This is a genomic window from Streptomyces sp. NBC_00005 (assembly GCF_045160215.1).
Classification (GTDB): Bacteria; Actinomycetota; Actinomycetes; order Streptomycetales; family Streptomycetaceae; genus Streptomyces.
Genome location: NZ_CP108316.1, coordinates 7354302 through 7467298 on the forward strand (window position 1 = coordinate 7354302; position 112997 = coordinate 7467298).

General features: G+C 70.7%; 110 protein-coding genes and 1 pseudogene (2 of these 111 cut by a window edge). 49 read left to right on the forward strand and 62 right to left on the reverse strand.

Translation table 11 applies throughout. The features are described 5' to 3' along the window. The 6 genes from OG303_RS33665 to OG303_RS33690 all read left to right on the forward strand — a co-directional run. Positions 1-12 carry the final stretch of a ferredoxin reductase gene (locus OG303_RS33665; RefSeq protein WP_405873165.1) on the forward strand. The gene continues 1197 nt to the left of window position 1, outside the view, so the window shows 12 of its 1209 coding nt (coding positions 1198-1209); its start codon lies beyond the left edge, outside the window; its stop codon occupies positions 10-12. Between the two features lie 19 nt (positions 13-31). Next, the gene (locus tag OG303_RS33670; protein ID WP_405873167.1) at positions 32-1132 is read left to right on the forward strand and encodes a fatty acid desaturase family protein; all 1101 of its coding nucleotides are present in this window, start codon (positions 32-34) and stop codon (positions 1130-1132) included. 276 nt (positions 1133-1408) lie between these two features. Beyond that, the gene (locus OG303_RS33675) at positions 1409-2014 is read left to right on the forward strand and encodes a DUF5994 family protein (RefSeq protein ID WP_405873168.1); all 606 of its coding nucleotides are present in this window, start codon (positions 1409-1411) and stop codon (positions 2012-2014) included. A 676-nt stretch (positions 2015-2690) separates the two neighbouring features. After that, on the forward strand, positions 2691-3317 hold the full coding sequence (locus tag OG303_RS33680; RefSeq protein ID WP_405873169.1) for a restriction endonuclease: 627 nt from the start codon (positions 2691-2693) through the stop codon (positions 3315-3317). 228 nt (positions 3318-3545) lie between these two features. Beyond that, positions 3546-3941 carry a DUF5994 family protein gene (locus OG303_RS33685; protein ID WP_405873170.1) on the forward strand — a complete coding sequence of 132 codons (396 nt, stop codon included), beginning with the start codon at positions 3546-3548 and terminating at the stop codon, positions 3939-3941. Positions 3942-4228: 287 nt separating this feature from the next. After that, positions 4229-4729, forward strand: a complete 501-nt coding sequence (locus tag OG303_RS33690) for a DUF5994 family protein (protein ID WP_405873171.1) — start codon at positions 4229-4231, stop codon at positions 4727-4729. A 181-nt stretch (positions 4730-4910) separates the two neighbouring features. On the opposite strand, the gene OG303_RS33695 is transcribed toward OG303_RS33690, so the two are convergent. Next, positions 4911-5189: a hypothetical protein gene (locus OG303_RS33695; protein ID WP_405873172.1), complete on the reverse strand. Its 279-nt coding sequence runs from the start codon at positions 5187-5189 to the stop codon at positions 4911-4913. Positions 5190-5570: 381 nt separating this feature from the next. Here OG303_RS33695 and OG303_RS33700 point away from each other — a divergent pair, with 381 nt between their 5' ends. Further along, the gene (locus OG303_RS33700) at positions 5571-5786 is read left to right on the forward strand and encodes a hypothetical protein (RefSeq protein WP_405873174.1); all 216 of its coding nucleotides are present in this window, start codon (positions 5571-5573) and stop codon (positions 5784-5786) included. Between the two features lie 219 nt (positions 5787-6005). Here OG303_RS33700 and OG303_RS33705 read toward each other — a convergent pair whose 3' ends face one another. Then, entirely contained in the window at positions 6006-6230 is a 225-nt protein-coding gene (locus OG303_RS33705; protein ID WP_405873175.1) for a hypothetical protein, read from the reverse strand. 7 nt (positions 6231-6237) lie between these two features. Here OG303_RS33705 and OG303_RS33710 point away from each other — a divergent pair, with 7 nt between their 5' ends. Both OG303_RS33710 and OG303_RS33715 read left to right on the forward strand, forming a co-directional pair. Further along, the gene (locus OG303_RS33710) at positions 6238-6540 is read left to right on the forward strand and encodes an SDR family NAD(P)-dependent oxidoreductase (RefSeq protein WP_405873176.1); all 303 of its coding nucleotides are present in this window, start codon (positions 6238-6240) and stop codon (positions 6538-6540) included. Continuing rightward, the gene (locus OG303_RS33715) at positions 6516-6728 is read left to right on the forward strand and encodes a hypothetical protein (protein ID WP_405873177.1); all 213 of its coding nucleotides are present in this window, start codon (positions 6516-6518) and stop codon (positions 6726-6728) included. The genes OG303_RS33710 and OG303_RS33715 overlap by 25 nt, the downstream gene beginning before the upstream one ends. Positions 6729-6930: 202 nt before the next feature. Here OG303_RS33715 and OG303_RS33720 read toward each other — a convergent pair whose 3' ends face one another. Next, positions 6931-7053 carry a hypothetical protein gene (locus OG303_RS33720; protein ID WP_405873179.1) on the reverse strand — a complete coding sequence of 41 codons (123 nt, stop codon included), beginning with the start codon at positions 7051-7053 and terminating at the stop codon, positions 6931-6933. 88 nt (positions 7054-7141) lie between these two features. Further along, entirely contained in the window at positions 7142-8458 is a 1317-nt protein-coding gene (locus OG303_RS33725) for a serine hydrolase domain-containing protein (RefSeq protein WP_405873180.1), read from the reverse strand. Between the two features lie 343 nt (positions 8459-8801). On the opposite strand from OG303_RS33725, the gene OG303_RS33730 reads away from it, so the two are divergent. Both OG303_RS33730 and OG303_RS33735 read left to right on the forward strand, forming a co-directional pair. Beyond that, positions 8802-10046: a sensor histidine kinase gene (locus OG303_RS33730; protein ID WP_405873181.1), complete on the forward strand. Its 1245-nt coding sequence runs from the start codon at positions 8802-8804 to the stop codon at positions 10044-10046. Further along, a complete protein-coding gene (locus tag OG303_RS33735) occupies positions 10031-10675 on the forward strand; it encodes a response regulator (protein ID WP_405873182.1) in 645 nt (214 codons plus the stop codon). Before OG303_RS33730 ends, OG303_RS33735 begins: the two co-directional genes overlap by 16 nt. 41 nt (positions 10676-10716) lie before the next feature. On the opposite strand, the gene OG303_RS33740 is transcribed toward OG303_RS33735, so the two are convergent. The 6 genes from OG303_RS33740 to OG303_RS33765 form a co-directional block, all read right to left on the reverse strand. Then, the gene (locus OG303_RS33740) at positions 10717-11205 is read right to left on the reverse strand and encodes a hypothetical protein (RefSeq protein ID WP_405873184.1); all 489 of its coding nucleotides are present in this window, start codon (positions 11203-11205) and stop codon (positions 10717-10719) included. Positions 11206-11238: 33 nt separating this feature from the next. Next, positions 11239-12642, reverse strand: a complete 1404-nt coding sequence (locus OG303_RS33745) for an NAD(P)/FAD-dependent oxidoreductase (RefSeq protein ID WP_405873185.1) — start codon at positions 12640-12642, stop codon at positions 11239-11241. Then, positions 12635-13825 (reverse strand): MAB_1171c family putative transporter, encoded by a 1191-nt coding sequence (locus OG303_RS33750; RefSeq protein ID WP_405873187.1) that lies wholly within the window; start codon positions 13823-13825, stop codon positions 12635-12637. Before OG303_RS33750 ends, OG303_RS33745 begins: the two co-directional genes overlap by 8 nt. Next, a complete protein-coding gene (locus OG303_RS33755; protein ID WP_405873189.1) occupies positions 13825-14433 on the reverse strand; it encodes a toxin in 609 nt (202 codons plus the stop codon). The genes OG303_RS33750 and OG303_RS33755 overlap by 1 nt, the downstream gene beginning before the upstream one ends. Next, on the reverse strand, positions 14430-15119 hold the full coding sequence (locus OG303_RS33760; protein WP_405873190.1) for a hypothetical protein: 690 nt from the start codon (positions 15117-15119) through the stop codon (positions 14430-14432). The genes OG303_RS33755 and OG303_RS33760 overlap by 4 nt, the downstream gene beginning before the upstream one ends. Positions 15120-15523: 404 nt before the next feature. Beyond that, the gene (locus OG303_RS33765) at positions 15524-16348 is read right to left on the reverse strand and encodes an ANTAR domain-containing protein (protein WP_405873191.1); all 825 of its coding nucleotides are present in this window, start codon (positions 16346-16348) and stop codon (positions 15524-15526) included. 351 nt (positions 16349-16699) lie between these two features. Here OG303_RS33765 and OG303_RS33770 point away from each other — a divergent pair, with 351 nt between their 5' ends. After that, a complete protein-coding gene (locus OG303_RS33770; RefSeq protein ID WP_405873193.1) occupies positions 16700-17647 on the forward strand; it encodes an anti-sigma factor RsbA family regulatory protein in 948 nt (315 codons plus the stop codon). 63 nt (positions 17648-17710) lie between these two features. On the opposite strand, the gene OG303_RS33775 is transcribed toward OG303_RS33770, so the two are convergent. The 5 genes from OG303_RS33775 to OG303_RS33795 form a co-directional block, all read right to left on the reverse strand. Beyond that, positions 17711-18799 carry a rod shape-determining protein gene (locus OG303_RS33775; protein WP_405873195.1) on the reverse strand — a complete coding sequence of 363 codons (1089 nt, stop codon included), beginning with the start codon at positions 18797-18799 and terminating at the stop codon, positions 17711-17713. 211 nt (positions 18800-19010) lie between these two features. Beyond that, positions 19011-20432: a carboxyl transferase domain-containing protein gene (locus OG303_RS33780; protein WP_405873196.1), complete on the reverse strand. Its 1422-nt coding sequence runs from the start codon at positions 20430-20432 to the stop codon at positions 19011-19013. Continuing rightward, entirely contained in the window at positions 20425-21870 is a 1446-nt protein-coding gene (locus OG303_RS33785; RefSeq protein ID WP_405873197.1) for an acyl-CoA synthetase, read from the reverse strand. The genes OG303_RS33780 and OG303_RS33785 overlap by 8 nt, the downstream gene beginning before the upstream one ends. A 64-nt stretch (positions 21871-21934) precedes the next feature. Further along, a complete protein-coding gene (locus tag OG303_RS33790; protein WP_405873198.1) occupies positions 21935-22576 on the reverse strand; it encodes an O-methyltransferase in 642 nt (213 codons plus the stop codon). Positions 22577-22609: 33 nt separating this feature from the next. Continuing rightward, on the reverse strand, positions 22610-23698 hold the full coding sequence (locus tag OG303_RS33795) for a MerR family transcriptional regulator (protein ID WP_405877620.1): 1089 nt from the start codon (positions 23696-23698) through the stop codon (positions 22610-22612). A gap of 240 nt (positions 23699-23938) precedes the next feature. On the opposite strand from OG303_RS33795, the gene OG303_RS33800 reads away from it, so the two are divergent. Beyond that, positions 23939-24808, forward strand: a complete 870-nt coding sequence (locus OG303_RS33800; RefSeq protein ID WP_405873199.1) for a RimK family alpha-L-glutamate ligase — start codon at positions 23939-23941, stop codon at positions 24806-24808. On the opposite strand, the gene OG303_RS33805 is transcribed toward OG303_RS33800, so the two are convergent. After that, a complete protein-coding gene (locus tag OG303_RS33805) occupies positions 24777-25445 on the reverse strand; it encodes a TetR family transcriptional regulator (protein WP_405873200.1) in 669 nt (222 codons plus the stop codon). The genes OG303_RS33800 and OG303_RS33805 overlap by 32 nt on opposite strands. A 189-nt stretch (positions 25446-25634) precedes the next feature. Between OG303_RS33805 and OG303_RS33810 the strand changes: the two genes are divergently transcribed. Beyond that, a complete protein-coding gene (locus OG303_RS33810; RefSeq protein ID WP_405873201.1) occupies positions 25635-27104 on the forward strand; it encodes an FAD-dependent monooxygenase in 1470 nt (489 codons plus the stop codon). Here the strand turns inward: OG303_RS33810 and OG303_RS33815 are convergent. The 10 genes from OG303_RS33815 to OG303_RS33860 all read right to left on the reverse strand — a co-directional run bounded on the left by OG303_RS33815 (position 27094) and on the right by OG303_RS33860 (position 39404). Then, on the reverse strand, positions 27094-27684 hold the full coding sequence (locus tag OG303_RS33815) for a hypothetical protein (protein ID WP_405873202.1): 591 nt from the start codon (positions 27682-27684) through the stop codon (positions 27094-27096). The genes OG303_RS33810 and OG303_RS33815 overlap by 11 nt on opposite strands. Continuing rightward, the gene (locus tag OG303_RS33820; RefSeq protein ID WP_405873203.1) at positions 27659-28489 is read right to left on the reverse strand and encodes an FkbM family methyltransferase; all 831 of its coding nucleotides are present in this window, start codon (positions 28487-28489) and stop codon (positions 27659-27661) included. The genes OG303_RS33815 and OG303_RS33820 overlap by 26 nt, the downstream gene beginning before the upstream one ends. Then, positions 28486-28719, reverse strand: coding sequence for a Trm112 family protein (locus tag OG303_RS33825; protein ID WP_405873205.1), 234 nt, complete (start codon positions 28717-28719; stop codon positions 28486-28488). Before OG303_RS33825 ends, OG303_RS33820 begins: the two co-directional genes overlap by 4 nt. After that, entirely contained in the window at positions 28716-29657 is a 942-nt protein-coding gene (locus OG303_RS33830) for a hypothetical protein (RefSeq protein WP_405877622.1), read from the reverse strand. The genes OG303_RS33825 and OG303_RS33830 overlap by 4 nt, the downstream gene beginning before the upstream one ends. A 23-nt stretch (positions 29658-29680) precedes the next feature. Beyond that, complete coding sequence (locus tag OG303_RS33835; RefSeq protein ID WP_405873206.1) at positions 29681-30415, reverse strand: methyltransferase domain-containing protein; 735 nt, start codon at positions 30413-30415, stop codon at positions 29681-29683. After that, the gene (locus OG303_RS33840) at positions 30412-31797 is read right to left on the reverse strand and encodes a condensation protein (protein WP_405873207.1); all 1386 of its coding nucleotides are present in this window, start codon (positions 31795-31797) and stop codon (positions 30412-30414) included. Before OG303_RS33840 ends, OG303_RS33835 begins: the two co-directional genes overlap by 4 nt. 5 nt (positions 31798-31802) lie before the next feature. After that, positions 31803-36221 (reverse strand): alpha-(1->3)-arabinofuranosyltransferase, encoded by a 4419-nt coding sequence (locus OG303_RS33845; RefSeq protein WP_405873208.1) that lies wholly within the window; start codon positions 36219-36221, stop codon positions 31803-31805. Continuing rightward, positions 36218-36943, reverse strand: coding sequence for a class I SAM-dependent methyltransferase (locus OG303_RS33850; RefSeq protein ID WP_405873209.1), 726 nt, complete (start codon positions 36941-36943; stop codon positions 36218-36220). Before OG303_RS33850 ends, OG303_RS33845 begins: the two co-directional genes overlap by 4 nt. A 106-nt stretch (positions 36944-37049) precedes the next feature. Next, positions 37050-38231: a glycosyltransferase family 4 protein gene (locus OG303_RS33855; protein WP_405873211.1), complete on the reverse strand. Its 1182-nt coding sequence runs from the start codon at positions 38229-38231 to the stop codon at positions 37050-37052. A 189-nt stretch (positions 38232-38420) separates the two neighbouring features. Continuing rightward, on the reverse strand, positions 38421-39404 hold the full coding sequence (locus OG303_RS33860) for a DUF3068 domain-containing protein (protein ID WP_405873212.1): 984 nt from the start codon (positions 39402-39404) through the stop codon (positions 38421-38423). A gap of 163 nt (positions 39405-39567) precedes the next feature. Here OG303_RS33860 and OG303_RS33865 point away from each other — a divergent pair, with 163 nt between their 5' ends. Next, positions 39568-39720 (forward strand): hypothetical protein, encoded by a 153-nt coding sequence (locus tag OG303_RS33865; protein WP_174267325.1) that lies wholly within the window; start codon positions 39568-39570, stop codon positions 39718-39720. Between the two features lie 3 nt (positions 39721-39723). Continuing rightward, on the forward strand, positions 39724-40971 hold the full coding sequence (locus tag OG303_RS33870; protein ID WP_405873213.1) for a PucR family transcriptional regulator: 1248 nt from the start codon (positions 39724-39726) through the stop codon (positions 40969-40971). Here OG303_RS33870 and OG303_RS33875 read toward each other — a convergent pair. Both OG303_RS33875 and OG303_RS33880 read right to left on the reverse strand, forming a co-directional pair. Continuing rightward, on the reverse strand, positions 40959-41810 hold the full coding sequence (locus tag OG303_RS33875) for a hypothetical protein (protein ID WP_405873215.1): 852 nt from the start codon (positions 41808-41810) through the stop codon (positions 40959-40961). The genes OG303_RS33870 and OG303_RS33875 overlap by 13 nt on opposite strands. Positions 41811-41885: 75 nt before the next feature. Continuing rightward, a complete protein-coding gene (locus OG303_RS33880; protein WP_405873217.1) occupies positions 41886-42923 on the reverse strand; it encodes an NAD-dependent epimerase/dehydratase family protein in 1038 nt (345 codons plus the stop codon). A gap of 517 nt (positions 42924-43440) precedes the next feature. Here OG303_RS33880 and OG303_RS33885 point away from each other — a divergent pair. After that, a complete protein-coding gene (locus OG303_RS33885) occupies positions 43441-44214 on the forward strand; it encodes an IclR family transcriptional regulator (RefSeq protein ID WP_405873218.1) in 774 nt (257 codons plus the stop codon). Continuing rightward, positions 44211-45062 (forward strand): SMP-30/gluconolactonase/LRE family protein, encoded by an 852-nt coding sequence (locus tag OG303_RS33890; protein WP_405873219.1) that lies wholly within the window; start codon positions 44211-44213, stop codon positions 45060-45062. Before OG303_RS33885 ends, OG303_RS33890 begins: the two co-directional genes overlap by 4 nt. Before the next feature lie 45 nt (positions 45063-45107). On the opposite strand, the gene OG303_RS33895 is transcribed toward OG303_RS33890, so the two are convergent. Both OG303_RS33895 and OG303_RS33900 read right to left on the reverse strand, forming a co-directional pair. Further along, positions 45108-46358, reverse strand: a complete 1251-nt coding sequence (locus OG303_RS33895; RefSeq protein WP_405873220.1) for a DUF6545 domain-containing protein — start codon at positions 46356-46358, stop codon at positions 45108-45110. Beyond that, on the reverse strand, positions 46355-47068 hold the full coding sequence (locus OG303_RS33900) for a toxin-antitoxin system, toxin component family protein (protein ID WP_405873222.1): 714 nt from the start codon (positions 47066-47068) through the stop codon (positions 46355-46357). The genes OG303_RS33895 and OG303_RS33900 overlap by 4 nt, the downstream gene beginning before the upstream one ends. Before the next feature lie 210 nt (positions 47069-47278). Between OG303_RS33900 and OG303_RS33905 the strand changes: the two genes are divergently transcribed. From OG303_RS33905 to OG303_RS33920, 4 genes and pseudogenes are all read left to right on the forward strand, one after another. Further along, on the forward strand, positions 47279-48637 hold the full coding sequence (locus tag OG303_RS33905) for an extracellular solute-binding protein (RefSeq protein ID WP_405873223.1): 1359 nt from the start codon (positions 47279-47281) through the stop codon (positions 48635-48637). Then, on the forward strand, positions 48634-49572 hold the full coding sequence (locus OG303_RS33910; protein ID WP_405873225.1) for a carbohydrate ABC transporter permease: 939 nt from the start codon (positions 48634-48636) through the stop codon (positions 49570-49572). The genes OG303_RS33905 and OG303_RS33910 overlap by 4 nt, the downstream gene beginning before the upstream one ends. After that, positions 49569-50439: pseudogene (locus OG303_RS33915) on the forward strand (carbohydrate ABC transporter permease). Before OG303_RS33910 ends, OG303_RS33915 begins: the two are co-directional and overlap by 4 nt. A gap of 115 nt (positions 50440-50554) precedes the next feature. Next, positions 50555-52066: an alpha-N-arabinofuranosidase gene (locus OG303_RS33920; RefSeq protein WP_405873226.1), complete on the forward strand. Its 1512-nt coding sequence runs from the start codon at positions 50555-50557 to the stop codon at positions 52064-52066. 6 nt (positions 52067-52072) lie between these two features. On the opposite strand, the gene OG303_RS33925 is transcribed toward OG303_RS33920, so the two are convergent. After that, positions 52073-53173 carry a hypothetical protein gene (locus tag OG303_RS33925; RefSeq protein WP_405873227.1) on the reverse strand — a complete coding sequence of 367 codons (1101 nt, stop codon included), beginning with the start codon at positions 53171-53173 and terminating at the stop codon, positions 52073-52075. Positions 53174-53289: 116 nt separating this feature from the next. After that, positions 53290-56232, reverse strand: coding sequence for a glycoside hydrolase family 35 protein (locus tag OG303_RS33930; RefSeq protein WP_405873228.1), 2943 nt, complete (start codon positions 56230-56232; stop codon positions 53290-53292). A gap of 79 nt (positions 56233-56311) precedes the next feature. On the opposite strand from OG303_RS33930, the gene OG303_RS33935 reads away from it, so the two are divergent. From OG303_RS33935 to OG303_RS33955, 5 genes are all read left to right on the forward strand, one after another. Continuing rightward, a complete protein-coding gene (locus OG303_RS33935) occupies positions 56312-56770 on the forward strand; it encodes an RrF2 family transcriptional regulator (RefSeq protein ID WP_405873229.1) in 459 nt (152 codons plus the stop codon). 281 nt (positions 56771-57051) lie between these two features. After that, positions 57052-57519, forward strand: coding sequence for a hypothetical protein (locus tag OG303_RS33940; protein ID WP_405873230.1), 468 nt, complete (start codon positions 57052-57054; stop codon positions 57517-57519). Beyond that, positions 57519-58100, forward strand: coding sequence for a TlpA family protein disulfide reductase (locus OG303_RS33945; protein ID WP_405873231.1), 582 nt, complete (start codon positions 57519-57521; stop codon positions 58098-58100). The genes OG303_RS33940 and OG303_RS33945 overlap by 1 nt, the downstream gene beginning before the upstream one ends. A gap of 214 nt (positions 58101-58314) precedes the next feature. Then, the gene (locus OG303_RS33950) at positions 58315-58809 is read left to right on the forward strand and encodes a hypothetical protein (RefSeq protein WP_405873232.1); all 495 of its coding nucleotides are present in this window, start codon (positions 58315-58317) and stop codon (positions 58807-58809) included. After that, positions 58788-59000 carry a hypothetical protein gene (locus OG303_RS33955; protein ID WP_405873234.1) on the forward strand — a complete coding sequence of 71 codons (213 nt, stop codon included), beginning with the start codon at positions 58788-58790 and terminating at the stop codon, positions 58998-59000. The genes OG303_RS33950 and OG303_RS33955 overlap by 22 nt, the downstream gene beginning before the upstream one ends. Positions 59001-59066: 66 nt before the next feature. Here the strand turns inward: OG303_RS33955 and OG303_RS33960 are convergent, their stop codons facing one another. Continuing rightward, a complete protein-coding gene (locus tag OG303_RS33960; RefSeq protein WP_405873235.1) occupies positions 59067-59909 on the reverse strand; it encodes an intradiol ring-cleavage dioxygenase in 843 nt (280 codons plus the stop codon). A gap of 291 nt (positions 59910-60200) precedes the next feature. Between OG303_RS33960 and OG303_RS33965 the strand changes: the two genes are divergently transcribed. Then, a complete protein-coding gene (locus tag OG303_RS33965; RefSeq protein ID WP_405873236.1) occupies positions 60201-60851 on the forward strand; it encodes a DUF4360 domain-containing protein in 651 nt (216 codons plus the stop codon). A gap of 51 nt (positions 60852-60902) precedes the next feature. On the opposite strand, the gene OG303_RS33970 is transcribed toward OG303_RS33965, so the two are convergent. Further along, positions 60903-61667 carry an intradiol ring-cleavage dioxygenase gene (locus OG303_RS33970; RefSeq protein ID WP_405873238.1) on the reverse strand — a complete coding sequence of 255 codons (765 nt, stop codon included), beginning with the start codon at positions 61665-61667 and terminating at the stop codon, positions 60903-60905. 188 nt (positions 61668-61855) lie between these two features. Between OG303_RS33970 and OG303_RS33975 the strand changes: the two genes are divergently transcribed. The 3 genes from OG303_RS33975 (at position 61856) to OG303_RS33985 (ending at position 64463) form a co-directional block, all read left to right on the forward strand. Next, positions 61856-62242 (forward strand): peptidase inhibitor family I36 protein, encoded by a 387-nt coding sequence (locus OG303_RS33975; RefSeq protein WP_405873239.1) that lies wholly within the window; start codon positions 61856-61858, stop codon positions 62240-62242. Between the two features lie 141 nt (positions 62243-62383). Further along, positions 62384-63361, forward strand: a complete 978-nt coding sequence (locus OG303_RS33980) for a winged helix-turn-helix domain-containing protein (RefSeq protein WP_405873241.1) — start codon at positions 62384-62386, stop codon at positions 63359-63361. An 88-nt stretch (positions 63362-63449) separates the two neighbouring features. Next, the gene (locus tag OG303_RS33985) at positions 63450-64463 is read left to right on the forward strand and encodes an arabinan endo-1,5-alpha-L-arabinosidase (protein ID WP_405877624.1); all 1014 of its coding nucleotides are present in this window, start codon (positions 63450-63452) and stop codon (positions 64461-64463) included. A gap of 4 nt (positions 64464-64467) precedes the next feature. Here OG303_RS33985 and OG303_RS33990 read toward each other — a convergent pair whose 3' ends face one another. The 8 genes from OG303_RS33990 to OG303_RS34025 form a co-directional block, all read right to left on the reverse strand. Beyond that, positions 64468-66084 carry a pyridoxal phosphate-dependent aminotransferase gene (locus tag OG303_RS33990; RefSeq protein WP_405873243.1) on the reverse strand — a complete coding sequence of 539 codons (1617 nt, stop codon included), beginning with the start codon at positions 66082-66084 and terminating at the stop codon, positions 64468-64470. A 206-nt stretch (positions 66085-66290) separates the two neighbouring features. Continuing rightward, entirely contained in the window at positions 66291-67445 is a 1155-nt protein-coding gene (locus OG303_RS33995) for an aldose epimerase family protein (protein WP_405873244.1), read from the reverse strand. A gap of 134 nt (positions 67446-67579) precedes the next feature. After that, positions 67580-68827 (reverse strand): multiple monosaccharide ABC transporter permease, encoded by a 1248-nt coding sequence (gene mmsB / locus OG303_RS34000; protein WP_405873245.1) that lies wholly within the window; start codon positions 68825-68827, stop codon positions 67580-67582. Further along, entirely contained in the window at positions 68824-70374 is a 1551-nt protein-coding gene (gene mmsA, locus OG303_RS34005; RefSeq protein ID WP_405873246.1) for a multiple monosaccharide ABC transporter ATP-binding protein, read from the reverse strand. Before mmsA ends, mmsB begins: the two co-directional genes overlap by 4 nt. 56 nt (positions 70375-70430) lie before the next feature. Beyond that, positions 70431-71537 (reverse strand): multiple monosaccharide ABC transporter substrate-binding protein, encoded by a 1107-nt coding sequence (chvE, locus tag OG303_RS34010; protein WP_405873247.1) that lies wholly within the window; start codon positions 71535-71537, stop codon positions 70431-70433. Between the two features lie 124 nt (positions 71538-71661). Next, positions 71662-72633, reverse strand: coding sequence for a hypothetical protein (locus OG303_RS34015; RefSeq protein ID WP_405873248.1), 972 nt, complete (start codon positions 72631-72633; stop codon positions 71662-71664). A 111-nt stretch (positions 72634-72744) separates the two neighbouring features. Beyond that, positions 72745-73749 (reverse strand): zinc-binding dehydrogenase, encoded by a 1005-nt coding sequence (locus tag OG303_RS34020; RefSeq protein ID WP_405873249.1) that lies wholly within the window; start codon positions 73747-73749, stop codon positions 72745-72747. After that, positions 73746-74906: a mandelate racemase/muconate lactonizing enzyme family protein gene (locus OG303_RS34025; RefSeq protein WP_405873250.1), complete on the reverse strand. Its 1161-nt coding sequence runs from the start codon at positions 74904-74906 to the stop codon at positions 73746-73748. The genes OG303_RS34020 and OG303_RS34025 overlap by 4 nt, the downstream gene beginning before the upstream one ends. 289 nt (positions 74907-75195) lie before the next feature. Here OG303_RS34025 and OG303_RS34030 point away from each other — a divergent pair, with 289 nt between their 5' ends. After that, positions 75196-76002: a hypothetical protein gene (locus tag OG303_RS34030; RefSeq protein WP_405873251.1), complete on the forward strand. Its 807-nt coding sequence runs from the start codon at positions 75196-75198 to the stop codon at positions 76000-76002. A gap of 118 nt (positions 76003-76120) precedes the next feature. Here the strand turns inward: OG303_RS34030 and OG303_RS34035 are convergent, their stop codons facing one another. Further along, complete coding sequence (locus OG303_RS34035; protein WP_405873253.1) at positions 76121-76558, reverse strand: MarR family winged helix-turn-helix transcriptional regulator; 438 nt, start codon at positions 76556-76558, stop codon at positions 76121-76123. Between the two features lie 100 nt (positions 76559-76658). On the opposite strand from OG303_RS34035, the gene OG303_RS34040 reads away from it, so the two are divergent. Both OG303_RS34040 and OG303_RS34045 read left to right on the forward strand, forming a co-directional pair. Further along, positions 76659-77657, forward strand: a complete 999-nt coding sequence (locus OG303_RS34040; RefSeq protein WP_405873254.1) for an NADP-dependent oxidoreductase — start codon at positions 76659-76661, stop codon at positions 77655-77657. Between the two features lie 97 nt (positions 77658-77754). Next, complete coding sequence (locus OG303_RS34045) at positions 77755-78174, forward strand: organic hydroperoxide resistance protein (protein WP_405873255.1); 420 nt, start codon at positions 77755-77757, stop codon at positions 78172-78174. A gap of 91 nt (positions 78175-78265) precedes the next feature. On the opposite strand, the gene OG303_RS34050 is transcribed toward OG303_RS34045, so the two are convergent. Continuing rightward, positions 78266-79417, reverse strand: a complete 1152-nt coding sequence (locus OG303_RS34050) for a serine hydrolase domain-containing protein (RefSeq protein WP_405873256.1) — start codon at positions 79415-79417, stop codon at positions 78266-78268. 15 nt (positions 79418-79432) lie between these two features. Then, on the reverse strand, positions 79433-81982 hold the full coding sequence (locus OG303_RS34055) for a M14 family zinc carboxypeptidase (RefSeq protein ID WP_405873257.1): 2550 nt from the start codon (positions 81980-81982) through the stop codon (positions 79433-79435). A 243-nt stretch (positions 81983-82225) separates the two neighbouring features. On the opposite strand from OG303_RS34055, the gene OG303_RS34060 reads away from it, so the two are divergent. Together OG303_RS34060 and OG303_RS34065 are read left to right on the forward strand one after the other, a co-directional pair. Next, the gene (locus OG303_RS34060; protein WP_405873258.1) at positions 82226-83089 is read left to right on the forward strand and encodes a hypothetical protein; all 864 of its coding nucleotides are present in this window, start codon (positions 82226-82228) and stop codon (positions 83087-83089) included. Positions 83090-83214: 125 nt separating this feature from the next. Beyond that, entirely contained in the window at positions 83215-84018 is an 804-nt protein-coding gene (locus OG303_RS34065; protein WP_405873259.1) for an EI24 domain-containing protein, read from the forward strand. Here OG303_RS34065 and OG303_RS34070 read toward each other — a convergent pair. The 3 genes from OG303_RS34070 to OG303_RS34080 all read right to left on the reverse strand — a co-directional run bounded on the left by OG303_RS34070 (position 84008) and on the right by OG303_RS34080 (position 86620). Beyond that, complete coding sequence (locus OG303_RS34070; RefSeq protein ID WP_405873261.1) at positions 84008-85273, reverse strand: pyroglutamyl peptidase; 1266 nt, start codon at positions 85271-85273, stop codon at positions 84008-84010. The two genes, OG303_RS34065 and OG303_RS34070, sit on opposite strands and share 11 nt — an antisense overlap. A 95-nt stretch (positions 85274-85368) precedes the next feature. Further along, entirely contained in the window at positions 85369-85635 is a 267-nt protein-coding gene (locus tag OG303_RS34075; protein WP_405873262.1) for a hypothetical protein, read from the reverse strand. A 49-nt stretch (positions 85636-85684) separates the two neighbouring features. Further along, on the reverse strand, positions 85685-86620 hold the full coding sequence (locus OG303_RS34080; protein ID WP_405873264.1) for a LysR family transcriptional regulator: 936 nt from the start codon (positions 86618-86620) through the stop codon (positions 85685-85687). A 49-nt stretch (positions 86621-86669) separates the two neighbouring features. On the opposite strand from OG303_RS34080, the gene OG303_RS34085 reads away from it, so the two are divergent. Further along, the gene (locus tag OG303_RS34085; protein ID WP_405873265.1) at positions 86670-87059 is read left to right on the forward strand and encodes a RidA family protein; all 390 of its coding nucleotides are present in this window, start codon (positions 86670-86672) and stop codon (positions 87057-87059) included. An 11-nt stretch (positions 87060-87070) separates the two neighbouring features. Next, a complete protein-coding gene (locus OG303_RS34090) occupies positions 87071-87409 on the forward strand; it encodes a YrdB family protein (protein WP_405873266.1) in 339 nt (112 codons plus the stop codon). Between the two features lie 9 nt (positions 87410-87418). Here OG303_RS34090 and OG303_RS34095 read toward each other — a convergent pair whose 3' ends face one another. Next, positions 87419-87997 (reverse strand): TetR/AcrR family transcriptional regulator, encoded by a 579-nt coding sequence (locus OG303_RS34095; RefSeq protein ID WP_405873267.1) that lies wholly within the window; start codon positions 87995-87997, stop codon positions 87419-87421. Between the two features lie 104 nt (positions 87998-88101). Here OG303_RS34095 and OG303_RS34100 point away from each other — a divergent pair, with 104 nt between their 5' ends. Further along, complete coding sequence (locus OG303_RS34100; RefSeq protein ID WP_405873268.1) at positions 88102-90546, forward strand: beta-glucosidase; 2445 nt, start codon at positions 88102-88104, stop codon at positions 90544-90546. A gap of 76 nt (positions 90547-90622) precedes the next feature. On the opposite strand, the gene OG303_RS34105 is transcribed toward OG303_RS34100, so the two are convergent. Further along, positions 90623-91603: an aldose epimerase family protein gene (locus OG303_RS34105; protein WP_405873269.1), complete on the reverse strand. Its 981-nt coding sequence runs from the start codon at positions 91601-91603 to the stop codon at positions 90623-90625. Positions 91604-91631: 28 nt separating this feature from the next. Continuing rightward, positions 91632-92519, reverse strand: a complete 888-nt coding sequence (locus OG303_RS34110) for an SGNH/GDSL hydrolase family protein (RefSeq protein ID WP_405873270.1) — start codon at positions 92517-92519, stop codon at positions 91632-91634. Positions 92520-92786: 267 nt separating this feature from the next. Between OG303_RS34110 and OG303_RS34115 the strand changes: the two genes are divergently transcribed. After that, positions 92787-93281: a DUF3145 domain-containing protein gene (locus tag OG303_RS34115; protein WP_360823197.1), complete on the forward strand. Its 495-nt coding sequence runs from the start codon at positions 92787-92789 to the stop codon at positions 93279-93281. Positions 93282-93366: 85 nt separating this feature from the next. Here the strand turns inward: OG303_RS34115 and fabF are convergent, their stop codons facing one another. The 5 genes from fabF to OG303_RS34140 form a co-directional block, all read right to left on the reverse strand. Further along, positions 93367-94638, reverse strand: a complete 1272-nt coding sequence (fabF, locus tag OG303_RS34120) for a beta-ketoacyl-ACP synthase II (protein WP_405873272.1) — start codon at positions 94636-94638, stop codon at positions 93367-93369. Positions 94639-94717: 79 nt separating this feature from the next. Continuing rightward, positions 94718-94966, reverse strand: a complete 249-nt coding sequence (locus OG303_RS34125) for an acyl carrier protein (RefSeq protein WP_067431911.1) — start codon at positions 94964-94966, stop codon at positions 94718-94720. Between the two features lie 103 nt (positions 94967-95069). Beyond that, positions 95070-96065: a ketoacyl-ACP synthase III gene (locus tag OG303_RS34130; protein WP_405873274.1), complete on the reverse strand. Its 996-nt coding sequence runs from the start codon at positions 96063-96065 to the stop codon at positions 95070-95072. A 23-nt stretch (positions 96066-96088) separates the two neighbouring features. Continuing rightward, positions 96089-97006: an ACP S-malonyltransferase gene (locus tag OG303_RS34135; RefSeq protein WP_405873275.1), complete on the reverse strand. Its 918-nt coding sequence runs from the start codon at positions 97004-97006 to the stop codon at positions 96089-96091. 89 nt (positions 97007-97095) lie between these two features. Further along, positions 97096-98301 (reverse strand): PucR family transcriptional regulator, encoded by a 1206-nt coding sequence (locus OG303_RS34140; RefSeq protein ID WP_405873277.1) that lies wholly within the window; start codon positions 98299-98301, stop codon positions 97096-97098. A gap of 95 nt (positions 98302-98396) precedes the next feature. Here OG303_RS34140 and OG303_RS34145 point away from each other — a divergent pair, with 95 nt between their 5' ends. After that, positions 98397-99062 carry a pirin family protein gene (locus tag OG303_RS34145; RefSeq protein ID WP_405877626.1) on the forward strand — a complete coding sequence of 222 codons (666 nt, stop codon included), beginning with the start codon at positions 98397-98399 and terminating at the stop codon, positions 99060-99062. 1 nt (position 99063) lies between these two features. Here OG303_RS34145 and OG303_RS34150 read toward each other — a convergent pair whose 3' ends face one another. Next, on the reverse strand, positions 99064-99879 hold the full coding sequence (locus OG303_RS34150) for a serine hydrolase domain-containing protein (protein WP_405873279.1): 816 nt from the start codon (positions 99877-99879) through the stop codon (positions 99064-99066). Positions 99880-99994: 115 nt separating this feature from the next. Between OG303_RS34150 and OG303_RS34155 the strand changes: the two genes are divergently transcribed. Both OG303_RS34155 and OG303_RS34160 read left to right on the forward strand, forming a co-directional pair. After that, positions 99995-100465, forward strand: a complete 471-nt coding sequence (locus OG303_RS34155; protein ID WP_405873280.1) for a MerR family transcriptional regulator — start codon at positions 99995-99997, stop codon at positions 100463-100465. Then, positions 100462-101478: an aldo/keto reductase gene (locus tag OG303_RS34160; RefSeq protein WP_405873281.1), complete on the forward strand. Its 1017-nt coding sequence runs from the start codon at positions 100462-100464 to the stop codon at positions 101476-101478. The genes OG303_RS34155 and OG303_RS34160 overlap by 4 nt, the downstream gene beginning before the upstream one ends. Before the next feature lies 1 nt (position 101479). Here the strand turns inward: OG303_RS34160 and OG303_RS34165 are convergent, their stop codons facing one another. From OG303_RS34165 to OG303_RS34175, 3 genes are all read right to left on the reverse strand, one after another. Next, on the reverse strand, positions 101480-102346 hold the full coding sequence (locus OG303_RS34165; protein WP_405873282.1) for a DUF4429 domain-containing protein: 867 nt from the start codon (positions 102344-102346) through the stop codon (positions 101480-101482). A 57-nt stretch (positions 102347-102403) separates the two neighbouring features. Further along, positions 102404-103621 carry an alpha/beta hydrolase gene (locus OG303_RS34170; RefSeq protein ID WP_405873283.1) on the reverse strand — a complete coding sequence of 406 codons (1218 nt, stop codon included), beginning with the start codon at positions 103619-103621 and terminating at the stop codon, positions 102404-102406. Positions 103622-103713: 92 nt separating this feature from the next. Then, positions 103714-104340 (reverse strand): TetR family transcriptional regulator, encoded by a 627-nt coding sequence (locus OG303_RS34175; protein WP_405873284.1) that lies wholly within the window; start codon positions 104338-104340, stop codon positions 103714-103716. Between the two features lie 66 nt (positions 104341-104406). Between OG303_RS34175 and OG303_RS34180 the strand changes: the two genes are divergently transcribed. Together OG303_RS34180 and OG303_RS34185 are read left to right on the forward strand one after the other, a co-directional pair. Further along, a complete protein-coding gene (locus OG303_RS34180; RefSeq protein ID WP_405873285.1) occupies positions 104407-106026 on the forward strand; it encodes an MFS transporter in 1620 nt (539 codons plus the stop codon). Positions 106027-106294: 268 nt separating this feature from the next. After that, positions 106295-106603 carry a small hydrophobic protein gene (locus tag OG303_RS34185; protein WP_405877628.1) on the forward strand — a complete coding sequence of 103 codons (309 nt, stop codon included), beginning with the start codon at positions 106295-106297 and terminating at the stop codon, positions 106601-106603. A 55-nt stretch (positions 106604-106658) separates the two neighbouring features. On the opposite strand, the gene OG303_RS34190 is transcribed toward OG303_RS34185, so the two are convergent. Both OG303_RS34190 and aceE read right to left on the reverse strand, forming a co-directional pair. Next, entirely contained in the window at positions 106659-107396 is a 738-nt protein-coding gene (locus OG303_RS34190) for a potassium channel family protein (RefSeq protein ID WP_405873287.1), read from the reverse strand. A 90-nt stretch (positions 107397-107486) separates the two neighbouring features. Beyond that, a complete protein-coding gene (aceE, locus tag OG303_RS34195) occupies positions 107487-110234 on the reverse strand; it encodes a pyruvate dehydrogenase (acetyl-transferring), homodimeric type (RefSeq protein WP_405873288.1) in 2748 nt (915 codons plus the stop codon). A 354-nt stretch (positions 110235-110588) separates the two neighbouring features. On the opposite strand from aceE, the gene OG303_RS34200 reads away from it, so the two are divergent. From OG303_RS34200 to OG303_RS34215, 4 genes are all read left to right on the forward strand, one after another. Beyond that, positions 110589-111020: a DUF3052 domain-containing protein gene (locus OG303_RS34200; RefSeq protein WP_405873289.1), complete on the forward strand. Its 432-nt coding sequence runs from the start codon at positions 110589-110591 to the stop codon at positions 111018-111020. A 182-nt stretch (positions 111021-111202) separates the two neighbouring features. Next, on the forward strand, positions 111203-111661 hold the full coding sequence (locus tag OG303_RS34205) for a peroxiredoxin (protein ID WP_405873290.1): 459 nt from the start codon (positions 111203-111205) through the stop codon (positions 111659-111661). Positions 111662-111792: 131 nt separating this feature from the next. After that, positions 111793-112368 carry a TerD family protein gene (locus OG303_RS34210; protein WP_405873291.1) on the forward strand — a complete coding sequence of 192 codons (576 nt, stop codon included), beginning with the start codon at positions 111793-111795 and terminating at the stop codon, positions 112366-112368. 117 nt (positions 112369-112485) lie between these two features. Further along, on the forward strand, positions 112486-112997 hold the 5' portion of the coding sequence (locus tag OG303_RS34215) for a TerD family protein (protein WP_405873292.1). 64 nt of this gene lie beyond the right edge of the window; 512 of the gene's 576 nt are visible here — the first part of the coding sequence; its start codon is at positions 112486-112488; its stop codon lies off the right edge, out of view.

Consider the following 112997-nt stretch of genomic DNA (forward strand, 5'->3'; position numbering starts at 1 on the left):
CTCGCTCTCTAGGCCCCTCAAGGAGCCTGCGATGTCCACAACTGCCGTACTCAGCAACGCGACCGGGGAACCGACAGAGGAATTGGGCGAGGAGCTCGACCGGATCCGCGCCGAGATCGTCGCGGCGCGCGGCGCGGAGGACGCCCGCTACATCCATGCGGTGATCGCTGCCCAGCGCGGCCTGGAGACCGGCGGCCGCGCCGCCCTCGCCGTATCCCTCTTTCCGCCCGCCTGGCTCGCGGGCACCGCGATGCTGACCACCGCCAAGATCCTGGAGAACATGGAGCTGGGCCACAACATCCTGCACGGCCAGTGGGACTGGATGGGCGACCCGGCGATCCACTCCACCACCTGGGAGTGGGACTTCCTCACCCCCGCAGACGCCTGGAAGCACACCCACAACCACCTGCACCACACGTACACCAACGTCGTCGGCCTCGACCGGGACCTCGGCTACACGATCCTGCGCATGAGCCCGGACCAGCCCTGGCATCCGGTCCACCTCCTCCAGCCGCTGTACACCGCCCTGCTCGCCCCCGTCTTCGAGTGGGGCATCGCCCTCTACGACCTGGAGGCGGACGCCGTGCCGTCCGGCCGCAAGAGCGTGCGTGCCCTCCTCGGCGACCTGGCCGGCCTGGCCCGCAAGGCCGTGCGCCAGGCGGCCAAGGACTACATCCTCTTTCCCCTGCTCGCCGGCCCGTCCGCGCTGCCGTGCCTGGCCGGCAACGTCACCGCGAACGGGCTTCGCAACATCTGGGCGCACACCGTGATCTTCTGCGGCCACTTCCCCGGCGACGTCCAGACCTTCTCGTACGAGGAGGAACAGCTGGAGGGCGAGACGCGCGGTCAGTGGTACCTGCGCCAGATCCAGGGCTCGGCGAACATCGAGGGCAGTCCCCTCCTCCACCTGCTCACCGGCAATCTGAGCCACCAGATCGAGCACCACGTCTTCCCCGACCTGCCCAGCAACCGGTACGCCGAACTCGCGCCACGGGTGCGTGAGATCTGCGCCCGGCACGGGATCACGTACGTGAGCGGGCCGCTGTGGCGCCAGTACGCGTCCATGTGGGGCCGCGTCCTGAGTCACTCGGTGCCGGATGCCTCCCGGCGCCGCCGGGTTCGGGCCGGATGACGGGCGCGGGCACAGAGACGGAGAGGTACGGGCCGCACCAGCCGCAGTAGCATGGAACGTGGGTTGGCTCACTCTCACGTGCAGCCGCCCGGAAGGGCGACTCCGGCGTGGTTGCGCCGGAGTCGTTGATCGCCCTTGTAGCCGTCGGTCGGGCCCTGGCCGGGAGTACTCTGGAAGTACCGAGAACACTTCGTACATGGGCGTTCCCGCTCGTGTCGCTCTCGGCGATTCACAACGCCGGGCCGGTGCGGGCCGGCCCGGGGCAGGGTCCGCGTCATGACCGCAACCATGATCCACAAGCCTGCGGTCGAAGACCGAACCCCCTCTTCCTCTTCGCCGCTTCTGCGGCTCCAGTTGGCGCCGACCGGCAGTGCCCCTGCCTTGATCGACGGCGCATGGTGGCCACGCTCCCGCGATCTGACGGCTGAACTTCCGGCGCTCGTCGCGGTTCTGGACCCACTGTGGGGGCGGATCACACGCGTCACCGTGAATCCCACGTTCTGGCCGGTCGTCCCCCGCAGAGTCCCCGTCCACGGGCACGTGGTGAAGGTCGGCTGGTTCAGGGCCGAGCAGGACCCGCACAAACTGCTTCTGCTCTCCTACACGGTCGGCCGCTGGGACCTCCTGGTGATCCCGCCCGAGACCAGTGCCGTCACAGCCGCCCGGCTGATGACCACCGCCACGGATCCCTCGTGGAGTCTCACCGCGAGCGGCCTCATCCAGGAGGCGGAGTTCTTCCGGACCGCGGCCGAGGCCGACTGGGACTCGGCCCGGGAGCGAGTCTGGGACTCCGAGGGCGGGCAGGACGTCCGTCGTACGGCCTCTCACGGCCCCGCAGCGGTCGGCCTCGACCGCGTGCCGATGCCGGCGGCAGGAAGATGACCGGCACGGAGGCCTTCACGACCGTCACAGGTGAGGAGCGGACTGCGAACACACGGTCACGCGCGCTTCTCGGCCTACTTCGGGTATCTCCTTGCGGGCGGGGTTCTCGGCTGCTCCCGATCAACGCAACTGCATCAACAGCATCTCGCTGAGGCTGACGTCCGACGAGAGCTGCGGCGGAACGCAATCTGACGCACCGCCTGAATCCGCTCGGACTCGCTCCCCCCGGCCAGTGCCACCCGATGGGAACGCGTGTGCCCTGGGGGCACGCGACGGGCGGAGTGCGAGTGTTAGGCGCGGCCGAAAAGGGCGCCCGCTCTCAGCGGGCCAGGGCATCTGACCTAGTGTCAATAATGTCCGCGTCGACGCCTGTTGTCCGGTCGGAGCGGCCGCGCAGGAGCGCCGAGGAGGACACGGTGCCTTGGACCGATCCGTACGTGAGGAACGACGGAACACAAGTCCGGGGGGCCGGTCGCCGCGCCCCGGTGATCCCAGGCCTCCGCAGCGGACGGGTCACTCTCGGCATGGAGGGCGGGCGTACGGCTCCGGTTCCGGGCGTCTGCGGCCGTGTCGCTGTCGACGGGGGTCAGTGGTGAGCCGCCGGCCGCCGGTGCGGCGGACTCGTAAGCCCGCGAAGCGCGCCCCGACCCTGACGAAGCCCAGAGGGCCCCAGCCGTTGACGCTGACCATAGCGGCCGCCGCGGGTGTCGGGTTCTGCGGCGCCGTGGGGCAGGGGCTGCTGGGCAACTGGTGGTTGCTCGCCGTGCTCGCCGCCGTCGTGGCGGGGGCCGGTGGTCTCTGGCTCACGCAGTGGGCGGTGAGCGCCCGCTGGCAGCGGGTGCACGTGCGGAGGCTGCGCTACGGGCTCCCTCAGCTCGACGGGCTCCACCACGAGGACTTCGAGTTCGCGGTACGGGACCTGATGCGCCGTGACGGCTGTGCGGATGCCCTACAGGTGGGCGGGGCCGGGGACAACGGCGCGGATGTGACGGCGACCGATCCGCTGGGCAGGCGCTGGGTGATCCAGTGCAAGCACCGGCAGGACGGGGTTTCGGGGTCGCCGGTGGGTACCCCGGATCTGCATGTGCTCAATGGCACCGGTCGGCAGCTGCACGGCGGGGACGTGGTGGTCCTGGTGACGAACGGACGCTTCACCGCGGGGTGTGTGCCGCTCGCGAAGTCCCAGAAGCTGCATCTGGTCGACCGCGGAACGCTGGGGAGGTGGGCGGGAGGTTCACGGCCGCTCTGGGAGCTGCTTCAGCGGCTGCCCCCGCCGGGGAGACGGTCGGCGTTGTCGCCCTGAACGGACGTGGTGTCCATGCCGAGTTGTCGTTGCTTGGTGCGGCTGTTGTGCTCGACGAGGATCGGTACGCAGGCCGGCGTAGGTGGCCGTCAGCAGAGTCCGTACGGTCGGCCGAGGAGTATCCTGGTGTTACCGAGGGTATTTCGCGCACCGGCCTTCACGCCCGTGTCGTTTTCGGCGATTGATCACACCGGGCCGGTCGGGCCGGCCCGGAGCAGGGTTCGCATCATGACCGCGACCGTTTCGTACACACCGAGGCTCGAAGACCGGCCCTCCTTTCCTTCTCTCCGCGCGTCGCAGGCACTCACCGGTTCGACACCGGATCTGCTGGATGGCGCCTGGTGGTCCCGCGCCTGTTATCCGGGCGTGGAACTTCCCTCATTGACCGCCCTGCTCGATCCGCAGACGGTTCCCGTCACGGCCGCCTGGCTGATGGCCGCCGTGAGCGACCCGCTGCGCACGTCGGCCACGGGCCGGCTGATGGACGAGGCGGCGCGCCTGCGCACCGTGTCCGGGATCGACCGCGGTCCGATCTCACCGCCACGGATTCCGGCAGTCACCGCTCCGGTACTCGGCATCCCGGCCGCCGCTCTTCCGACCCCGGATCCGGCACAGGGGATGTGAGGGCCATGGAGACCTTTGTGACGGTGGCGGTGCTCCTGGCGATGGTCGCTGTGGGTGTGCTCCTGATCCATCTGCTCAACAACCAGCACGACGAGCGCATCGCCGCTTTCCACTACGGCCGCTCCTGGTCGGCTGTCCATGGGCCGGCGCCGTCGGCCCCGCGGAAGCTTCGCGGTCGTGCCGGAACGAGTGGCGCCGTCGATCGCCACGACCACCGCGACGGGGGACGCGGACGGCTCCGGCCACGGCGTCGGACCCGGATCCGGACGGCGGGGAGGTGAGTTGCCGTGTTCCCCGCCGCACCCCCCGTCAGGCTTCTGGCGGACACCAGCAGTGAGCCGGTGCTTCCCGGCACCGCGGTCCTGCGGATGGAGACGACAGCCAAGCGCACGGGGACGTTCGACGGAGCGTGGTGGCCGCGGACCCGCGACCTCAAGAGCGAGCTGTCGGGGCTCCTCACCGCGCTGACGGCTCGTCTGGGCCCGATCGCCCGCGTGGGCCTCGACGCGAGCGATTGGGACGGGTCCCCTGGCCATCTGTTCGTCGACGGGCACATGGTCCGCATCGACTGGTCCGCCGTGGGCGACAACACCATGATCGTCACCCGTGGCGACCAGGACCACTTCCTGTTCCTGGTGATCCCGCCGGGGACCGCTGTCGGCCCCGCGCACGCCGCGATGGTCTTGGCCGTACAGGACGACAACGCCGTCTCGGCCGAGCGGATTCTGGCCGCCACCGGTATCACCCGGTCCGACCGGAGCGACTTACCGCAGAGTTCCCCCGGCTGAGCCGGGCCGATGCAGCAGGGCCTCGACGGCAGCGCGTTCCCCCACGTGGCCTCGGCCCGCCGTTCCCACCACTCCTGTCGGATCACGGTTGTGCGTTGGATGGCATGCGCCTCTTGGCGATCGCGACGTCCGGCCCGGCTGGAGCCGTCCCGGAGCCCGTGGCTGGCGGTCCACTTCACCGTCACCTGTGGTGGTCGTGGTCCCGACGGTCCTCGCGCCGCCAGCGCGCCCGGTTCTGGCGGCTGTAGCGGCGGTCCCAGCGTTCGCGACGGTCCCGGCGCTCCCGGTAGTCCCGGTAATCCCCGAGGTCGGAACCGCCGCTGCGGCTCCCGCCTCCGCCACGATCACGGCCGTAGCGGGTGGCGCCGTAGACCAGCACCGCCGCGGCCGCCCACCAGACGGGCTGCAGGAAGCCGAAGCCGAACAGGACCGCGATGAGGATGAGGAGCAGGACGAACACGACGGGCCTCCCCGGGAGCGGGACACAGCTTCGATACCGGGGACTGGGGCCTCACCCCACAGCGTAGTCCTGCCCAAAGGTTGCGGATACGGGTGGCGTCAGCGCGTCCTGCCTGGCCGGCATGGATGGCTGCTTGCCACCTGTCGGGGTACCGCTGCGAGGGCTAGCGTGCGCCATGCCGCCCCTGCCCCCGGCAGCGTCGCACCGCCAGCGCGCTCCCCAGGGGGCGCACCCCGCGCATCGGTGTCGGAACCCGCCGCGTCACGAGCGAGGCCGTTCCCGCACGCCCCGTCATCACGCTACTGGTGCACCCGATGCGCCCCGAGCGGGCACCGAGCTGCTGCCCGCCGCGTCGCACGCGTCCCACAACAGGCGGTACACATGTACGCGCTGATCATTCCTGCGTTGACCCCCTTCGTCCTGCTCGCCACCGTGCTGGCCCTGTCCTGGTGGGAGGACCACATCCTGCCGACACTGCCGGCCGGACCGGTCGAAGCCCTCGCCGAGGCTCCGTTCACCCCGGCGGTCCCGGCGCAGTTCCCACAACCGCCCAATGTCGACGCTGCGTTGACAGGGGGGATGCCGGGCGTTGACTGACAACACGGCGTAGGGCCATGCCAGGGCTACGTCCACCGCCGCGGCGGCCGCACAGGCGTCACGACCGGTCGGCCGGCTCCGACTCAGCGATCCGTACGGCCTCCACGACGAACGCCACGGGCAGTCGCTTGTCGTCCTGGCGGGCGAGAAAGCGCCGAGGGATCGACGAAGCCTGTCCAGTCGCCGCCGGCGGTGAACCGGGCTCCCTTTCCTGAGCCGTTACGCGCCTGTCGTTGAGCCGGGGCGGACGATCATCAGGACCACCACGATCAGCCAGGCGAGGGCGAACAGGCCGGTGATCATCGACAGGCGGGGCAGCCGGGCGATCAGGGACTCCGTGGCGGTCGGCGTCCGTTCGGGTTTGTCGAGCCGGATGAGCACGTCGTCCTGGGTGCCGAGCACCGCGATGCCCAGCAGGACGGCGGCCACCGCTGTCAGAGCCATGGAGGCGATGAGCCAGGCGCTGCCGGTACTGCGCCGCCGGCGCTCCGGCCACGTGATCAACATCAGTTCCATCGTGGGCTTCGCCACCGCGCCGGGCTGGGGCATCTACGCCTCCACGAAGTTCGCCGTCGAGGGCTTCACCGAGACCCTCCACACCGAACTGGCCCCCCTCGGCATCCACGTGACGCTCGTGGAACCCGGCTTCTTCCGCACCGACTTCCTCGACCCACCAGCCTCCACACCGGCCCCGACACCATCGACGACTACGCGCCCACCGCCGGTGAGATGCGTGCGGCCGCCGCGAGCCTGAACCACACCCAGCCCGGCGACCCCGTCAAGGCCGCGCGCGCCATCGTGGAGATCGCCGCCGCCCCCGAGCCGCCCCTGCGCCTCCCGCTCGGAGCCGACACCCTGCAAGCCTTCGACGCCAAACTGGGCACCTTCCGCAAGGAGTTGGACGCCTGGCGGCACGTCGCCCTCGCCACCGATCACGACTAGGACAACACCCCTGCATCCGCCGCCTTCGCCCCACGGTCCGAAGCCACTCGGGACCTTCGGCCGCGCTTCGATCACCCATGACCGGAAGGACGTTCCCGTGACCGCACAACAACCGTCCGCGGCAGCACGCCATTACCGGCAGGGCGACCTGCGCGGGAAGATCGACGAAGCGCTCGACCGCCTCACCCGGGGCATACGGCGCTCACCACGGTGGGGCGGTCGAGGCCCCCACGACGAACTGGGTGGTCGGCTCCGAGCGGTGGCACACCAGGGGCTGTCCGGCGGCGAGGCGGAGCGTGCTCGCAGCGCGGTAGGACCCCTGCATGATCACCAGGCTGTGGGAATCGGCCAGTAGGTCCGACGTACGCACCTGGGCGGCGCGGCTGTGTCGACCCTGGCGTGGTGGTGAGGGCTCAGGAGTCGGTCGGCGCCGGCGTGGGTGTGGTGGGGATCGGCTTGTCGAGCATCGTGCAGATCGCGGCGTTCAGGAGGGCCTGGTTGGTGGCGGCGGTCTTGGGGTTCGCGATGCCGAAGATGGTCGTGGTGAAGACCGAGACGGTGCGTCGGCCGGTGTTGTCGGTGTAGTCCCAGCTGGAGTAGCCGGGGACCTGGCCGTCGTGGCCCCAGACGGTGCCACAGGGGGTGACCTTCTTCTCCAGGCCGAGGCCGTAGCGGTTCGGGTTGCCGCTCTCCTCCGCGACCGTGGTCTTCATTTCCTTGAGCTGGGCGGGCGGCAGGAGCTTGCCGGACATCAGCGCGGTGTCGAACCGGGCCCAGTCCTGCGCGGTGGAGACCATGCCCCCGGCGGCCCATTCCGTGCTGAGGTTGATCCGGGTGGTGTCGACGTAGCCGGCGGGCCGGGCGGGGCCGACGAACGCCGTCCCGGCGGGCGTGCCGGCGGGAAGCACAGGGGCCAGGTGGGCGGCGTCGGGTTCGTAGCCGTGGGCGAGATCGGGGCTCTTCGTCACGTCACCGGAGTCGGTGACCAGGTAGGTGTTCTTCAGGTGCAGCGGCTTGGCGATCCGCTTCTGGATCAGGTCGCTCAGGCTGTGTCCGGTGGCCTTCTCGGCGACCAGGCCGAGCGCTACGTAGTTGGTGTTGCTGTAGGAGTAGCCGGTACCGGGCACGAACAGCGGGTCGTGCCGGACGGCCGCGGCGATCAGGTCCTCGGGGGTCCACTGCCTGGGGTCCTGACCGGTGAACGCCTTCAGGACGTCGGGGTCGTAGGTGTAGTTGGACAGGCCGCTGGTGTGGTCGAGCAGCATCCGCAGGGTGATCGCGGACCCGTTCGGGATGAGGCCGGGCAGCCATTTCTCCACCGGGTCGGTCAGCCGGAGCCGGTGTTCGGCGACCAGTTGGAGAACCACGGTGGCGACCATCGTCTTGGTGTTGGAACCCATCCGGAACTCGTCGCTCGCGGCGAGCGTGTGGTCGGCCCTGGTCCAGGGCGCCTGCCGGGTGATCGCGATCGCCGGCCCGTTGCCCTTGTCGATACGTACGACGACGCCGGGGGCTCCGGCGGCCACGTTCTGCTGGGCGAGCCTTGCCAGTTGGGCTTCCTGGGTTGTTACCGCGCTGGGTCGTCCGGTCGGGGTGTGGGCGGTGCCCTGCGCCGCGGCGGACGTCTCGCAGGCCGTGAGCGAAGCCGTGAGTGCCGTGGCCAGGGCCAGGGTCAGGTATGCCCGCCGAGCGGGGCGCGGGTTGGGCGGGTAGGGCGTGTTCCGGGGCATGAGGTGTCCTCCTGGACAGGGGGATGGGTCGATCGAATCCGCGTGGGGCTTGTGCCGCGCCACGCCTTCCGACCGCTCCAGCCTCCCGGCCACGGGGACGGAGAACACGGGTGCTGGGCCCCCGCGATGGTGGAGGTAACCCCAGTGCGCGGACGTCGGCCCGCCGGTCATCATCAACTTCTGGCCCGAGGCACGACGATGGAGCGTGATGACCTACTCCGGCGAGCGTCATTCCCCCCGTGGCACACCGCAGTCGGGGGAACGTCCCGCTACCGGTGTTGCCCCGCGACCTGGGCTCGCCCCGCGCGTCGGTCTCGCCCTGCGTTCCGGTCTCGCCCCGCGGATGACCCTGCTGGGCTGGTCCCTGGTGCTGCTGCTCGGCGCGGTCCTGGGTTTCGGTCTGCTCACACTCTGGATCACCTCGGTGGCGGTCGTAGCGCTCGGGGTCGGCGTACCACTGACCCTGCTGTCGACCGTCCTGGTGCGCTGGTTCGCCGATCTGCACCGCCAGTGGGCCGCCGACCGGCTCGGTGAACCGGTGGAACGTCCCTACTTGCCGACGCCCGACGGCAGTTGGCCGGTACGGCTGTGGGCGATCCTGCGTGACCCGGCGACCTGGCGGGACTGGGCCTGGCTGGTGGTCAACTCGATCACCGGATGGTTCACCTACGGGCTGTCGTTCCTGCTCTTCCTCGCCGGCGTCTTCTACCTGAGCTATCCGTTGCTGTACGCGCTGACCCCTGCCGAGGTGTTCCGTACGCCGCTGGGCAACGGCTTTCGTCTGCACAGCGTCCAGGAGTCGTTCGCGCTGGTTCCGCTCGGCCCGGTGTTCTTCCTGCTCTGGTACGCCACCGCCGCGCGGCTGGCGAACCTCGACGCCCTGGTGATCCGCTCCCTGCTGGCGCCGACCGCGCAGGCCCAACTGCGGGCCCGTGTCGCGCACTTGGCCGCATCGAGGGCCGATACCGTCGACATCCAGGCGGGCGAACTGCGCCGTATCGAACGGGACCTGCACGACGGCGCGCAGGCCCGACTGGTGTCGCTGGGCATGAGTCTGGGTCTGGCCGAACAGCTCCTGCACGACGATCCGCAGGCCGTCCAGGAACTGTTGGCCGAGGCCCGCGCATCGACCGCCGGCGCCCTGGCCGAACTGCGCGACCTGGTACGCGGCATCCATCCGCCGGTGCTCGCGGACCGGGGCCTGGACGGCGCCCTGCAGGCCCTGGCCCTGGCCAACCCGATACCGACGACGGTGGTCACCCGCCTGCCCGGACGGCTGCCCGCGCCGGTCGAGTCCGCGGCTTACTTCGCCGTCGCCGAGGCCCTGACGAACGCCATCAAGCACGCGCAGGCCCAACACATCCGGATCACCGTGGAGTTCACGCCCCATCCGGACAGGAGGGCGGGGCTGCTGACGATGCGGGTGTGGGACGACGGTCGCGGCGGCGCCAGCCCCGACGCTGGAACCGGCACCGGCCTGCGGGGCATCGCGCGCCGGCTGGCGGCCTTCGACGGCACCCTGACCGCCGACAGTCCGCCCGGCGGACCCACCGAGATAAGGATGTCGCTGCCGTGCGCATCGTCATAGCCGAAGACCTCGCCCTGCTCCGGGAGGGCCTGATCAGGATCTTCCGCGCCAACGGCTTCGAGGTCGTCGACGCCGTCGACAACGGCCCTTCCCTGATCAGGGCGTTGACCACCCACCGGCCCGACGTCGCGGTGGTCGACGTACGGCTGCCTCCGACCTTCACCGACGAGGGCCTGCGCGCCGTGATCGACGTACGCAAGCGGATCCCCGGCCTGCCCGTCGTGGTGCTCTCGCAGTACGTCGAGCAGCTGTACGCCAGGGAGTTGATGTCGGACCGCGCCGGGGCGGTGGGCTACCTGTTGAAGGACCGGGTGATGGACGTCGGCCAGTTCGTCGCCAACATCCGGCAGGTCGCCGCCGGCAGCACGGTCATGGATCCCGACGTGGTCAGGGCCCTCCTCACACACCGCTCGGCGGACCCGCTCCTGCTGGAGCTGACCCCGCGTGAGCACGAGGTGCTCTCGCTGATGGCGCAGGGCCGCTCCAACGCCGCCATCGCCGGCCGGATGTTCGTCAGCGAGAAGACCGTCAGCAAGCACAGCTACAGCATCTTCACCAAGCTCGGACTCGAACCGTCCGAGGACGACAACCGCCGGATCCTCGCCGTACTCGCCTACCTGGAAGGCTGATTCGCCACCGAACGACTCAAGTCGGCGCGGAGGCAGGGGAGTCAGCCCGCCTCCGCGCGGAGTCCGTCGCGCAGGCGGCGTAGGTCGTCGGCGTGGCGGCCCAGGCCGTTGACGCGCAGGCGGGCGGCCTCGGTGCGGGGCTCCCGGTGGACCGTGAAGGCCAGGTTCAGGGACTCGCGCAGCATCCAGAGGTCGTAGGCCAGCAACCGTGCCGCGTGGGCCTGCGCCCGTACCAGGTCCGGTTCGGTGAGTTCGAGGTCCTGCAGTCGCGTGCGCAGACGGTGCAGGGTGATGCTCTGCCGGCCGCACGCGCGTGCCGTCTGGCGGGAGACGGGCCCCGGTTCGCCGCAGGCGGCCACCGCCGCGTCGGCCGGGGTCTGCGCGGCGACCGCCTCGTCCAGGACGGCCACCAGTGCGCGCAGCTGGGCCGGGCGCGACGGGCGGGCCGGGGCGGGGCGGTGGTGGAGGCGCGCGAGGCTCCGTACGGCACGGTGCCACCGGACGGTGCCCGGGGGTGTGCGTATCCGCATGGCTCCAGTGTGCGCCTCGGCGGTCCGCGGACGTCAGTGCGGAGCGGCGGTTTTCCGTTCCGCCTCGGTCAGGGGCGGGGCCTGCAGGTGCGGCTTCCTCGGGCCGAACAGCATCGGGATCAGCATGTCGGGCGAGAAGAGGCGGGTCGCGGGCTTCTCGAGGCTCATGACGTCGAGGAGGGCGCCGAGGGCGCGCGGGTTGCGGGCTCCGGTGGCGACGGCGTGGTCGACGAAGCGGGCGAGGAAGCGTTGCAGGGCGGTCGGGGGCGTGGCCGTGGCGCCGGGGTAGAACGCGTCCTGGCCCACGGCCAGGTCCCAGGCGGTGGCGACCGGGCGGGCTGCGGCGCGCTGGACGCGGCGGGCGGTGCCGGGCGCGGTGAGGGAGGCGGAGCTCAGGACGGTGCGCAGGGCGAGGGCGCACTGGGCGGCGACGGTGAGTCCGTGGCCGTAGACCGGGTTGTAACCGGCGATCGCGTCGCCGAGGACCGTGAAGCCGTCGGGCCAGGGCCGCATCTTCTCGAAGTAGCGGCGCCGGTTGGCGGTGCTGCGGGTGGTGGCGACGGCGCCGAGCGGCTCGGCGTCCTTGATCAGTTCGCCGATGACCGGGTCGCCGAGGGCGAGGGCGAAGTCCGCGAAGGCTTCGGGGTCGGCGCCGGGTTCGCCGCCACGGGTGCCGGACAGGGTGACGACCCAGCGGTCGCCCTCGACGGGCAGGATGATGCCGCCCCGGCCGGGCGCCTTCGCGGCGTTCGCCTGGACGTTGACGATCGGGAAGTCGCCGGCGGCGGATGTGCCCGGGGCCCGGTAGAGACGGGTGGCGTAGGCGACGCCGGCGTTCACCTCGCGTTCGGTGACCTGCGGCAGGCCGAGGTCCGTGAGCCAGCGGGGTGCGTGGGAGCCGCGGCCGGAGGCGTCGACCACGAGATCGGCGGACAGGGTGAGTTCCTCGTCGCCGGTGCGGACGCGGACGCCCGTCACGCGGGCGGCGTCGCCCTCCAGGCCCAGGGCGGTGGTGTTCTGACGGAGCGTCATGCGGTCGTCGGCGAGGACGCGGGCGCGTATCACCGCGTCGAGCAGGTCGCGGGAGCACACCAGGTTGCGGTGGTGGGTGGCCGTGAAACGGCGGAACCAGATCTCGTTGGGGGCCCGGGAGACCATGTCGCCCATGATGTGCACCAGCCGGGCGCCCTTCGCGACGAGCTCCTCGACGAGGCCGGGCAGCAGCTCGTCGAAGGCCCCGACGCCACCGCTCCACACCAGGTGCGCGTGCCGGGCCTGGGGAACGCCGCGGCGGGGCTCGGGCCCCTCGGGCAGCGCGTCCCGCTCGACGACCGTGACGTCGGCGAACTCGGCGAGCACGGCCGCGGCGAACAGGCCGGCGATGCTGCCGCCGATGACGACGGCGGAGGGCCGGCGGGCGGTGAGTCTGTCAGGCATGGGTGATCGTGCTTTCTGTGCTGGTCAGCCGTCGGCGGAGGGCGCCGACGGTGCGAGGGCGCCGCAGCGCCCGGGAGACGGACTCGATGTCGCCGGTCACCTGGGCGCCGGCCTGCGCGGACCCGGCGCCGGCCGCGGGCGGGGCTCCGGCGCGCCGGGCGTCGAGCGCGGCGAGGACCGCGACGGCGCCGGCCACCCCTCGCGCCCTCGCCTCGTCGTCGGCGGGCAGTGCGGCCTCGTAGGCCCGTTGGTACAGGACGTGGTCGACGTACGGGTTGAGCAGGCGCAGGGCGTCGTGGATGCGCTGGCGGCGCTGCATCAGGCGCAGGTCCAGCGGGGCCCAGAAGCCGAGGCGGGCCGGTGCGGCCGACGCTCCGAGGACGTGCACCGCCCGCCACAGCGGCCGGAGCCGCCGGTGTTCGCGCTGGTCGCGGACCCACCTCTGCAGAAACGGTCCCACCTGCGGCACCAGGAACCCGAGCGCCACCAGGGCCGCTTCCATGAGCGCGAAGGGCGGGGCCGCGGTGGTGCTGAGGGCATCCCAGTCGGTGCCCGACCAGCGGGCGCCGACCGCCGTCAGTTTCGCCGCGTCGAAGAGCAGGCCGGACGCGAAGCCGAGCTGAAGGAGGACGACCCCCGATTTCAGCCAGCGGTTCTCGACCTCCGGGAACCACTTCCACAGCATGGAGGCGGCGACCAGGCACGACACCATGTGCGCGGTCAGATAGAGCAGGATGTGCTCGCGCATCCACGGCGTGTCGGCGTAGTAGGTGTCCAGGTCGTAGATCCGCGGCTCGGGCGCGTCGGCCAGCAGGAACGTCCCCCACAGAGCGACGACCACGCCCGCGTACGCCCAGTAGATGCGGCGCATCCTGCGGCGGCGGCGCTCGGACGGCTCCTCGCGCCACCGGATGATCATCGTCAGGCCGGTGGCGCAGAACGCGGTCAGGAACGAATAGGCCCAGGGCGAGGCGATGTTGGGCACGCCCGTCAGATCGTTGAGCCGCTCGATGTTGACGGGTGTGATGACGACGAGGACGGCCGTGGCCCAGGTCAGCAGCAGGGTCGTCGCCCGTACGTCGGGATCGCGCCAGGCACGCACGAACGTCGGGAGCTTCACGACGAGCGCCGTCGCCAGCAGTGCGGTGGGCACGGCGTACGGGATGTGGAAGCGAGGGTCCATCAGAGGATGCGACCGCCGCGGTTGCTCAGCGACAGGTTGATACGGCCCTCCACCGTGGCCGGTGTGACCGGGCCCTGCGCGTACCGCCCGGTCATCCAGGTGCGCACCTCGCGGCCGAAGAGCAGGCCGAACGTCTCCGCGTCCACCTCGTGATCGTCGGCCGAGGCGGACCGCGCCGCCACCGTACGGCACAGCCCGCGGGGGACCTCCTCGGAGGCGAGGACCTGCTGTGCGGCCAGCCGCAGCGCCTCGGGCGTCTGGCCGCCGGTGAGGGCGCGTGCGGCCGCCGGGCCGACGGCGTGGCCGTCGCAGGAGCCCTGCTCCTCGTGCCACAACTCGTGGCCCAGGATGACCAGTTGGGCCTCGGCGACCGTGCCCTCCTCCACCACGATGATGGATCGGTCCCCGCAGTCCAGGCGCATGCCCGACACGGGGATCTCCGGCGGGAACGCCCGGAACACCAGCTGGACCGGCCGCCCGGCGCGGACACTCATGGCCCGGCAGAACCCCTCCATCACGGCCCTCGGTTCCGCCGGCCGTGAGATCGACTTCGACGCCTCCTTGCCCAGGGCGGCCAGCAGGGACTTCATCGCCTTGGTGGTGGTCATCGGATGGTGTCCTTCTCCCGGGATTCACGGGATTCACGGGATGAGCGGGATGTGCCGAATTCGCGGGAGACCCCGGCCTGTTGGGCTTCCTGCGGTATCGCCGATCTGATGACCCCTTCCAGGAGCCGGTCCAGCTGCTCCGGTGTCATCGCGCCGTGCCGCCGCAGGTCGGCGGCCTGTACGCCGTAACGGTCCATCAAGGCCCGTACGGGATCCGGCTGTTCGGCCCGGCCCTCCAACTTCCGCAGGACGGGCAGCAGTACGCGGTCCAGAGCTTCGGCGGCCGGTGCCGTGAAGAACGCCTCTCCTCCCTCGACGCCGAAGAACTCCACCAGGCCGTGCAGGAATTCGACGCTGGGCACCTTCTTGCCGGCGCACACCTGACGCGCCCAGTACTCGGAGACGCCCAGACGTCGGTGGATGTCGGCGGCGAGATCCGACATACGGCCGCCCGTACGCGCCAGATGGGCGTCCGCCAGGGTGCTGAGGCGGGTGCAGACACGGTCGTTGACCTTGTCGGCCGGAGCGGTGCCGCCCTTCAGCAGGGTGCGCACGGTGCTCTCGGGCAGGGCCGTCCCGGCCGCCAGTTCGCGCGGGTCGAGCAGGTCCGACCGGGCCAGGCCCTGTTCTTCGGCGAGCGCGGCGAGGCGCCGAAGAGTCTCGGGGAGATGCGTGGGTGGCTCCACCAGGTGCTCCCTGAGCCGGAGATCGACGACTGTGGTGCGGTGCGCCTCGCAGCCTAGGGGTACTCCCCGGTCTCTCAACGATCGTTTATCGGCCAAAAAACGATCGTTGAGTTGGACAGGCGCCCAGGGGGCATCCTCCTCCCGGGGGAGTAGAGGACCCGGGTCTGCTCCTGCTGCGGAGGCAGTGCATGTGCCTCCGTGGGCACGATGTGCCGGGATGCCGCACGGACCAGCTGGTTCATGTCAGCCAGTAGGTCCCGAGGCCCGAGGAGGGCGTCATGAACCGCCAGATCCGCGTCCGCGTCAACCGCCGGCCCTCCGCGCCCCGCGACACCACGATCGACCGCAGGACACCTTCGGGACGGATCCTGCCGTATTGATGTACGGATCGTGCCGTACCGATGTCAGGACGGATCCTGGCGTATCGGCGTCGTGGTGACGATGTCCTGGCGAGGGCGGCCCAGGCAGCGCGTGATCGCCGTGCGCAGGGCCCGGCGCAGCTCCTGCGGAGGGGCCGGGCCGTCGGTCTCCGCGCCGGCCGTGACCGCCGCGGCCACCGTGCGCAGCTTGGTGTTGGAGAGCTGGGAGGCCTCCCGCAGGACGTTCCACGCCTCGTCCGAGGTGCAGGCGTGGGTGGCCATCAGGACGCCGCGCGCCTGGTCGATGACCGGGCGGGAGACGATCGCCCGCCGCAGCTGCTCGACCTCCTCGCGCAGTACGTCCAGCTGCTCGGCGCGCTCCAGAGCCACCGCGGAGGCGGCGGGCGGGCCGGGTTCCGGGTTGGAGAGGGAGAGGTCGGAGAGGGCGGAGAGGTCGGACGCGTCGGACGGGTAGGGCAAGTCCGATGGGCAGGACAGGCCGGACGGGTCGGACGGGTCGGCCGTGTGGTGCAGGGGGTCGCTCGTGTCCAGGCCGGCGAGCTCCAGGATTCGGCGGGGCTGGCCGTTCCAGTGCGTGGCCCGTACCGGGATGCGGTGTCGGTGGCCGTAGGAGTCCAGAAGGTCCAGGAACTGCAGTCCCGCCGTGTCCATGAAGACGACGCCGCCCATGTCCAGGTCCACCCGGCTGGTGTCGGCCGGCAGGTCCTTCAGCGTCCTGGCCAGGGTGTCCGCGCAGCCGTGGACGAGCTCTCCCCGCGGAACGAGTACGGCCCGGCCCGCGTCCACGCGGCCGTCGATGACCAGGGTGTTCAGCCGCCCCGCGAGCGGTGTGTGTGCCGCTGAGGTCATGTCCCCGCCTTGGTGGTCCCCGCCTCGATGGTCCCCGACAGTGTTCTTCACGGTCCTTCAGGCCGGCGATCGCCGGTGATGTCGCGTGCCTCTTCGCCGCCGGACATCCGCCCGTGGAGCATCCAGGGAGCCTTCCCCACCCAGCTCTGCGGGGGCCCGGCGGTGCTGACCGTGCACCTGCCCCGAGCCCCTTGGAATACACCCCTGCCGAGGGAATGACAGCCGCCCGTCGGGGGTACGCGCCTCACATCGGGGAAGCTCGTGAGACAGACGGGACGGCGGTGGGCGGGTGGACCGACTGGAACTGTCGGCCGTGACCTTCGTCGAGGCCGTGGTCGCGGTGTCGACGTCATGAGCGCCACCGAGTCGTTCGCCACCCTCGACCCTTTCCTGCACCGCGCCCTCTTCTACGGCGACGAGGACGAATACGTCGCGGGCACCGTGCCCTTCGTCCGTGACGCCCTCGCGGCCGGCGAACCCGTGGCCGTGGCCGTGCCCGCGGAGAACCTCCGGCTGATCCGGGACGGACTGGGCGCCGACGCCGACTCCGTGCGGTTCCTGGACATGCGGGTGGTCGGACGCAACCCCGGCCGGATCATCCCCGCCGTGCTGCGCGCCTTCGCCGACGCCCAGCCGTCCGGCGCGCGCGTGAGCATCATCGGCGAACCGATCTGGGCTGGCCGTACACCCATCGAGTACCCCGCCTGCGTCCAGCACGAGGCGCTGATCAACGCGGCCTTCCGGGGTCGCAGCGCGACCGTCCTGTGCCCGTACGACACCCGGCGCCTCGACCCGCAGGCCGTCGCCGACGCGTACGCCACCCACCCCACCGTCGTCCGGGCCGGGTCCGGGCGGAAGGAGGACAGCGGGGCCTACGCCCCCGACGCCGTCATGGCCCGCTACAACGAACCGCTGCCGCCCGCGGTGGACGTGGTGCCCTTCCGCTTCGACGACGACTCCCTCGCCGAGGCCCGGCACCTCGCCATCGACGAGGGCGTACGGCTCGGTCTCACGCCCGCCCGCGTCGAGGACCTGGCGCTGGCCACCGCCGAACTGGCCACCAACAGCGTGGTGCACGGCGGCGGTTCGGGCTCGCTCGGGGTGTGGGCCGAGGACGGGTACGTGCTGTGCCAGGTGCGCGACAAGGGCCACCTCACCGACCCGCTCGCCGGACGCCGGCCCGCCGCCCGCGAACAGCGCGGTGGCCGCGGGCTCCTCATGGTCAACCTCGTCGCGGACCTCGTCCGCGTGCACACCGGTCCCGGCGGCACCACGGTCCGCTGCTGGTTCGCCCGTTGACCTGTTCCACGGCTGCGGTTTCCGCGGTGCGGTCTCTTCGACGGGTCTTCTACGACGTGGTCTCTACGACGCAGTTCCTGCGGTGTCGTCTCTGCGGTGTTGCTTCTTCGGGGGCTCGGTGGCGTTCGTGTCGAGTGCCAGTGGCTCGATCTTGCCCTCCAGCATGTAGCCCAGGCCCTGTACGGCACACACGTCGGGCCGTTCGGCGATGTGCACGGGCATGTTGGTGGCCTGCCGCAGCATCTGGTCTAGGCCCGGGAGCAGCGCGCTCCCGCCCACCATCGTCATCCCGCGGTCGACGAGGTCGGCGACCAGGTCGGGCGGGCAGGCCCGCAGCACCCTGCCGATGCCGTCGAGTACGGCGGTCAGCGGCGTCTCGATCGCGCCGCGCACCGCGGCGGTGTCGACCTGTACGGAACGGGCGAGCCCGGTGGCCACGTCCCGCCCGTGGATCTCCGTGGACGCCGGCCCCTGGAGGGTGAGACCGTTGCCGGACAGGGCGAGCTGCAGCGGTCGTACGGACTGGCTGGGGAGCATCAACTCGTGCTCGTGGCGCAGGTGTTGGACGATCGCGTGGTCGACGGCCTCGCCGCCGACGGGAACGCGCTCGGCGGTCACGATCGACCCGAGGGAGAGCACGGCCACCTGGGTGGCCGCGGCCCCGCACACCATGATCATGGTGGCCTCGGGCTGTTCCACGGGCAGTCCGCACCCCACGGCGGCGGCGATGAGCGTGTCGACGAGTTCCACGCGGCGTGCGCCGAGTCCGACGAGCGTCTCGATGGCCGCCCGCTGGGCCAGCGGGTCGGCGTCGTGCGGGGTGCAGGCCGCGGCGCGCAGGAAGGGCTTGCGGCGCAGGGCGCGGCGGATCCTGTCGCCGAGCAGCTGCCGGAGCATGCGCTGCGCCATCTCGATGTCGACGACGGTGCCGCCGGACACGGGGCGCACGACGCGGATGTAGTCCGGGGTGCGGCCCTTCATCTTCTCGGCGAACTCGCCCACGGCGATGAGGGCGCCGGTACGGGTGTTCACGGCGGCGGCGGACGGCTGGTCGACGACGAGGCCGGCGCCCTTGACGTAGACGCGGGTCCGGGCCGCCCCCAGATCGACGGCGAAATGGCAGCGGCGCAACTGCTCCAGACTGGCGGTCATGGAAGGTCCTCCCGAGAGCGCAGACCGTGGGGTGGGGGCCGCCGGTGGGGTGGCGGGCCTCGTTCCGTGGGGCCGCCGGGTGGCGGGCCTCTTAGGCATCGTGCGGGTGGGGAGGCCGGGAGCGCCTTTTATGGGGGGCCGGGTGGGGGTGCGGCTGAATGGGGGTTTGTCGCTTATGTACCGATGTAAACGTCAGATAAAGGGGGTCCGTTCATGCCTCGCCCCGGGGGTGGGCCGGGGAGTCGGGTTCGGGTTCCGGTTCGGGTCCGACGATGCCCCGGATCACCCCCAGATCCACCAAGTCCTGCGGTCGGATGCGGAGTTGATCGGCTGTCGCCTCCACCTGGTCGGCCGGTCGCTTGAGGATCGCTGCCGCGAGCTCCGGGGCGATCACCGAGAAGTAACTGTCCGGTGTGGCCCAGGTGTTGCCGGACGCGGCCAGCGCCAGCGCGCCGCCGGAGCCGCCCTCGCCGATCAGCAGCGTGGTGATGGGCGTACGGGCGGCCGCCACCGCGCCGAACAGGTCCGCGATCGCGGCGCCCGCGCCCTGCCGCTCCGCCTCCGCGTCGTTGGCCGCACCCGGGGTGTCCACCAGGGTCAGCACCGGGATGCGGAGCCGGTCCGCGAGGCGGATCAGGCGGGCGGCGGTGCGGTAGCCGGCGGGCCGGGTCGCGGTCCCGGTCTGCGCGGCGTAGGCGACGGTACGGCCGTCCCGCTCCCCGAAGCCGCACAGCATCCCGTCGGGATCGGCCCCGCCGCAGCGGTCGCCGTTGATGGCGGCACGGTGCGTGAAGTAGGCGTCCAGATAGCTCGCGGCACGCGGCCGCTCGACGGAACGCGCACGCCGGACGGCGTCCCAGCCGGTGCCGGGCAGGTCGACGGAACCCAGAGCGGCGGGCACGGGAGCAGGGGCGAGGCCTTCCGGTGTCGTCGGCGAGCGCGCGGGTGTCGCCTTGCCGCCCGTCAGGAGTCGTAGCCAGCGGCCCAGTGTCTCCCGCAGTTCCGTCGGAGGTACCACCGCGTCGGCCGCGCCCGCCGTCACCTGGGCCTCCGCCCGGTACGCCGCCGGGTCCGCGTCCGGTGGGCGGACCCGGGAGCCCGCGAAGCCGACCTGCGCGTCCGGCAGGGCGAGGATCACGTCGGCGCCCGCGCCGAGGGTGGCCCAGCCGCCGCCCGTCGTGGGGTCCCGGAGCGCCGCGATCTGGGGCAGGCCCGCCTCGCGGGTCAGCGCCGACTGGCGGGCCACGCGCTGGAGTTGGGTCAGCGCGAGCATGCCCTCCTGCATGCGGCTGCCGCCGGTGGCCACGAGCGGGACGACGGGGAGGCGGTGCGTGCGGGCGTGCGTGTACGCCGCCTCCAGCCTGTCGCCGGTGCGTTCGCCGAGCGAGCCGCCGAGGAAGCCGAACTCGAAGGCGATCAGAACGACCCGCGTGCCCGCGACGCTCGCGGTGCCGCACACCACGGACTCGTGCTCGCCGGTGCGCTCCGCGGCGCGGGCGCGCGAGGCGTCGTAGCCCTGCCAGGCGAGAGGGCCGTCGGGCTTGGAGTCCCTTGCCGGGTAAGGGAGTTCGGTGAACGTGGAGTCGTCCGCGACCAGGGTCAGGAACGCGCGGGCGGAAAGGCGCTCAGTCACGGCTCAAGGCCCGCTTCATGATCTTGCCCATGTCGTTGCGGGGGAGGACGGAGAGGTAGTGCACGACGCGGGGGCGCTTGTGCGGGGCGAGGCGGGAGGCCACGTGGTCGGCCAATTCCTCGGCACTCGGCGGTGTTTGGGGATCGGTCGGCACCACCCAGGCCACGATCCGCTCACCCAGGTCCGCGTCCGGCTCCCCGGTGACCGCCGCCTCCCGCACCCCCGGATGCTCCAGCAGCGCGTTCTCGATCTCACCCGCCCCGATCTTGTAACCCCCGCTCTTGATCAGGTCGGTGGCCTTGCGGCCGACGATACGGACGTACCCGTCACGATCGCGCACCGCCATGTCCCCGGTGCGGAACCAGCCGTCGGCGGTGAAAGCGTCCTTCGTCGCGTCGGGCCGGTTGAGGTAACCGGTGAAGAGGTTCGGGCCGCGGACCTGGATCTCGCCCACGGTCTCGCCGTCGTACGAGGTGATGGCCGAACCGTCCTCCTCCACGAGCCGCAGCTCGACGCCCGGCAGCGGCACCCCCACCGTGCCCGCACGCGCCTCGCCGTCCGCCCGCACGCTGGTGTTCATGAGCGTCTCCGTCATGCCGTACCGCTCGACGACCCGTCGTCCCGTCGCGGCCGTGATGCGCTCGTGGTCGTGCACGGGGAGGGCGGCCGAACCCGACACGAGCAGCCGGGCCCGCCCCAGCGCCTTCGCCAACTCCGGCTCCTCGGACAGGGCTTGGGCGATCCGGTGGTACATCGTCGGCACGCCGAACAGCATGGTCGCGCCGTCGTTCAGCTCCCGCGTCACCCCCTCCGTGCCGAACCGGCCCAGATGCCGGACGGATCCGCCGCGCCGCAGCGGGCCCAGGATGCCCAGCACCAGCCCGTGCACATGGAAGAGCGGCAACCCGTGCACGAGCACGTCGTCGCCCGTCCACTGCCAGGCGTCGGCGAGCGCGTCCAGCGTGGTCGAGATCGCCCGGCGGGGCAGGACGGCGCCCTTGGGCGGGCCGGTCGTGCCGGAGGTGTAGACGATCAGGGCGGGATCCTCGTCGCCGACGGAGGGGGCGGGGGCGATGCTCCCCGTGCCGCTGACGTCCACATCGACGCGCTCCAACGCGCTTACCGACGAAGGGAGTTCATCGCCGGGTGCCGCCAGCACCACCGTCGGCGCACTGTCGGACAGGATGTGCCCGAGCTCCTTCTCGCCCGACTTGGGGTTGAGCGGCACCGCTGCGACGCCGGCCCGGAGTGCCGCCACCACGGCGACCGCGGTCTCCAGGGCCGGCGTGGCCCAGACCGCGATACGGCCGCTGCCCGCGAGGCGTTCCGCCAGGGCGCCGGTCGCCGCGGCCAGCTCGGCGTACGTCAGGGACCGGTCGCCGAACCGCAGGGCGATCCGCTCGCTCGGGCTGTCCAGGGCCGGGAAGAGGGAGGTCACGCTTCGTACTCCTGACTGTTCGGCGGTCACTGCTTGCTCGAGGCCTCGATGCCGGGCACGACCATCATCGGGCCTCGGCGTCATGCGCCGCCGTACCAGGTCGATGCCGGCGCCGGGTGCCCACGAGGGTGGCCAGGTCGTGGGACAACGGGATCTCGATCGTGTGCAGGGCGGGATGGCGCAGCCAGTGGAGGCGGGGCCGGTCCACCTCCCCGTCGTGCAGCGGCGGGTCGGCGGTGGCCGGGGTGAAGTCGTCGATCACGACGATGCCGCCCGGGGTGAGCAGCCCGGCCGGGTCGGCGGGATCGTCGCCCGGGGTCTTGCCCGTGCCGCCGCCGTCCAGCACGAGCAGGTCGTACGGGGCGTCCTCGGCGATCCGCCGCCAGTCCCCGGTGATCACCCGCACCTCCGGCCGGTCGGCGAAGACCCCGGCGGCGATCCGGGCCCGCTCCGGGTCCCGCTCCACGCCGACCAGCCGTACGCCCTCGCGCGCGCCCGAGGCCGGCCACGCCGGCCCGACCCCGCAGGCCGTCCCGGTCTCCCCGACGACCTCCTTCGCCCCGCCCGCCAGGGCGTGCAGCAGGCGGTCCTGCTCGGGCCGGCAGGAGTAGGGGAAGCCATGGGCCCGGGCGGCGGTCAGGGCTCGCTCGACGAGCGGCGGCAGATGGGTCTGCCCGTCGTACGCGTCCGTTCCGGAGACCGACATGCACCGATCCTGCCGTACGGGAAAGGGAGTTGGTCAGGCCGCGTCCACCACGTCCGCCACCACACAGCTGATGTTGTCCGGGCCGCCAGCCGTGTTCGCGGCGTCCAGCAGGGCGTGTACGGCCTCGTCCGGGGCGGAGGCGGTGAGCAGCCGTTGGATCCGGTCGTCGGACACGACGCCGGACAGGCCGTCCGAGCACAGGAGATAGCGGTCGCCGGGGGCGGCGTCGTGCAGGCGCAGGTCCGGGGTCGCGGTGCCCAGGGCCTTGAGGAGCAGGGACCGTTGGGGGTGGGCCGTGGCCTCCTCCTCGGTCAGGCGGCCCTCGTCGATCAGCGACTGGACCACTGTGTGGTCGTGGGTGATGCGGGAGAGGGTGCCGTCGCGGAGCAGGTACGCGCGGGAGTCACCGATGTGGACGAGGGCCAGGCGGGAGCCCGTCCAGAGGAGGGCGGTGAGGGTGGTGCCGTTCGGGGCGGTGCCATGTGACATGGCATCGGCGGTGGCATGTGACACACCACTGTCAGTGCCATGTGACATGGCACGGACCGCATCCGTCGCCCCCCGCACCGCCTCCTCCAGAAGGTTCAGCACATTCCCCGCCGGCAGCTCGTCCGTGTCCAGGAAGCGCAGCGCCTCGACCGCCGCGCTGCTCGCGGGTGCGCCTGCCGGGCCGAATCCGTCGGCGACCGCGAGCAGCCGGGTGCCCGCGTAGGCCGTGTCCTGGTTGGCGGGGCGTACCCGGCCGCGGTCCGAGTGGGCGAAGTAGCGCAGTTCCAGCATCGTGGTGTCCTTTCGCGGTTCCGTCTGCAGGTGGTCCACCAGGAACGCGGCGAGGTCCCGCCGTGCCGCCGTCTCCGCCTCGACCTCCGCCCAGTAGGCGCGGATCTCCGCGGCGGCGGCCGCCGGTTCGAGGGCGCACACCTCACGGATGCGGGCCAGCGGCATGCCCAGCCGCCGTAGCCACGCCACCAGCCGGGCCTGCTCCAGCTGCTCGACCGCGTAGTAGCGGTAGCCGGTGTGCGGGTCGACCCGGGCGGGGCGCAGCAGCTCCAGTTCGTCGTAGAGGCGCAGGGCCTTCGGCGACAGCCGGCACGCGCGCGCGAAGGCGCCGATCGTGAGCATGGCCGTACGGGCCTCCACAGGCACCTCCATGTGCAGCTCGAAATGCACCTCGAAGCCGTTCCGTTCCCGTCGTCGATGCTGGGGCTTCACCGAGGGGGAAGGTCAATCCGGTTGCTTCGGTTGCAGGTGCCCCGGTTAGCCTGCGAAGCGATCCACCGCCGTATGAAGCGGCGGTGTGCGGCAGCCGTATGCAGAAGCTGCATGCAGCAGCCGTATGACCTACGAGACTGGAGGCCCCCCGTGCCCCGTGTCGCACTCGCCACCTACGACCCCGGGCCGCTGCCCAGCAAGGACCGCGGGCTTCCGGTGCTGGTGCGGGAGTTGCGGGACGCCGGGGCCGAGGCCGTCGCCGTGCCCTGGGACGACACGGGCACCGACTGGGGCGGGTTCGACCTGGTCGTCATCCGGTCGACCTGGGACTACAGCTGGCGGGCGGGCGAGTTCGTGGCGTGGGCGCAGAAGTGCGGGGCGGTCACCAGGCTCGCCAATCCGGCGGAGGTGGTGCGCTGGAACACCGACAAGCGGTACCTCGGGGACCTGACGGCGGCCGGCGTGCCCGTCGTGCCGACCCGGTATCTCGCGCCCGGCGACGCCCCCGACCTGCCCGGTGACCACGAGTACGTCGTCAAGCCGACCTCGGGCGCGGGCGCCCGGTACGCCGCCCGTTACCTGCCGGGCGACCACGACACGGCCGTACGGCATCTCGCGCGCATGCACGAGGAGGGGCTGACGGCGATGGTGCAGCCGTATCTGGCCGGCATCGACGTGAGCGGAGAGCGGGCGCTGCAGTTCTTCGGCGGGCGGTTCCTGCACGCCAGCCGCAAGGGTGCGGTGCTGGCGCCGGGCACGGCGTACGACGCCGACAAGGTGGCCCATCCGGACCTGGTGCCGTGGACCCCGACCCCGGCGGAGCTCTCGGTCGCGGAGCGGGCCCTGGCGGCCGTACCGGATGCGCCCGAGCTGCTGTACGCGCGCGTGGACCTCGTCGACGGCGAGGACGGGGAGCCGCGGGTGATGGAGCTGGAGCTCGTCGAGCCGAATCTCTTCCTCGACCTGCATCCCGGGTCGGCGGCGGTGGTCAGGGACGCGATTCTGGCGGCCGCGCGGTAGCCGTGGCGGCGGCGTCCGCGTGCAGGGTGCGCAGGCCGGTGACGACGATCGCCAGGGCGTAGCCGAAGTCGTCGTCCGGGGTGGCGGCGGCCGCGTGCCGTGCGTGCAGTGAGCGGGCCATGAACGGGAACGGGAAGTCCGCGTCGGCGATCATCGCGCGCTCGGTCTCCGCGTCGCCGCGCGACTGTTCCTCGACCACGCGGCCGACGAGGAAGTGGATCGCCGCTCCGGCCGCGCGGGAGGCGTCGGCCAGGGCGAAACCCGACTCGTACAGCACCTCCGTGATGCGCTCGGCGTGCAGGCCGAGGGCGAGAGCCCGGCGCAGGTCGGCGGCGGAGGCGACCGCGGCGCCGTCCCGGTGGGCGAGCAGCGCGCGGCGCAGGCCGGTGAGGGTCTCCTCCAGCCACTCCCACCAGGGCTGCCCGGGGCGCGGGTGGCCCAGGCGTGCGGCGGCGGGCGCCAGCATCGCGTCCGTCATGTGGTCGAGCAGGGCGCGCTTGTTCGCGAAGTGCCAGTACAACGCGGGGGCCTGGACGCCGAGTTCGCGGGCCAGGCGGCGCACGGTGAGCTTCTCCAGCCCTTCCGCGTCGAGCAGGCGCAGGGCGGTGCGTGCCGCGTGGTCCTTGTCGATGGCCAACCGTTCTCGGTCCTTTCCCGCTGGTCCCGCCGGTTCGGCTCGCTCGCCCGGTGGCCGGCGGCGCCCGATGACAGGCGGTCCGGCTCGCTGTGAGGGCAGCCGGTTCGGCTCGATGGCCGCGCTTGACAGCTTAACAAGTTAAGGGGAGCGTTGGGACCGTGCGCTTAACTTGTTAAGGAGGGGTGGGGCATGACCCACGACGCCGATGTGATCGTGGTCGGAGCAGGGCCCGTCGGACTGCTGCTCGCGGCCGAACTGCGCCTGGCGGGCGCCGTACCGCTGGTCCTCGAACGGCTCGCGGCCCCGTCGCCGCAGCGCAAGGCGCGCGGGGTCGGACCGCTCGCCGCCGAGGCGCTGGCCCGCCGTGGCCTGGGCGAGCGGCTGGCCGCGCACGGAGCCGCGGGGACCGCCGACAAGGCCCGCGACCACGGCAGCGAGAAGGGCCACTTCTCGGCCATCTTCAAGATCGACCCGGACCTCCAGGACGAACCCGACCGCCGGGGCGTGTGGATCTGGCAGCCGGAACTGGAGGTGCTGCTCGCCGAGTACGCGACCGGGCTCGGCGTCGAGATCCGCCGCGAGCACACCGTCACCGGCCTCGCGCAGGACGACGACACCGTGACTCTGACGGTCGTGGCCCCGCACGGCGAGCACCGGTTGAGCGCCGGGCACGTGGTCGGCTGCGACGGCGGCCGCAGCACCGTGCGCCGCCTCACCGGCTTCGCCTTCCCGGGTACGGCCCCGACCATGACGACGCGCCGCGCCGAGGCCGACATCCTCGAGGGCGCCGATCGGCTCCCGCCGGCCGGGCGGCAGCCCCGCGGCATCCTGCACTACGGCCCCGGCATGCTCGCCACCTTCGACTACGGCGACACGCCCGAGGACCGCGAGGCCCCGCTCACCGCCGAGGAACTGCAGAACAGCGTCCGCCGGGTCACGGGCGTCGACGTCACGGTCGCCATCACGGGCGAGACCCTCCGCGTCACCGACCACGCCCGCCAGGCCGCCACCTACCGCCGCGGCCGCGTCCTGCTCGCCGGAGACGCCGCCCACGTCCACTCGCCGATGGGCGGCCAGGGACTCAACCTCGGCCTGATGGACGCGGCCAACCTCGGCTGGAAACTGGCCGCCGAGGTGCGCGGCGACGCCCCGCCGGGCCTCCTCGACAGCTACACCGGCGAACGTCATCCGGTCGGCGCCCGGGTCCTGCACAACACCCGCGCCCAGTCCGCCCTGCTGGCCCCCGGTCCGCACACCGACGCCCTGCGTGACGTCTTCTCCGACCTGATGGACCTGCCCGAGGTCAACCGCCGCCTCGGGGACATGATGTCCGGACTCGCCGACGCGTACGACTTCCCGTACCGGAGCACGCACCCGCTGGTCGGCCGGCACTGCCCCGACCTGACCTTCAAGGCGGGCACGCGCGAGGAACACCTGAGCCGGTACACCCGGGGCGGGCTCCCCGTCCTGCTCGCACCGGACGTGCGGCCGGCCGGGCCCTGGCGGGGGCGGGTCGAACTCGTCCAGGTCGAGTCCATCGCCTACGACGGTCTCGACGCCGTACTGGTCCGTCCGGACGGGGCGATCGCCTGGGCGGGCGGGGCCGAGCCGGACGTCGAGGGGCTGGAGACCGCTCTGCGGACGTGGTTCAGCCGTTGACCGCCGTGCGCTGCAGCAGCCCCCAGGTGAATTCGGCCGCCACTTCCCGCCGCACGCCCGCCGCGTCCGGGGCCGTGAACGCCAGACCCCAGCGGGTCGGGGCCGTGCCCTCCAGGGGGCGGACGGGGGCGAAGGCGCGGGCCGCCTCGTCGACCGTGCAGGACCAGGGGGTGAGGTCGTCGAGGGTGCGGAGGGCAGGGCCCTCGGCGCCCGGGGCGCGGACCAGCCACTCGTTCCAGACGGCGCCGTTCGGAGCGAGCAGTACCTCGAAGCGCAGGTCGGGCCAGAGGGGGACGGGCCAGAGCCACGCCTCGCAGTCCAGGTCGCCGATCCGGCGGGAGACGGACGACTCCGGGGCGCCGAGGACGGAGCGGTAGCGGGAGGCGGCGGCTCGCCCGCGGGGGGAGTGCAGCATCGCCTGCCAGCGCTTGTTGGCCTCTCTCATGTCGGCGATGGAGACGCCCAGTTCGTGGCGGGCGTCCTCCACCAGGTCCGGGTTGTGGTCGGCCATGCGGCGCAGCAGGACCAGTTGGAAGTCGACTGCGGTGAAGGGGCTAGCGGGGCGTTTCGCGGACGGCATGGGAACCATGGTCGCGCACGGCACTGACACCCGGACGGCGGCCGTCCGGGAGGAAGAGGACCGAGTTGACGTAGCGCGGGTGGTTGCGGAAGGGCAGGACGCGGCCCAGCAGGCCCTGGGCGACGACGTGCGAGGCGCTCTCCTGATGTGCCTCCAGGGGGAACTTCGCGAGCGGTACCCAGGTCGAGCCGGGCAGCACCCAGCCGTCGTATCTGAGCAGGGACAGATAGGTGACGACGGGGCCGATCGGCTGGATGCGGGACTCCAGTTCCACGAACAGGGCCGGGCGGTCGCGGGCCAGCAGGCCCGTCGCGCCGCGCAGCACCGCGAGTTCGCTGCCGTCCACGTCGATCTTGATGAAGTCGACGTCGCGCAGGCCGAGTTCGTCGAGGGTGACGCAGGGGACGTGCAGGGCGCGGGCGTGGATGTCGCGGCGCACCAGGGAGGACACGCCCCGGTCGCCGACGTCGTCCGGCGGGAGCCACAGGCGGGCCGTGCCCGGGCGGTCCGAGGCGGCGGCCTGGACGACGCGGACGTTCGGCGGGGCGGCGGAGGTGAGGAGGCGGGCCAGGTGGGGGACCGGTTCGACGGTCACCACCTGGCGGGCGCGGCCGGCGAGGCGCCGGGTCCACGGGCCGTACCAGCCGCCGACGTCCACAGCCGTGCCGCAGCCGGGCGGGCACAGGTCGGCCAGCCGGGCCAGCTCGGGCTCGAAGCGCGGGTAGACCGCCCTGGCGGCCGCGGCCACCAGGCGGGTGGGCAGGAGCGGGGCCAGCCGGGCGGCCACAGTGCGCGGTGGAGTCACTGAGCCGTCCGCTCCAGCCGCTCCAGAAGGGCTTCGTGCTCGTCGTCCGACACCTGCTCGCCGGACGACGGCAGCAGTTGCGGGATGCCGTCGACGATCGGGTAACGGCGGTGCAGGCGCGGGTTGTACAGGGCCTCGTCGGCCGCGGGACCGTCCGGCACGAGAAGGTGCAGCGGGCCCTTGTCGAGCGGGCACGCCAGGATCCGCAGCAACGGGTCGTCGGGTTTCATGGAGGGGTCAACTCCTTGGTGGCCATGGGGGGTTGGGGTGGAGAGGGAGGTGGAGGCTGAGGTGTCGGCCGGTCGTGCTTGGGCATGGCCAGCAGGACCGAGACGGCGAGGGCGGTGCCCGCCAGGCGCAGGGCGAGCCGCAAGGGGTCGTGCGGGAGCGCCTCGCCGAACGAGAGCGTGCCGAGGACGGCCGTGTACAGGCAGGTCACGGTGGTGCACACCGGCACGATCAGCGAGGCTCGGCAGCGTTGCAGCGCGGCCTGCGACAGGACCAGGCCGAACGCGCCGGTGAACAGCAGGAGATACGGGTACGGGGACGCCAGCAGGTCGACTACCGCAGGTCCCAGCCCACTTGTCGTCAGGTAACTCGACACGCCCTTGATGGCGAGCGAGCTGACCCCGTACAGCAGGCCCACGGCCACCCCGTACTCCACGCCCGTGGTCGGCGCGCGGTGCCGGTGGCGGGCGCGGCGCTCGGCGGCCCCGTAGAGCCACACGCCGCCCGCCAGCGAGGGCACGCACACCAGCAGGATCAGCGGATACGGCGCGCTGCGGCTGACCGTGTCGGCGCCCGGACCGGCCTCCTTGAGCGACAGCACGACCATGAGCAGCGCGGCGAGGATCGCGCCGAGCATGTACCGCTCCCGTCCGGTGGTCTCCTCGCCCAGCAGCCGGGCCGAGAGCAGGACGAGCAGGACCAGTCCGGAGACGAAGATGCCCTGGGCGGCGGCGATCGGCAGCGTCCGGTAGACGGCGAGCTGCGCGCCGAAACCGGCGGCGAGGGCGAGCGAACCGCCGATCCACAGAGGGCTGCCGAGCACCAGCCGCAGCAGCCGCGCCGGTTGACGGACCGTCACCTCGGGCAGGGCGGCCAACGCCCGTTTCTCCAGCACGAATCCGGTGCTGTACAGGAGGTTCGCCACCAGGGCTGCCGCCACTCCCCACCACATGGCCGCGCCCCCTATGTCTTTCGCGCGTGCAGCAGCAGGATCGAGGCAAGTGACGGTCTTGAGCAGGCCAGCCGGTCGAGGGGGCGCAGGGGGCGGGGTACGCCGTGGAAGGGCGCGCCTTTCAGGTCCACGACCTCGAAGCCGGACGCGGCGACGAACTCCCGTAGCGCGCGGGCGGTGTAGAGCCGCAGATGTCCTACGACCTCCTTCCCCGGCCGGCCGTGGATGGCCCGCAGGCTGACCTCGGAGAAGACGGGCTGCACGCCCGCCAGCAGCAGGGCGCGGTTGTACCAGGCGGCCAGGTTCGGGGTGGAGAGCATGAGGTGACCTCCCGGGCGCAGGACCCGCCGGATCTCGTCGAGCGCGGTATCCGGGTCGACGAGGTGCTCGACGACCTCGCTGAACAGCACGGCGTCGGCGCAGGCGGTCCTGAACGGCAGCCCGCCCCCGGTGAGTTCGCCGCGCACTGCGTACGACAGGTGGGTACGGGCCCGGGTCAGGGCGTCCTGCGACCAGTCCATGCCGACGATGCGGTGGCCGGGGAGCAGCGGGGCCGCGGTGGCGGCCGCGGTTCCGTCCCCGCAGCCGATGTCGAGGACGGTGCGCGGTGTGCCCGTGGCCGGGCCGAGGGCGGCGGCCAGCATGCGGGCCTGGCGGAGGCTGCGGGGGGTGCCGGAGGCGACGGGGACGGCGGGGTCCTCGTAGAAGTCGCGGAGGTCGGGGTGGCGCACCGGGGCGGTGGTCATGGGGTCACCTCCGTGGAGTGCAGGTAGTGCTCGAACAGGTCCCGCAGGTGGGCGCCGTCGCCGTGGCTGAGCAGGGCGCGGGACCAGCGCAGGGCGAGGTGGAGGCGGCCCGCGGTGGAGGCGGTGGTGACGGTGAGGCCGCGGGGCATGCGGGCGGGCGCCGAGAACCAGACCGCGTGCGCACGGCCCGCCTCCACGCCGAAGTCCAGGGGGTAGGGGACGCGGCCGATGTTGCTGAGCAGGGTCGTCGACGTCCAGGGCCCGGCGGCTCTGCGCAGCCCCCGGGTGAGGGCCGCGCGCCAGGCCACGGGGGTGACGGGGGCGGTCAGGACGGCGGCTCCGTGGCCGAGTTGGGGGCGGGGGAGGGCCTTGAGGGCGCGGGTGCGGGTTGCCGTGCGGCGGAGGAGGGCGGGCATGTCGGTGGGGCCGTGCGCGTCCAAGTCCTCGGGGGAGAAGGGGACTTCGACCAGGCGGGTGCCGTTGCCGATGGGCATGGTGGCGTCCCGGGGGCGGTCGTCCACGGGCATGGTGATGCGCAGGGGGCGCGGGTGGGCGCCGTGTTCCCTGTTCCAGTGGGTGATGGTGAGGGCGGTGGTGACCATGAGCTGGTCGTTCACCGTGTAGGGGGAGCCCTTCGGGCGGTGCGGGAGGGGGAGGTCGGTGACGAGCATGCCGTTGCCGGGGGAGGGTTCGGGGGTGCCGGGGGCGACGCGGGCGGGTGGGGACCAGTTGGAGGGGGTGTCGACGGGGTCCTGGGGAGCGTCGGGCGGGCGTACGGGGGGTGCCGCGGGGGAGTTGTCCCGGCCGCCGTAGATCTCGGCGGCGGTGGCCAGGACGCGGAGGCAGGCGGGGCCGTCGAGGGCGGTGTGGTTGATGGTGAGGAAGAGGACGGTGCCTTTGGAGCGATGCGGTTCGGGAGCGTGGCGCCGGGACGGCACGCCCACCGCGTCCGTCGCCTCGCTGCCTTCCGCCGGCCCTGCTCCTTCCACCACCTCCAGCCGTATCGGCGGGGAAAGGGACAGCGGTGGAGCCTTCGTCAGGGCCCGTGTCCTCGCGTCCCGCAACGCGCACCGCCCCGCCTGCGGGAAGCTGACGACCTCCACGTCCGGCTCGGACGTCAGTTCCCACTCGTAGCGGCGCCGGTACCAGTGGCCGGAGGCCTCGCGCATCAGGATGCGGGGGTGGCGGCGCAGGGCCGACACGAACGCCGTGCGGAGGCGGTCGCGGTCGAGGCGTCCCGGGAGGTGGACCTCGATGTGGACCGTCTCCGGCTCCGCCTCCTGCAGGCAGTGCCGGGAGACCTCGTCCACCACGGGGAACGGGATGCGGGCGGGCGGCCGGGTCGGGCCGTCGGCGCGTGCGGGGTGCTCGAGTGCGGTCATACGGGTCAGCCCCTCCCCCTGTTGTCGTCGGGCTCCTGCGTCCCCTCGGGCGGGGTGGGCCGGAGCCTGGGTTTGCGGTACGGGATCGGGACGGTCGGCGAGTCGGGTACGGGCCTGCCGGGTCCGCGGACCGAGACGGTCGGTCCGGAGTCCGGGCGGGGCAATGGGGCGGCCGTCTCGGACTTCCCCTCGGTCGCCGGGGGTCCGCTCCGGCCCCGGCGCCGTTGCGGCAGTGTCCGCGTCGGTGCTTCGGAGCCGGGCGGCGGCGCAGGCCCGGTCGCGGGTGGCAGCAGTGCCGTCGCTCCCGGTCCCTCGTCCGGCTCCCGTACGCTCACCACGCCCGCGAACAGGCCGATCAGCGCCAGGAGTTGGGCCGTGTGTCCGAACGCCCCCTCGCCCGCGCCCACCGGTTTCCCGGCCCCCGTCGCCGCCGCGATCCCGGCGCCGGCGAGGGCCACGAACGCGACCGGCACGAGCACCGCGTGCCGCCGGTACGCCAGCAGGGCCAGCGCGGGCACCAGCAGCGCGAACCACCCGGCGATCAGCACACCGACCACCGTCAGCACCACCGTGCCGAGCCACAGACCGGGCAGCGGTGCCACCGGCTGCGGCGTGTCGGGGTTCGGTGCGCGGCGGCGCCACACGACGAGGCCCACCAGGACCACCAGCCCCGCCGCGCCGCCGATCAGCCCGCCCTCGTACGTCGTCGCGGGTTGGTACGACAGCTTGACCGCGCCGCCCGCGCCGGCCGGGATCCGCCAGCCCTGCTGCCAGCCGTCGAGGCGGACGGGGGTGAGTTCCTTGCCGCCCAGGGTGGCCTTCCAGCCGTCGTTGTAGTTCTCGTATGTGGTCAGGTACATGGCCGCACCGGAGCCGACGGTCACCTCGCGGCGGTCGCCCAGCCAGTCCCGAATCGTCAGCTGACGGTTCGCGGTGGTGGGCTCCGTGACCGTGCCGCGGGTCAGCGTCACGTCCGTCAGGGTGAGTGGTCCGGCGTCCCCGGCCTCGACGCGGTGAGTGCCCGCCGTCAGCTGCAACTCGGTGTCGGCACGCCCTTGTTGACAGAGCGTCACATTCACCGCCCGCCGCTCGGTCAGGTCCTGTACCGTCCCTTTGACGCTCGTCGGGTACAGCTTGCCGTCCACCGCCACGTCCGGCCCCTGCCCGCACGGCAGCGAGAACGTCCGGGTGCTCCTCGGCTGCGGAGTGCGGTACTGGTCCAGTGCCGGGATGTACGCCTCGGTCAGGCCCACGGGCAGTTGCAGGTCCTCGTCGGCGACCGGGTTGTGCAGGGTCAGTGGCGCGGTCCGGGTGATCGTGATGTCCAGGCGGTCGGTGGTGATCGGGTCGAAGCGGACCACGCCGTTCTCGTCGACACCGGCGATGGTCGAGCCGCCCGGGGAGCTGATGTCCACCTGGGCCGGGCGGGACGACAGCCCGCCCGCCGGGGCCAACACCACTTCCCCGATGGGCTGTTTGCCGTTCCAGCGCAGATGGATCGTGGGCCGGTCGCCCGCGATCCACGCCGTCGTCAGGTCGCCGTCGGTGAGGTTGCGCGCCGACAGACCCGCACCGAGGGCGGCCGTCGAGTCGGCGGTCGCGACGATGCGGTTCTGCTGGTCGGGGGCGACCTCGTAGAGCAGCTTGTCGAGCTCCTCGCCGGCCACCGGCACCGCGCTCGCCTTCACGTCGTACGTCCCCGCCGCGGCCGTGGAGAAGCGCCGGTGCAGACCGGCCTCGGTGCCCGTCGGGGAGAGGCCGGTGGGGTCGGCGGTGCGGTGCAGGGAGATCAGCGAGGCGGCGGCGTCGGAGGAGTCGGCATCCGTCGGCAGCCGCAGCAGACGGGTCACCTGCACCTGCGGCAGGTCGACCTCGGAGAAGCCCGCGCCGGTGAGGCCCGCGCGGCGGGACACCGAGTCGACGATCGTCAGCTTCATCCAACTCGTCGCGCCCGCAGGTGCCTTGATGCTCTGCGTCTGTCCGTTCGGGCGCAGGAAACTGGTCCTCGTCCCCTTCTCCGTCTGCACCCGCACCTTCGTCGCCGCCGACCGTACGCTCTCCTGCGGCAGAGGGGTCACCTCGAACGAGGACGGCATGTCGTACCGGTCAGTGAAGCCGATGCGCAGCCACTGCCCGTCCGGGGAGCCGGGTGCGCCCTCCGCCCAGGAGGTGTTCGGGTTGCCGTCGAAGGCGTTCACCGGGTCGTACTGCGGGAGGTAGAAGAGCCAGTTGCCGCTGGAGGACGCCGTCACCGAGCGGGCGCCGCGCAGCTGGGCCACCGTCTGGTGGTCGAGGCCCTTGGTCGGCAGGATCTGGTGCGGTTTCTCTCCCGCGTCCTGCGCGGCGTCCGGTGCGTTGCGTTCCGAACCGGTGTAGGTGTACGACGTGTTGGCGTCGACCAGCCCGAACCGGGTGTCCGCACGGCGCAGTCCGTCGCCGACCACCTGGAGGGACGGGGATCCGAGCCCCGGGTGGTTGTCGCCGGTCAGCACGGTCGCCCGGCCGCGCAGCTCGGACGCAAGCGGGAGCAGCGACTCGGGTCCGCCGGAGACGACGGCGGCGCTGGCGACCGGCAGCAGATGGGCCTGGCCCGGCCTCGGCACGTCCTTGTCGGCGGGCTCGTAGATCTCCACCGCCCGCTGCCGCGGGTACAGGCCCTCCACCTGCAGCGGGGCGTCCTGGGCGATCCGGCCGCCGGTCATGACCGGCCCGAAGCCCCTCACCCGCACATAGCCGGACTGCTCCAGCGTCCGCTTCACCGTGGTGGTCGGTACGGAGCCGATCTGGTCGGGGTCGAGGTCGTTGCGGACGGCGACGTAGTAGACGCCGGCGCGGCTCAAGTAGTCGGCGAGGCCCGGGACTTCGCTCCCGGAGGTCAGGGCGTCCTCGACCGCGTCCATGGCGCGCCGGTTGCCGGGGGTGCCGAAGGGGACGTAATCCCGTTGCGCCCAGCGGGACTTGGCGAGGACATCGAGAGGCTGGTCGATGGGGGAGCCCCAGGTGTAGATGCCGTGGGCGGTCGCCGGGACGACCAGGGTGCGCGAGTCGGGGGAGTACTTCTCCAGCCAGTTCGCCGTCGCCGACCAGTACTTGGGGAGCTCCTGGAAGGAACCCGGGTTGAGGATCGAGCCGTTGAGGTACGGCCACATGAGGCCGGGCAGGATCAGGACCGCCGCGACCAGCGGGGCGAGACGGCGGCCGCGCACCGGGCGGGCGCCGCGCGCCTCGGCGGCCACGCCCACCAGATGGGCGAGGCCGAGGACCAGTGCAAGGGCCAGTCCCGTCTGGAACTTGTAGATGTTGCGGAAGGGGACGAGGCCGCCGTTCAGCCAGTCCTGCACGACCCCGTGGAAGGGAGCGCCGAACGCGCCGCCGTACCCGGCGAGCAGGACCAGCACAACCGAGATCACGGTCAGCACCAGCCACCGCCGCTCGGGCATGTCCCGTCTGGCCAGCCCCGCCAGGCCCAGCCCGGCCGCCAGCGCCGAGCAGACGATCACGATCACCGACGAGGCGACCGTCCAGCCCGCCGGCAGCCACGCCTCGCCGAAGTGCAGATAGGCGACCCAGTTGCCGCTTCCGCGCAGCGCCTCCGTCGCCGACATGGTGGCCGTCGTGGTCTGCGAAGTCTCCACGTACGGAAGGAAGTTCTCGCCGTAGACGCCGAGCATCAGCAGCGGAATCCACCACCAGGCCGCCGCCACGATCACGCCCGGCACCCACCAGGCGATCAGCTTGCGCTGCCGCGGTCCCGGCGGACGGGACAGGAAATACAGCCCGACCGGCAGCAACGACGCCAGAGTCGACGCCCCGTTGACGCCGCCCATGAAGGGGACGATCAGCGCCGAGCGCAGGGCCGCGACCCGTGCCGTGTACCGCTCGTTGGTCAGGGGCAGCAGCACCCAGGGCAGGAACGCGCCGGGCAGCGCGGCGGCCGACGTGGACCCGACGACGATGGTGAACACCGGCCACAGCGCGTACGCGACGCCCGCCAGCAGCCGCGACCCGCCGCTGCCGACGCGCAGCCGCTCGGCCAGCCGCAGCGCACCCCAGAAGGCGACGGACACGATCAACGACATCCACAGCCGCTCGGCCAGCCACACCGGCAGCTGCACGGCATGCGCCAGCCAGTAGAACGGCAGCATCGGCCACAGATAACCGGCGTACTGGTCCTGGATCCCGCCGAAGCTGCCCTGGTCGTGCCACAGCTGCCCCAGGTCGGAGAAGAACGCCCCGGGGTCGACCGTCACACCCAACTTCGTGTCGAAGGTCTGCCGGCCGGGGTGCACCGCCAGGAACAGCACGAACACCACGGCCCAGAAACCCACCAGCCAGCGCCGCGACCGCGGGCCCTCCGGCGGACCCGAGGTGGCCGCGGTGGTGGGGACGGCTGCCGGAGGAGGGGCCTGGACCGTGGTCGTCATGGGGGACACCGCCGGAGAATGAGGAGAAGGTTCCAGGTGGCCACCTCGCGTATCCCCGGCGCTTTCACGACGGTTTCCGCGAGGAAGGGCCAGTAGCGGGAGCGCGCCGAGACGACCGTGACGTCGTCGCGGGCACGCACCTGCCGCAGGGTCGCGCCGATGTGCACGGCGAAGAGGTTCTCGCCGAGGGTGTGCTTGGCGGGCTTTCCGGTACGGCGGCGGTAGCGGGCGCGGGCCCGCTCGGCACCGAAGTAGTGCCAGGGCGCCCACTCGTGACCGCCCCACGGGGACAGCCAGTTGGTGAACGACACATAGATCAGCCCGCCGGGCCGGGTCACCCGCGCCAGCTCGCTCAGGAACGTCTGCGGATCGGCCACATGCTCCAGCACGTTGGACGAGAAGGTCACGTCGGCGACCCCGTCCGACAACGGCAGCAGATAACCGTCCGCGATCACGGCCGAGTCGGGCGGCTTCTCCCCCAACTCCCGTACATCGGGCTCGAAGAGATAGGCATGCGCTCCACGCCGCCGAAACTCCTCGCTGAAGTACCCACTGCCACCACCGACGTCGACGACGGTCCGCCCGGAGACGGGCCCGCCGTAGGCCTCGACCTGATCGGCCGCATCCCGGGCAAGCAACTGATAGCAGCTCTCCGGATCATCCTGCTCATGCAGAAAGGCACGGAAGAGAGCGAGGGACCGACGAAAAGAGGGATCCTTCATCCGCCGGTCCACCGTGGCGCCCTTGAAGGGGCGCGGGGCTGTGACCTGTGCGGCTGAGCCGCGTGGGCGCGACCAGCCACGAACGACCGGCAGCCGAGAGACGGCCTTACTGACGCGGCGCATGCTTCGGCTCACCCCCGCCGGAGGCGTGCCTCACCGCCTCAGCGGCAACCGCCCGGAACTGTCTCACCGTCCGATGCCATCGATAACGCGCCGCACGGTCCCGAGCCGCCTTGCCCATCGCCTCCCGCCGCCGCCCGGACAGGGCCAGCGTGCACCAGGCAGCCGCGAACGAGGACTCCCCGTGCGCCAGCACACCGGTCTCCCCGTCGACGACGGAATCCCGCAGCCCGGGCACGTCGAAGGCGACCGTAGGCGTCTGTCGGGTGGCCGCCTCGGTGACGACGAGACCCCACCCCTCCACGGCGGACGGATGCAGCAGCAACCAGGCCGCGCACAGCAGCCGGTGCTTCTCCGCCTCGGAGACGTGTCCGGCGAACTCCACGCCGGGCCCGGCGAGTTGCTCCAGCCGCTCCCGCTCGGGACCGTCACCGACGATCACCAACCGGCCGCCGGTGACCGGCCGCACCCGCTCCCAGAGTCTGAGCAGCAGATCGATCCGCTTGTACTCGACGAGTCTGCCCACCGCCACGAACAGCGGCTCGGGCGACCGGTCGGCGCGCGGGCCGGGTTCCTCGACCCCGTTGTGCACCACGCGGATACGGTCCCGTTCGACGCCGATCGCGCGCAGGGCATGGGCCGTCGAGGGGGAGACGGCGACCAGCAGACTCCGGTGCTGGGCACCGGTCAGTGCCCACTGCTCGAGTCTTCGGCCGATCCGCGCGGCCGGCATGAGGGGGCCGCCGAACCGCATCTTCCACAGGTCGGAGTGGACGTGGTTGACCAGGCACAGGGTGGGGCCGCGGTGCCAGAGGGGTGCCAGGTACGGCATGCCGTTGCAGACCTCGACCAGCAGATCGGTCTCGCCGACCTGACGGGCGAAGGCGGAGCGGGCGCGCAGGTAGTGGCCGAACTCGCCGCCGGCCGACACGACCCGGTAGTCCCGGAAGGCCGCCGGGCCGCCGCAGATGAGCGTCACCTGGTGGCCGAGGTCGGTCAGCCCCTCGGCGAGCCGGTCGACCAGCAGCTCGGAGCCGCCGGCGGCCGGATTGTCCAGATCACGATGGGCAAGGAAAACGATTCGGCGCGGTTGTGGGGGGAGCGCCGAGGGGTGCTGCGGCGCCCAGAAGTGTGCGGTGCGCAGCGGGGATGGCACGTGCTGGGGCATGGGTGCTCCAACTCGTCTCAGGGTGCGGAACTCAGTAGTTGATTTCTGGACTTGCTGTGGGGGGACTGAGCTCTTCATGGGCGGGGGGTGTGGACGGGTTGTGCTCGGGTGGGGTTGGACAGTTTTCGCCCAGCCGTTCGCCACGGCTACTCACCGAGATGACAATTTCCGGCTTTATTAGAACTGACGTCATGTCACTTCGTGAGCTGCGCTTGGGGCGTTCCCGTCGGTATGGGGGTGTTTCCGTCCTCGTACCACCAAAACGCCCCCCGCCGCCGTCAGAACGAATCCGGCCACACCGGCTCCGATCGGCAACGTCTGCCCCACCATGCGCAGTTGGCCGCTCTCCTTTTTCGCCAGTTTCACCTGGGCCTTTTGCGTCGCGGTGGTGAACCCCAGTTTCCGGCTGTCGAGAAGCACCACCGCGTCCTTCTTCGCGCCGGGTGCGCGCAGGGTGCGGCGCGGGCCGACCTGCGCGTAGAGGACCCGGCCGGTGCGCTGGTCGACGACCAGCTCGATGCCGTGGTTGGAGTACCACTCCTCGGCCAGGACCTGCGGTTTGTTCTTCTGGCCGACGATCGTGCCCGGCACCAGGCGGGTCCCGATCTTCGTCGGGGCGACAGTGCCGGTGAACCGGTAACCCGTGTACCCCTGGACCTTCTTGGTACCCGCGTAGTGCAGCACGATCGTGTCGCCGAGCGAGTTGTCCCACCAGGTGTAGGAGCGTTTGTGCACGTCGAAGGGGAACTTGAGATAGGCGTCTCCCTCGAAGTACGGGTTCTCCTTGCAGCAGTGCACCGGCTGGTTGGTGTGCCGGTTCGTCACCCACCGGTTCAGGAAGAACTCCAGCGCGTCGTGCGGATCGGCGGCCGGCAGCGACTTGTCCGTGTCGACCGTCGTCGTCACGTCCCACACCGCCCGCCCGCTCTTCTCGCTGTCCGCGACGTTGCCGCGCACCTTCTGGGTGACCGTGATCCGCTTGTCGTGCACGGTCTCGATCTCGTCGGTGTCGAAGTAGCTGCCGGTGCCGGAGTAGACGGCGGTCGTGTCGATGTCGATCGGATTCACGGCGGCCCGCGGCTCGACGTACCAGACCAGCATCGGCGCCAGGACCAGCAAAAACGTGCCGAGTCCCAGCAGAATCAAGGAAAGGGGGGAGGCTGTACGGCGCATCCGGGCACTCCAGGGGGAGGGATGACGGAGTTCGGGCCGCTCTATGGGCCGGGAACCGTAGGCTGCTCTTGACGGGGTGTCAATGCTTGTCGAGACTGGGCCGACGGGCAGGGGTGGGATGCCGGGGTGGGGACGACCTCCGGACAGAGAGGCTGACCCTGCGATGTCCAGACTGCTTGCCGCAGCGCTCACCGTCGTGGCCGCCGCGGCACTCGCCGTCGGTGCCGCCCTCGGTATCGTCGCGCTGCTCGACGCGACACCCGACCAGCCGAACACGCCATTGATCACGTACGAGCAAGCCGGGCAAGGGAGTTGACCGGTGACGCCAGCCCACTCGCCGGCCGTCACCACCCGCTCGGCCTGGCACGACGTCCCCCGCCTGCAGGTCCGCCGGTTCGCCGCCCTCGCGATGGCCGAGGCACCCGAGCTCGCCGAGGAGATCCTGCGGGAGATCCGCCGCGAGTACCCGCACCTGCCCGTCGTCCTCGACGAGTCGGGCGAGCCGATGGCCCTGGTCGGCATCCGCCGGGCCATCGAGGTCTTCGTCCAGCACCTGGAACAGTCGGAGGGCCGGCCGTCCGTGCCGCCGGGCGTCTTCCAGGAGTTCGGCCGCGGCGAAGGCCTGCACGGACGCTCCCTCGACTCCCTCCAGGCGATCTACCGCATGGGCGTACGCCTGGCCTGGCGCCGTTTCGCCGACATCGGCCAGCGGGTCGAGATCCCGCCGCCCGCGATGTACGAGCTCGTCGACGCGGGTTACGAGTATCTCGACGGCCTGGTCGACCAGTCGGTGCGCGGTTACGCGGAGGCGGCGGCGCGACAGGCCGGGGAGCGGCTCAGGCTCCAGCGCAGGCTGATGGAACTGCTCCTGGCCGAGCACCACCGGGGCGACCCGGCCGACGCGCTCACCGAACGGGCCGCCCGGGTCGGCTGGCCGCTCCCGCGCAAGGTCGCCGTCGGCGTGCTGCTGCGCCCCGCCCGGGAGGCGGTGGCACCCGCGGTGGGGCAGGGGGTGCTGCTCGACATGGAGTACGAGCAGCCCCGCATGGTCGTCCCCGAACCGGACGCCGCCGGCCGCCCCGAATTACTGCACCGGGCGCTGACCGGCTGGTCCGGGGCGATCGGACCGCCCGTACCGCTGCCGGACGCGGGGAAGTCGCTGCGCTGGGCCGAGGCGGCCGTACGCCTGATGGAACGCGGGCTGCTGCCCGCCGGAGACGTCCTGTACTGCACGGAGCACACGGAAGCCCTGGTGCTGCTGCAGCCGGAGGAGCTGATCGACGACCTGGCCCTGCGCTGCCTGGCGCCCCTGACCCACAGCGGGCCGACGCACAGGCGGCGGCTTGCGGAAACGTTACTGGCGTGGCTGGAGACGCGGGGCGGGGCGCCGGAGGTGGCCGCACGGCTCGGGGTTCATCCACAGACGGTGCGCTACCGCCTGCGGCAGATCCGGGAGCTGTGGGGCGACGAGATCGACGACCCCGACCGCCGCTTCGAGCTGGAACTGGTGCTCAGGGCACAGAGGTTGAGGGGGGTGTTGGGGGAGGCGAGGAGTCAGAGGCCGTAGCGGCTCTTCATGTGCCGCCAGAAGTCACGCAGCATCCACTGGTCGAACTCGGTGATCTGCGTGGCGCTGCCGGCGTTCATGAGGAAGCAGCACTGGCCGGTCGGGGTCCAGTCGTAGAAGTCGTCGAGGCCGAAGGTGTGCCCGACCTCGTGGAGATAGATGTGGATGTTCTCCTGGGCCAGGGCGCCGGTGAAGTACTCCTGCCCGACCCGCTGCCCCCAGTCGCCGCCGGCCCCGCCCTGGAAGCCCTTGGTCAGCCACAGCGACTGGTCGTAGTGGTGCGCGACCCCGCCCGGGCACTGCGAGTAGTTGCCGTCCTGGTGGAAGAAGCGTCCGCAGCCGGGTGCGCACTGCGGGGAGCCGCCGCTGTCCAGGTTCCCGGCGTAGACGTCGACGGAGTTGTCGCTCCACTGGAGGGTCGATCGGTCCTTGACCGCCCAGCCGACGATGTTGACCGGCACGGTGGTGTACGGCCAGGCGTTGGTGCCCGTGCCGTTGTCCAGCATGGCGGTCATCCACTGGGCGAACTGCTTCTTCAGCGCGGCGTGGATCCGGTCGCGCAGGGTGGTGCTGACGGGGGCGTCCGAGTCCCAGCGGACGCAGTAGTTGACGCTCCCCTTGTTGGCCATGATCTGGTCCCAGCCGTAGTTGCGGAAGCCGTAGAGGTCGGGGTAGGTCGACTCGACGTGGTTCCACACCTCGTTCAGCGGCTGTACGAGGTTGGCCGGCGGGTTCCAGGTGTCGGCGGCCTGCGCCGGGGACGCCGTCGTGACGGGTAGCGCCAGTACCGCCAGCAGGGCGGCGAGGACGGTGACGACACGCGCGATGCGGGTGCGCATGGGTGAACTCCCTTCGTGGGGGCGGGATTTCACCTAGAGGTTGCCGCCGGGGCGCGGGAGGTTGCTGCGTCCGCGTCACTTTGAGCGCTGGGTGCGCCACGCTTCGTAATGGTCCAGGAGGGTCTCCTCGACCGGCCGGTAGCCGATCCCCAACTCCCGCACGCTGCGGCTGTTGTCGACCTCGAAGCGGATGCCGAGGTGCTTGCGGATGTAGTCCTGGGTCAGCCCGAAGGCGGGGCCGAGGACGCGAACGGGCCAGTGGGGGAGGCGAGTTCGCGGCAGCCGCAGATCCCTCGGGTAGCGGGTACGGATGATGCGGGCCATCTCGTGGAAGGACGTCATCGTCGCGGCCGCGAGGATGTAGCGCCCCTGTGCGTCCGGCTTCTCGGCGGCGGCGATGTGCGCGTCGGCCACGTCCCGGACGTCGACCGTGGTGAAGCTGAAGTCGGGGGCGCCGTAGATGAAGTAGCCCTTGAAGAGCTCTTCGAGGAGGAAGAGACTGCCGGACTCGGAGGCGGGGGTCAGGGAGGGGCCGAGCACCAGCCCCGGATTGACGGAGACCATGCGCCAGCGCCCCTGCGCCTTCTCCGCGTCCCAAGCGGCCTGCTCCGCAACGGTCTTGGCGTAGTGGTACGGGTTGTTCCCGACGGTACTGGTGGTGTTGAAGTACGCCTCGCCCAACACCTGGCCCTTCATGTCGAGTACGTCGGCGTAGTCACCGAAGATCGCCCCCACGGTGGAGGTGAAGACGAACTTCAGGACGGTGGGCGTCCGTTCCACACTCCCGATCACGTTCCGCGTCCCGGCGAGCGCGGGCTCCACCATGTCCCGCTGCCCGTCCTTGATCTTCTCCGGCATGAAGAAGGGCGAGGCCACATGGAAGACGACCTCGCACCCCTTCAACGCCTCGTCGAAGGACCCGTCGACGAGCAGATCGGCCTCGAACAGCTCGAGCCGCCCGGGGAAGCGGTCCTGCATCTCTTTCAGGGGCTGCACCTTCACGGCGTTGGCGGTGCTGCGCACGGTGGTGCGCACGGAGTACCCGCGCTCCAGCAACCGCCGCACCAGATGACAACCGACGAACCCGCTGCCCCCGGTCACCAGAACGTTCACGCGTGTACTCCGATCTCGTCCGCTCAGTCCTCGGCTCGGCCTCGACTTCGACTCCCGCTCCGACCCCGGTCCCGGTCCGGGCCCCGGCCTCTTCCTTGTCGGGCCGCCGGGGAGCCGGGATGGCCTCGAGGGCGGCTGGGCAGTTTCAACCGCTTCGGCCGTCTCAGCCGCTTCCGCCGCGTCGGCAGCCTCGGCCGCGTCATCCTCGATGTCCACCCCGAAGTCCGTCGCCAGGCCGGCCAGACCGGCCTCGTAGCCCTGCCCGACGGCGCGGAACTTCCACTAAGAAACGCACGGCCGGATGCCGCGGGACCCCTCCCGCCCCGGCCGTCCTCCCGCGTGCGACATGATGTGACGTGTCGCACATGGGGGACAGTAGTACCACAGGGGTGGCGAGGTGGACCGGGCAGAACCATTGCCCTGGCAAACGCCATGTGACTAGCCTGTGTTCGTCATGCCGATCGTCTGTTGAAATATCGAACACAGACGCCTCAGATAACAAGGGAGGGGGCCGGTCGTGGGACGCCTCGTACCTGCCGTGACCCGGGCTCTCGACATTCTTGAGCTCTTCCTCGACGGGGACGGGACGCTCTCCGCCCCCGACATCGTGCGCAAGCTGCAGCTGCCGCGCACCACTGTGCACGAGCTGGTCACCACGCTCGCCGCCCGGTCCTACATCGTCCAGGTGCCCGGACAGCCGGGACGCTATCGGCTCGGTGTGCGTCCGTACCAGCTCGGCAGCCGGTACGCCGAGCAGCTGGACCTCGCCGCCGAGGGTCAGCAGGTGGCCCGGTCCGTCGCCGAGACCTGTGACGAGACCGTGCACGTGGCCATCCTCGAGGGCACCGACGTCATCTACATCGCCAAGGTGGACTCCACCCACGCGGTGCGCATGGTGTCGGCGGCCGGACGCCGGCTGCCCGCCCACTGCACGTCCGTCGGGAAGATGCTGCTGGCCTCCCTTCCGGAGCCGGAGCTCACCGCGCGGATCCCGGACGACGCCCGGCTCATCGCGATGACCCCCAACAGCATCACCGAGCCGTCCGCCCTGCGCGAGGCTCTGAACCAGATCCGGCAGCACGGCCTCGCCGTGGAGAGCCGCGAGTCCAACCCGGACGTGAGCTGTGTGGCCGCGCCCGTGCGGGACCGTACCGGGCAGGTCGTCGCCGCCCTCTCCATCTCCGTCCCCATGATCCGCTGGAGCGACGAGCGTCGGGTCGAGCTGGAGGGGCTCGCCGTCAAGGGTGCTCTGGAGCTCTCGGAGCGCCTCGGCCACCGGAGCGTGGCATGACGTACCGCTACGAGGTGGCGGTGCGGGCGGAGGCGGCCCTCGGGGAAGGCCCCACCTGGGACGCGGAGGGCGGGCGGCTGATCTGGGTCGACATCCTCGGCGGGCGCGTGCACACGTACGAGCCGGGATCCGGGCGGCGCAGTACCCGCGTCACCGAGCAGCACGTCGGCGCCGCGAAGCCGCGCGCGGGCGGCGGGCTCGTCCTGAACCTCCGTGACGGCGTCGGACTTGTCGACCCCGACGGCACCTTCCGCTGGCTGCACCACGAACCGGTCCCCGGCCGCCGCGCCAACGACGCCGCCGTCGCCCCCGACGGCTCCCTCTGGGCCGGCACCATGCGCTACGACGAGGCGCCGGGCGGCGGCACACTGTTCCGGATCACCGGGGAGGGCGCCGTACAGACGGTCCTCGACGACGTCGCCGTCAGCAACGGCACCGGGTGGAGCCCCGACGGACGGCTCCTGTACTACATCGACTCGCCCACCCGTCGTATCGACGTCTTCGACCACGACGGCGAGGGCCGGGTCGGCAACCGGCGGACGCTCGCCGGGATCGAGGACGGCGCCGGGTTCCCGGACGGGCTGACCGTCGACGCCGACGGGTGCGTGTGGGTGGCCCTGTGGGACGGAGGGGCGGTACGCCGCTACACGCCCGCCGGCGACCTGGACCGGGTGATCGAGCTCCCCACCCCGCGCCCCACGGCCTGCGCCTTCGCCGGCCCCGACCTGACCGACCTGTACATCACCACGGCCCGCACGGGCCTGGACGCCCCGCTCCCGCTCTCCGGCTCGCTGCTGGTGGTGCCGGGGGCGGGGAAGGGGCTGGCGCAGCGGGCGTTCGCGGGCTGAGCGCCGAGGCGGGTCGGGTGACGGGGAACAGCAGGCCGTTCCCGGTCACCCGCGGATCCCCGGGTGGTCCGGCGCGCTGTCCCGGTCGGCTGCGCGGGTACGTACCGCCAGGAGGTCGTCCGGGCGGCGCAGGGCGTGGGAGACCGGGCCGATCTCGCGGAGCAGGTCGGTGGTGTCGGGGTCGTGGGCGGCTTCGGGCTCCGTCGGCCGGCGGCGGGACTCGACCGCGTCCTGGATGGCCACCGCGGCGGCGAGGGCCTTGGCGCGGCCCGGCTCGTGGCCGAGGGTCAGCGCGGCCTCGTACGTCTGTCGGCGCCCGGACTCGTCGATGTGGCGGGCCAGCGGGAGCAGGACGTCGCGGATGAACGTCTCCCGGCGGACGAGCCGCAACTCCGGCGTGGCCCGCAGGAGGAAGGGGGTGCCGCCGCCGTTGGCGGTGCGCATCAGGACGTACAGCGGGCGCAGCCGGTGGTGGGCCAGGCGGACGCGCCAGCGTTCGTGGAGGTACTGGCCGGCGTGCGGCAGGATGAAGCCGACCGCGATCAGGATGGCCGAGAGGCAGGCCAGAGGCGGTGCCACGCCGGTGCTCAGCCAGTCCAGGTCGTGCCCGGCCCAGCGGGCCACCACCGCGGGCAGCTTGACGGCGTAGAACGAGAGCTGGACGACATAGCCGACGCCGAGGAACTTCAGGCCCCAGCGCAGCCAGGCGTCGAGGCCGTCGGTGCGGACCCAGTTCCAGATCAGGCCCGAGGTGATCACGGTGGCCACGGTCTGCGCGAGCAGGTAGAGCAGGATCATCTCGCGCATGTAGGGCGTGTTCGCGTAGTAGGTGTCCAGGTCGCGCAGGCGTTCCACCGGCGCGTCCGCCAGGGCGAAGAGGACCCACAGTGCGGCGATCACGCCGAGGGAGCCCGCGACGGTCCAGCGCACCGCGCGCACGGTCGACGCGGAGCGGTCGGACAGGCCGTTGCGCCAGGCGATGATCAGCAGCAGACAGGAGCCGCAGAACGCGGTCAGCAGCGAGTACACCCAGGGCGCCGAGATGTTCGGCACGCCCGTGACCCGGTTGACGCGGGCGATCGTCGACGGCGCCACGAACACGAACACCGCGCAGGCGACCAGTAGTACGCCACCGACGGCACGCAGCAGCGGGTCGCTCCAGAGCCGGACGATGGTGGGCAGCTTGATCACCAGGGCGGCGGTCAGGACACCGGCCGGGATCCACCAGAAGGACGGGTAGAACTCGTTGACGAAACCCGCGGGAGACCAGGCCAGTTGGGCGAGGGCCTCGGTCACCGCGCCGTTCCCCCGCGTCCGCGGTAGCCCAGGGACCGCCGGAGGGGATCGAGCGGGGCGTCGGCGCGCCGCCCGGACAGCAGCGGTCGGAACGCGGCGGCCAGCCGGTGCCCGAAGTCGTCGGCCTCCGCCTCGTCCGCCGCACGGGAGCCGTCGCGCGCGGCCACGGACAGCGCGGCGTTCTCGACTGCGTTCCCAGCGGCGTTCGCAGTGCCTGTCTCGGTGGCGTTCTCGGTGGCCTTGTCGACGGCCTTGTCGGCGGACTTCTCAGCGGCCTTCGCGAACGGCTTCCACTCGCGGGCCCGCCACTCGCGCCGGTCGGCCAGCGCCGTCCCGGCCACGTGGTGATGGCTGTGCCCGGCGTGCAGATGCCACAACTCGTGGCCCAGGATGACCAGTTGCTGCACCGCCTCGGCCCGCTCCTCGACGATGACCAGGTCGAAGTCCTGGAACTCCACCCACAGCCCGGTGACCTCGATCTCGTCGGGAAACCGCTCGAACCGCAGCTCCACGGGCCGACCGCCGCGCAGCGTGCCCATCTCCTCGCAGAGCGCCCGGCACAGCTCGCGGGAGTCGGCCGGCGGGCGGGGTCTGGCCCGCACTGCGGCACCGAGGCCGTCCGTCAGGTCCCGCATCCCGGAGACCCTGCGCGAGCGCCGCAGCCCGGCTGCGATCCGGGCCGCCTTCCGCCGCGCGCCCGCGATGTCCATCGCTTCCCCTCTCGCCGCCGCCCAGGAGGCGGTCCGAGACTACGCGGGCGGTCCAGTCCACGGCAGGCGATCCCAGGCCGTCGTTCAACCGAGAACCATCTCGATGGCCGGAAAGTCCTGCCCAAACCATTGACTGGCAAGCGCTTCCTCCTTACGGTCCCGTTCGAAGTTACGAGCGCATTTCGAGATATCGAACAGATAGGGCAGGGCATGGGACGACCTGACCTCAGTCGCAGGCAACTTCTGGGTGCCGCCGGCGGACTGGCCGTCGCCGGCAGCTTCGGTTTCGCCGCCCTCGGCACTGGCGCCGACGCACTCGCCTCCAGCGCGGACACCCGAGTGCGGTACTGGAACCTCTTCAGCGGCGGCGACGGCAGCAACATGATCGCGATGCTGGACGCCTTCCGTAAGGCCAACCCCGACATCGACGTGAAGGATTCGACCCTCCAGTGGGGCAATCCCTACTACACCAAGCTCGCCATGGCGGCCGCGGGCAACCGTGCACCCGACCTCGGCGTCATGCACCTGGGCCGGGTCACCGGCTTCTCGCCGGGCAGCCTCCTCGACCCGTGGGACGTCGGTCTGCTCGCCAAGTACGGCGTCCGGGAAGCGGACTTCAACCCCAGGCTGTGGAAGCGCGCCGTCATCGACGGCACCCTCTACGCCCTGCCCCTCGACGTCCACGTCCAGCTCTGCTTCTACCGCAAGGACGTGTTGAAGAAGGCGGGCCTGCTCGGCGACGACGGCCGGATCGTGCCGGTCACGTCGGTCGATGAGTGGTTCGGCGTACTGAAGACGGCCAAGAAGGCCACCAAGAAGGGCCTGCAGACCATCGGCCTGTGGATCAACGACCAGAACTTCCAGTGGTGGTTCTTCGTCGCCTTCTACACCCAGCTCGGCGGCACCTGGTTCAACGCCGCCAACACCGAAGTCACCTTCGACACCGACAAGGCCACCCAGGTCCTGGAGTTCCTGCGCCGGCACATCACGGACGGGTACGCCGACCCGGGCTTCGGGGGCGCCGCCGGAGCCGAACAGTTCATCAACGGCGCACCCTTCTGCTGGGAGGGCAACTGGTCGGTGCCGGTCTTCAACGCCGCGAAGCTGGAGTACGGCGCGACCCCGCTGCCGCCCGTCTTCGGCAGGCAGGCCACCCACGCCGAGTCGCACTCGTTCGTGCTGCCGCACCAGTCGGACCGCGGCGGGGCCGCCAACGAGGGCGCACACCGGCTCGCCGCCTACATCGTCAAGCACGCCCGGCAGTGGGCGGCCGGCGGCCACATCCCCGCCTACACGCCGACCCTGTCCACGGCCGCGTACAAGAAGCTCTCGCCGCAGAACGAGTACGCGTCGGCGATGTACCACCAGGCGAACGAGCCGAAGGTCTGGTTCGCGGGCTCCACCGGCATCCTCGCCCAGGACGTCGGCCCGATCGTCGTCTCCTCGACGCTGGGCTCGGCCAAGCCGGCGGTGGCCGCCGGGCGGATGAAGAAGCAGCTCGCCAAGCTGCTCGCGATGAAGAACCCGATGGACGGCAGGACCGCCGCGCAGGGAGGTACGGCCGCATGACGACCAGTGCTGAGACCGTCATCGTCCCGGCGCGGGCGCGGACCGCCGCGGGAACCGCCACCGTCCGCCGCAAGCAGGGCTTCCAGCACGGGGGTTGGTTCGTCGCCCCGTTCCTGCTGCTGTTCGTGCTGTTCGTGATCTGGCCGCTCGTGCGCGGCGTCTACCTCAGCCTCACCGACGCCAACATCTCCGGCGACGGCGCGCACTTCATCGGCCTCGACAACTACCGCGAGGCCCTGCACGACTCGATGATGTGGGACTCGCTCGGCCGCAGCGCCTACTTCACGCTCCTGGTCGTGCCCTGCATCACGGTCCTCGCCTTCCTCCTCGCGATGCTCGCCCACCACATCGAGCGCGGCAAGTGGCTGTGGCGCCTGTGCTTCTTCGCGCCCTTCCTCCTGCCGTCGACCGTCGCCGGCAACCTCTGGCAGTGGCTGTTCAACCCCGGCACGGGAATGATCAACTACGTCTTCGGGATCGACACCCCGTGGCTCACCGACAAGTCGTACGCCATGCTCGCCATCGTCATCGAGACCCTGTGGTGGACGGTCGGTTTCTCGTTCCTGCTCTACCTGGCCGCGCTCCAGGGCATCCCCGGCCACCTCTACGAGGCCGCGAAACTGGACGGCGCGAACGCCTGGCACCGCATGATCCACATCACGCTGCCGATGCTCCGCAACATCACCGGATTGGTCGTCGCGCTCCAGATCCTCGCCTCGCTGCAACTCTTCGACCAGGCCGTCGTGATGATGGACTTCGGCCCGGGCCCCGAGAACTCGACCCGCTCCTTCGTGCAGTACACCCTCGAAGAGGGCTTCACCAGCTACCGCGTGGGCTACGCCTCCGCGATCTCCATCATCTTCTTCGTGATCATCGCGTCCGTCGCCCTGGCGCGGATGTGGCTGCTGCGCAAGCGTGAGGAGGGCGTGCGATGACCGCCACGCAGGTACCGGTACGGGTCGGGTCCCGGGCCAGGAAGCCCTGGACGCCGAGCCAGATCGTCCTCACCCTTCTCGGCGCCGCCGTCTCCGTGGTGTTCCTGGCCCCCTTCGCCTGGGCCGTGTTCACCTCCCTCAAGTCGGAGACCGAGGCCGTCGAGGTGCCGACGCACTGGCTGCCCGAGGTGTGGACGGGTCAGGCCTGGAAGGCGCTCTTCGAGACCGGCAACATCACCAACTGGTTCGTGAACTCCCTCGTCGTCTCGGTCTGCGTCACCGCCGTCGTGCTGTTCGTCGGAGCCCTGGCCGGATACGGCTTCGCCCGCACCGAGTTCCGCGGCAAGGGCCTGCTGATGGGCGTCGTCATGACCGGCCTCATGGTCTCTCCCGCCGTCCTCGGCGTGCCCCTCTTCACCACGGTCCAGCAGATGGGGATGGTCGACACCTACTGGGGCATGATCCTGCCGCAGTGCGCGCCCGCCGCGATGGTCTACATCCTCTACAAGTTCTTCCAGGGCATCCCGCGCGAGCTGGAGGAGGCGGCCTTCATCGACGGCGCGGGCCGCTGGCGGGTCTTCTTCACCATCGTCGTCCCGCTCTCGCGCCCCTCCCTCGCGGCGGTCGGCATCTTCACCTTCATCGCCTCGTGGAACAACTTCCTGTGGCCCTACATGGTGACCAACAACCCCGACCTGATGACCATGCCGAACGGCATCGCGACCGTCATGAACTCCTACGGCATCCAGTGGGCCCAGCTCATGGCCGGCGGCCTCATGGCGGGGCCTCCCGCTGATCGTCGTCTTCGTCTTCTTCCAACGCCAGATAGTGACGGGCGTCGCCCACACTGGCCTGGCAGGGCAGTAAGGGCTTTCATGGGCGCGGGGCTGTGTCCATGTGCGGCTCCGCCGCATGGGCGCGAGCAGCCTCCACGACCCGCAGCCGCCAACGTACCGAGAACCACCCACCCCGAAAGGCAAAGATGAGCACCGCCCGCTTCACCCTCGACCCGGCCTTCACCGTAGGCGAGGTAAACCCCCGCCTCTTCGGCTCCTTCGTCGAACACCTCGGCCGCTGCGTCTACACCGGCATCTTCGAACCGGGTCACCCCACCGCGGACGAGGCCGGCCTGCGCCAGGACGTGCTGGATCTCGTCCGCGAACTGGGCGTCACCGCTCTGCGCTACCCCGGCGGCAACTTCGTCTCCGGCTACAAGTGGGAGGACTCCGTCGGCCCCGTCGAGGACCGCCCCCGCCGCCTCGACCTCGCCTGGCGCTCCACCGAGACCAACCGCTTCGGCCTCTCCGAGTACATCGCCTTCCTGAAGAAGGTCGGCCCCCAGGCCGAGCCCATGATGGCCCTCAACCTCGGTACGCGCGGCGTCGCCGAGGCCCTCGAACTCCAGGAGTACGCCAACCACCCCGCCGGCACCACCCTCGCCGACCTCCGCGCCGCCCACGGCGACAAGGACCCCTTCGGCATCAAGCTGTGGTGCCTCGGCAACGAGATGGACGGCCCCTGGCAGACCGGCCACAAGACGGCCGAGGAGTACGGCCGCATCGCCGCCGAGACGGCCCGCGCGATGCGTCAGATCGACCCCAACGTGGAACTGGTCGCCTGCGGCTCCTCCAGCCAGTCCATGCCGACCTTCGCCGAGTGGGAGGCGACGGTCCTGGCGGAAACGTACGACCTCGTCGACTACGTCTCCCTGCACGCCTACTACCAGCCCGAGGACGGCGACGTCGACTCCTTCCTCGCCTCCGCCGTCGACATGGAGTCCTTCATCGAGAACGTGGTCGCCACCTGTGACCACGTGGGTGCGAAGCTCAAGTCCAAGAAGAAGATCAATCTCTCCTTCGACGAGTGGAACGTCTGGTACATCTCGGAGTGGCACGCGATCGAGGACTCCGGCGCGCGGGACTGGGCGGAGGCCCCGCGCCTCCTGGAGGACAACTACAGCGTCACCGACGCCGTCGTCTTCGGCTCGCTCCTCATCGCCCTGCTGCGGCACGCGGACCGCGTCACCGTCGCCTGCCTCGCCCAGCTCGTCAACGTGATCGCCCCGATCATGACCGAGCCGGGCGGCCCGGCCTGGCGTCAGACGACCTTCTTCCCCTTCGCCCAGGCCTCGCAGTACGGCCGCGGCCAGGTCCTCGACGTCCGGGTGGACTCACCGACGTACGAGACGAAGAAGTACGGCGAGGCCGACCTGCTGCACGCCACCGCCGTGCGCGCCGAGGACGGCACCGTCACCGTGTTCGCCGTCAACCGCAGCCGCACCGAGGCGCTCCCGCTCGAAGTCGCCCTGAACGGCCTCGACTTGAGCACGGTCGTCGAGCACAGCGCCCTCGCGGACGCCGACCCGGACGCGCGGAACACTCTCGACGACCCCGAGCGGGTCGCCCCGCACCCGGTCGAGGGCACCTCGCTGCGGGACGGCACCCTCAACGCCGTGCTGGAGCCGCTGTCCTGGAACGTGATCCGGTTGGCATGAGCGACATCACCGTTCGATGTGCACCGTCGCGGGCGGATACGGCGAGGAGGACGTCGTGCCGACGGCCCAGTAGCCGCCCGCGCCGGGCACCGACGCAAGTGCGAGGGGCAGTACGGGAGTTGTGGCGGTCGGGCCGCGCTCGCTCACCCATGCCTCGCCGTCCCACCGGAGGTGATGCGCGCGGGTCTGGTCCCAGAAGTCCCAGCCCGCGATGCGGTCGGGCCCGCCCTGCCCGTCGTCGACGATCCCGGTCAGCATGCCGGCGGTGAACGGGGCGGAGACGCTCGTCCACGCGCTGCCGTCCCAGTGCTTGAGGGTGACTCCCGGGGGCTTGCCGGGCGGGCCGCCGACCCCGTAGTCGTAGCCGGTGAGCCAGATGTCGTCGGCGGTGACCGGAAGCAGCCCGCTGACGTAGGGGCGCAGGCCGGCCGGCGCGGGCAGTTCGGTCCAAGTGGCGCCGTCCCAGCGGGCGATGAGCGCGCTGCCGTAGACCCAGACGTCGCCGGAAGCCGTGCAGCGGACGCCCGACGGGGTGGCGGTGGTCGCGCTCGGGGGCGGTGCCTGCCAGGCCCAGTCGTCGCCGCGCAGCAGCACCGCGCCGTCGCTGTTCCGCCCGGAGATCCAGGCCCGGCCGTCCGCGCCCACCGTGGCGCCGGTCAGGGCGGTGCCGGGCGCCGCCCGGCCGGGGAAGTCCGCCTCCTGCCAGGTGCCGCCGTCCCAGGTGAGGAGGTGCGCGATGCCACCTGTGTCGGTGCCGACGGCCCAGGCGCCGTCGGAGGTGCCGGCGACGGAGATCAGGGAGCCGCCGAAACCGAGGTGGGCGAGGTCGAGCCGGGTCCACGCGTTGCCGTCCCAGGCAAGGCCCAACGGGACCCCGCGGGTGCTGCCGTTGCGGCCCTGCTCGCCGACGGCCCAGGCGAGACCGGGACCGGCGGCGGCCACACCGAGCAGTTGGGCGGCGGGGGTGCACTCGGGGGCCGGGACGGCCTGCCACTCATGGGGCTCCTGGACGGCCACCCGTGGACCTGCCGCACGCGCGCTCGCCGACGTCAGCCCGAACCCGGCACCCGCCCCCACCAGCCCACTGATGAAACGCCGTCTTCGCACTGCCTTCCCCCTTCTCCGGCGATGTGCGCCAACACGGTCGATGTGAGGCAACACGGTGAACCAGCGTGCCGAAAAAGGGAATGCAGAGGAACGCGCGTTTCAGGTCACGCCGAGAGTCACACCGCAGACACCGGCACCCCGCCCGCCGCCGCCCCCCACAACGTCAGCCGTACGTCCGACGGCCCCGACGGTGTGGTCCCGTCGGACAGGACGGCCAGCGCGAGTGTGTTGGCGCCACGTGTGCGCAGGATCCCGTTGGGGAGCGCGAAGGTGTGCTGCGGGCCCACGTCGTTGATGTACTGGCCCATGTTCCAGCCGTTGAGGAAGATCTGTACCCGGTAGGCCCGCCCCGGATCGTCCTCCAGGACAAGCCCCACCGAAGCGTCCACCCCATCGGGTACGGCGAGTCGGAAGCCGGTGCGGTACCAGGTGACGCCCTGCCCCTTGTCGGCGCGTGGGAGGTCGGCCGGCTTCCAGTTCTCGTCCGCGAACCCCGGCAGATGCCACCCTTCCCGCTCCCCGTACAGCCCGCCGTTGTTCTGCGGCCCGCGCACCGGATCGGCCGCCCCCTCGCCCTGGATCCGCCAACTCACCTTCGGTGAAGCGCCCTTGAAGGTGACGGCGGTCAACCCGCGGGCCACCTTGTGCGTGTCCTGCGCCTTGCCGTCCTGGTCGTGCTGCATCCGGCGGACGAGGAGGGACAGCACATGCGCCCCGGCCGTCCGCGCCGCATCCGGCACCGGGAAGACGGCCGTGGCCGCCCAACTCCCTTGCCGCACAGTGCTGTTGTCCGGAACCGGCATCCGGTGCGTGCCCAGCGGCCGCCCGTCCAGCCAGGCCATCAGCAGCCCCTGCGTGCCCGTGCTGTACGCGAGCGACACGGACTGCGCGCCGGTCGCGTCGGCGAAGTGCCCGCGGTACCAGACGTCGCCGTAGTGGAAGCCGTAGTCGTCGGCGAAGAGGACGGGCTGCCCGGCGGGGATGGGCGTGGTGCTGTACGAGGTGGTGCGGTCGGCGGCCGTCCAGGAGGAGTCGTCGAAGCCGGGCGCGGACTCCGGGTTCTCCGTCTTCCGCCGCCAACCGGTACGCAGGGCGGGCAGCGCGACCGCCCCGACACCCGGCAGCGACTGCGCGCCCCGCAGACTCCCGGAGGAAGTCGGGCGTGTCTTCAACTCCCTGCCGTTCCAGGTGACTTCACGGGTCCCGCGCGGCCCCCACACCTCCAGCTCGGTGGCGTGGACGGTGTCCCCGGTCAGCCGGACCGCCGTCCCGGCGACGGTCGCGGTCCGCAGCAGTGCGGGTCCGTACACCAGCACCGGGCCGGACGGGGTGTCGTGGGGCCACAGCCGTACGGAGGTCTCGTCGTCGGCGAGGAGCAGGAGGAGGGGCGTGGTGGTTCCGCCTCCGGTCACCAACACCCTTGTCAATCCGTCCAGTTGGGCCTCGATGCGCAACAGCCCGTCCGCGAACGACTGTTCGGCCTCCCCTTCCAGCACCGTGACCGTCGGCCTGCTCGCGCACTCCAGCGCGGTCACCGTCGCCTCGCCCGAGCGCCCGGTGAGGACGGCGATCTCCTGGCGGCCGGCGGTGAGGGCCAGCATGGGCTGGGCGTTGGAGTGGCGCAGCTTGCGCCGCCCCAGCCTGATCCCGGCGGCAAGCAGCCGCGCGTCCTGTGCCGGGACGGCGACGGGGAGTTCGGCCCCGGGGACCGCGAGCGTGGAGGTGACCGGCTCGTTGGAGTCGTTGCGCAGGACGTAGACGTGGGCGCCGGTGTCGGGGTTGGTCAGGTGGTACACCTTCAGGCCGTCCGCCTCGACGTCCGCCGCGCGGTCCAGCTTGGCGAAGTCGGGGACGTGCCGCAGCAGATGCCCGAGCTGGTGCATGGGGATCAGCTTGGACGTGGGCTGCCGTCCCTCGTCGATGGCCGCCCCGTAGTCGTACGACGTGTAGACGACCGGTGCGGGCAGCCAGCCCCAGGAGGTGCCGCCGAACGTCATGTAGACGCTGTGCAGCGTGATGCCGTTGGCGAGGTTGGTGAGGTAGAAACGCCGCTCGTACGCCGCGTCCCGGATCCGCCGCGACTCCGCGTACCCCTTCCCGTCGAACCAGGCTCCGCCCCAGGGGTCGAACCAGCCGCCCCCGAACTCGGGCACGAAGCCGGGGGTCTGCGGACTGGCCGTCGCCCCGCCCTTCATCCCGCCGATTCCGAAGTGCCCCCAGTCGGGCGGAAGTTGGGTGGGCGACGGGTAGCCGTCGAAGCCGTACAGCCAACGCCCCCTCTCCGTACCGGTGTTGAAGGAGCCGGGGATCCAGTACCCGTTCCTGCCCTTGTCGTTGTGGAAGAGGGGGACGTCGATGCCGTCGGCGCGCACCTTCTGGTACAGGTGGGCCATGTAGTCGCGGCCGGTCGGCGCGGTGACGTTCGCGTCGTACTCGTTCTCGATCTGGTAGAGCAGGACGGTCCCGCCGCCCTGGGTGTACAGGTGCCGGGCGGCGATGGCGTTCACCTGGGTCAGCCACTGGTCGACGTACGAGAGATACGTCGGGTCGGCCGTGCGCGCCGTGCCCTTGGTGGCGGTCAGCCAGCCGGGGAAGCCGCCGCCGTCGATCTCGGCGTTGATGTAGGGGCCGGGGCGCAGGATCACGTACAGACCGGTCTCGGCGGCCGTGCGCAGGAACAGGTCCAGGTCGCGGACGCCCGTGAAGTCGTACTGTCCGGGAGCGGGGGAGTGGTAGTTCCAGGACACGTAGATACTGACCGCGTTGTAGCCGTGGGCGCGCATCTTCTGCAGGACGTCGCGCCACAGGGACGGGCTCGGCAGCCGAAAGGGGTGCATCTCGCCCGACCAGACGACCAGGCGTGCGCCGTCGACGAGGAGCGAGTAGCGGTCGAAGCCGATCGTGTGCCGCCGCCCGTCCGCGCGCGGCGGTCCGGGCGGCGGGCCCGTGGGGGCGGTCGGGGCGGCGTAGGCGCAGGTCGCGGCGCCGCTGCCGCCCAGAGCCAGGCCGAGCGCCGTGGTGCCGGCGAGGGCGCTGAAGGTACGTCTGCTGAGCCCCATGGGAGCCTCCCGTCGGTGCCGGTCGGTCGGCGGCGCGTGCGGGGTCATTGTGTACGGCGGGACCCAGCACAATGGTGCTATGAGGATCTCGGCACGGGCGGATTACGCGGTACGGGCGGTTCTCGAGCTCGCCGTTCGGCAGGACGGCGGACCGGTGAAGGCGGAGGCCATCGCCGCCACGCAGGACATTCCGCACAAGTTCCTGGAGGGGATCCTCGGCGACCTGCGGCGCGGCGGCATCGTCGACAGCCGGCGCGGTGGAGGCGGTGGCTACCGGCTGGCCCGCGAGGCCGAGAAGATCACGGTCGCCGACGTGATCCGGGCCGTGGACGGCCCGATCGTGTCCGTACGCGGGGAGCGCCCCACCGGCCTCGAGTACACCGGCTCCGCGCAGCCCCTGCTACCCCTGTGGATCGCGCTGCGGGCCAACGTCCGCCGGATCCTGGAGGGCGTCACGGTGGCCGATATCGCGGCGGACGCACTGCCCGAACCGGTACGAGAGCTGGCGGCGGAGCCGGCGGCGTGGGAGAACCCGTAGCCTCCCCGGCCGCGCGGAGGCCCGCTCGGCCTGGAAACAGCGCGACGTCTGCCGGACAGGGGCCACGAGCCGGGAGAGGTCGATCAGCGCCGCGTCGGTGCTGCCCGTGCCGATGAAGACGCTTCCCAACACGCAGGGCAGCTACGGAAGTTCGTGGCCGCCGCGGACCGATCGGCGACAGCGGCTGCACTGACCCCGGACGACCGGCCGCGGGAGCGCGGGGAGACAATGATCGTGAAGCGGGTCGCTGCCGGCGGCCCGTCGGCAAAAGGGGGAGTGACGTGACCGTCACTTGGCGCGGTGCCGTTTCGTACGCGCTCACTGTCGTTGTCCTGTCCTGGCTGACCGGAGCGGGCGTCGATCTCGCGTGGCAGACCGCTTCCGGCGGTGGCGGCCTCGGAGGGTGGCTCTCCACGTGGGGCAAGGACCCGTGGAACGCGGTCTTCGCAGCGGTCGCCGTAGCCTCTCTGACTCTCGCCCGGCGGCTGCTGGCGCCCCTGCCGCGCTGGCGCGTCATGCTGGTCGACGGGTCCGTCTACCTGGCGGCGCTGCTGGTCTGCGCGGGGCTCTCGGCGTGGGCCGCCGGCGACGAGGCGCCGGCGGACACGGCGTTCGTGGCGGCGGTCCTCGCGCTGTTCACCCTCCAGCTCCCCGCCGCGTGGGTGCTCTGCGTGTGGCGGTCGGGATCTCTGGAGGTCGTCCTCAGCCGGGCCGGTACGGACGGCGTACGCCGGGATCTGGCCGCGTGATGACGACGACCCGACGCGCGATGACGACAACTCGACGTACGTACGCGGCCGTTGCGGCGGCCTGTGCCGTGCTCGCCGGCTGCTCGTCCCCGGACCCGGTCAGCGACGCCAGTCCCGGGGATCCGCTCACCAGGACCTTCGCGGCGGGCGAGCGCCCTGCCCTCCCCGACCTCGCCGGGACCTCGTTGGACGGCGACAGGATCCGTCTGTCCGACTACCGGGGCAAGGTCGTCCTGATCAACGCATGGGCGTCCTGGTGCCCGCCCTGCCGGGCGGAGGTACCCGAGTTGGAGCGGATCCAGAAGAAGTGGGGCGGCCGTGGGCTGCGCGTCCTGGGTCTCGACAACGACGGCAGCCGCGCCGACGGTCTGGCGTTCCAGAAGGAGCACCACCTTCAGTACCCGTCCCTGCACGACCCGGCGGGCAAGCAGATCCTGAGACTGCCGCGCGGCCTGGTGAACCGGCAGGGGTTGCCGTTCACGATCGTCGTCGACCCGACGGGGAAGGTGGCGGCGACGCGGATGGGAAGGGTGACGCAGGAGCAGCTGGCGAAGGTCGTCGTGCCTCTGCTGAAGTCGTAGATCCGCCGCTGTGAGGGGTCCTCCATGCCCTGTGATCCGCTGCCCTCGCGTACTCGCTTTTCGGGACGTATGAACCGAATCCGACTCGGCAGAGTTAACCTCCCGGTAAAAGCCGCCGCGCAAGCAAAGTTCACCATTGCGCATAGATGATCACGCTGATAGCGTCGCTTTCGCTCTGACCAAGCAGCAATTTGCATGATGGGGGAATGGCTTCGTGAACGTGCGAAGTAAAGGAATTTCTGTCGTCCTCACCTGCGCTATGACCGGCGCAATAGGTGGCATCGGCGCGAACACGGCATCCGCGGCTCCGGCTGCAACGAATGTGCAAACCCGTGCCGGAGCAGACGAGATCTGCGCAGTCATCGGCATCGGCAGCGGTGCTGCGGGCCTCACCAAGGCGCTGGCCAAGGGCGCGTCGTGGGTAGGAATCGGCGCCAGCATCGGGTGCTATCTGTACACCAAGGCCAAGGAACAAACGCCCGCGGCGAAGCGGGCGGCCATGATTAAGGCGTACAACGAATACCAGAGAAAGAGTGACCTCAAGAAGCTTGATGCGCTCGGTTACTACTGCCGGAAAAAGAGCAGTGGTGGTGGCGGCGGCGGTGGTGATTTCGCGAACGTCACGCCGAACACCGTCACCCCGAAGATTGGGTGGCGGGACATCAAGATGAAGGGCGTGGTGTACGAGTGCACAGCTACCGGGGACTGATCGGCCGCGACCTGGGCCATGGCGAGCGTTTCCTGTTCGCCGTTGCGCTCGTCGCGGTGAGCTTGCTGTGGATCACGCAGGACATGGCCGCATGGGCGACCGCGCTGTGTGGCGCCGGTGCCGTCGTGGGAGCGTCGGGCATGCTCTATTTCGGCTGGCGTTACATCCGCTCACGCGGGGCCTCGCAATGAGGTACTGAGCAATGAGGTACTGACGGGCTGCCGCCCTGGAAGCGGCAGCCCGTCAGTGTTGTCCGATCAGCTACTGCTGACGCCGACCGTGAGGGTGGCCGTGTACCCGTCGGACACGCTGGAGCCGAGCGCGGTCAGGGTCAGCAGCCCGGAGGAGGCGCCCCCGTCGTCGTAGATCGTGTCGTCGGCGAGGGACGTCTCCTTCGTGGTGTTGTCCGAGTACGGCGAGATCGCCTGGACCTCGGTGTTGATGTCGGGGTCGAAGAAGAGCTGGCCGGTGTGGATGATCTCGCCGCCGGTGTACGAGTCGTCGGTGAGCGTCACGTCAGTGTGCACCCGCATATGGACGTGCACGGCGCGGGAGACGTAGTGCCCGGGCCAGATGGACGTGATGTTCACCTCGCCGTTCGAGTCGGTCATCTGCCCGCCCCGCAGGAACGTGCCGTTGTCGTCCTCCGTGTGGCCGTTGCCGCCCACGAACCCGGAGTACTCGCCGAGGGCGTCGCAGTGCCACAGCTCCACGAGGGCGTCGGCGAGCGGGGCGCAGTCGTTGGCCTCGTCGACGACGGTGAAGGTGTACTGCACCTCCACGCCTTCCTTCTCCTCCCGGATGTCCTCGCGGACGAGGGCCCCGTCGAGCGAGTAAGGGCCCTCGGTGACCTCGGCGTTGAGGGTGCAGACGCCGCTGGAGGCGGAGGCCTGGGTGGACGCGGTGGAGTCGGTGGTCGTGGTGGTGGCCTGGGTGCCCGTGTCGGCCGAGGCGAAGCCGGCGACCGCGAGGCCGCCCACCACGGCCGCGGTGCCGCCGCCGATGAGGACGCGGCGGCGCTGGACGCCCTTGTCCCGGCGGTGCCGACCGGGCTGCTGGCCGTTGTGCTGCTGCTCGTCGTGCTCTGTGTTTCCCGTCATGGGCACGGAAGTTAGGGGCGCACCTGAAGGATTCCTTGATGTGCGGCTGTGAATGACCTGGGGATGGAAGTGTCAACGGCCCGTTATTTCAACAGAGTTCGGACACACGACCACCATGTGAAATCCGCACCTGTGAATGGCTTGAGTTCGCCCTGACCGCCGCTTGTGCGGATCCCTACGATGCGATCGCCTCCGGTCTTCACAGAATCCTCATGGGTTCTTCAAAGGCTCCTCGACGGCGTCTTCGAGGGCCGGGGCGAGCCACCCCCCACTCACAGAACCGGAGAGACCATGACTGGTGGACTCCTCCTGAGCGGCGCGATAGCCGCTCTCCTCACCACCGCGATACCCGCGCACAACCCGTCCGGCGGGTTCGACGACCCGCCCCCGGACAAGATCATCATCAAGGTCGCCACGGTCAACGGCTCGGGCTGCCCGGCCGGCACCACCGCGGTCGCCGTCTCCGAGGACAACACGGCCTTCACGGTCACCTACAGCGCCTACCTCGCCCAGGCGGGCGGCGGCTCCGACCCCACGGCGTTCCGCAAGAACTGCCAGCTCAACCTGGTCGTCCACGTCCCCGGCGGCTTCACCTACGCCATCGCCAGCGCCGACTACCGGGGCTTTGCCTCGCTCCAGTCGGGCGCGAACGGCACGCAGAAGGCCTCGTACTACTTCCAGGGCTCCCCGAGCACCGCGCAGCGGACCCACCCCTTCAACGGCCCCTACAACGACAACTGGCAGGCCACCGACGACACCGACTGGGCCCAACTGGTCTGGGCGCCCTGCGGAGTTCAGCGCAATTTCAACATCAACACGGAGCTGCGGGTGACCGCAGGCTCCACCTCCGCCGACAAGGTCAGCTTCATGACCATGGACTCGACGGACGGGGACATCAGCACGGTGTACCACCTGGCGTGGAAGGAGTGCCCGGCCTCCTGACCTGTGTGAAAGGGGTGGCCCGCGCCGCGGGCCACCCCCGCTCGTGCCGGATCAGCTCTGTTCGACGCCCAGGGTCAGGGTGCCGGTGTAGCCGGAGGAGGTGGAGCTTCCCAGGGCGGTGAGGGTGAGGAGGCCGGACGCGGCGCCCCCGTCGTCGTAGATCGAGTCCTGGGCGAGGGTCGTGCGGGTGACCGTGTTGGTCGAGTACGGCGAGACCGCGGCGACCTTGGTCGTGATCGACTCGTCGAAGAAGAGCTGCCCGGTGTGGAGTTCCTGGCCGCCGGTGAACGAGCCGTCGGAGGTCAGCGTGACGCCGGTGTGCACCTTGACGTGGATGTGGATGCACCGGCCGCGGTACCAACCGGGGTAGACCGTGGTGATGTTGGCGACGCCGGACGAGTCGGTGAGGACGCCGCCGCGCAGGAAGGTGCCGTCGTCCGGTTCGCTGTGGCCGTTGCTGCCGACGAAGCCGGAGTACTCGCCGAGGGCGTCCGCGTGCCAGATCTCGACGAGCGCGTTGCTGAGGGTGGCGCAGGTGTCGTCGTCCACGACGGTGAGGGCGAGCTTGAGCGGGATGCCCGCCTTGCCCTCGGTGATGTCGGAGCGGACGAGCGCTCCGTCGAGGTAGTAGGGACCTTCGGTCATCTCCTTCGTGAGGGTGCAGACGGCCGCGGCGGCGACGGGGGTGGCGTCGTCGGCGTTCGCGGTTGTGGGGGCTCCAGGTGCGGCGGCGGCAACGGCCAGCGTCGCGGCCGTGGCGCCCGTGGCGATCAGTACGGTTCTGCGCCCGATCGTGGGCTCTGAAGTGTCTGTCATGGACACGGCACCGTAGGGAGGGGTGCTGTTGGTGAGCTGTGAGTTGGGCAAAGTGACGGGGCGTCAAGTTCCTTGCCGGTCAGGTCGGTGAGCCCGGATTCGATCCAGATCGAAGGGGGGTGCGGGCATGGTCCCCCCGAAGCAGGCTGGCCCTCGTTCGTGCAGACAACGGGGAAAGGACGAACACCATGACCATCCGCAAGAGCCGCCTCGCCCTCGGGCTGGCCGCACTCGTCGGCAGCGCCGCCATGCTCGCGCTGCCCACCTCCGCGCAGGCGGCCCCGGCTCCGGGCGACCCGGCCACCTGGCCCTGCGACCCGTCCGAGTTCTGCATCTACCACGACAACCAGGGCGGCGGCGCGCACTACTCGCTGGCGGACGGCGCCTCCAACCTGGGCGTCCTGGCCGGCGGCCTCAACGACCACGTGTGGTCGGTCAAGAACATCTCCGGCGACCGCTGGTGCCTGTACAAGGACGCCGACTACACCAACGAGATCCTGGTGGTCCTGGACGGCCAGGCCATCGACCTGTCCTCGCCCGTCCGCGACCAGGTCAGCTCCGTCAGGGAGTGCTGAGGACGGTCCTCGAACGCCCCGCCGCGCGCATCCGTGCGGCGGGGCGTCGGCCTGTGTACGCACCCCATGACTTCTGAGGGTGGCAAACGCCGTGAGATCGCCGAGCATGGGGAGGACAGTGCCGAACGGGGATGGCTCAACATGGCGGTACGCATTCACTTCACCGACGACGACCTCGCTCAGATCAGGCTCGCGCAGGCTCCCGATCCCATGTGGGAAGCGCTGCTCAGCATGCACATGCTGCAGACGGACACCGCGTCCGCCGTCTTCGGCGGGTGGCGGCACACGGTACGCCGCCGACTGACCGCCCCGGTGGGCGCGTTGCTGCGGCTCGCACCGCCCGTCGGGTACTCGGCGGACTTCCTCACTCCGGCGGCCGGCGGGAGCGGCCTGGACGCCGGGGTCGGTGCCCTGCTGTCCACGCCACGGCAGCGGCTCGGGCACGATCTGGTCGAACTCGCCCGCGCCGGGCGCCGGTTGCCCTCCTGGGCCCGGCTCCTCGCCGACGGCGACAAGGACGCCGTCAGGCATCTCGGCCGCCTCCACAGGCACTACTTCGCGACCGCGCTGGCCCCCTGGTGGAGCCGCGTCCGCAGCCGCTTCGAGGCCGAACGGGCCGCCCACAGCCGCTACTTGGCGGACGGTGACCTCGGCGGGCTGCTGAACACCCTGCATCCCGGACTCGTCTGGCGCCGGCCGGTCCTGGAGGTCACCGGTCTGGGCGTCGACCGCGACGTCCACCTCGACGGGCGCGGACTGCTCGTGCTGCCGTCGTACTTCTGCTGGCGCAGCCCCACCCTGCTCAAGGACCCCGCGCTGCCGTGCGTCGTGGTCTACCCCATGCCGCACGAGACCGCCCTGAGCACCGCGAACGGCCTCCGCTCCCTCAACGCCCTGCTCGGCCGCACCCGCGCCGAGATCCTCGAATCGGTCGCGGACCGCGGTGTGACGACGACCGAACTCGCCCACGACACGGGCGTCTCCCCGGCCACCGCCAGCCACCACGTCGGCATCCTGCGCAAGGCGGGCCTGCTCAGCACGTGCAGGGCGGGCAGGGCCGTACTGCACACCGTCACGCCACTGGGGCTGGCGCTGCTGGACGGACGCGCGGGGCATTGACGCGCAAGGCGTTCGATTCTACGGTCCCGTCCGAAGCTCTGATCGGCGATCGAAATACCGAACGTGCGCGATCGTGCGCACCGACCGTATGTACCGAACGGACCGTGTCCCCCCACCCGTTGGGAGCGTCAGCGTGAGCCGCACCTCTCGCAGAACCGCACTCCTCGCCGTACCCGCCGCCGTCCTGCTCGCCCTCATCCCGAGCACGGCGTCGGCGTACCCCAATCCCGGCCAGGTCACCGGCGACGTCGTCGTCCACGACCCGACGATGATCCGCACCTCGGCCGGCCGCTACCTGCTGTACTCCACGGGTGGTGGCCTCGGCTACAGGACGTCCACCGACCGGACCGCGTTCACGGCGGGCGGCGACGCCTTCGCCACCAAGCCGGGCTGGTGGTCGTCGTACGCCACCGAGGCCTGGGCGCCCGACATCTCGTACCACGGTGGCAAGTACCTGATGTACTACGCCGTTTCGACCTTCGGCTCCAACAAGTCCGCGATAGGACTGGCCGGTTCGTCGACCGGTCTGCCCGGCTCCTGGACGGACTACGGCGTCGTCTACGCCTCCACCACGTCGAGCGACTACAACGCCATCGACCCGAACCTCTTCGTCGACGACGGCGGCAAGTGGTGGCTGTCGTTCGGGAGTTGGTGGACGGGGATCAAGATGATCCAGATCGATCCGGCCACCGGCAAGCAGCTCGCCACCAACTCCACCCGCTACTCCCTCGCCGCCCGCCCGACCGGGACCAAGGCCGTCGAGGCGCCGTACATCGTCAAACGGAGCGGCTACTACTACCTCTTCGCCTCGTACGACACCTGCTGCGCCGGTACCAGTTCGACGTACAAGGTGAAGGTGGGGCGTGCCACCAGTGTCACCGGGCCGTACTACGACAAGAGCGGCGTCGCGATGACGAACAACGGCGGGACGCCGGTGCTGGAGTCGCACGGCAGCATCATCGGGCCCGGCGGCCAGTCGATCATGAACGACGCGGACGGCGACCTGATCGTCTACCACTACTACGACGGCAACGACAACGGCACACCCAAGCTCGGCATCAACCTGCTGAACTGGAGCACCGGTTGGCCGGTGGCGTACTGAGGGACTAGCCCGCCTGCCCCATGCCCGCCGCGTTCGGCCAGCTCTGGGCGTTGGGCCAGCCGGTCGCCGGGGCCGGGGAGAGGCCCGGTGCCGTGGTGCCCCGCACCTGGGCGGCCGTGAGGCCGCCGCGGGCCGGGACTCCCGGCGGGGTCGGCCCGGTCATCGGCGCGGGCGCCGGGGCGGGCTGCATGGGTGTCGGCGCCGGCTGCATCGGAGCCGGAGCGGGCTGCATCGGAACCGGTGCGGGCTGCATCGGAAACTGGGCGACGGGGACCTGCTGCGGGGCCGCCATCGCCGCCGGCATCGGCATTCCGGAGCCCATGGACTGGGCGAACTGCGCCGCCGCCGGCATCGGCATGCCGACCTCCGCGGCCGAACCGCCGGAGGCCATCGCGGCGAGGCCGTGCATGCCGGCCCCGTTGGTGGCACCGACCAGGCGGTCCACGGCCGCCGTACCCGAGCTGTAGCTGGTCCCTGTGCTCAGCTCGGGTACGGCGGCTCCCCTCCTGGTCCCGTAGAGCACCTGTTCCAGGCCGGACACCAGGCGACGCACGTCCACCTGCGGGCGCACCACGAGCCTCAGGAAGCGGCTGGACGAACCGATCTTGTTGCCACACTCGCGGACCAGGATCCGGTGTTCGGTGAGCATCCGGTCCCGGACCACGGTGCCTTCGGCGCCCACGGGGAGGCGCACGAAGAGGAAATTGCCCTGGGAGGGGTAGACGGTCAGGCCGGGCAGCGCGGAGAGCTGGCTCGCCATGTCCAGGCGGTCGCGCCGCACCTGGTGGAGGCTCTGCGCGTACTCCGCGCCGTGCTCCTTGAGCATGAACACCACGTGCTCGGCGAAGGAGTTGAGGTTCCACTTGGGGAGCATGGAGCGGATCCGGCCCGCGAGCGACGGGTTGGCGACGAGATAGCCGAAACGTATGCCGTGCAGACCGAAGTTCTTGCCGAGGCTGCGCAGCACGATGACGTTCGGGCGGATCATCGCCTCCTGGACGACGGACGGTTCGGCCTCGGCGTCCGCGAACTCGAGGAACGACTCGTCGATGACGACCAGGTCCAGGTCGGCCATCGCGTCCATGAACTGGACGAGAGCCTGCTTGTGCATGTAGCCGCCGTCGGGGTTGTTCGGATTGCAGATGACGGCGACCCGGGTGCCCCGGGCACGGATGAACTCGGCGTACTGGGCGAGGTCCAGGGCGAAGCCGCTGGACTCCTGCAGCGGGAACATGTCGACCCGCTTGCCGGTCTCCATCGGCTGGTCGGTCCAGCGGCCGAAGGTGGGGACGGGGATGGCGAGGGAGTCACGGACCATCAGGTGGTCGATCCAGGTGATCAGCTCGGTCGAGCCGTTGCCCATCGCCACGCACTGCGGCGGGAGTTGGAGCAGGCTGCACAGTTCGGCCGTGATCGTGTCGGCGCTGCTCGGGTAGTAGGTGATGATGTCGCGCAGGCGGTGCGACATGTCGTCGAACATGGCCGGGGTGGGGAAGTACGGGTTGCAGGGAATGCAGAAGTCCACCGGTCCGACGCCTTCGCCGCCCTCACGCGTCAGCGCAGCCATCGAGGGGCTGTGAGCCGCAGTGTTGCGGAACAACGAGGAGACGTTGTCGGCCATGGAACCTCCGTATGGGGCGGGCCCGGTGGGGACGACCGGGCCCGTCGTCTTTGGGTGGCCCGCGCGGGGGAGCACGGGCCGCTCTTACATACGGAGGCTGGGGTTGCGTTGTTCAACGGGTGTGAAGAAGGTGTGACTTCGGGAACCGACAGGCCGCCGGAACACTCCGGCGGCCTGTGAGGCACCACATCCGGTGCGGCGCTGGTTCAGCAGCCGAAGGTGTGAACCGTCGACGTCTTGTACGTCTGCCCAGGTCGCAGCACCGTCGACGCGAAGTTCGGGTGGTTCGGCGCGTCCGGGAAGTGCTGGGTCTCCAGGCACAGGGCGTCGCCCTGGCGGTAGGTGCGGCCGCCGGTGCCGGTGAGGGTGCCGTCGAGGAAGTTGCCGGAGTAGAACTGCAGGCCCGGCTGGTCGGTGGCGATCTTCAGGGTGCGGCCGGAGCGCGGGTCGCGCAGGGTCGCGACGTGCTCGGGCTTGGACGTGATGCCCTTGTCGAGGGCCCAGTTGTGGTCGTAGCCCTTGGCCTGCACCTGCTGGACGTGGCCGTCACGGATGTCCCGGCCGATCGCCTTCGTCTTGCGGAAGTCGAAGGGGGTGCCGGAGACCGTCGCCAGTTCGCCCGTGGGGATCAGGCCCGAGTCGGTGGGCGTGTAGCGGCCGGCGGCGATCGTGAGCTCGTGGTCCTCGATCGTGCCGCTGCCCTCGCCGGCCAGGTTCCAGTAGACGTGGCTGGTGAGGTTGACGACGGTGGCCTTGGTGGTCGTGGCCTCGTAGTCGATGTGCCAGTCGCCGTGCTTGGTGAGGGTGTACGTGACCTTCACCTTGAGCGTGCCGGGGTAGCCCATCTCGCCGTCGACGCTGGTGTAGTACAGGTACAGGCCGACGTCGGAGCCCTTGGTGAACGGCTCGATGTCCCACACGCGCTTGTCGAAGCCCTTGGCGCCGCCGTGCAGGCTGTTCACGCCGTCGTTGACGTCGACCTGGTAGGCCTTGCCGTCGAGGGTGAACTGGCCCTTGCCTATGCGGTTGCCGTAGCGGCCGATCAGAGCGCCGAAGTACGGCGTCTTGGCGACGTAGTCCTCGATGTTGTCGAAGCCGAGCGAGACGTTGGTGTAGCGGCCGTGCCGGTCCGGGATCTCCAGGGACTGGACGATGCCGCCCCAGGTGAGGACCTTCAGGCGGGTCCCGCCGTTCTCCAGGGCCCAGCTGTAGATCTTCGTGCCGTCGGCGAGCTTGCCGAAGAGCGACTTCACCGGCTTCCTGCCTCCCGACGCTGCCTGCGCCGTACCCGTGCCGAGGGTGCTCGCGGCGATGCCCGCCGCCGCGGCTCCAGCGATGACTGTGCGTCTGTTCAGTTCCATATAGCGGCTCCCATGAAGTGAGTTGAAAGCGCCCCGCTGGGCCGCGCCCCAAAGGGGCGCGGGGAACTGCGCGACCAGCCACGCACGGCCCGCAGCTTCCATACGGCCTTCCCAGCGGAGCGCCCGCGCTGGACTTACGAACCTGACTTGCGCTTGTTCCACACGTCGAAGCCGACCGCGGCCAGCAGGGCGAGGCCCTTGATGACCTGCTGCCAGTCGGTGCCGACGCTGAGGAGGTTCATGCCGTTGTTCAGCACACCGAGGACGAGACCACCGATGATCGCACCCAGGACGGTACCCACACCGCCGCTCATGGACGCGCCACCGATGAACGACGAGGCGATGGCCTCGAGTTCGAAGTTGAGGCCCGCCTTCGGCGAGGCCGCGTTCAGGCGGGCGGCGACTACCAGACCCGCCAGGGCCGCGAGCACGCCCATGTTCAGGAAGACAAGGAAGGTGACCTTCTTGTCCTTGACGCCGGACAGCTTCGCCGCCGGGAGGTTGCCGCCGATCGCGTAGATGTGGCGGCCGAAGACGGCGTTGCGCATGACGTAGCCGTAGCCGACGACCAGCACACCGAGGACGATCAGGATGATCGGCGCGCCCTGGTAGCTGGCGAGCAGCATCGTGACCGCGAGGACCGCGGCGGCGATGGCGACCAGCTTGAGCAGGAAGGCGTTGCGCGGCAGCACGTCCAGCGAGAACTCCTGCTGGCGCTTGCGGTCACGGACCTCCTGGTAGACCACGAAGGCCAGCAGCGCGAAGCCCAACAGCAGCGTGAGGTTGTGGTAGTTGGTGTTCGGGCCGACCTCCGGCAGGAAGCCGTTGCCGAGCTTCTGCAGACCGTCCGGGAACGGGCCGAGGGTCTGGCCCTGCAGGAAGATCTCCGTCAGACCGCGGAAGAGCAGCATGCCGGCGAGGGTCACGATGAAGGACGGTATGCCCAGATACGCGATCAGGAAGCCCTGCAACGAGCCCGCGACCGCGCCCACCAGCAGGCTCAGCACCAGGGCGACCGGCCACGCCACACCGTGCTGCACCGTCAGCACGGCCGCGAACGCGCCGATGAACGCCGTCAGCGAGCCGACCGACAGGTCGATGTGGCCCGCGATGATCACCAGCATCATGCCGATCGCGAGGATCAGGATGTAGCTGTTCTGCAGCACCAGGTTGGAGACGTTGCGCGGCAGCAGCAGGTCGCCGTTGGTCCAGACGGCGAAGAGGGCGACGATCAGGCCGAGGGCGATCAGCATGCCGTACTGGCGCATGTTGCGGCGCAGGCCGTCCAGCATCAGCTGCAGCAGGCCGCCGCCCGCGGCCGATCCGCCGGACTTCCCGGGCGGCGCCGGGGCCGGGGTCTTGGCGGTCACATCCGTGCTCATCGGGTTACCTCTTTGTCCTTCGTCATCTGGCGCATCAGCGCTTCCTGCGTGGCCTCGGCCCGCGGGACCTCGCCCGTGAGCCGCCCGGCGGCCATGGTGTAGATGCGGTCGCACATGCCGAGCAGTTCCGGCAGCTCGGAGGAGATGAAGACGACCGCCTTGCCCTCGGCGGCCAGCTGGTCGATGACCGTGTAGATCTCGTACTTGGCGCCCACGTCGATACCGCGGGTCGGCTCGTCCAGGATCAGCACCTCGGGACCCGCGAAGATCCACTTGCTGAGGACGACCTTCTGCTGGTTGCCGCCGGACAGCCTGCCCACCGTCTCGAAGACGGTCGGCGCCTTGATGTTCATCGACTTGCGGAAGCGCTCGGAGACCTTCCGCTCCTCGTGCTCGTCGACCACACCGCGCTTGGCGACCTTGCCCAGGGCGGTCAGCGAGATGTTCCGGTTGATGTTGTCGATGAGGTTGAGGCCGTAGTGCTTGCGGTCCTCGGTGACGTACGCGATGCCGTGCTCGACCGCCTCTGCGACGGTCTTCGTACGGATCTCCTTGCCGTCCTTGAGGACCGTGCCGCCCGCGTGCCGGCCGTAGGTGCGCCCGAAGACGCTCATCGCGAGCTCGGTACGCCCTGCACCCATCAGGCCCGCGATGCCGACGATCTCCCCGCGCCGCACGTTGATCGACACATCGTCGACCACCTTGCGCTGCTGGTCGATCGGGTGGTGGACGGTCCAGTTGCGGATCTCCAGCGCCGGGGCCGCGTCCACCTCGCCCTCGTAGGGCGTGCGCTCGGGGAAGCGGTGGTCGAGGTCGCGGCCGACCATGCCGGAGATGATCCGGTCCTCGGTGGTCTCCTTCGCCTTCACGTCGAGGGTCTCGATGGACCGCCCGTCGCGCAGGATCGTCACCGAGTCGGCGACCTTGCGGATCTCGTTCAGCTTGTGGGAGATGATGATCGAGGTGATGCCCTGCTTCTTCAACTCCAGGATGAGATCCAGGAGTTTGCCGCTGTCCTCGTCGTTCAGGGCCGCGGTCGGCTCGTCGAGGATGAGGAGCTTCACCTTCTTGGACAGCGCCTTGGCGATCTCCACGAGCTGCTGCTTGCCCACACCGATGTCGGTGATCCGGGTCTCCGGGTGGTCGGTCAGACCGACCCGGCGCAGCAACTCCGTGGCGTGCCGCAGGGTTTCGTTCCAGTTGATGAGTCCGCGCGAGGCGTGCTCGTTGCCGAGGAAGATGTTCTCCGCGATCGACAGGAACGGCACAAGGGCCAGCTCCTGGTGGATGATCACGATGCCGTGGTGCTCGCTCGCCCGGATGTCCTTGAACGAGCAGACCTCCCCCTCGAAGAGGATCTCGCCCTCGTAGGTGCCGTGCGGATGGACGCCGGAGAGCACCTTCATCAAGGTGGACTTCCCGGCGCCGTTCTCACCGCAGATGGCATGGACCTCGCCCTGACGGACGGTCAGTGTGACGTCCGACAGCGCTTTGACGCCGGGAAAGGTCTTGACGATCGAGCGCATTTCCAGGACGGGTCCCGCCATGGTCGTGCCCCTTCTTCAATCCGTAGGAATGGCCGGTTGCTTCACCGGAGGAGGGACTACTTGAGCTCGCCCGCCGTGTAGTAGCCGGTGTCGACCAGTTCCTTGGTGTAGTTGGTCTTGTCGACGCTCACCGGCTGCAGCAGCATGGCGGGGACGACCTTGGTGCCGTTGTCGTACGTCTTGGTGTCGTTGACCTCGGGCTTCTTGCCGTTGAGGACGTCGTCGACCATGGTCGAGGCGACATCGGCGAGCTTGCGGGTGTCCTTGTAGACGGTCTGCGTCTGCTGGCCCGCGATGATCGACTTCACCGAGGCGAGCTCGGCGTCCTGGCCGGTGATGACCGGCAGCGGCTTGCTCGCGGAGCCGTAGCCGTCCGACTTCAGCGCGGCGAGGATGCCGATGGAGATGCCGTCGTACGGCGACAGGACCGCGTCGACCTTGGCGCTCCCGTACGTGGACGTGAGGATGTCCTCCATGCGCTTCTGCGCGGTGGCGCCGTCCCAGCGCAGGGTGGTGACCTGGTTGATCTTGGTCTGGCCGGACTTGACGACGAGCTTCTTCTTGTCGATGTACGGCTGCAGGACGCTCATCGCGCCGTTGAAGAAGTACTTGGTGTTGTTGTCGTCGTTGGAGCCGGCGAACAGCTCGATGTTGAAGGGGCCCTTGCCGTTCTTCAGGCCCAGCTTGTCGACGATGTAACTGGCCTGCAGCTCACCGACCTTGGTGTTGTCGAAGGACGCGTAGTAGTCGACGTTCTTCGTGCCGAGGATGAGGCGGTCGTAGGCGATCACCGGGATCTTCGCGTCCGCGGCCTGCTGCAGCACGTTGTTGAGCGACTTGTTGTCGATGGCCGCGACGATCAGGCCCTTGACGCCCTGCGTGATCAGGTTCTCGATCTGCGAGACCTGCTGGTCGGGGTCGTCCTCGCCGTAGACCAGCTTGGTCTTGTAGCCCTTGGCCTTGAGGTTCTTGACGACGTTGTTGCCGTCGGCGATCCAGCGCTCGGAGGACTTGGTGGGCATCGCGATACCGATGGTGCCGCCCTTGGCACTGCCCGAGCTCTCCTTGCTGCCGCCTTCACTGCTCTGGCCGCAGGCGGACAGGGTGAGCGCGAGGGAGGCGGCTCCGGCTATGAGGGTGAGGGCGGCTCTGCGAGTACGCATGATCATCATCCTTGATGTGTGTGGGGCAGTGCTCGGTCTGGCGATGCGAAGACACTCCGAGGCCGGGAGTGTGTTGGATTGTGTTGGACTGCGTCTTCTTTTGTGAAGGGCGTTGTCCGGAACGTTATGCGGATGCGTCGAACCGCTTGAGCGTCCCGGGCAGCCGTGAACCGAGGGGCGCCATGTCGCCGTCAGCTCCGTGCCGCGCGAGCAGGTCCAGGGCCAGTCGGCCGCGCCGGACCCGTTCCCGGGCGGTGGTCAGCGTCAGGTCCCGCATGTGGTGTCCGTACGGGTAGATGCCGGGGCTCTTGGACAGACCGAACTTCAGGTAGAGCGGCGCGCCGCGGCGTATCAGCTCGGCGACCTCGTACATCCGGATGTAGCCGCCGAGGTCGTCGGGGGCCTCGATGTACATGTCCATGGGGGCGGCGGAGACCCGCCGGATCTCGGTGAGGTGATCGAGCGTCAGGTCGCTGGGCACGTTGAGCGAGTCGGCGCCCAGGTGCTCGAAGACCGCGAACGAGGCGGGGTTGACCGGCCCGATGAGCGCGGACACCTTCAGCGTGGTGTCGGCCGGGATGATGCCGGCGGTGCGCGCCCGGTGCAGCGTCCACAGCACGCCCTCGTCGGCGACGAGCAGGCACTTGACGCCCAACTCCGTTGCCCGGACGGCGTCTTCGACGCATCCGGCGACCGCGTCGTGGCCGCGGGCCCGCAGGCCGCCGCCGCGCGAGTCGGAGCGCACCGAGCCGCCGATGTCCCACGTGCCGCGCGGACCCGTGAACAGGCAGAGCTCGATGTCGCGTTCGGCCGTGGCCTCGACCATCTCGGTTATCTCGGCGTCGGTCAGCATCCACACGCCGCTGCCCTGGCTGATCCGGTGGATCGGCACGTCGAGGCGCGAGGACTCCTTGAGGATGACGGCCAGCGCTTCGGGACCCTCGCACGAGGGGATCTCGGTGCGCCAGCGGCCGCCGCCGGGGAAGGTGTGCGGCGAGGCGTCGGCGGGGTCGAGGGCGGGCGCGCCCAGGCCGAGCGCGGTGAGCACCTGTTCACCGGGTCGGCGGGCCGCCGTGGCGGAAGCGTCGGTCGTCACAAGCTGTCCTTCGTGTTCGATATTTCGGACGAGGTTCGCGGCTCAAGTCATGGGGGGCTTTGGTGTACGCCGGTACGGAGGCCGTCAGGTCGCCCCCGTACCGGCGTACGTCTAGGGGCGGAGCAGCACCTTGCCCACCTTCGGATCGCCGGACCCCACCAGCTCGATGGCCTGCGGGAACTCGCCGAGCGGCAGTTCGTGCGTGACCAGCGGCAGCGGATCGAGCAGACCGGCCCCGAACACCCGCACCGTGTGCGCCCAGGCGTCCGGCGGAGCCCCGAAGACGGTGTGCACTTCCAACTGCCGTACGACCAGGTCGGTCGGGTCGAGCCCCTCGGCGCCCGGCGCCGGGATGCCCGTCAGGACCAGGCGTCCGCCGCGCCTGAGCAGGGAGGCGGCGGTGCGCGCGGCGGACGCGGACCCGGCGGTCTCGATCACGACGTCGAAGTCGTCGGGGAGCTCCTGGTCCTTCGTACGGAAGTCGGTGGCGCCGAAAGCTTTCGAAAGCTCCGCCCGGTCGGGCCGCGTGCCCACCACGAGCAGCTCGGCCGGCGATCCCGCCTTCAGGAACTGAACGGCGAACATCCCGAGCGTCCCGGTGCCGACGACCGCGACCCGCTCGCCCGGCAGGGCGTTCGCCTTGAGCGCGGCGGCCGCGATGCAGGCGGCCGGCTCCAGCAGGGCGGCGGCGGTGAGGTTCGCGTCGTCCGACAGGACGTGCAGGAGACGGGCCGGGAGCGTGAGCGTGGTGGCCATCGCCCCCGGCTGGGTGAACCCGGTCTCCTCGTACCCGGCCGTGCACAGCGTGGTCTCGCCCGCGTGGCAGCGGTCGCACACCTGGCAGTTGCGGAAGCCCTCGCCGACGACCTTGCGGCCTACGAGAGTCGAAGGCACTCCGGCGCCCACGGCCTCCACCGTCCCGGACCACTCGTGGCCGGGCGTGAGCGGGTAACGGACGTACCCCTCGGGCCGGTTGCCCTGGTACACCTCGCGGTCGCTGCCACAGATGCCGACCGCGTGGACGCGGACCAGCGCCTCGCCGGCCTCCGGCTGCCGGGGCTCGTGCGAGGTCAGCCGGTGCTCGCCCGGCGCCTCGATGACGACCGCGCTGCTCACTTCTCGGTGCCCTTCGGCTTGCGCTGCTCCCAGCCCTCGGCCCACAGGTCGAACCGGGCCTGCTGCTGCGGGAATTCGGCGGCGGCGTCGACGTCAAGCTCGACACCGAGACCGGGGGCGTCGGAGAGGTGGAAGTACCCGTCGACGACCTGCGGCGCCCCCTTGACGACCTTCTTGATCTCCGCGTCCGCGAAGTCGTTGAAGTGCTCCAGGATCTTGAAGTTGGGGGAGGTGAAGCCGACCTGGAGGGAGGCGGCGGTCAGCACCGGCCCACCGACGTTGTGCGGGGCGACGAGTACGTAGTGCGCCTCGGCGGTGGCGGCCAGCTTCCGGGTCTCCCAGATGCCGCCGATGTGGCCGACGTCCGGCTGGATGATGTCGACGGCCTGGCTCTCGAACAGCTCGCGGAACTCGATGCGATCGTGAATGCGCTCACCGGTGGCGACCGGGATGTCGACCTTGGCGGCGACCTTCTCCAGCGCCTTCAGGTTCTCCGGCGGGCAGGGCTCCTCCAGCCAGGCGGGCTTGAAGGGAGCGAGCTCACGGGCCAGGCGGATCGCGGTGGCGGGGGAGAAGCGGCCGTGCATCTCCAGCATCAGCTCGGAGTCCGGCCCGATCGCGTCGCGCACGGCCTCGATCAGCGACACGGCGTACAGGGTCTGCTCGTGGTCGAGCTCGAAGTGCCCGGTCCCGAAGGGGTCGATCTTGAGCGCCTTGTACCCGCGCTCCATCACGCCCTGTGCGGCCTTGTGATACGCATCCGGCGTCCGCTCGGTGGTGTACCAGCCATTGGCGTACGCCTTGACCTTGTCGGTCACCTTGCCGCCCAGCAGCTGCCAGACGGGCACCCCGAGGGCCTTGCCCTTGATGTCCCAGCAGGCCATCTCGATCACCGCGATGCCGGACATCACGATCTCGCCGGCGCGCCCGTAGTCGCCGTACTTCATACGACGTACGAGGTCTTCCGCGGCGAACGGATCGGAGCCCAGAATGTGGTTGGACTCCGCCTCCCGCAGATAGCCGATCAGCGCATCGGTGTGGCCCAGCATCCGGGTCTCGCCGACTCCCGTGATCCCCTCGTCGGTGTGCACCTGGACGTACGTCAGGTTGCGCCACGGCGTCCCGACCACGTGTGTGCTGATTCCGGTGATGCGCACGGCAGTTGTCCCTCGCTGCTTCGACGGCTCAGTTGGTGTGTTCGAAATTTCGTCACTCGTTCGAAATGCTGGCGTGACAGTAAGGATGGGGTGGCGGGAGTGTCAATGGGTCGAACGCGTAACGGTTTCGACACGGCTTTCGACGCGCTTTTCGAAGGCGGTTTCGGTGTGATCGGGAGAGATGCCGGAGTCACGCTCAACTCGCCACGCCGGAACGGGTAGTTCCCTACACAACTTTCACAGGTGTGACTATGAACGTTACCTGTGAGGAACTTACTCTTCCCGCGTCATGGACTACTGCCACCCGTGCCGACGGCACCTGAATGGCGCCCTCGCCTGCCCGGGGTGCGGCGCACCCGTCGAGGAACTCCGCGCGCATGCGGACCAGGGCGACGCGCGTGCGCGCGCGGGTGAGCACGGGGACGGCGCGTACGACGGCCACGAGGGCTCGTACGGCCACGCGGAGAGCTCCTACGACGACGAGGGCGAAGAGGACGACGAAGGCGACGAGGACGACGGCAGGCCCGTCGGCCGGGCCGCACGCCGTGCGCAGAGCCGCGGCCGTGGGCGCGGTGGCCGGGGCGCCGAAGGGCCCGCGGGCGGTGCCAGCCGCCGCGATCGCAAAGCGGCCGCCCATCGCCGGCGCCGCCGCCGGGTGCTGCTGATCACCGCGGCCTGCGTGCTGGCGGCCGGCGGCCTCAGCCTCGCGGAGCTGGGCATGGATGCCCCCTTCTCCACCCCCAAGCCGGCCGCCGCCGGGGACGAGTCGGCGGAGGGTGCGGCGTCCTCGGAGGTGGGCGGAAAGGGCAAGTCGGGCGGCGATGGGGCGGGCACGGCGGCCGACTCCCCGTCACCCGGAGCGTCCGCGTCCCCCTCCGCCTCCAAGTCCCCGAAGAAAAAGGCGAAGAAGGACGACGACAAGACCGACAAGGACACCGAGTCGGCCACGACGGGCACGAACCCCGGCGGTGCGACCACGGCCCCGGCGGCCACGACTCCCGCCTCGTCACCGACACCGACGTCCGACCCGACGACGTCCGACCCGACCCCGGACCCGTCACCGACGTGCACGCGGTTCCTGTGGTGGTGCAGCTGAGGGCTCAGCTTCGTAGCTTCAGCCCGTCCGGCGTTTGAGGACGAGGCCGTTCAGGCCGAAGCGGGGTCTGGGGGCGGCAGCCCCCAGCGACGACGACGCCATCGCCGAGTGCCCCGACCTACGCGTCCAGCATGCGCCGTAGCAAATCCCGCAAAGACAACCGCTCCTCGTCGGACAATCCGGCCAGCGGCTCGCGCGCGAAGCGCAGTCCCTCCCGCAGCTCCCGGGCGACCCGCCGCCCCTCGTCCGTCGCCGCCGCCAGCTTCACGCGCCGGTCCGCCGGGTCCGGGCGGCGCTCGACCAGCCCCCGGGACTCCAGCCGGTCCACGATCCCCGTGACGTTCGACGGCTCGCACTTCAGCTTCTGGGCCAGCTTCCGCATCGGTAGCGGCTCCAGTGAGAGCAGGCTCAGCAGCCGCGCCTGCGCTCCGGTCAGCGTGTGCTCGCCCGCGGCCTCCTCGTAGTCCGCGTAGAAGCGGGCCACGACGTCGCCGATGAGCTCGACGACCTCCATGGTGAGGGCGTCGGGGCGGCGTGCCTTCTGTGGGGTGGACATGGGTCCAGGGTACCCCGTTACTTGACATCCTGAAATATTCAGTCGCATGGTTGTTTCAGGTACTGAAATATTTTCCCCCACGCTTGGAAAGGCGCTTGTCATGATCAACCGCGAATGGCACCTGCTCAGCCGCCCCGTCGGCTGGCCGAAGCCCGAGGACTTCGCCCTGGTCGAGACCGAGGTCCCGGCACCGGGTGAGGGTCAGGTGCTGGTCCGGAACAAGTACCTCTCCGTCGACCCGTACATGCGCGGCCGCATGAGCGCCGCGAAGTCGTACGTCGCTCCCTTCGAGCTCGGCAAGGTCATGCAGGGCGGTGCGGTCGGCGAGGTCGTCGCCTCCAACGCCGAGGGCGTGGCCGTCGGGGACCACGTCCTGCACTTCTTCGGCTGGCGCGAGCTCGCGATCGTGGACGCGAAGAACGCCGTCAAGGTCGACCCGGAGGCCGCGCCGCTGAGCACGTACCTCGGTGTGCTCGGCATGACGGGCCTCACGGCGTACGCGGGTCTGCTGCGGGTCGGCGCCTTCAAGGAGGGCGACGCGGTCTTCGTCTCCGGCGCGGCCGGTGCGGTGGGCAGCCAGGTCGGCCAGATCGCCAAGCTCAAGGGCGCCTCGCGGGTCATCGGCTCCGCCGGCTCCGACGAGAAGGTCAAGATCCTCGTGGAGGAGTACGGCTTCGACGCTGCCTTCAACTACAAGAACGGCCCGGTCTGGGAGCAGCTCAAGGCCGCCGCCCCGGACGGAATCGACGTCTACTTCGACAACGTCGGCGGCGAGCACCTCGAGGCCGCGATCGGCGCGCTCAACCTGGGCGGCCGGGCCGTGATCTGCGGCATGATCTCGCAGTACAACTCGACCGAGCCGACCCCCGGCCCGCGCAACATGGTCAAGATCCTGCAGAACCGCCTCCGTGTCGAGGGCGTTCTCGTGGGTGACCACTACGACCTGCAGCCCGAGTTCGTCCGGGAGGTCGGCCCCTGGGTCGCCTCGGGTGAGCTGAAGTACCGCGAGACGGTCGTCGAGGGCATCGAGAACAACCTGGAGGCCTTCCTCGGCGTCCTGCGCGGCGACAACACCGGGAAGATGATCGTCAAGCTGTAGCTCTTCCTCGCTATTTCCGACATGCGGTAACTTCTTTCCGAAACCGTCGTCGATCGTGGGCGCGAGTCGGCGGCGGACCGAGGAGGAAGACAACCGCATGTCCATCCAGCAGTCCGACGTCCTGTACACCGCCGTCGCCACCGCCGAGAACGGTCGCGACGGCCGGGTCGCCACCGACGACGGCAGGCTCGACGTCGTCGTCAACCCGCCCAAGGAGATGGGCGGCAACGGCGAGGGCACCAACCCCGAGCAGCTGTTCGCGGCCGGCTACAGCGCCTGCTTCCAGGGCGCGTTGGGCGTCGTCGCCCGCCAGGAGCAGGCCGACGTCTCCGGTTCGACGGTCACCGCGAAGGTCGGCATCGGCAGGAACGACGACGGCTTCGGCATCATCGTCGAGATCTCGGCCGAGATCCCGAACGTCGACGCGGAGACGGCCAAGGGCCTCCTCGAGAAGGCCCACCAGGTCTGCCCGTACTCGAAGGCGACTCGTGGCAACATCACCGTGACGCTCGTCTGACGTCGCTCGTTGCGTACGACGGAGGCCGCACCCTAGGACGTGGGGTGCGGCCTCTGTCGTACGGCGAACAGGTGGTCGTCGCGCGATCGGGTCAGACGGTCAGTGCCGCCGTGTGCACCGCCTTCACCAGCCGCTCGTTCTCCGGCGCCGCCCCGCCCGGGAAGGCGCAGCGCCGTCGGGTGTAGCCGTACGCCAGTCCGCTGCGCGGGTCCGCGAACGCCTGCGAGCCGCCCGCCCCGGAGTGCCCGAACGTCCCCGCGCCCAGGAACGGGTACCAGGCGTCGGCCGTCGCCTGGAAGCCGAGCCCGAAGGCCCGGTGGGTGCGGGTGACCAGGTCGTACCCGGCGGAGTGGATCTGCCCGACCTCGGCGACGGTGTCCGGCTTCAGCAGCGGCGGCCGCCCGGCCACTTCGCTGATCGCCGCCGCGTACATCCCGGCGAGCCCGCGCGCGGCGGCCACGCCGCCCGCCGAGGCCGGGCCCTTGGCGCGCACGGTACGGGAGTTGGCGTGGTCCACCAGTTCCCCCGGCTCGGGCACATGGGTGTTGAACGCGATCGAGGCGAGCGTGTGCGGCCCTGTCGGCGTCGCGTCCAGCGCGGCCTGCTGCTTCGGCGTCGGAGCCATCGGCTGCACGGACCGGAAGCGGGGCTCCAGCGCCTCGGGCAGTCCAAGGAAGAAGTCCAGGCCGTACGGCGCCCGCACCCGCTCCTCGTAGATCTCCTGGAGGGTGCGGCCGGTGGCCCGGCGTACGACCTCGCCGGCGAGCGCGCCGATGACCAGCGCGTGGTAGCCGAAGGCCGTGCCCGGACGCCAGAACGGCCGCTGGTCGGCGAGCCGTTCGGCGATGGCGCGGTCGTCGGCCAGCTCCGCCCGGGTGAATCCGGCGTCGAGCCCGATCAGCCCCGCGCGGTGCGCGATCAGGTCGCGCAGCGTCAGCGTCGCCTTGCCCTCCGCCCCGAACTCCGGCCAGTAGTAGGTCACTTTGCGGTCCGGTTCGAGCGTGCCGTCCTGCACGAGGAGCGCGACGACCATGTGGGCGGCGCCCTTGGTCGACGAGAACACGCCGTAGAGGGACTCGGCGTCGTTGCCGTCCCCGGCCCACAGGTCGACGACCCTGCGGCCGTGCACGTAGGCGCACAACTGCCCCTCGTAGTCGGGCAGTTCCCCCGACACGAACGCGGCGAACTCCTCGCGCACCGCCTCGAAGCCGTCCGCGACGGTGCCGTGGATCTCCTTCGTCATCCGTACTCCTCGATCTCAGCCGCTGCTCGCGTGTGCCATGGTGATCAACGCTCGTCCGACCTGCGGGAGTTCCCCCTTCGGGTGGTCCCGGAAAAGCGGCTCCGTGCCGAACAGGACGGCATGCGGGCCGCTGACGACCGAGGCCCGGCCCGCCGCGGCGGCCGGACCTCCCGAGCCGTCGTCGAGCGGCCTCCAGTGCCCGGAGACGAGCGGACTGCCCGTCGCGTACGACTGCTCCACCCGCACCCCGGGACCGACGTCCGTGAACCACACCGGTGCATAGACGAAACCGTAGTCCGGGGCACCGGCGGTCACCGGCCCCGAATTCACCACCCGCACCACGCCGTTGGCGTCCCCGTTGCCCTCGACGGGCTTCACCGCGAGCAGCCCGGCCGCCGAGTTGAGGGCCGCGCCGGTGGCGCCACGGCCGACGAAGCCGTGACCGGCGGCCAGGAAGGCGTCGAGGGCGCCGCGCGCGGCCTCGGTGAGGTCGTCGCGGTCGAGACCGGCCGACACGAACAGCACGTCCGCCGTGGACCAGTCGAAGCCCGCGTTGAGGATGTCCGTCGAGACCGGCGTGACCTCGAAGTTCATCTCCCGCAGCGCGAAGAGCTCGCCCGGGGTGACGGCGGCGGCCACGCGGACCCGGTGCAGTGCGCCCGTGCCCGTGGTCTTCGTCGCGTCGAAGGCCACGTCGTACGTCTTCGCCGCCGTCGCTGCCAGGTCACGCGCGGACGACGGCACGATCGCGCTGCCGTCAGCGGACCGCCGTACCGGAACACCTTGCTGGAGAAGGGAGTTGAGAGCCCCGAACTCCTGGGGGTCGTCGAGACGCAGACGCAGGGTGCCGTGCGGGGCGACGTATCCGACGGGTGTGGCGGCCGGGACGGGGTGCAGCGGGACGCCGGTGAGGTTCCCGCCGGGCACGGCCCGGACCGTGGCGCCCCACAGGCGCCCGAGACTCCAGCCCGAGATGTCGTACGTCACCGACACCTTGTCGCTGATGTCCCGCCCGTCCGCGAGGAGGACATTGGCGAGCCCCCGCTTGGGCTGGTGCAGGTCGACGACGTACGAGCCCTTCGCGTACGACCGGCCGCCGAGCCGGAAGGCGCTGCTCGCGCGGTCGACGCGCACGTCGTTGGCGATCAGGTGGTCGACGAGGCGGGCGGCGGCGGTGGCCGAGCGCTGGGAGCCGGCGCCCGCCGGGATGACGTACGCGCGCGGGAAGGCCGTCGTGTAGACGTCCTCCGGACCGATGCCCGGGACGCCCGGGACGGTCTCGGACGACACCGGTACCTGCTTCGCGCCCGCTGCCCCGCGCCGGAACTCCTCGATCTGGTCGGCGATCAGGGAGGTGCGGTGGGTGTGCACGAAGTCGAGGGTCGAGCGGAGGGCCGCGCCCGCGACGTCCACGTTGATCGCGGACCGGCGGCGCAACTCGGCGACCGGCAGGGTGTCGTAGGCGTCGTTGTTCACGGTCATCGGGATCTCCACCGTGTGCGCGGCGACCGTGCCGTGGAAGGCCGCGTACTGCGGGGTGAAGATCGGCGGCCAGTCGTCCCAGCCCTCCTGCTGGTCGCGGAAGGGGATCTGCGCGGGCTCGACGCCGTCCTTCGCCGGCGTGTAGCCGAGGCCGTTGACGGCGGCCTCCATGCCGAGCGCGTTGGCGTAGGTGTTCTTCAGGAAGAGGTCGTATTCGTAGTTCTCGCCGTGGGGCGGGGTGGTCGGCTCGATGAGGGTGCCGTTGACGTAGCCGTGCAGGTCGAGCATGACGGCCGGCTGCTTGTCGATCTCGATCTGCCGCATGGCCCGCACCTCGGGCTGCGAGGCGGTCACGAAGTCCCGGTTCAGATCGAAGCCGTTGGCGTTCGCGCGCGTTCCGGCGATACGGCCGTCCGGGTTCGCGGTGATGTTGAAGTAGAGGCGGGTGCGGTCGAGGAGGTCCTCGGTCTTCGAGTCCTTGGCGGTCGCGAGCTGCTCGATGAGCGCCAGGGAGGCGTCGGTGCCCTCCCACTCGTTGCCGTGGATGTTGTTGTTGAAGAAGACGGGGGCCTTGTAACTCGCCTTGATCTCGGGAGACTTGGCGGCCGTGGCCGGCGCGTTCTCGATGAGTTCGCGCATCCGCTCCTGGGCGCGGGCCGCGCGGTCGCTCTCCGGGGCCGTGACGGTGACCAGGTAGAGCCGGTGTCCGCCGGCCGAACGGCCCGTGATCTCGACGCTCACCCGGTCGCCGAGCCGCTGCAGCGCGTTCAGCTTCGGGGCGATGGCGTGGTACGGGGTCAGGCCGAGTTTGATGGACTTGTCGGCCGGGTTCTCGGGGTCGGGGGAGAGGGTCTGCCGGCGGGGGTAGCCGCGGCCGGCGTCGAGGGCAGGGGTCTCGGTGGCGAGGGCTCGCTGTGCCGCGCTCGCGGGGGTCCGGGCGGCGTGGTGGTCCAGGGGCGAGCCCTCCCGGACGGGTGGCTCGGGGCGGGCGTCGGCGGCGTAGGGGGTGAGCAGGAACGAGGCGGTCAGGGCGAGGGTGGCGATCAGTGCGGGTCTCGCAAGGACGGTTCTCGTGGTGCGCACGCGTACCTCCTCCGGGGCTTCCTGAGATCGGTACGGCGAGATGTACCTGTTCGACTCAACCGCAACAAGAGGCAGTTCGCGTCATGGATGCTCCGGGTGGCGTATCGCCGCGACGGCGGGCGAGGGTGGCCGAGTGGGCCGGCGGGGGAGACCCGAGCGGGCAGGCGGGGCAGACGCGGCCGGGCAGAAGGGGGCATGCTGAGGGCGACCGCCGGCCGCCGAACCGTGAGCCGAGGAGTGCCCATGGCTACGATCCCTTCGCTCCCCAGCAGGGACGACGTGCTGCGCATGGCACGCAACACGACCGACATCACCGGCCAGCTCCTGGACACGGCCCAGAACATCACCAGGATCGCGATCAACACCTTCGACCCCCGGGACGGCTCGGGCGCCGAGGTGTTGCGCGTGCTGCGCGAGACCACCGCGGAACTGGCCGAGGCGAGCGCGTCACCACAGGCCCAGGAGGCCTTCTACCGGATCGTCGACACCCTCACCCGGCTGGGCACCAGCGGGGCGCCGCTTGCCGTGCATCCGGTGAGCGAACCTGCGCAGGCCCTGCTGACGGCGCTCGGCGACAGCCTGCTCCCCGTGCTGGATGCGGTCGAGCCGGCCGTCGCGGAGTTCGCGGACGCCCTCGGCGACCTGGTCGAGGCGACGTCCCCGCTGCTGCCCGCGACGGCGGGCGTGGCCGCGGGGGCGCTGCTCGCGGTGACGCCGGTGCTGCGGGCCGCGGCGGACGTACTGCGCGAGTCCTCGCCCGAACTCCGGCGCGTCGCCGACGCGTTGACGGCCGCGCTGGCTCCGCTGATGCCGCTCCAGGTCGCCCTGGCGGAGCGCGCCGCGGCCGCCGGAGCGGGCGTGGTCCGCGCGACACTGCCACCGCTGGCCGACCTCACGGAGGCGGCCGCGGCGGCGGCGAAGGCGGCACGGCCGGTACTGATCGCGGGAGAGGAACTGGTGGTCTCCACCCTGGAGCAGCTCCAGCCCTTGCTGTTGGCTGCGGCGTTCCGTGCGGGGCGGGTGGCGAGGTCGGCGGCGGTACGGGTGAGCGCGGCTGTTTCACCGGCGGCGGAGCAGGGGGTCGTGGTGGCCGTTACGCCGGTGTAGCGCCCGGCGCTGAGGGTGCCGTCGTGCTGAGGGCTGCCGCCCCCAGACCCCCGCTTCGGCCCTGAACGGGCCTCGTCCTCAAACGCCGGACGGGCTGAAAGGACCCGGCCCGATAAAGTTCCCCCATGCGAGATCTTGGGGCGGGCTTCACATACCTCCTGCAGGGCCAGCGATGGGTGGCCAGGCACGGCAAGCAGTACGGCTTCGGCCTACTGCCAGGCCTGATAACCCTCGTCCTCTACGCGGCAGCGCTCACCGCACTCGCCCTCTGGGGCGAGGACGCCGTCGCCTGGGCGACCCCCTTCGCCGACGACTGGTCGAGCCCATGGCAGGGCCTCTTCCGCGGCTTCCTCACCGCCGTCCTCTTCGCCCTCGGCCTGCTCCTCTCCGTCGTCACCTTCACCGCGGTCACGCTCCTGGTCGGCCAGCCCTTCTACGAGAACCTCTCCGAGAAGGTCGACCGTGACGTCTCCCCGGACGGCACCGCCCCCGAGTCCGGCCTCCCCCTCTGGCGCGAGCTGTGGATCTCTGCGCGCGACAGCCTCCGCATCGTCGTCCGCGCCGCGCTCTGGGGCATCCTGCTCTTCGCGCTGGGCTTCGTCCCCGTCGTCGGGCAGACGCTGATCCCAGTGATCGGCTTCTTCGTCACCGGGTTCTTCCTCACCGAGGAACTGGCCGCCGTGGCCCTCCAGCGCCGCGGCATCGACCTGCGCGCCCGCCTCACCCTGCTCCGTTCCCGCAGGGCCCTGGTCTGGGGTTTCGGCACACCGCTGGCCGTGGCCTTCGTGGTCCCGTTCGTGGCGGTCTTCCTGATGCCGGGCGCGGTCGCGGGCGCGACGCTGCTCGCCCGGGAACTGATCGGCGAGGAGATCGACGAGGGCGAGGCCGTCGCCGCCGGGGAACCGGAGGACGAGGACATCACTTCCTGACCGGCGTACCCGCCTCGATCGCCACGGTCAGGATCGCCCGCACCTGCGCGATGATGTCCCGCCGGTTCTGCAGGAACTCCGGGTCCGTGACCTTCCCGGTCGCCGGATCGGTGTTGCCCGTCCCGAACTGCAGGACCGGCGTGTGCACATGGCCGCCCGGCAGGCTGTCGTGCAGCCCGAGCCGGTCCCGCAGCAGCGTCGCCCGGTAGGCGATCTCGTTGGAGAGGTAGTCGCCGCCGCCACCCGCCCGCGCGGTCGAGCCGGGGGTCGGCCCGTCCGGCCGTACGACGGCATCGGTGCCGCCCGCCGGGATCTCGGTCACCTCCGTGTGGTCGTACACCGGGAACCGTCCCGTGTCCGCGGCCACGATCTCCTTGTACGGCAGGGTCGTCGACGTCCACTGCGGCTGCGAGGCCGGGCCGGTGACCGGGACGGTCTCCGTCCTGCTGACGTTGTCGTTGTCCGGGAACCCGCCCCGCCAGGCCCCGTTGGTCCGCTCCACGTCGAACCGCCCGACCCGCCCCTGGCTCACGGTCGTGAAGAGATCCACCTTCTTCAGATACGGCCGCAGCGTGCGCTCCACGGTCCCCTCCGCGAAGTCCTGCCAGCGCACCGGGAACACCACCGTCTCGACCCGCGCGGGCCCGTGCGCCGTCTGGATCACCGTGCCGTCGAGGGCGAGCGCGGTGGCCCCGGAGGGGTTGGAGATCCGGATGTCCCGGTCGAGCGTGAACGGATCGAAGCCGGTGACGAGGACTCGCCCGAGCTTCTTGCCGTGCGGGTAGCGGACCTCGGTCTGCCCCCGCGACGTCCGCTCCAACTCATCCAGCAGCGCCGTCCGTTGAGCATCGCTGAGCCCGAACTCCGGCTCCCAGGTGCGCACTTCCCGCGTCATCCCGAGCCGGGCCCAGTACAGCGGCCGGTCGTCGTCCCGAGCCAGGTCCCCGCCCGCCGGGCCGCGCCCCTGCGCCCGTTCGACCGCCCGCCGCCACAGCGCGGACCCCTCGTGCATCACGGTCCGCCGTGCCGCCGCGTAGGAGTGCACCGCGTCCAACTCCCGGGCCAGCCGAGGCGCCACGACGTCGAACCCGGACCGCTGGAGGATCTCCTGGGGCGCGGCCTTGTCCAGGCGCTGTTCCTCGACGGTGGGGGAGGGGGCCGTATCGGCCGCGCTCGCCGTGGCGGGGGCGGTGAGCCCTGCCGCCAGGGCCAGTCCTAGGACGCCGATCCGAACACGAACAGGTAGGGAGGTCACGGCAGTTCAGGTCCTTCCGTCGCTGTGGGGAAGCGTGGTGCGGGACGGCCGCAGTATCGCGTGACGGAAGTGGTCTACGCCATGGTGCCGGTGTGTCAGGTGGGCATCATCAGCGCGAGGAGCGCGGCCAGCGGAACCGCCTGGAACAGGGCTGCTCCCCGCAACCGGGCGCACCACAGCACCACCCCGACGGCCGCCACCACCCCGCACACCGTGCCCAGTTCGGCGAACGGCGGATCGTACGGCTGCTCGTCGAAGTTCGCCGCCCACCCGGTCATCCCGGCCACGAGCCATCCGTAGCCCACGACAAGGAAGTCGAGGGGCAGGAGCGCGATCACCGCGACGGTGTTTCTCCACCTCATGCGGCTCATCGTCGACTCCGGGGGTGGCCGGGCGCCTGAGTACGCGTACCTACCCCGGGATACGGGCCGCCGCCTCCCGCAGCGCCGCCACGAACACCTCCACCGCCGGTGCCGACGACCGCCCCCGCGCCGTCGCCGCGTACACCGCCCGCGCCGGAGCCCCCTCGTCCAGCACCGGCAGCAGTGCGACGTCCGGGCGTACGGACTCGGCCGCCAGGGCGGGGACCAGAGTGACTCCCAAGCCTGCCGCGACGTACCCCTGCTTGGCCGTCCACTCGCCGACGACGTGCGTCACGCGCGGACGGAAACCCTGGCGCAGGGCCGCGTCCAGGAGAGTTCCCTCGGGGCGGGAACTGCCGGAGATCCAGTCGGCGTCGGCGAGTTGACCGAGCCGCACCGGGTCCTCCCGGCCGGCGAGGGGGTGGTCGGCCGGGACGGCGACGTACAGCGACTCGTCGAGGAGGTGGTGCAGTTCGTACGACTCCAGGGGCGCGCGGCCGGTCGTCGAGACGACCGCCAGGTCGAGGTGGCCCGCGGTCAGCCGGTCCAGGAGCCCGGGGGTGAGACCCTCCTCGCGGGAGAGCCGGACGCCGGGGTGGCGGGCGCGGAACGCGGCCAGGGCGTGCGGCACCAGCGCCGCGTCGGCCGTGGCGAACGCCCCGAACCGCAGCCGCCCGCCCGCCACTTGGCGCAGTGCGGCCAGTTCGCGCACGGCGCCGTGCAGCGTCTCGGCGACGGTCTCCGCGTGCGGGACGAGCACCCGGCCGGCCTCCGTGAGCCGCACACCGCGCGGCAGCCGGTCGAAGAGCGGCGCACCGCCCAACGCCGCCTCCAGCGAGGAGACCTGCCGCGACACCGCGGACTGCGTCCAGCCGAGCGCCCGCGCGGCCACCGTGAACGAACCGTGCCGTGCGACCTCCAGGAACACCCGCAGCCAGACGGTGGAGAGGTCCGGCTCGCGATGCGAATGTGGCATGTCAGCCATGCTAGACATTCGCTTGTCGCATCGCACACGCAGACCTAGCGTCGACGGCATGCAGATCACCGTGGGCAGTCCCGCTTCCGCACCACAGCCGCTGAGCCCCTACTACTCCCAGGTCGCCCGTGTCGAACACGCCGACGGCAGCGCCCTGTTGTTCCTCTCGGGGCAGATCGCCGAGGGTGCCACCCTTGCCGAGCAGACGCGCGGGGTGTTCGAGACCATCGACGCCCTGCTGAAGGCGCACGGAGCGACGCTGGCGGACGTCATCAACATCCGCACCTACCTCACCGACATCACGAGGCTCGACGCCTACGGTTCCGTGCGGCGCGAGTTCCTGACGGGCACCCCGCCGACCAGCATGACCTTCGAGGTGCCCCGGCTGTTCAGGCCGGAGGCCCTGGTGGAGATCGAAGTCGTGGCGGCGGTACCGGCCGGCAGGTGATACTGCCGCACGTGAAGACAGCGAAGGCAGCGAACCTGGGCGTACTCTTCCTCATCGAACTCGGCGCCCTCGCCGCCGTCGGCCACTGGGGCTTCACCCGCGATGTGTCGACCCCGCTCACCTGGCTGCTGGGCCTCGGCGCCCCGGTCGTACTGATCGCGCTGTGGGCGCTGTTCGGCTCGCAGAAGGCGTCGTACAAGACCCGTGGCGCGGTCCGCGTCGGCTTCGAACTGCTGTGGTTCGGGGCCGGGGTGGCCGCGCTGTTCGTCGCCGGGGCCGTGAGCTGGGCCATCGCCTTCGCCGCCGTCTGCGCGGTGAGCAAGACCCTCGCCGTCATCTGGCGCCAGTAGCGGGGGAGTTCAGCTCTCCTCGCCCAGCAGCGCCAGGAAGTCCCGGAACGCGCCCGGCATGTCCACCGACTCCGGGTCCAGCAGCCACTGGTACTGCAGGCCGTCCATCACCGCGACCAGGAGGGGGGCGGTGCGTTCCGGGGTGAGCCCGTTCGGCAGCCGCTCGCCGTACTCGGCGCGCAGCACCGCCGCCATGCTCTCCCGCACCTGCCGGTAGCGGTCGGTGAAGTACGTCCGCGCCGGATGCCCCTCCGTGACGCTCTCGCCCAGCAGCGCCGAGAAGGTCTGGATGATGCCGGGCCGCATCGCGTTGTACTCGACCAGCGAGGCCAGCAGGTCGACCCGCCACTGGGAGTCTGGCACCGCGTCCCACTGGTCGCGCTCCTCGAGCACGGCGACGAGCAGCGCGTCCTTGGTCGGGAAGTGGTGCAGCAGCCCCTGCTGGGTGAGCCCCACGCGCTCCGCGACCGCGGCCAGGCTGGCACCCCGGTAACCGCGCTCGGCGATCACCTCCAGCGCCGCCCGGACTATCTCCGCGCGCCGTTCCTCGCTCCTGACCCTGGCGTTCATGGCGTCACCGTACGGCATCCCCGTACCGCAAATATTACGGCACGATAACGAAACCTACCGCGTTACAGGTAACGGGTGCACGATGGGTCCCAGGACGACATCACTCGACGAGGAGGCACTCGATGGCGGGAACCCCCGGAACCGCTCCGGCCGACCAGGCGCGCGAGGCGGCCGTGGAGGCGGCACTCGGCAAGCTGGACCTGGACGCGAAGGCCCGGCTGCTGTCCGGCCAGGACACCTGGTCCCTGCCCGCCCTGCCGGAGATCGGCCTGAAGTCCCTCGTCATGTCGGACGGCCCGATCGGTGTCCGCGGCGTGCGCTGGACCGCCGACGACACCTCCGTCGCCCTGCCGTCCCCGACCGCCCTCGCCGCGACCTGGGACCCGGAACTCGCCCGCCGCGCAGGCACGTTGCTCGCCCAGGAGGCCCGCCGCAAGGGCGTCCACGTGCTGCTCGCCCCGACGGTCAATCTCCATCGCTCTCCGCTCGGCGGCCGGCACTTCGAGGCGTACAGCGAGGACCCGTATCTGACCGGCCTGATCGGCGCGGGCTATGTGAACGGCGTCCAGTCGGGCGGCGTCGGCACGACCGTCAAGCACTTCGTCGCCAACGACGCCGAGACCGACCGCTTCACGGTCGACAACCTGGTCTCCGAACGCGCCCTGCGCGAGCTCTACTTGGCCCCCTTCGAGCTCATCGTCGAGAACGCCCACCCCTGGGGCATCATGACCGCCTACAACACGGTCAACGGCACGACGATGACCGAGCACCGCTACCTGGTCAACGAGGTCCTGCGCGGCGAATGGGGCTTCGACGGCTACAACGTCTCCGACTGGATGGCCGCCCGGTCGACGACGGGCGCGATCGAGGGCGGCCTCGACGTCGCCATGCCCGGCCCGCGGACCGTCTATGGCGAACCCCTCGCCCAGGCGGTACGGGACGGCAAGGTCGAGGAGGCGACCGTCGACGAGGCCGTGCGCAACGTCCTGCGGCTCGCCGCCCGCGTCGGCGCCCTGGAGAGCGCCGAGCCCGCCGTGACCGAACTGCCGGACACGGTCGACGGCGAGGCCCTGGCCCGCGAGATCGCCCGCCGCGGCTTCGTCCTCGTACGGAACGAGAACGGCGCCCTGCCCCTGCAGCCAGGCACCGTCGCGCTGATCGGCGCCGCCGCCCGCGACGCCCGCGTTCTCGGCGGTGGCTCCGCCACCGTCTTCCCAGCCCGCGTCGTCTCCCCGCTCGACGGCCTCACCGCCGCCCTCCCCGAGGGCACCCTCAGCTACGCCGTCGGCGCCGACCCGAACACCGAACTCGCCGTCGCCGACAGGGGATTCGAGCTGCGGGCCCTGTGCCGGGACGCCGACGCGAACGTCATCGGCACCGGTTCCGCCCCCAACGGCCAGATCCAGTGGATGGGTTCGGACCTCCCCGAGGGCGTCACCCACGACAGCCTGCACACCGTCGAGCTGACCGGCACCTTCACCCCGCGCGACACCGGCCCGCACACCTTCGGCATCAAGGGCACCGGCGCCTTCACCCTGACCGTCGGCGGTACGACGTACTACGACGACGTCCAGCGCCCCACCGACGACAGCGACCCCTTCGAGGCGTTCTTCGGCGCCCCGGTGCCCCGCGCCCAGGCCGAACTCACCGCGGGCGAACCGGTCGAGGTCTCCCTCACCCACGTCTTCGCGCTCCCCGAGGAGATCCCCTTCAAGGTCGTCGCCTACGCCCTCGCACACCAGGAGCCGCAGCGCGACGCCGACGAGCTGATCGCCGAGGCCGTCGAGGCCGCCCGCGCCGCCGACACGGCCGTCGTGGTCGTCGCCACCACCGACCGCGTCGAGTCGGAGGGCTTCGACCGGGGGGACCTCACCCTCCCGGGCCGCCAGGACGAACTGGTCCGCGCCGTCGCCGCCGCCAACCCCAACACCGTCGTGGTCGTCAACTCCGGCTCCCCGGTGGAGCTTCCGTGGCGCGAGGACGTCGCCGCGGTCCTGCTCAGCTGGTTCCCCGGCCAGGAGGGCGGCGCGGCCCTGGCGGACGTGCTCACGGGCGCGCACGAGCCGGGCGGCCGCCTCCCCACCACCTGGGGCTCCCTGTCCGAGGCACCGGTCACCCAGGTGGTGCCGAAGGACGGTCAACTCCCGTACACCGAGGACGTCTTCATCGGCTATCGCGCCTGGGAGAAGGAGGGCCGCACCCCCTCCTATCCCTTCGGCCACGGACTCGGCTACACCGACTGGACGTACGAGTCCGTCGAGGTCGAGGGCACCACCGCCAAGGTCCGCGTCCGCAACTCCGGAGAGCGCGCGGGCCGGGAGGTGGTGCAGGTCTACCTGGCGCCGGCCGAGCCCGGCCCCGACCGCCCGGCGCGCCGGCTGGCGGGCTTCGCGGGCGTCGAGGCGGCCCCCGGCGAGACGGCCGAAGCGGTGATCCGGATTCCCCGCCGCGCCTTCGAGACCTGGGACGAGGCGGCCAACTCATGGTCGTTTGTGAAGGGTTCGTACGAGATCCAGGTGAGCCGCTCGATCACGGACCGTCGCCTCACCGCGACTATTAACGTCTGATCCGGGGCAAGTCCCTCACGAACAGCCCCGGTCCGGGACCTGACCCCTGGACCGGGGCTCGTGCGTTCTCCCGTCGCTAGCGGGTGCCGAACCCGTAGACCGTCTGCGACCTGAACACCGCGCCCGGCCGCAGCACGGTACTCGGGAACTCGGGCCGGTTCGGGGAGTCGGGGAAGTGCTGGGTCTCCAGCGCGATGCCGTCGCCGGGCGCGAAGGGCTCGGACAGGTGGTCCGCGGTGTACAGCTGGAGGCCGGGTTCGGTGGTCGCCACGGTCAGGACCCGTCCGGACGCCGGGTCGTGCAGCTCGGCGACCTCCCGGGCGGCCTCGGTCACCCCGCCGTCGAGCACGAAGTTGTGGTCGTACCCGGCGCCGGTCTTCCGTGCCTCACGGAAGTCGAAGCGCGTGCCCGCGACGTCGGCGAGGTCACCGGTCGGGATCAGGTCGGCGTCGACCGGGGTGAAGCGGGAGGCGGCGAGCCGCAGTTCGTGGCCGCCGGCGTTCCCCGAGCCGCCGAGGTTGAAATAGCTGTGGTTCGTCGGGTTCACCACGGTCGGCGCGTCCGTCACCGCCTCGTACGCGATGCTCAGCGCGCCGTCCGCCTCCAGTGTGTACGTGACGGAGACCTCCAGCCGCCCGGGGAAGCCCTCCTCGCCGTGCGCGCTCACCCGGCTCAGCCGCACTCCGTACTCCCCCTCTTCGAGGGGCGTCACGTCCCACACGCGCTTGTCGAAGCCCTGCTCGCCGCCGTGCAGGGAGTTGGGCGCGTTGTTCTGCGCGAGCGCGTAGGTCACCCCGTCCAGCGGGAAGCGGCCGCCCGCGATCCGGTTGGCGTACCGGCCGACGAGGGCGCCGAAGTACGGCTCCGGGTGCGTGAGATAGCCGTCCAGGTCCGCGAACCCCAGCACCACGTTCCCGGCCCGGCCGTCCCGGTCCGGGATCTCCAACGACTGCACGATCCCGCCGTACGACAGGATCCGTACCCGTACGCCGGCCCGCTCCAGGGTCCAGCGGTGAACCGGGGTGCCGTCGGAAAGTGTGCCGAAGAGTTCGTTCATGTTCGGAACTTTAAGACACGCCCCAGCATCACGCTTTCCTGGCCGTGACCTTCCGGTAGGCGATCTCCGCCAGCCGCGCCTGCCCGTTCACACTGGGATGGAACCAGTCCCACTGGCTCAACTGATCGGTGCCGAACCGGTAGTCGTAGACCGCGCCCCCGTCGAAGCGGCACCGGCGGTCCTTCGCGCAGACCTCCTTCAGCACCTTGTTGTACGCCTCCACCCGCTTCTGCACGGTGTCGCGCCGCAGTGTCGCCGCCGAGTCCAGCGCGTCCGCGTCGCCCAGCATCGACGGGCAGATGCCGAGCTTCCACACCTGCTTGCCCAGCGCGTTGGTGCGGCCCTCGGACCACAGCCGCTTCAGGTTCGGCACGCTCGTCACGTACACCTGCGTCCTGGGCAGGGACTCGCGCAGTGTGCTCAGCGCGTCCTCGAAGTCGGCGCGGAAGCTGTCCACCGAGGTCATGGCCGAGGCGCTGGACCGGCAGGCGTCGTTCGCCCCCGCCATCACCGTCACCAACTGGGGCTTTCGCGTCGCCGCCTGCGCCATCTGGCCGGGCAGGTCCGCCATCCGCGCCCCGGTCACCGCGTAGTTCCAACTGCGCTCCGCCGCCTGCGACCTGCCCAGCAGCCGGACGGCGAGGCTGTCGACCCGGGTGCTGCTGCCGGTCGCCCAGGAGACCTCCGGGCAGTCCGACAGGACCGTACAGGCGTCGAAGCCGCGGGTGATGGAGTCACCGACGGCGGCGACCGAGCGGGGGCTCACGTCCCACGCCGGCGTCGGCTTAGCGCTGTGTGCCGTGCCGCGGGTCGGCCCGGCGGAGTTGCCACCGACGGCGTCGCAGCCGGCGACGCCCAGGACGGTCGCCGCCACGGCGGCGAGAACGACCCGTGAGCGGTGGCTTCGCTTCCGCATACGCCGGCGATCCCCTCGGTCCAGTCCTGCTGCGTACAGATGTGTCCCCCCATAACAACGCGCGAGAGTTCCCGATCCACGCACCATGCAACGGTTCACACCCGTACTAGCGTCCTGCCGGGTGAATGGCGGACGTTTCAGCGCATCGGGACCGACGGTACGTCACACTCCTTGCGCCGCCGCACGGTAGCCTCGCCATCAACGTGGCCGCCCGGCCGCAGCCGTCCGCCAGTTCGCCAGATTGTCCTGCTCTGCCCGGAGGTCCCGGTGACGACACGTGGGGTTCTGTACGTGCACTCCGCGCCGCGCGCGCTGTGCCCGCACGTCGAGTGGGCCGTCGCCGGGGTGCTCGGCACGCGCGTCAACCTCGACTGGATCCGGCAGCCCGCCGCGCCCGGCACCTGGCGCTCGGAGTTCTCCTGGAAGGGCGAGGTGGGCACTGCCTCCAAGCTCGCGTCCGCCCTCCGTGGCTGGCACCTGCTGCGCTTCGAGGTCACCGCCGAGCCCTGCCCCACCGCGGAGGGCGAGCGCTACAGCTGCACCCCCGACCTCGGCATCTTCCACGCCGTCACCGGCATCCACGGCGACATCCTGATCCCGGAGGACCGGTTGAGGGCGGCGCTGACGCGGTCCCAGCGCGACGAGACGGACCTGGAGGCGGAGATCGCCAAGCTCCTGGGCAAGCCGTGGGACGACGAGTTGGAGCCGTTCCGGTACGCGGGAGAGGGAGCCCCGGTGCGCTGGCTGCATCAGGTGGTCTGAGTTCTCCGACACGCTCGCACACTCTCGGACACGCGAAGGGCCCCCACCGGCCGGTGGGGGCCCTTCCGTTGCGTACGAACGTTTCTCAGATCGTCCGGAACGCCAGCACCACGTTGTGCCCGCCGAACCCGAACGAGTCGTTCAGCGCGGCGATACGGCCCTCCACGGGCAGCTTGCGCGCCTCGCCGCGGACGATGTCCGCGTTCGCCTCGGCCTCGGGGTCGAGGTTCTCGACGTTGATGGTCGGCGGAGCGACCCGGTTGTACAGCGCGAGGATCGTCGCGACGGACTCGACACCGCCCGCGCCACCCAGCAGGTGACCGGTCATCGACTTGGTCGCGGAGACCGCCATGTGGTCCGCGTCGTCGCCGAACACCTTGCGCAGCGCCTTCAGCTCGGCCACGTCACCGGCCGGCGTCGAGGTCGCGTGCGCGTTGACGTGCACGATCTCGGCCGGGTTCAGGTCGGTGCGCTCCAGCAGGTTCTGCAGGGCGTGCGAGATGCCCTTGCCCTCGGGCTCCGGCTGCACGATGTCGTGGCTGTCGGCGGAGATGCCCTGCCCGACCGCCTCGGCGTACACGCGGGCACCGCGCTTGGCGGCGTGCTCGACGGACTCCAGTACGAGGACGCCGGCGCCCTCGCCGAGGACGAAGCCGTCACGGGCGACGTCGTAGGGACGCGAGGCGCCCTGGGGGTCGTCGTTGTTCTTGGACATCGCCATCATGTTGCCGAACGCGGCGATCGGCAGCGGGTGGATGGCCGCCTCCGTGCCACCCGCGACGACGACGTCGGCGCGGCCGGTGCGGATCATCTCGATGGCGTAGCCGATGGCCTCGGCGCCCGACGCGCAGGCGGAGACCGGCGTGTGCACGCCCGCACGGGCGCCCACGAGCAGGCCCACGTTGGCGGACGGGCTGTTCGGCATCAGCATGGGGACGGTGTGCGGGGAGACGCGGCGGACGCCCTTCTCCTTGAGCACGTCGTACTGGTCGAGCAGGGTCGTCACGCCGCCGATGCCGGAGGCGATGACGGCGCCAAGACGGTCGGGGTCGACGGACGCGTCCTCACCGGCCTTGTCGGTGAAACCGGCGTCCGCCCAGGCCTCCTTGGCCGCGATCAGCGCGAACTGCGCCGAGCGGTCCAGGCGGCGGGCCTGCGGACGGGGGATGACCTCGGAGGGCTCCACGGCGACCGGCGCGGCGATACGGACCGCCTGTTCGGCGGCCCAGTCCTGTTCCAGGGGCTTCACGCCGGACTTGCCGGCGATCAGACCCTCCCAGGTAGAGGCTGCGTCGCCACCCAGCGGTGTGGTTGCGCCGATACCGGTGACGACCACAGTGCGATTGGTCGGGCTCACGGGAATTCTTTCTCCAACGGATCGGGATTCAACGGCGCCACCGCCGGGTGGCGGGGCAAAGCAGCCGGGCCTAAGAGGCTCAGGCCTGGTGCGTGAGGATGTAGCTGGTCGCGTCGCCGACCGTCTTGAGGTTCTTGACATCCTCGTCCGGGATCTTGACGTCGAAGCGCTCTTCGGCGGCGACGACGACCTCGACCATGGACAGCGAGTCGACGTCCAGGTCGTCGGTGAAGGACTTGTCCAGCTGGACGTCCTCAACCGGGATGCCGGCGATCTCGTTCACGATGTCGGCGAGACCGGCGACGATCTCTTCCTGAGTGGCGGCCATGTCAGGCGCTCCTTCGTTGTCATTCCAGAGGGTTTGGCGCCCGCCGCGTCAGCGGCAGGTGTTGCAGTACCCGTGACGGACCTGATGATCCGGCACGGAGTGCCTAGGGGAGGGTAACGACCGTCGCGGCGTACACGAGACCCGCCCCGAAGCCGATGACGAGCGCGGTGTCGCCGCTCTTCGCCTCACCGGTCGCCAGAAGCCGCTCCATGGCGAGCGGAATCGAGGCGGCCGAGGTGTTGCCGGTGGTGCGCACGTCACGCGCGACCGTGACGTGCTCCGGCAGTTTCAGCGTCTTCACCATCGAGTCGATGATCCGCTCGTTGGCCTGGTGGGGAATGAAGACGTCCAGGTCGTCCGGGGTGATTCCGGCCGCGTCCAGCGCCTGCTGGGCGACCTTGGCCATCTCGAACACGGCCCAGCGGAACACCGCCTGGCCCTCCTGCGTGATCGCAGGGAACTTACCCGTGCTGTCGTACTCGTTCCACGGCACGGTCTGCTTGATGGTCTCGGACTTGTCGCCCTCCGAGCCCCACACGGTCGGGCCGATGTGCGGCTCCTTGGCGGGGCCGACCACGACCGCGCCCGCGCCGTCACCGAACAGGAAGGCCGTCGCGCGGTCCTCCAGGTCGGTCAGATCGGACAGCCGCTCCACGCCGATGACGAGCACGTACTCCGCGCTGCCCTCGACGACCATGCCCTTGGCGAGGGTCAGGCCGTAGCCGAAGCCCGCGCAGCCGGCCGAGATGTCGAAGGCGGCGGCCTTGTTCGTGCCCAGCTTGTCGGCGATCTCCGTCGCCACGGCCGGCGTCTGCTTGAAGTGCGAGACGGTCGAGACGATCACGCCGCCGATCTGCTCGGCGGAGATGCCCGCATCGGCGATCGCCTTGCCGGACGCCTCGATCGACATCGCGGCGACGGTCTCCTCGTCGGAGGCCCAGTGCCGGGTCTCGATGCCGGAGCGCGAACGGATCCACTCGTCGGACGAGTCGATCGTTTCGAGGATCACCTCGTTCGGCACGACCCGGGTCGGGCGGTAGCCGCCCACGCCCAGGATGCGCGCGTACGGGGCGCCCTTGCTGGGCTTGATCTTCGACATGTTCGTACGGCTCCTTAAGGGCGTCAGGCGTTGGCGTGCTCAGTGATGAGCTCGCGGGCCGCGTCGAGGTCGTCAGGGGTCTTGAGCGCCAGGGTCTTCACACCCGGCAGCGCGCGCTTGGCGAGGCCGACCAGCGTGCCGCCGGGGCAGACCTCGACGATCGCGGTGACGCCGAGCTCCTTGAAGGTCTCCATGCACAGGTCCCAGCGGACCGGGTTGGCGACCTGGCCGACCAGGCGCTGAAGGACCTCCGCGCCGGTGGCGACGGTCTGCCCGTCCTTGTTGGAGACGTAGGTGACCTTCGGGTCGGCCGGGGTGAGGTCGGCGGCGGCCTTGGCCAGCGCGTCGACCGCGGGCGCCATGTGGTGCGTGTGGAAGGCGCCGGCGACCTTGAGCGGGACGACCTTGCGGACGCCCTCGGGCTTGTCCTCGTTCAGCACGGCGAGCTGCTCCAGCGTGCCCGCGGCCACGATCTGGCCCGCGCCGTTCACGTTCGCCGGGGTCAGGCCCAGCTTCTCCAGGTGTGCGACGCTCACCTCGGGGTCGCCGCCGAGCAGCGCCGACATGCCGGTCTCGGTGATCGCGGCGGCGTCGGCCATGGCCAGACCCCGCTTGCGTACGAGGGTCAGCGCGGCGGTGTCGTCGAGGATGCCCGCGAAGGAGGCGGCGGTGATCTCGCCGACGCTGTGGCCCGCTACGGCGCCCGGCGTGACGGCACCGAGTGCCGCGGCGGACAGGATGCCTGCGGCGACCAGCAGCGGCTGGGCGACGGCGGTGTCGCGGATCGCGTCCGCGTCGGCCTGGGTGCCGTAGTGGGCGAGGTCCAGTCCGATGGCGTCCGACCAGGCGGCGACGCGGTCGGCGGCACCGGGGAGGTCGAGCCAGGGGGTCAGGAAGCCGGGCGTCTGAGCGCCCTGGCCGGGAGCGACGAGTACGAGCACTCTCACACTCTCTCTTGTGGACGGCCACGGCCGCCCGTGGGGACAGGGACGAAGAACACGAGGGGGTTTTGTAGACCCCCGACAAAAGGCTAGGCCGAGAGATCTCCATCGGCCAGACGCCCCAGGATCAGCGCGATCCGCAGCGTGAACGCGGAGCGTACATCGGAAGGCGACCAACCGGTGACGTCAGTCACACGTCGGAGCCGGTAGCGCACGGTGTTGGGATGCACGAAGAGCATCCGGGCCGCGCCTTCCAGACTGCTCGCCTGTTCGAGATAGACGGAGAGCGTCTCCAGAAGCGCGGACCCGGCCTCCTCGAGCGGTCTGTAGATCTCCTCCACCAGTTGCTCGCGCGCGCTGGGGTCGCCGGCGATGGCGCGCTCCGGAAGCAGATCGTCCGCGAGCACCGGCCGCGGGGCGTCCTGCCAGGCGAAACACGCCTTGAGCCCGGCGGCCGCGGCCTGCGCGGACCGGGTCGCGGCGAGCAGATCGGCCACCACGGGCCCGGCCACGACGGGCCCGGCCGCATACGGCCCGATCAGCGACTTGGCCACGGCGATCGGATTGTCGCTGCCGCCGGCGATGACGACGAGCCTGTCCCCGAGCACCCCGGTGAGCACCTGCAGCTTGGCGTGCCGGGCGGCGCGCCGGATCGCCTCGACGGTCAGCTCGGAGTCGCCGTCGGGAGCGGTCCCCAGGACGACACACACATGCTCGGGCGCGTTCCACCCCAGGGCCGCGGCCCGGCTCACGGCCCCCTCGTCGGCCTCGCCGCTCAGCACGGCGTTGACGACCAGGGACTCAAGGCGCGCGTCCCAGGCACCGCGTGCCTCGGCGGCCTGGGCGTAGACCTGCGCGGTGGCGAAGGCGATCTCCCGGGCGTACACGAGCAGCGCCTCGCGCAGTACGCCCTCGTCGCCCGGAGCGGCCACCTCGTCGATGGCGGACTCCATGACCTCGATCGTGGTCCGCACCATCTCGACGGTCTGCCGCAGGGTGATCGCCCGGGTCAGCTCACGCGGCGCCGTGCCGAACACGTCCGTCGAGATGGCCTGCGGCGCGTCCGGGTGCCGGAACCACTCGGTGAAGGCGGCGATACCGGCCTGGGCGACCAACCCGATCCAGGAACGGTTCTCCGGCGGCATCGCCCGGTACCACGGCAGCGTCTCGTCCATCCGCGCGATGGCGTGCGCGGCGAGACTGCCGGAGGACTTCTCCAGTCGCTTCAGGGTCGCGGAGTGCGCGTGGACGCCGGGCGCAACGGATTCGGGCTTGCTCGTTTCGGGTTCGGGCACGGGACAAGACTGCCTTATCCGGACGGGAGTACGCGCCGCCGGGTCGCGGGCGACCGCTACGGCGGGGTGTCCGCGCCGCTACGGTGGGGTCCGTGATGGACGTACGGCGCGCTGCGGAGCGCTATCCAGGGGGCGACCCGGCAGCCGGCATCGAGTCGCGGCACGCCTTCTCCTTCGGCCCGCACTACGACCCCGACAACCTCCGCTTCGGCGCGGTGATCGCCTGCAACGAGGAGCGCCTCGCCCCCGGCGCCGGCTTCGACGAACACCCGCACAGCCACACCGAGATCGTGACGTGGGTGGTCGAGGGCGAACTCACGCACCGCGACTCCACGGGCCACGAGACCCGGGTCCGCCCCGGCGACGTGCAGCGGCTGAGCTCGGCGGCGGGCGTACGGCACGTGGAGCGCAACGACGCGGACCGGCCGCTGACCTTCGTCCAGATGTGGCTGGCCCCCCGCGAGCCGGGCGGCGACCCGGCGTACGAGATCGTCCACGGCATCGCGGACTCCACGCCGTACGCGGTCCCGGAGGCGGGCGCGATGCTCCACGTACGGCGTCTGCGGGAGGGGGAGCGGACGGCGGTGCCGGACGGGGCGTTCGTGTACGTCCACGTCGTGCGCGGTGAAGTGCGGCTCGGCGGCGAGCAGTTGGCGGCCGGCGACGCGGCGCGCGTCACGGACGCCGAGGACCTGGAGACGGCGGCCCTGACCGATGCGGAGCTGCTGGTCTGGGAGATGGCGGGCAAGGCCCAAGCCTGACTCAGACCTCCGCCAGCACCGCGTCCGTGAACACCGGCCACACCTCGACCGCCCACGGCCCGAACGCCCGGTCCGTCAGCGCCACGCCCGCCACGCCCGCGGCGGGGTCGATCCACAGGAACGTACCGGACTGGCCGAAGTGACCGAAGGTGCGCGCGGACGACGAACTCCCCGTCCAGTGGGGGGACTTGGAGTCACGGATCTCGAATCCCAGACCCCAGTCGTTGGGGTTCTGGTGGCCGTAGCCCGGCAGGACGCCCTTCGTGCCCGGGTACTGGACCGTCATCGCCTGGGCCACCGTCCGCGGGTCCAGCAGCCGCGGCGCCTGCACCTCGGCCGCGAAACGCAGCAGGTCGTCGACCGTCGAGACGCCGTCCCTCGCGGGGGAGCCCTCCAGCGAGGTGCCGGTCATCCCCAGCGGCTCCAGCACCGCCTGGCGCAGATACTCCCCGAACGGAATGTCCGTCGCCTTGGCGATGTGGTCGCCGAGCTGCTCGAAGCCGGCGTTGGAGTACAGCCGCCGCTCCCCGGGCGGGGCGGTCACCCGGTGCTCGTCGAAGGCGAGGCCCGAGGTGTGGGCGAGGAGGTGGCGGACCGTCGAGCCGGGCGGGCCGGCAGGTTCGTCGAGCTCGATCGCCCCCTCCTCGTACGCGACGAGGGCGGCGTACGCCGCGAGCGGCTTGGTGACCGAGGCCAGCGGGAAACGCAGGTCGGCAGGGCCGTGGGTGCCCAGGACCGTGCCGTCGGCCCGCACGACACCTGCCGAGGCGGTGGGAACCGGCCAGTTCTCGATCAACGCGAGGCTCTGCAAGGACATGCCGACGAGCCTAAGCCGCTCCTGGCTGCATACTTCTCGTGGGGTCAGGCTCCGGAAGGATTTCTTACCGGTTCTGCTTGCTTGGAGTGCACTCCAAGGCCATAGCGTTGAGGTCATGACGGTGATGGAGACCACCCCCACCAGGACCGACAGTTGCGGCGCCCCGCCCCACCCGCACCGGCGCCCCGAAGGCCAGGACAGCTACACGATCAGCGAGGTCGTCGCCTTCACCGGCCTGACCGCGCACACCCTGCGCTGGTACGAGCGCATCGGTCTGATGCCGCACGTCGACCGCTCGCACACCGGCCAGCGCCGCTACAGCAACCGCGACCTCGACTGGCTCGACCTCGTCGGCAAGCTCCGGCTCACCGGCATGCCGGTCGCCGACATGGTGCGGTACGCGGAACTGGTGCGCGAGGGCGACCACACGTTCGGGGACCGCTTCGAGCTGCTGGAGGCGACCCGCCGCGACGTGCTCACCCGGATCGCCGAACTGCAGGACACCCTCGCGGTGCTCGACCGGAAGATCAGCTTCTACGCCGACGCCGGTCGCGCCCGCGCCCACGAAGCGGAGAAGGTGCGATGACCGACAGCAGGATCCCGACGGCGCGACTGGGCGAGAGCGGCCCGGAGGTCGGCGTACAGGGCCTCGGCTGCATGGGCATGAGCTTCGCCTACGGCCCCGTCGACGCGAAGGAGTCGCGGGCCACCCTGGAGCGGGCGCTGGAGCTGGGCGTCACGCTGTACGACACGGCGGACGCGTACGGCGTGGGCGAGAACGAGAAGTTCCTGTCCCCGTTCTTCAGGGCCAACCGCGACCAGCTCGTCATCGCGACCAAGTTCGCCCTGTCGATCCCGCCGGATGACCCCACGCGCCGGGTCATCCGCAACGACGCGCCGTACATCCGGCAGGCCGTCGAGGCCAGCCTGAAGCGCCTGGACGTCGACGTCATCGACCTCTACTACATGCACCGGCGCGATGTGAACGTGCCGATCGAGGACACCGTCGGCGTCATGGCCGAGCTGGTGCGCGAGGGCAAGGTGAAGCACCTGGGCCTGAGCGAGGTCACGGCCCAGGAGCTGCGGACGGCCCAGGCCGTGCACCCGATCGCCGCCGTGCAGTCGGAGTGGTCGCTGTTCAGCCGGGACATAGAGGCGAACGTGGTGCAGGCCGCCCGCGAACTGGGCGTGGCGCTCGTGCCGTACTCCCCGCTCGGCCGCGGCTTCCTCACCGGCTCCTTCACCAACGCCGACAAGGACCTCACCTCCGACGACTTCCGGCGCCAGCAGCCCCGCTTCACCGGCGAGAACGCGGCCGCGAACGTGTCCCTGCTGGAGCCGATCCGCACGGTGGCCGAGGCCCACGGCGCGTCGCTGGGACAGATCGCCCTCGCCTGGGTCCAGCAGCAGGCCACCGTGCACAACCTTCCGGTGATCCCGATCCCGGGCACCCGCAAGCCGACCCGGGTGGAGGAGAACACGTCGGCGACGAGGATCGTACTGACGGAGGACGAACTGGCCCTGCTGGAGCCGATCGCGGCAAAGGTGGCGGGCGACCGGTACGCCGACATGGCGTTCACGTCCGCAGGCAGGGAGTGACTCAGAGCTCGGCCAGCAGTTCCGCCTTCTTCGTCGAGAACTCCTCGTCCGTCACCAGTCCTGCCTGATGCAACTCTCCCAGGTGACGGATCCGCTCGGCGATATCGGCGGGATCACGACGCGGGGCCGCCGCGGGAACGACCGCGGCGGCCCCGCGCTCGCGTACCGCCGCCAACACGGCGGCGGCGAACGGCAGAGACTCGTGCACGGGCCCGTATCCGAGCCCGAACACCACCGACGCCGGATCCTGATCGACCTGCGTCCGCGCGGCCTGCTCGCCCGCCTCACGCGGCAGCAGCCGCAGGTGCCCCTCGAACACCTCGGGCGAGCGCCACTCGACTCCGCTCAGTTCGGCGACCGGGAAACTCTGGTCACCGGCCTTCCACTTCGCCGACGAGGCTCCCGTCCAGAACCACCGGAAGTTCACCGTCTTCCCGTCGAAGGACGCCTTCGCGTCGTACGCCTTGAACTGCCGGGGCGCCACGGGAGCCTCCACGAGATACCGCTCGGCCGGCTCTCCGTCGCCTTTCAGCATCGCCCGCAGCTCGTCGGCGTAGTACTCGGCGAGCGTCTCGCGCTCGGCGGGCAGCACCAGGCGGTACGGGTCGCACCCTTCCTTGAGCTGCCCCGCGGCCGCCTCCATCAGCGGATCGGCGCCGGGGCGGGGCACAACGTGCAGGACGACCGTGCCGCGCCTGCCGGGGGAGAGCGTCACCCCGGAGATCGCCTCTAACGGAACACGACGCTCCCCCAGTGCCTGGAAGAGCTTGGGTGTCCGAATCCCCCGTTCGTAACGGATGAGCACGGAGTCGGACTCGAACTCCCAGGTGGCATGAAATCCGGCCAGTACGTCACCCATGCGGCTCATCGTATGCGGGACCCGCTCCTTCGTCGCCACCCTGCGCAGACCGCAGTTTCTGCGCCTCTACGCGCGTCCGGTCGGGGCCACGCCGGACAAACCGGCCTGGCACACGTTGTCCTCGCGCGCACAGTGCACCGACCGGTACGCGCCAACGCCGATCTCCGCGAAGTTCAGCAGGCTCTCCGTGCCCGGCTCGAAATACCCGGCATGCCCCTTCGCACCCCGCGCCGACAGCACCCGGGCCCCGAACGCGGCCGACACCGGATCGGCGCCGTGACCGAGCCCGCCGAGCTCCAGGTACGGCACGTCCTGGACCCAGTCCGTGGCGTCGCGCATTGCCCACACCTGGGCGGAGGTGTCCAGGTGGGAGGCCTTCTCCACGCGCATGCCGGGGCTGGCGGCCACCGCAATGTCGGCCACCCGGCGCGGCAGCGTGTGCGCGGCGACCCCGCACACCACGGAGCCGTAGCTGTGGCAGAACAGCGACACCGGCGCGCTGCCGGGCAGCCCGCGCACCATCGCGTTCAGCCGCACCGCACCCTCCTCGGCGCGCATCGCCGTCGCCGAGTCGATGCCGAGACCGGCGGGCGCGGTGTAGTCGGCCCAGGCGATCACGGCCGTACGCGTCTTCGGGCTCGCCGCCTTCTCGGCCGCGTACAGCGACTTGGCCATGCCGACCGGCGCGCGGTACATGCTGTTCGTCCGCTGGAAGGTGAGCAGGTCGGTGTCGACACCGGGGACGACGACCGACACGCGCTCGGCCTTCTGCAGGTTCCCGATCACCTCCGCGACGCGCCCCGCGCCGTCGGGGTCGAAGGCGAGGATGTGCCGGCCCTCGTGCATCAACGCCTCGTAGCGATGCATACGGCGGCCGGCTTCCTGCTGCCCGGCCGGCGAGAGCCTGCTGTCGTGCATGCGTTTGAGCTCGACCTTGCGCTGGTCCGCGAGCGCGAGACGGTTGGCGCGGTAGCGCAGCGCGACCGGGGCGCCGTTCATGTTGCCGACCGCGAGGGGGTAGCGGCGGGCGAGATCGGTGCGCTCCTGGGCGGTGAGCGAGGCGAAGAAGCGGGACAGACGCGCGGGGGCCGCGTCGGGGTCCGGCAGCTGCTGCCCGTGGATGCGACCGTGCTCCCAGGAGGAGAGCGAGGTCTGCAGCGGAGTCGCCTCGCGATGGCTGCGCAGGGCGGTCCAGCCGGTGGTCGCCAGCATCACGAACACGACGGCCAGTGCGAGCAGTGCGCGCCAGACGTTCAGTTGGGGGGAGGTGTCGAAGGAAGTCACTGGGAGGACACACTAGGAGAACGAGAGGGTCTCGCGTGAACCGAGTGACGGGGATCACGTTTCGATAAACGTGGCGTTGACCTCAGTGTGTCTCAGTGTGTCCGCCAGTTCTCCGTGAGTGCGGGACCCACCTGTTCGAGGTAGGAAATCGTCAACGCGCGCATCGCGTCGATGCTGAAGTCCTCGCCGGTGCTCCACTGTCGTTCCGTCACCCGCATCACCCCGCCGAACACCGCGACGGTCAGCCGCGGCCGCGGATCGGCGTCCACGTCGACCCCCTCGCGCTCGGCGAGCACGCGCGCGATGGTGTCCTCGATCTCCTCGTTGTGCCGCAGATGGGCGGCCAGCAGCACCGGCGTCGCCTCGATCACCCGGTACATGCGCAGATACAGCTCGATCGGCACGACGGCCTCGATGACCTCGTTCAGCCTGTCCCAGCCCTCCAGGACCGCCTGGCGCAGCGCCTCCATCGGCGCCTCCCGCGCCGGCCGCTCCCGTACGGCCTCGACGAACCGCGACACCGCCATCTCCTGCAGGGCGAGGGCGGCCTCCTCCTTGCCGGCGAAGTAGCGGAAGAAGGTGCGCTGCGAGACGTCGACCGCCTCGGCGATCTCGTCGACGGTCGTCCGCTCGTAACCGCGCGTGGTGAACAGTTCGACGGCGGCCCGCAGCAGCGCGTCGCGGGTGCGCTGCTTCTTGCGTTCGCGGAGTGTTTCCATATGCGTCAGTTACTGACTTGTGAATTGGTTTGTCAATTGTCAGTGGCTGTCACTAGCCTCGAACACATGACTAGTCAGACCACCATCGACACGACGGGGCCGGGGGACAAGGCGCCAGTGGCCCCGTCGGAAGCGCCGCCGGCCCCCGGGCTGCGCGGCCACCCGTGGTTCACCCTCATCACCGTCGCCGTCGGGGTCATGATGGTGGCCCTCGACGGCACCATCGTGGCCATCGCGAACCCGGCCATCCAGAAGGACCTGAAGGCGAGCTTCGCCGACGTCCAGTGGATCACCAACGGGTACTTCCTCGCCCTCGCGGTCTCCCTGATCACCGCCGGCAAGCTCGGCGACCGGTTCGGACACCGCCAGACCTTCCTGCTCGGCGTGACCGGCTTCGCGGCCGCCTCGGGCGCCATCGGCCTGTCCAGCAGCATCTCCGCGGTCGTCACCTTCCGCGTCTTCCAGGGCCTGTTCGGCGCCCTGCTGATGCCGGCCGCGCTCGGCCTGCTGCGCGCGACCTTCCCCGCCGAGAAGCTCAACATGGCCATCGGCATCTGGGGCATGGTCATCGGCGCGTCCACCGCGGGCGGCCCGATCCTCGGCGGCGTCCTGGTCGAGCACGTCAACTGGCAGTCGGTGTTCTTCATCAACGTGCCGGTCGGCGCCATCGCCCTGATCCTGGGCCTGCTGATCCTGCGCGACCACCGCGCCGAGAACGCCCCGCGCTCCTTCGACATCCTGGGCATCGTCCTGCTCTCGGGCGCGATGTTCTGCCTGGTCTGGGCTCTGATCAAGGCCCCGGCGTGGGGCTGGGGCGACGGCAAGACGTGGACGTTCATCGCCGTGTCCGTCGTGGGCTTCGTCCTCTTCTCCTTCTGGGAGACGAAGGTCAAGGAACCCCTCATCCCGCTGAGCCTGTTCCGCTCGGTCCCGCTGTCGGCGGGCGTCGTGCTGATGGTCCTGATGGCCATCGCCTTCCTGGGCGGCCTGTTCTTCGTGACGTTCTACCTGCAGAACGTGCACGGGATGAGCCCGATCGACGCCGGCCTCCACCTGCTCCCGCTCACCGGCATGATGATCGTCGGCTCCCCGCTCGCGGGCGTGATGATCACCAAGCTGGGCCCGCGCATCCCCCTCGCCGGCGGCATGGCGGCCACCGCGATAGCCATGTACGGCATGTCGACGCTGAAGGTGGACACCAGCAGCGGCCTGATGTCCGTCTGGTTCGCCCTGCTGGGCCTCGGCCTCGCGCCGGTCATGGTCGGCGCCACCGAGGTCATCGTCGGCAACGCGCCCATGGAGCTCTCCGGTGTCGCCGGTGGTCTCCAGCAGGCCGCGATGCAGATCGGCGGCAGCCTCGGTACGGCCGTGCTGGGTGCCGTGATGGCGTCCAAGGTGGACGGCGACCTCGCCGGCAACTGGAAGGACGCGGGCCTCCCGCCGCTCAGCCCGACCCAGCTGGACCAGGCCTCCGAGGCCGTCCAGGTCGGTGTGGCACCGGTCGCCAAGGGCACCCCCGAGGCGATAGCCGCGAAGATCGCGGACGTCGCGCACGACACGTTCATCTCCGGCATGAGCCTGGCCTCGCTCGTCGCCTGCGGCGTCGCGGCCGTGGCGATCTTCGTCGCCCTGCTCACCAAGCGCGGGGCCAACGCGGAGGCGGGTGCGGGCGCGGGCCACATCTGACGCGGCGAACCCGACGGGTTTTCAACGGACTTCGCCTATCAGGGTGAAGACGCTAAAGATCCCTCCCCTCCGGTGCGCGCCGCAGGTCACAGTGGTGAAGCCCTCCGTACGGCATGTTCCTCGGGCAAGTTCGTACGACGCGGAGGGCGCCCGGTGCTGCGGCGCGCTGCCGGAGGGGGACAGCGCGCCGGCAGCCCGGTGATGGGACCGCGCACCGGGGGTACCCGCTTGTTTGAACCCCGAACAGACCCCGGGGTTCAAGGAGTTGATGATGGCGGGCTTCGGACACGGAACGCGCAGGTACCCCCGCTCACGTGGCCGGACGGGGTCACGGACCGGGCCGGATCGCGCAACGCTCGGAATCATCGGAGTCGTCTGCGCGATCGCGGGATTCTTCGTGCTGGGGATCATCCTCGGCCCCGTGGCGGTCGTCTGCGGCTGGCTCGCAATGGGCCGCACATGGACACGCTCACGTCCCGTACCGGCCCTGGTCGCCCTGGTGCTGGGTGCAATCGACACGCTCCTGGCGATCATCTGGCTGGCAGGAGCGGCAACCCCGGGCAACGGACTGCTCTGATCCGGGGAGTGTGAGGGGAAGGGCCCTCGGCGGACGGTGCCGGGGGCCCGCCTCTTCATGGTCTGCCCGACGGCTCCCGCATGGCCGCGACCTCGGCCCGAAGCGCCCGCACCTCCTCGGTGAGCGCCTCGATCGCCTCCGTCTGCCGCCGCTCCTCCACGTCGTCCATCTCGAACCGCGCGATGAACCAGGCGGCGATGTTCGCGGTGACGACACCGAGCAGCGCGATCCCGGACAGCATCAGTCCGACGGCGATCATCCGCCCGAGGCCGGTGGTCGGCGCATGATCGCCGTACCCCACGGTCGTCATGGTCGTGAACGACCACCACACCGCGTCACCCAGCGTCCGGATGTTCCCGTCCGGCGACTCGCGCTCGACCGAGAGCACGGCCAGCGAGCCGAACATCAGCAGCCCGATCACGGCCCCCGCGACGTACGTCGTCAGTTGGATCTGCGAGGCCATCCGTGCGCGCCGCCCGACGAGTATCAGCGTCGACACCATGCGCAGCAGCCGCAGCGGCTGAAGGATCGGCAGCACCACCGCGCACAGGTCCAGCCAGTGCGTACGGACGAACTCCCGGCGGTTGCGGGCCAGCCCGGCCCGCATCAGATAGTCGGTGGCGAACGTTGCCCACACCACCCACTCGATCGCCGTGCACACGGCCGTGAGCGACCGCCCCGCCGAGGGGTCCACGATCGGCACCGCATACGCGACGGCGAACACCACGGCGAGCGCCAGCAGCGGACGCTGGGTGAGGTGCTCCCAACGCGCTTGCGACGAATGTTGCTCCATGCCCGCATCGTAAAGAAGAAGTAAGGGTGAGGAACGCCAAGGGCGGCGAGGCCGGAAGGCCTCGCCGCCCTGGTGTCGCGCTCACAGGCGTTACGCGTCGCCTCCGGCCGCCCCCGGGTCCGCCGCCGACACGTCGAGGAGCTGGTACCGGTCGATCGCCTGCTTCAGCACCGAGCGGTCGACCTTGCCCTCCTTCGCCAGCTCGGTCAGCACGGCCACCACGATCGACTGCGCGTCGATGTGGAAGAAGCGCCGCGCCGCACCACGCGTGTCCGCGAAGCCGAAGCCGTCGGCGCCCAGCGACTGGTACGGCCCCGGCACCCACCGGGCGATCTGGTCCGGAACCGACCGCATCCAGTCGGAAACGGCCACGAACGGACCGTCGGCCCCGCTCAGCTTCCGCGTCACGTACGGCACCCGCTGCTCCTCCTCCGGGTGCAGCAGGTTGTGCCGCTCGACGTCCACGGCCTCGCGCCGCAGCTCGTTCCAGGAGGTCGCCGACCAGACGTCGGCCTTGACGTTCCACTCCTCGCCGAGGATCTTCTGCGCCTCGATCGCCCACGGGACCGCGACACCCGACGCCATGATCTGCGCCGGAATCGATCCCGAGGTGGCCTCGCCCAGGCGGTGGATGCCCTTGACGATGCCCTCGACGTCCACGTCCGCCGGCTCGGCCGGGTGCTGGATGGGCTCGTTGTAGACGGTGAGGTAGTAGAAGACGTCCTCGCCGTGCGGGTGTTCGGCGTCGCCGCCGTACATCCGGCGCAGACCCTCCTGCACGATGTACGCGATCTCGTACGAGTACGCCGGGTCGTACGCGACACAGCCCGGGTTGGTCGAGGCGAGCAGCTGCGAGTGGCCGTCCGCGTGCTGCAGACCCTCACCGGTCAGAGTCGTACGGCCGGCGGTCGCACCCAGCACGAAACCGCGCGCCAGTTGGTCGGCCATCTGCCAGAACTGGTCGCCGGTGCGCTGGAAACCGAACATCGAGTAGAAGACGTAGACCGGGATCAGCGGTTCGCCGTGGGTGGCGTACGCCGAACCCGCCGCGATCAGCGAGGCCGTACAGCCCGCCTCCGAGATGCCGTCGTGCAGCATCTGGCCCGTCGGCGACTCCTTGTAGGCGAGCAGCAGTTCGCGGTCGACCGACTCGTACTGCTGGCCCAGCGGGTTGTAGATCTTCGCGCTCGGGAAGAAGGAGTCCATACCGAAGGTGCGGTACTCGTCCGGCGCGATCAGCACGAACCGCTTGCCGAGTTCCTTGTCCCGCATGAGGTCCTTGAGTAGCCGTACGAATGCCATCGTCGTGGCGATCGACTGCTGACCGGAGCCCTTCTTCACGGACGCGTACACCTTGTCGTCCGGCAGCGCGAGCGGCTTGGAGCGCACCACGCGCGTGGGGACGTAACCACCGCAGCCCTGGCGGCGGTCGTGCATGTACTGGATCTCCTCCGAGTTCCGGCCCGGGTGGTAGTACGGCGGCGCGCCGGACTCCAGTTCCTTGTCGGAGATCGGCAGGTGCAGGCGGTCGCGGAAGCGCTTGAGGTCGTCGACCGTCAGCTTCTTCATCTGGTGCGTGGCGTTGCGGCCCTCGAAGTTCGGGCCCAGCGTCCAGCCCTTGACCGTCTTGGCGAGGATCACCGTCGGCTGGCCCTTGTGCGCCTTGGCCGCCGAGAACGCCGCGTAGATCTTCTTGTGGTCGTGACCGCCGCGCCCCAGGTGCAGCACCTGGTCGTCGGTCATGCCCTCGACCATCGCGCGCAGCCGCTGGTCGTCGCCGAAGAAGTGCTCGCGGATGTACGCGCCGGACTCGGTGGCGTACGTCTGGAACTGGCCGTCCGGCGTCGTGTTCATCCTGTTGACGAGGAGGCCGTCGCGGTCCTGGGCGAGCAGCGGGTCCCAGGAGCGGTCCCAGATCAGCTTGATGACGTTCCAGCCGGCGCCCCGGAAGACCGACTCCAGCTCCTGGATGACCTTGCCGTTGCCGCGCACCGGGCCGTCGAGGCGCTGCAGGTTGCAGTTGACGACGAAGGTCAGGTTGTCCAGGCCCTCACGTGCGGCGATGGTCAGCTGGCCGAGCGACTCGGGCTCGTCCATCTCGCCGTCACCGAGGAAGGCCCACACGTGCGACTTCGACGTGTCGGCGATCGCGCGCGCGTGCATGTAGCGGTTCATCCGCGCCTGGTAGATCGCGCCGATCGGGCCGAGACCCATGGAGACCGTCGGGAACTCCCAGAAGTCCGGCATCGAGCGCGGGTGCGGGTACGACGACAGCCCGTGCGGCGCCTTCGACTTCTCCTGGCGGAACCCGTCCAGGTTCTGTTCGGTCAGCCGGTCGAGCAGGAACGCGCGCGCGTAGATGCCGGGAGAGGCGTGGCCCTGGAAGAAGACCTGGTCGCCGCCGTCGCCCTCGTCCTTGCCGCGGAAGAAGTGGTTGAAGCCCACGTCGTACAGCGACGCGGAGGAGGCGAAGGTGGCGATGTGGCCGCCGACGCCGATGCCGGGGCGCTGGGCGCGCGACACCATCACCGCGGCGTTCCAGCGGGTCGCGTTCAGGATCTTCCGCTCGATCTCCTCGTTGCCCGGGAAGAACGGCTCGTCCTTGGTCGCGATGGTGTTCACATAGTCCGTGCTGCGCATCTCGGGCACGGCCACGCGCTTCTCGCGGGCCCGCTCGATCAGCCGCAGCATCAGATAACGGGCCCGCTCACGGCCTCGCTCGTCGACGGCGGCGTCGAGGGAGTCGAGCCACTCCTGGGTCTCCTCGGGATCGAAGTCAGGAACCTGACTCGGAAGGCCGCCAATGATGATCGGGTTGCGATCGGATCCGGAAGCCACGCTGTTCCTTACCTGTCAGAGGGCTGCTTTGAGCTGCTTTTCGGTACGCCTGCACCGTTCCCCATCGTGTACCTCGGGGAAGCAAACGTCATCTCTACTGAGAGGTAACCGAGACCTGTGACGGCTTCCCCGGGTTCCCAATGGAACAAAGGGGGCAGAAAGGTGTGGTGTAGGTCACTTGTGGCGGAGGCGGCGTGCCTGGAGTTGGGGTGACACGGCCAGGATCGTCACCGTTTCGGCGGTCTGAACGGCCGGGTACTTGCGCGATCCGCCCCGCCCGTGTGGACTACGGCCACAGCTTCGCGCACGCGCGTGGCTGAAGACATTCACCAAAACATGATCAGGAGGCAACCCGTGAGCGCGACCGCGGACCACGCGGAGACGAGCCCTGCCGTGAGGCTGGGGTTCCAGCCCGAGCAGGTGGTCCAGGAGATCGGCTACGACGACGACGTAGACCAGGAACTCCGCGAGGCCATTGAGCAAGTCATCGGCAGTGACCTTGTGGACGAGGATTACGACGACGTCGCCGATGCCGTGGTGCTCTGGTTCCGTGACGAGGACGGCGACCTGACGGATGTGCTGGTGGACGCCATCACGTACATCGAAGAGGGTGGCTCGATCCTGTTGCTGACGCCGAAGACCGGCCGTGACGGCTACGTGGAGCCGAGCGACATCTCCGAAGCCGCGACGACGGCGGGGCTGTCCGCCTCCAAGAGCGTCAGCGTGGGCAAGGACTGGAGCGGCAGCCGGCTGGTGACGCCCAAGGCAGCCAAGTCGAAGCGGTGACCGTCGGCCGCGGTGGCCGTGGCTGGGGGCTGTGCCCCTAGACCCCCTTGCGACCTGAACGGCCTCGTCCTCAAAAACGCCGGACGGGCTGAGTTCGCTCAGCCCGTCCATCGGCTTTCGGCAGCCGCTGCGTAGGGTGGTGCCACCACCCGAACAGCCCCTCCGAAAGGGACGTATCTCCGATGGCGATCCAGGTCGGCGACAAGGCCCCCGACTTCGAGCTCAAGGACAACCACGGCGCCACCGTGAAGCTCTCCGACTTCCGTGGCAGCAAGAACGTGGTCCTGCTCTTCTACCCCTTCGCCTTCACCGGTGTGTGCACGGGCGAGCTGTGCGAGCTGCGGGACAACCTGCCGCAGTTCTCCGACCGCGACACCCAGCTGCTCGCCGTCTCCAACGACTCCATCCACACCCTGCGCGTCTTCGCCGAGCAGGAGGGCCTCGAGTACCCGCTGCTGAGCGACTTCTGGCCGCACGGCGAGGTCTCGCGCGCGTACGGCGTCTTCGCCGAGGACAAGGGCTGCGCGGTGCGCGGCACCTTCGTCATCGACAAGGAGGGCGTCGTGCGCTGGACCGTCGTCAACGCGCTGCCGGACGCCCGCGACCTGAACGAGTACGTGAAGGCGCTCGACACCCTCTGAACCGTCGACACCCTGTGATTGTTCGGTTCCAAGCCCTGCGTGGGTCGGGAACCCGTCACTAGGATCGACTCGTTGATCCGATGTCAGACGCACGGCGGGGCACACCGCCCCTGGACACCAATGGAGGACTCGTGGGAGTCAGCCTCAGCAAGGGCGGCAACGTATCGCTGACCAAGGAGGCCCCGGGCCTGACCGCGGTCATCGTCGGTCTGGGGTGGGACGTCCGCACCACGACCGGCACCGACTTCGACCTGGACGCCAGCGCGCTGCTGGTGGACTCGTCCGGCAAGGTCGCCAGTGACGCGAACTTCGTCTTCTTCAACAACCTGAAGAGCCCGGAGGGCTCGGTCGAGCACACCGGCGACAACATCACCGGTGAGGGCGAGGGCGACGACGAGCAGATCAAGGTCAACCTCGTCGGCGTCCCGGCCGAGGTCGACAAGATCGTCTTCCCGGTCTCGATCTACGACGCCGAGAACCGCCAGCAGTCGTTCGGCCAGGTGCGCAACGCGTTCATCCGCGTGGTGAACCAGGCGGGAGAGGCGGAGATCGCGCGCTACGACCTCTCCGAGGACGCCTCGACGGAGACCGCCATGGTCTTCGGCGAGCTGTACCGGCACGGTGCGGAGTGGAAGTTCCGCGCCATCGGCCAGGGCTACGCCTCGGGCCTGCGCGGCATCGCGCAGGACTTCGGCGTCAACGTCTGAGACGCGTCACAGGTCTCAGAGCCTCTGTCGCCTCACCGGCCGGCGCCGCACGGTTTGCGTGCGGCGCCGGCCGTGCAGGACAACCAAAGAAGCACCATCTCGGGGAGGACCAGCATCATGGGCGTCACGCTCGCCAAGGGGGGCAACGTCTCCCTGTCCAAGGCCGCACCCAACCTCACTCAAGTGTTGGTCGGGCTCGGCTGGGACGCGCGCTCCACCACCGGAGCCCCGTTCGACCTCGACGCCAGTGCCCTGCTGTGCAACGGCGGGCGGGTGCTGGGCGACGAGTACTTCGTCTTCTACAACCAGCTCAAGAGCCCGGAGGGCTCGGTGGAGCACACGGGCGACAACCTCACCGGTGAGGGCGAGGGCGACGACGAGTCGATCCTGGTCGACCTCGGCCAGGTGCCCGCCCAGTGCGACAAGATCGTCTTCCCGGTCTCGATCCACATGGCCGACGAACGCGGACAGACCTTCGGACAGGTGAGCAACGCCTTCATCCGCGTAGCCAACCAGGCCGACGGACAGGAGCTCGCGCGCTACGACCTCAGCGAGGACGCCTCCACCGAGACGGCGATGATCTTCGGTGAGCTCTATCGCTATCAGGGCGAATGGAAGTTCCGGGCCGT

Coding starts and splice junctions, on each gene's coding strand:
- OG303_RS33670 (WP_405873167.1), top strand. CDS start 32: ATGTCCACAACTGCCGTACTCAGCAACGCGACCGGGGAACCGACAGAG.
- OG303_RS33675 (WP_405873168.1), top strand. CDS start 1,409: ATGACCGCAACCATGATCCACAAGCCTGCGGTCGAAGACCGAACCCCC.
- OG303_RS33685 (WP_405873170.1), top strand. CDS start 3,546: ATGACCGCGACCGTTTCGTACACACCGAGGCTCGAAGACCGGCCCTCC.
- OG303_RS33700 (WP_405873174.1), top strand. CDS start 5,571: ATGTACGCGCTGATCATTCCTGCGTTGACCCCCTTCGTCCTGCTCGCC.
- OG303_RS33705 (WP_405873175.1), bottom strand. CDS start 6,230: ATGGCTCTGACAGCGGTGGCCGCCGTCCTGCTGGGCATCGCGGTGCTC.
- OG303_RS33710 (WP_405873176.1), top strand. CDS start 6,238: ATGAGCCAGGCGCTGCCGGTACTGCGCCGCCGGCGCTCCGGCCACGTG.
- OG303_RS33715 (WP_405873177.1), top strand. CDS start 6,516: ATGCGTGCGGCCGCCGCGAGCCTGAACCACACCCAGCCCGGCGACCCC.
- OG303_RS33720 (WP_405873179.1), bottom strand. CDS start 7,053: ATGCAGGGGTCCTACCGCGCTGCGAGCACGCTCCGCCTCGCCGCCGGA.
- OG303_RS33725 (WP_405873180.1), bottom strand. CDS start 8,458: ATGCCCCGGAACACGCCCTACCCGCCCAACCCGCGCCCCGCTCGGCGG.
- OG303_RS33730 (WP_405873181.1), top strand. CDS start 8,802: ATGACCCTGCTGGGCTGGTCCCTGGTGCTGCTGCTCGGCGCGGTCCTG.
- OG303_RS33740 (WP_405873184.1), bottom strand. CDS start 11,205: ATGCGGATACGCACACCCCCGGGCACCGTCCGGTGGCACCGTGCCGTA.
- OG303_RS33745 (WP_405873185.1), bottom strand. CDS start 12,642: ATGCCTGACAGACTCACCGCCCGCCGGCCCTCCGCCGTCGTCATCGGC.
- OG303_RS33750 (WP_405873187.1), bottom strand. CDS start 13,825: ATGGACCCTCGCTTCCACATCCCGTACGCCGTGCCCACCGCACTGCTG.
- OG303_RS33755 (WP_405873189.1), bottom strand. CDS start 14,433: ATGACCACCACCAAGGCGATGAAGTCCCTGCTGGCCGCCCTGGGCAAG.
- OG303_RS33765 (WP_405873191.1), bottom strand. CDS start 16,348: ATGACCTCAGCGGCACACACACCGCTCGCGGGGCGGCTGAACACCCTG.
- OG303_RS33770 (WP_405873193.1), top strand. CDS start 16,700: ATGAGCGCCACCGAGTCGTTCGCCACCCTCGACCCTTTCCTGCACCGC.
- OG303_RS33775 (WP_405873195.1), bottom strand. CDS start 18,799: ATGACCGCCAGTCTGGAGCAGTTGCGCCGCTGCCATTTCGCCGTCGAT.
- OG303_RS33790 (WP_405873198.1), bottom strand. CDS start 22,576: ATGTCGGTCTCCGGAACGGACGCGTACGACGGGCAGACCCATCTGCCG.
- OG303_RS33795 (WP_405877620.1), bottom strand. CDS start 23,698: ATGCTCACGATCGGCGCCTTCGCGCGCGCGTGCCGGCTGTCGCCGAAG.
- OG303_RS33810 (WP_405873201.1), top strand. CDS start 25,635: ATGACCCACGACGCCGATGTGATCGTGGTCGGAGCAGGGCCCGTCGGA.
- OG303_RS33815 (WP_405873202.1), bottom strand. CDS start 27,684: ATGCCGTCCGCGAAACGCCCCGCTAGCCCCTTCACCGCAGTCGACTTC.
- OG303_RS33825 (WP_405873205.1), bottom strand. CDS start 28,719: ATGAAACCCGACGACCCGTTGCTGCGGATCCTGGCGTGCCCGCTCGAC.
- OG303_RS33835 (WP_405873206.1), bottom strand. CDS start 30,415: ATGACCACCGCCCCGGTGCGCCACCCCGACCTCCGCGACTTCTACGAG.
- OG303_RS33840 (WP_405873207.1), bottom strand. CDS start 31,797: ATGACCGCACTCGAGCACCCCGCACGCGCCGACGGCCCGACCCGGCCG.
- OG303_RS33845 (WP_405873208.1), bottom strand. CDS start 36,221: ATGACGACCACGGTCCAGGCCCCTCCTCCGGCAGCCGTCCCCACCACC.
- OG303_RS33850 (WP_405873209.1), bottom strand. CDS start 36,943: ATGAAGGATCCCTCTTTTCGTCGGTCCCTCGCTCTCTTCCGTGCCTTT.
- OG303_RS33855 (WP_405873211.1), bottom strand. CDS start 38,231: ATGCCCCAGCACGTGCCATCCCCGCTGCGCACCGCACACTTCTGGGCG.
- OG303_RS33860 (WP_405873212.1), bottom strand. CDS start 39,404: ATGCGCCGTACAGCCTCCCCCCTTTCCTTGATTCTGCTGGGACTCGGC.
- OG303_RS33865 (WP_174267325.1), top strand. CDS start 39,568: ATGTCCAGACTGCTTGCCGCAGCGCTCACCGTCGTGGCCGCCGCGGCA.
- OG303_RS33875 (WP_405873215.1), bottom strand. CDS start 41,810: ATGCGCACCCGCATCGCGCGTGTCGTCACCGTCCTCGCCGCCCTGCTG.
- OG303_RS33890 (WP_405873219.1), top strand. CDS start 44,211: ATGACGTACCGCTACGAGGTGGCGGTGCGGGCGGAGGCGGCCCTCGGG.
- OG303_RS33900 (WP_405873222.1), bottom strand. CDS start 47,068: ATGGACATCGCGGGCGCGCGGCGGAAGGCGGCCCGGATCGCAGCCGGG.
- OG303_RS33905 (WP_405873223.1), top strand. CDS start 47,279: ATGGGACGACCTGACCTCAGTCGCAGGCAACTTCTGGGTGCCGCCGGC.
- OG303_RS33910 (WP_405873225.1), top strand. CDS start 48,634: ATGACGACCAGTGCTGAGACCGTCATCGTCCCGGCGCGGGCGCGGACC.
- OG303_RS33920 (WP_405873226.1), top strand. CDS start 50,555: ATGAGCACCGCCCGCTTCACCCTCGACCCGGCCTTCACCGTAGGCGAG.
- OG303_RS33930 (WP_405873228.1), bottom strand. CDS start 56,232: ATGGGGCTCAGCAGACGTACCTTCAGCGCCCTCGCCGGCACCACGGCG.
- OG303_RS33935 (WP_405873229.1), top strand. CDS start 56,312: ATGAGGATCTCGGCACGGGCGGATTACGCGGTACGGGCGGTTCTCGAG.
- OG303_RS33945 (WP_405873231.1), top strand. CDS start 57,519: ATGACGACGACCCGACGCGCGATGACGACAACTCGACGTACGTACGCG.
- OG303_RS33960 (WP_405873235.1), bottom strand. CDS start 59,909: ATGACGGGAAACACAGAGCACGACGAGCAGCAGCACAACGGCCAGCAG.
- OG303_RS33965 (WP_405873236.1), top strand. CDS start 60,201: ATGACTGGTGGACTCCTCCTGAGCGGCGCGATAGCCGCTCTCCTCACC.
- OG303_RS33970 (WP_405873238.1), bottom strand. CDS start 61,667: ATGACAGACACTTCAGAGCCCACGATCGGGCGCAGAACCGTACTGATC.
- OG303_RS33975 (WP_405873239.1), top strand. CDS start 61,856: ATGACCATCCGCAAGAGCCGCCTCGCCCTCGGGCTGGCCGCACTCGTC.
- OG303_RS33980 (WP_405873241.1), top strand. CDS start 62,384: ATGGCGGTACGCATTCACTTCACCGACGACGACCTCGCTCAGATCAGG.
- OG303_RS33985 (WP_405877624.1), top strand. CDS start 63,450: ATGTACCGAACGGACCGTGTCCCCCCACCCGTTGGGAGCGTCAGCGTG.
- OG303_RS33990 (WP_405873243.1), bottom strand. CDS start 66,084: ATGGCCGACAACGTCTCCTCGTTGTTCCGCAACACTGCGGCTCACAGC.
- OG303_RS33995 (WP_405873244.1), bottom strand. CDS start 67,445: ATGGAACTGAACAGACGCACAGTCATCGCTGGAGCCGCGGCGGCGGGC.
- mmsB (WP_405873245.1), bottom strand. CDS start 68,827: ATGAGCACGGATGTGACCGCCAAGACCCCGGCCCCGGCGCCGCCCGGG.
- mmsA (WP_405873246.1), bottom strand. CDS start 70,374: ATGGCGGGACCCGTCCTGGAAATGCGCTCGATCGTCAAGACCTTTCCC.
- chvE (WP_405873247.1), bottom strand. CDS start 71,537: ATGCGTACTCGCAGAGCCGCCCTCACCCTCATAGCCGGAGCCGCCTCC.
- OG303_RS34030 (WP_405873251.1), top strand. CDS start 75,196: ATGGACTACTGCCACCCGTGCCGACGGCACCTGAATGGCGCCCTCGCC.
- OG303_RS34035 (WP_405873253.1), bottom strand. CDS start 76,558: ATGTCCACCCCACAGAAGGCACGCCGCCCCGACGCCCTCACCATGGAG.
- OG303_RS34040 (WP_405873254.1), top strand. CDS start 76,659: ATGATCAACCGCGAATGGCACCTGCTCAGCCGCCCCGTCGGCTGGCCG.
- OG303_RS34045 (WP_405873255.1), top strand. CDS start 77,755: ATGTCCATCCAGCAGTCCGACGTCCTGTACACCGCCGTCGCCACCGCC.
- OG303_RS34050 (WP_405873256.1), bottom strand. CDS start 79,417: ATGACGAAGGAGATCCACGGCACCGTCGCGGACGGCTTCGAGGCGGTG.
- OG303_RS34060 (WP_405873258.1), top strand. CDS start 82,226: ATGGCTACGATCCCTTCGCTCCCCAGCAGGGACGACGTGCTGCGCATG.
- OG303_RS34065 (WP_405873259.1), top strand. CDS start 83,215: ATGCGAGATCTTGGGGCGGGCTTCACATACCTCCTGCAGGGCCAGCGA.
- OG303_RS34075 (WP_405873262.1), bottom strand. CDS start 85,635: ATGAGGTGGAGAAACACCGTCGCGGTGATCGCGCTCCTGCCCCTCGAC.
- OG303_RS34080 (WP_405873264.1), bottom strand. CDS start 86,620: ATGGCTGACATGCCACATTCGCATCGCGAGCCGGACCTCTCCACCGTC.
- OG303_RS34085 (WP_405873265.1), top strand. CDS start 86,670: ATGCAGATCACCGTGGGCAGTCCCGCTTCCGCACCACAGCCGCTGAGC.
- OG303_RS34095 (WP_405873267.1), bottom strand. CDS start 87,997: ATGCCGTACGGTGACGCCATGAACGCCAGGGTCAGGAGCGAGGAACGG.
- OG303_RS34100 (WP_405873268.1), top strand. CDS start 88,102: ATGGCGGGAACCCCCGGAACCGCTCCGGCCGACCAGGCGCGCGAGGCG.
- OG303_RS34105 (WP_405873269.1), bottom strand. CDS start 91,603: ATGAACGAACTCTTCGGCACACTTTCCGACGGCACCCCGGTTCACCGC.
- OG303_RS34110 (WP_405873270.1), bottom strand. CDS start 92,519: ATGCGGAAGCGAAGCCACCGCTCACGGGTCGTTCTCGCCGCCGTGGCG.
- OG303_RS34125 (WP_067431911.1), bottom strand. CDS start 94,966: ATGGCCGCCACTCAGGAAGAGATCGTCGCCGGTCTCGCCGACATCGTG.
- OG303_RS34130 (WP_405873274.1), bottom strand. CDS start 96,065: ATGTCGAAGATCAAGCCCAGCAAGGGCGCCCCGTACGCGCGCATCCTG.
- OG303_RS34145 (WP_405877626.1), top strand. CDS start 98,397: ATGGACGTACGGCGCGCTGCGGAGCGCTATCCAGGGGGCGACCCGGCA.
- OG303_RS34150 (WP_405873279.1), bottom strand. CDS start 99,879: ATGTCCTTGCAGAGCCTCGCGTTGATCGAGAACTGGCCGGTTCCCACC.
- OG303_RS34155 (WP_405873280.1), top strand. CDS start 99,995: ATGACGGTGATGGAGACCACCCCCACCAGGACCGACAGTTGCGGCGCC.
- OG303_RS34160 (WP_405873281.1), top strand. CDS start 100,462: ATGACCGACAGCAGGATCCCGACGGCGCGACTGGGCGAGAGCGGCCCG.
- OG303_RS34165 (WP_405873282.1), bottom strand. CDS start 102,346: ATGAGCCGCATGGGTGACGTACTGGCCGGATTTCATGCCACCTGGGAG.
- OG303_RS34175 (WP_405873284.1), bottom strand. CDS start 104,340: ATGGAAACACTCCGCGAACGCAAGAAGCAGCGCACCCGCGACGCGCTG.
- OG303_RS34180 (WP_405873285.1), top strand. CDS start 104,407: ATGACTAGTCAGACCACCATCGACACGACGGGGCCGGGGGACAAGGCG.
- OG303_RS34185 (WP_405877628.1), top strand. CDS start 106,295: ATGATGGCGGGCTTCGGACACGGAACGCGCAGGTACCCCCGCTCACGT.
- OG303_RS34190 (WP_405873287.1), bottom strand. CDS start 107,396: ATGGAGCAACATTCGTCGCAAGCGCGTTGGGAGCACCTCACCCAGCGT.
- OG303_RS34205 (WP_405873290.1), top strand. CDS start 111,203: ATGGCGATCCAGGTCGGCGACAAGGCCCCCGACTTCGAGCTCAAGGAC.